Source organism: Labrenzia sp. PO1 (assembly GCF_012273635.1).
Lineage (GTDB): Bacteria > Pseudomonadota > Alphaproteobacteria > Rhizobiales > Stappiaceae > Roseibium > Roseibium algicola.
On sequence record NZ_JAAXCR010000001.1, the window covers coordinates 1,541,513 to 1,655,093 of the forward strand.

Annotated in this window: 107 protein-coding genes, 1 tRNA gene and 1 other RNA gene (2 of these 109 cut by a window edge); 47 read left to right on the forward strand and 62 right to left on the reverse strand. The window is 59.5% G+C overall.

Annotated elements, in window-relative coordinates; all coding sequences use genetic code 11:
• The 5 genes from HCG46_RS07075 to ruvC form a co-directional block, all read right to left on the reverse strand.
• A protein-coding gene (locus tag HCG46_RS07075; RefSeq protein ID WP_023003444.1) for a methyl-accepting chemotaxis protein crosses the window boundary here: on the reverse strand, nt 1-1,398 show its 5' portion. The gene continues 657 nt to the left of window position 1, outside the view; 1,398 of the gene's 2,055 nt are visible here — the first part of the coding sequence; it begins with the start codon at nt 1,396-1,398; the stop codon falls past the left edge of the window.
• A gap of 171 nt (nt 1,399-1,569) precedes the next feature.
• A complete protein-coding gene (ruvB, locus tag HCG46_RS07080) occupies nt 1,570-2,610 on the reverse strand; it encodes a Holliday junction branch migration DNA helicase RuvB (RefSeq protein ID WP_023003445.1) in 1,041 nt (346 codons plus the stop codon).
• A complete protein-coding gene (locus HCG46_RS07085) occupies nt 2,600-2,845 on the reverse strand; it encodes a hypothetical protein (RefSeq protein WP_023003446.1) in 246 nt (81 codons plus the stop codon). Before HCG46_RS07085 ends, ruvB begins: the two co-directional genes overlap by 11 nt.
• A complete protein-coding gene (gene ruvA / locus HCG46_RS07090; RefSeq protein WP_023003447.1) occupies nt 2,842-3,459 on the reverse strand; it encodes a Holliday junction branch migration protein RuvA in 618 nt (205 codons plus the stop codon). Before ruvA ends, HCG46_RS07085 begins: the two co-directional genes overlap by 4 nt.
• Nucleotides 3,456-3,971, reverse strand: a complete 516-nt coding sequence (gene ruvC, locus HCG46_RS07095; RefSeq protein ID WP_062487062.1) for a crossover junction endodeoxyribonuclease RuvC — start codon at nt 3,969-3,971, stop codon at nt 3,456-3,458. Before ruvC ends, ruvA begins: the two co-directional genes overlap by 4 nt.
• 190 nt (nt 3,972-4,161) lie before the next feature.
• Between ruvC and HCG46_RS07100 the strand changes: the two genes are divergently transcribed.
• Nucleotides 4,162-4,923, forward strand: coding sequence for a sulfite exporter TauE/SafE family protein (locus tag HCG46_RS07100; protein WP_077291772.1), 762 nt, complete (start codon nt 4,162-4,164; stop codon nt 4,921-4,923).
• Nucleotides 4,924-5,142: 219 nt separating this feature from the next.
• On the opposite strand, the gene HCG46_RS07105 is transcribed toward HCG46_RS07100, so the two are convergent.
• The 7 genes from HCG46_RS07105 to HCG46_RS07135 all read right to left on the reverse strand — a co-directional run bounded on the left by HCG46_RS07105 (nt 5,143) and on the right by HCG46_RS07135 (nt 8,824).
• Nucleotides 5,143-5,454, reverse strand: a complete 312-nt coding sequence (locus tag HCG46_RS07105; RefSeq protein WP_023003450.1) for a MazG-like family protein — start codon at nt 5,452-5,454, stop codon at nt 5,143-5,145.
• Nucleotides 5,455-5,553: 99 nt separating this feature from the next.
• Nucleotides 5,554-6,300, reverse strand: coding sequence for a YebC/PmpR family DNA-binding transcriptional regulator (locus HCG46_RS07110; RefSeq protein WP_023003451.1), 747 nt, complete (start codon nt 6,298-6,300; stop codon nt 5,554-5,556).
• Nucleotides 6,301-6,399: 99 nt separating this feature from the next.
• On the reverse strand, nt 6,400-7,230 hold the full coding sequence (locus HCG46_RS07115) for a TIGR00282 family metallophosphoesterase (RefSeq protein ID WP_055661200.1): 831 nt from the start codon (nt 7,228-7,230) through the stop codon (nt 6,400-6,402).
• A gap of 42 nt (nt 7,231-7,272) precedes the next feature.
• Nucleotides 7,273-7,851, reverse strand: coding sequence for a 5-formyltetrahydrofolate cyclo-ligase (locus HCG46_RS07120; protein WP_062487054.1), 579 nt, complete (start codon nt 7,849-7,851; stop codon nt 7,273-7,275).
• A gap of 44 nt (nt 7,852-7,895) precedes the next feature.
• A non-coding RNA gene (gene ssrS / locus HCG46_RS07125) (6S RNA) lies at nt 7,896-8,050 on the reverse strand.
• A 108-nt stretch (nt 8,051-8,158) separates the two neighbouring features.
• The gene (locus HCG46_RS07130; protein ID WP_023003457.1) at nt 8,159-8,539 is read right to left on the reverse strand and encodes a cell division protein ZapA; all 381 of its coding nucleotides are present in this window, start codon (nt 8,537-8,539) and stop codon (nt 8,159-8,161) included.
• 6 nt (nt 8,540-8,545) lie between these two features.
• Entirely contained in the window at nt 8,546-8,824 is a 279-nt protein-coding gene (locus tag HCG46_RS07135) for a DUF4164 domain-containing protein (RefSeq protein WP_023003460.1), read from the reverse strand.
• Between the two features lie 454 nt (nt 8,825-9,278).
• Between HCG46_RS07135 and tkt the strand changes: the two genes are divergently transcribed.
• The 16 genes from tkt (at nt 9,279) to HCG46_RS07215 (ending at nt 23,591) form a co-directional block, all read left to right on the forward strand.
• A complete protein-coding gene (tkt, locus tag HCG46_RS07140) occupies nt 9,279-11,267 on the forward strand; it encodes a transketolase (protein ID WP_031270523.1) in 1,989 nt (662 codons plus the stop codon).
• 144 nt (nt 11,268-11,411) lie between these two features.
• Nucleotides 11,412-12,422 (forward strand): type I glyceraldehyde-3-phosphate dehydrogenase, encoded by a 1,011-nt coding sequence (gene gap, locus HCG46_RS07145; RefSeq protein WP_023003466.1) that lies wholly within the window; start codon nt 11,412-11,414, stop codon nt 12,420-12,422.
• A gap of 163 nt (nt 12,423-12,585) precedes the next feature.
• A complete protein-coding gene (locus tag HCG46_RS07150) occupies nt 12,586-12,774 on the forward strand; it encodes a hypothetical protein (protein WP_023003469.1) in 189 nt (62 codons plus the stop codon).
• Nucleotides 12,775-12,796: 22 nt separating this feature from the next.
• Nucleotides 12,797-12,970, forward strand: coding sequence for a hypothetical protein (locus HCG46_RS07155; RefSeq protein ID WP_023003470.1), 174 nt, complete (start codon nt 12,797-12,799; stop codon nt 12,968-12,970).
• Nucleotides 12,971-13,010: 40 nt separating this feature from the next.
• The gene (locus HCG46_RS07160) at nt 13,011-13,634 is read left to right on the forward strand and encodes a LysE family transporter (RefSeq protein WP_023003471.1); all 624 of its coding nucleotides are present in this window, start codon (nt 13,011-13,013) and stop codon (nt 13,632-13,634) included.
• 28 nt (nt 13,635-13,662) lie between these two features.
• Nucleotides 13,663-14,856 carry a phosphoglycerate kinase gene (locus HCG46_RS07165; RefSeq protein WP_168685357.1) on the forward strand — a complete coding sequence of 398 codons (1,194 nt, stop codon included), beginning with the start codon at nt 13,663-13,665 and terminating at the stop codon, nt 14,854-14,856.
• Nucleotides 14,857-14,880: 24 nt separating this feature from the next.
• Nucleotides 14,881-15,249 carry a VOC family protein gene (locus HCG46_RS07170; protein WP_168685359.1) on the forward strand — a complete coding sequence of 123 codons (369 nt, stop codon included), beginning with the start codon at nt 14,881-14,883 and terminating at the stop codon, nt 15,247-15,249.
• 234 nt (nt 15,250-15,483) lie between these two features.
• On the forward strand, nt 15,484-16,551 hold the full coding sequence (fba, locus tag HCG46_RS07175) for a class II fructose-bisphosphate aldolase (RefSeq protein WP_023003474.1): 1,068 nt from the start codon (nt 15,484-15,486) through the stop codon (nt 16,549-16,551).
• A gap of 116 nt (nt 16,552-16,667) precedes the next feature.
• On the forward strand, nt 16,668-17,309 hold the full coding sequence (locus HCG46_RS07180; protein ID WP_062487041.1) for a thiamine phosphate synthase: 642 nt from the start codon (nt 16,668-16,670) through the stop codon (nt 17,307-17,309).
• Between the two features lie 14 nt (nt 17,310-17,323).
• Nucleotides 17,324-18,484 (forward strand): tetratricopeptide repeat protein, encoded by a 1,161-nt coding sequence (locus HCG46_RS07185; protein ID WP_168685361.1) that lies wholly within the window; start codon nt 17,324-17,326, stop codon nt 18,482-18,484.
• Between the two features lie 245 nt (nt 18,485-18,729).
• Entirely contained in the window at nt 18,730-19,293 is a 564-nt protein-coding gene (gene efp, locus HCG46_RS07190; RefSeq protein WP_006932138.1) for an elongation factor P, read from the forward strand.
• Between the two features lie 73 nt (nt 19,294-19,366).
• Nucleotides 19,367-20,173, forward strand: a complete 807-nt coding sequence (locus tag HCG46_RS07195; RefSeq protein ID WP_152505519.1) for an inositol monophosphatase family protein — start codon at nt 19,367-19,369, stop codon at nt 20,171-20,173.
• Nucleotides 20,174-20,446: 273 nt separating this feature from the next.
• The gene (locus tag HCG46_RS07200; protein WP_023003478.1) at nt 20,447-21,436 is read left to right on the forward strand and encodes a flagellar motor protein MotA; all 990 of its coding nucleotides are present in this window, start codon (nt 20,447-20,449) and stop codon (nt 21,434-21,436) included.
• Nucleotides 21,437-21,439: 3 nt separating this feature from the next.
• Nucleotides 21,440-22,480: a peptidoglycan -binding protein gene (locus HCG46_RS07205; protein ID WP_023003479.1), complete on the forward strand. Its 1,041-nt coding sequence runs from the start codon at nt 21,440-21,442 to the stop codon at nt 22,478-22,480.
• 103 nt (nt 22,481-22,583) lie between these two features.
• The gene (locus HCG46_RS07210) at nt 22,584-23,273 is read left to right on the forward strand and encodes a M50 family metallopeptidase (protein WP_168685363.1); all 690 of its coding nucleotides are present in this window, start codon (nt 22,584-22,586) and stop codon (nt 23,271-23,273) included.
• 69 nt (nt 23,274-23,342) lie between these two features.
• Nucleotides 23,343-23,591: a DUF1272 domain-containing protein gene (locus tag HCG46_RS07215; protein ID WP_168685365.1), complete on the forward strand. Its 249-nt coding sequence runs from the start codon at nt 23,343-23,345 to the stop codon at nt 23,589-23,591.
• Between the two features lie 9 nt (nt 23,592-23,600).
• Here HCG46_RS07215 and HCG46_RS07220 read toward each other — a convergent pair whose 3' ends face one another.
• On the reverse strand, nt 23,601-25,349 hold the full coding sequence (locus HCG46_RS07220) for a TRAP transporter fused permease subunit (RefSeq protein WP_168685367.1): 1,749 nt from the start codon (nt 25,347-25,349) through the stop codon (nt 23,601-23,603).
• On the opposite strand from HCG46_RS07220, the gene HCG46_RS07225 reads away from it, so the two are divergent.
• Nucleotides 25,348-25,626 carry a hypothetical protein gene (locus HCG46_RS07225; RefSeq protein ID WP_023003483.1) on the forward strand — a complete coding sequence of 93 codons (279 nt, stop codon included), beginning with the start codon at nt 25,348-25,350 and terminating at the stop codon, nt 25,624-25,626. The two genes, HCG46_RS07220 and HCG46_RS07225, sit on opposite strands and share 2 nt — an antisense overlap.
• A gap of 1 nt (nt 25,627) precedes the next feature.
• Here HCG46_RS07225 and HCG46_RS07230 read toward each other — a convergent pair whose 3' ends face one another.
• From HCG46_RS07230 to HCG46_RS07240, 3 genes are all read right to left on the reverse strand, one after another.
• Nucleotides 25,628-26,584 carry a TAXI family TRAP transporter solute-binding subunit gene (locus HCG46_RS07230; protein WP_023003484.1) on the reverse strand — a complete coding sequence of 319 codons (957 nt, stop codon included), beginning with the start codon at nt 26,582-26,584 and terminating at the stop codon, nt 25,628-25,630.
• A gap of 208 nt (nt 26,585-26,792) precedes the next feature.
• A complete protein-coding gene (locus tag HCG46_RS07235) occupies nt 26,793-27,533 on the reverse strand; it encodes a cell cycle transcriptional regulator TrcR (RefSeq protein ID WP_055661191.1) in 741 nt (246 codons plus the stop codon).
• Nucleotides 27,534-27,688: 155 nt separating this feature from the next.
• Nucleotides 27,689-28,693 (reverse strand): NAD(P)H-quinone oxidoreductase, encoded by a 1,005-nt coding sequence (locus HCG46_RS07240; protein ID WP_168685368.1) that lies wholly within the window; start codon nt 28,691-28,693, stop codon nt 27,689-27,691.
• Nucleotides 28,694-28,876: 183 nt separating this feature from the next.
• Between HCG46_RS07240 and HCG46_RS07245 the strand changes: the two genes are divergently transcribed.
• Complete coding sequence (locus HCG46_RS07245; RefSeq protein WP_168685370.1) at nt 28,877-29,074, forward strand: DUF1192 family protein; 198 nt, start codon at nt 28,877-28,879, stop codon at nt 29,072-29,074.
• A gap of 414 nt (nt 29,075-29,488) precedes the next feature.
• Nucleotides 29,489-30,028 (forward strand): DUF1465 family protein, encoded by a 540-nt coding sequence (locus HCG46_RS07250; RefSeq protein WP_023003489.1) that lies wholly within the window; start codon nt 29,489-29,491, stop codon nt 30,026-30,028.
• Nucleotides 30,029-30,403: 375 nt separating this feature from the next.
• Here the strand turns inward: HCG46_RS07250 and rpmE are convergent, their stop codons facing one another.
• Nucleotides 30,404-30,628, reverse strand: a complete 225-nt coding sequence (gene rpmE / locus HCG46_RS07255) for a 50S ribosomal protein L31 (protein ID WP_006932159.1) — start codon at nt 30,626-30,628, stop codon at nt 30,404-30,406.
• Between the two features lie 319 nt (nt 30,629-30,947).
• Between rpmE and HCG46_RS07260 the strand changes: the two genes are divergently transcribed.
• Nucleotides 30,948-32,756, forward strand: a complete 1,809-nt coding sequence (locus tag HCG46_RS07260; RefSeq protein WP_168685378.1) for an ABC transporter transmembrane domain-containing protein — start codon at nt 30,948-30,950, stop codon at nt 32,754-32,756.
• A 65-nt stretch (nt 32,757-32,821) separates the two neighbouring features.
• On the opposite strand, the gene HCG46_RS07265 is transcribed toward HCG46_RS07260, so the two are convergent.
• Both HCG46_RS07265 and HCG46_RS07270 read right to left on the reverse strand, forming a co-directional pair.
• On the reverse strand, nt 32,822-33,613 hold the full coding sequence (locus HCG46_RS07265) for a 3-oxoacyl-ACP reductase family protein (RefSeq protein WP_168685380.1): 792 nt from the start codon (nt 33,611-33,613) through the stop codon (nt 32,822-32,824).
• 135 nt (nt 33,614-33,748) lie between these two features.
• Nucleotides 33,749-35,656: a propionyl-CoA synthetase gene (locus HCG46_RS07270; protein ID WP_168685382.1), complete on the reverse strand. Its 1,908-nt coding sequence runs from the start codon at nt 35,654-35,656 to the stop codon at nt 33,749-33,751.
• Nucleotides 35,657-35,841: 185 nt separating this feature from the next.
• On the opposite strand from HCG46_RS07270, the gene HCG46_RS07275 reads away from it, so the two are divergent.
• Together HCG46_RS07275 and HCG46_RS07280 are read left to right on the forward strand one after the other, a co-directional pair.
• Entirely contained in the window at nt 35,842-36,606 is a 765-nt protein-coding gene (locus tag HCG46_RS07275) for a sulfite exporter TauE/SafE family protein (protein WP_152505511.1), read from the forward strand.
• A gap of 201 nt (nt 36,607-36,807) precedes the next feature.
• On the forward strand, nt 36,808-38,442 hold the full coding sequence (locus HCG46_RS07280; RefSeq protein ID WP_168685384.1) for an acyl-CoA synthetase: 1,635 nt from the start codon (nt 36,808-36,810) through the stop codon (nt 38,440-38,442).
• 58 nt (nt 38,443-38,500) lie between these two features.
• On the opposite strand, the gene HCG46_RS07285 is transcribed toward HCG46_RS07280, so the two are convergent.
• A complete protein-coding gene (locus HCG46_RS07285) occupies nt 38,501-38,680 on the reverse strand; it encodes a DUF465 domain-containing protein (protein WP_031270536.1) in 180 nt (59 codons plus the stop codon).
• Between the two features lie 355 nt (nt 38,681-39,035).
• Here HCG46_RS07285 and HCG46_RS07290 point away from each other — a divergent pair, with 355 nt between their 5' ends.
• The 3 genes from HCG46_RS07290 to HCG46_RS07300 all read left to right on the forward strand — a co-directional run bounded on the left by HCG46_RS07290 (nt 39,036) and on the right by HCG46_RS07300 (nt 41,000).
• A complete protein-coding gene (locus HCG46_RS07290; protein WP_023003497.1) occupies nt 39,036-39,242 on the forward strand; it encodes a DUF465 domain-containing protein in 207 nt (68 codons plus the stop codon).
• Between the two features lie 148 nt (nt 39,243-39,390).
• Complete coding sequence (gene purE, locus HCG46_RS07295; protein WP_055661187.1) at nt 39,391-39,879, forward strand: 5-(carboxyamino)imidazole ribonucleotide mutase; 489 nt, start codon at nt 39,391-39,393, stop codon at nt 39,877-39,879.
• A gap of 29 nt (nt 39,880-39,908) precedes the next feature.
• Nucleotides 39,909-41,000, forward strand: a complete 1,092-nt coding sequence (locus HCG46_RS07300; RefSeq protein WP_168685386.1) for a 5-(carboxyamino)imidazole ribonucleotide synthase — start codon at nt 39,909-39,911, stop codon at nt 40,998-41,000.
• Nucleotides 41,001-41,091: 91 nt separating this feature from the next.
• Here HCG46_RS07300 and HCG46_RS07305 read toward each other — a convergent pair whose 3' ends face one another.
• On the reverse strand, nt 41,092-42,489 hold the full coding sequence (locus tag HCG46_RS07305; RefSeq protein WP_031270537.1) for an MATE family efflux transporter: 1,398 nt from the start codon (nt 42,487-42,489) through the stop codon (nt 41,092-41,094).
• Nucleotides 42,490-42,892: 403 nt separating this feature from the next.
• Between HCG46_RS07305 and rpsU the strand changes: the two genes are divergently transcribed.
• Both rpsU and HCG46_RS07315 read left to right on the forward strand, forming a co-directional pair.
• A complete protein-coding gene (gene rpsU / locus HCG46_RS07310) occupies nt 42,893-43,120 on the forward strand; it encodes a 30S ribosomal protein S21 (RefSeq protein ID WP_008188883.1) in 228 nt (75 codons plus the stop codon).
• Between the two features lie 168 nt (nt 43,121-43,288).
• Nucleotides 43,289-44,140 (forward strand): tetratricopeptide repeat protein, encoded by an 852-nt coding sequence (locus tag HCG46_RS07315; RefSeq protein ID WP_208984760.1) that lies wholly within the window; start codon nt 43,289-43,291, stop codon nt 44,138-44,140.
• A gap of 129 nt (nt 44,141-44,269) precedes the next feature.
• Here HCG46_RS07315 and HCG46_RS07320 read toward each other — a convergent pair whose 3' ends face one another.
• The 4 genes from HCG46_RS07320 to HCG46_RS07335 form a co-directional block, all read right to left on the reverse strand.
• Nucleotides 44,270-44,941 carry an RluA family pseudouridine synthase gene (locus HCG46_RS07320; RefSeq protein ID WP_077291750.1) on the reverse strand — a complete coding sequence of 224 codons (672 nt, stop codon included), beginning with the start codon at nt 44,939-44,941 and terminating at the stop codon, nt 44,270-44,272.
• A gap of 109 nt (nt 44,942-45,050) precedes the next feature.
• Nucleotides 45,051-45,332, reverse strand: a complete 282-nt coding sequence (locus HCG46_RS07325; RefSeq protein WP_023003505.1) for an aa3-type cytochrome c oxidase subunit IV — start codon at nt 45,330-45,332, stop codon at nt 45,051-45,053.
• A 155-nt stretch (nt 45,333-45,487) separates the two neighbouring features.
• Complete coding sequence (locus HCG46_RS07330; protein WP_077291749.1) at nt 45,488-46,867, reverse strand: AarF/ABC1/UbiB kinase family protein; 1,380 nt, start codon at nt 46,865-46,867, stop codon at nt 45,488-45,490.
• A gap of 167 nt (nt 46,868-47,034) precedes the next feature.
• The gene (locus HCG46_RS07335) at nt 47,035-47,922 is read right to left on the reverse strand and encodes an SDR family oxidoreductase (protein WP_168685388.1); all 888 of its coding nucleotides are present in this window, start codon (nt 47,920-47,922) and stop codon (nt 47,035-47,037) included.
• A gap of 97 nt (nt 47,923-48,019) precedes the next feature.
• Here HCG46_RS07335 and HCG46_RS07340 point away from each other — a divergent pair, with 97 nt between their 5' ends.
• Nucleotides 48,020-48,877 carry a helix-turn-helix transcriptional regulator gene (locus HCG46_RS07340; protein WP_168685391.1) on the forward strand — a complete coding sequence of 286 codons (858 nt, stop codon included), beginning with the start codon at nt 48,020-48,022 and terminating at the stop codon, nt 48,875-48,877.
• Here the strand turns inward: HCG46_RS07340 and HCG46_RS07345 are convergent.
• Nucleotides 48,864-49,766: a DUF3445 domain-containing protein gene (locus HCG46_RS07345; protein ID WP_205838446.1), complete on the reverse strand. Its 903-nt coding sequence runs from the start codon at nt 49,764-49,766 to the stop codon at nt 48,864-48,866. The two genes, HCG46_RS07340 and HCG46_RS07345, sit on opposite strands and share 14 nt — an antisense overlap.
• Before the next feature lie 11 nt (nt 49,767-49,777).
• Nucleotides 49,778-51,604: a M3 family oligoendopeptidase gene (locus HCG46_RS07350; RefSeq protein WP_205838378.1), complete on the reverse strand. Its 1,827-nt coding sequence runs from the start codon at nt 51,602-51,604 to the stop codon at nt 49,778-49,780.
• A 190-nt stretch (nt 51,605-51,794) separates the two neighbouring features.
• Between HCG46_RS07350 and HCG46_RS07355 the strand changes: the two genes are divergently transcribed.
• Nucleotides 51,795-53,369, forward strand: coding sequence for a sigma-54 dependent transcriptional regulator (locus tag HCG46_RS07355; RefSeq protein WP_168685393.1), 1,575 nt, complete (start codon nt 51,795-51,797; stop codon nt 53,367-53,369).
• 235 nt (nt 53,370-53,604) lie between these two features.
• On the forward strand, nt 53,605-55,428 hold the full coding sequence (locus HCG46_RS07360; RefSeq protein WP_168685395.1) for a DUF882 domain-containing protein: 1,824 nt from the start codon (nt 53,605-53,607) through the stop codon (nt 55,426-55,428).
• 90 nt (nt 55,429-55,518) lie between these two features.
• Here HCG46_RS07360 and HCG46_RS07365 read toward each other — a convergent pair whose 3' ends face one another.
• The 3 genes from HCG46_RS07365 to HCG46_RS07375 form a co-directional block, all read right to left on the reverse strand.
• Nucleotides 55,519-55,788 carry a DUF2312 domain-containing protein gene (locus HCG46_RS07365; protein WP_031270542.1) on the reverse strand — a complete coding sequence of 90 codons (270 nt, stop codon included), beginning with the start codon at nt 55,786-55,788 and terminating at the stop codon, nt 55,519-55,521.
• Between the two features lie 152 nt (nt 55,789-55,940).
• Complete coding sequence (locus tag HCG46_RS07370) at nt 55,941-56,237, reverse strand: DUF1244 domain-containing protein (RefSeq protein WP_023003523.1); 297 nt, start codon at nt 56,235-56,237, stop codon at nt 55,941-55,943.
• Between the two features lie 37 nt (nt 56,238-56,274).
• Nucleotides 56,275-57,084, reverse strand: coding sequence for an N-formylglutamate amidohydrolase (locus tag HCG46_RS07375; RefSeq protein WP_168685397.1), 810 nt, complete (start codon nt 57,082-57,084; stop codon nt 56,275-56,277).
• Nucleotides 57,085-57,545: 461 nt separating this feature from the next.
• Between HCG46_RS07375 and HCG46_RS07380 the strand changes: the two genes are divergently transcribed.
• Both HCG46_RS07380 and pyk read left to right on the forward strand, forming a co-directional pair.
• Nucleotides 57,546-57,983: a DUF1036 domain-containing protein gene (locus tag HCG46_RS07380; protein WP_023003527.1), complete on the forward strand. Its 438-nt coding sequence runs from the start codon at nt 57,546-57,548 to the stop codon at nt 57,981-57,983.
• On the forward strand, nt 57,980-59,416 hold the full coding sequence (gene pyk, locus HCG46_RS07385) for a pyruvate kinase (RefSeq protein WP_023003528.1): 1,437 nt from the start codon (nt 57,980-57,982) through the stop codon (nt 59,414-59,416). Before HCG46_RS07380 ends, pyk begins: the two co-directional genes overlap by 4 nt.
• Before the next feature lie 57 nt (nt 59,417-59,473).
• Here pyk and HCG46_RS07390 read toward each other — a convergent pair whose 3' ends face one another.
• The 5 genes from HCG46_RS07390 to cpdR all read right to left on the reverse strand — a co-directional run bounded on the left by HCG46_RS07390 (nt 59,474) and on the right by cpdR (nt 62,259).
• The gene (locus HCG46_RS07390; RefSeq protein ID WP_209009348.1) at nt 59,474-60,481 is read right to left on the reverse strand and encodes an alpha/beta hydrolase; all 1,008 of its coding nucleotides are present in this window, start codon (nt 60,479-60,481) and stop codon (nt 59,474-59,476) included.
• A gap of 94 nt (nt 60,482-60,575) precedes the next feature.
• Nucleotides 60,576-61,238: a tetratricopeptide repeat protein gene (locus HCG46_RS07395; RefSeq protein ID WP_168685401.1), complete on the reverse strand. Its 663-nt coding sequence runs from the start codon at nt 61,236-61,238 to the stop codon at nt 60,576-60,578.
• Between the two features lie 162 nt (nt 61,239-61,400).
• Entirely contained in the window at nt 61,401-61,526 is a 126-nt protein-coding gene (gene ykgO / locus HCG46_RS07400) for a type B 50S ribosomal protein L36 (RefSeq protein ID WP_006932207.1), read from the reverse strand.
• 149 nt (nt 61,527-61,675) lie between these two features.
• Nucleotides 61,676-61,750: transfer RNA gene (locus tag HCG46_RS07405), tRNA-Val, on the reverse strand.
• 149 nt (nt 61,751-61,899) lie between these two features.
• On the reverse strand, nt 61,900-62,259 hold the full coding sequence (gene cpdR, locus HCG46_RS07410) for a cell cycle two-component system response regulator CpdR (RefSeq protein ID WP_006932209.1): 360 nt from the start codon (nt 62,257-62,259) through the stop codon (nt 61,900-61,902).
• Nucleotides 62,260-62,703: 444 nt separating this feature from the next.
• Between cpdR and HCG46_RS07415 the strand changes: the two genes are divergently transcribed.
• A complete protein-coding gene (locus tag HCG46_RS07415; protein WP_161633288.1) occupies nt 62,704-63,549 on the forward strand; it encodes an N-formylglutamate amidohydrolase in 846 nt (281 codons plus the stop codon).
• A gap of 268 nt (nt 63,550-63,817) precedes the next feature.
• Complete coding sequence (hisN, locus tag HCG46_RS07420; RefSeq protein WP_168685403.1) at nt 63,818-64,624, forward strand: histidinol-phosphatase; 807 nt, start codon at nt 63,818-63,820, stop codon at nt 64,622-64,624.
• A gap of 30 nt (nt 64,625-64,654) precedes the next feature.
• Here the strand turns inward: hisN and HCG46_RS07425 are convergent, their stop codons facing one another.
• Nucleotides 64,655-65,728: an alpha/beta hydrolase gene (locus HCG46_RS07425; protein ID WP_168685405.1), complete on the reverse strand. Its 1,074-nt coding sequence runs from the start codon at nt 65,726-65,728 to the stop codon at nt 64,655-64,657.
• A gap of 215 nt (nt 65,729-65,943) precedes the next feature.
• Nucleotides 65,944-66,363: a hypothetical protein gene (locus HCG46_RS07430; protein ID WP_168685406.1), complete on the reverse strand. Its 420-nt coding sequence runs from the start codon at nt 66,361-66,363 to the stop codon at nt 65,944-65,946.
• 274 nt (nt 66,364-66,637) lie between these two features.
• On the opposite strand from HCG46_RS07430, the gene HCG46_RS07435 reads away from it, so the two are divergent.
• Entirely contained in the window at nt 66,638-67,084 is a 447-nt protein-coding gene (locus HCG46_RS07435; protein ID WP_055661173.1) for an Hsp20 family protein, read from the forward strand.
• A gap of 109 nt (nt 67,085-67,193) precedes the next feature.
• On the opposite strand, the gene HCG46_RS07440 is transcribed toward HCG46_RS07435, so the two are convergent.
• The 5 genes from HCG46_RS07440 to HCG46_RS07460 all read right to left on the reverse strand — a co-directional run bounded on the left by HCG46_RS07440 (nt 67,194) and on the right by HCG46_RS07460 (nt 71,097).
• A complete protein-coding gene (locus HCG46_RS07440) occupies nt 67,194-68,252 on the reverse strand; it encodes a low specificity L-threonine aldolase (protein ID WP_077291738.1) in 1,059 nt (352 codons plus the stop codon).
• Nucleotides 68,253-68,295: 43 nt separating this feature from the next.
• The gene (locus tag HCG46_RS07445) at nt 68,296-68,880 is read right to left on the reverse strand and encodes a DoxX family protein (RefSeq protein ID WP_023003550.1); all 585 of its coding nucleotides are present in this window, start codon (nt 68,878-68,880) and stop codon (nt 68,296-68,298) included.
• Nucleotides 68,881-68,923: 43 nt separating this feature from the next.
• Entirely contained in the window at nt 68,924-69,709 is a 786-nt protein-coding gene (locus HCG46_RS07450) for a putative DNA-binding domain-containing protein (protein WP_168685408.1), read from the reverse strand.
• A gap of 1 nt (nt 69,710) precedes the next feature.
• Nucleotides 69,711-70,607: a DUF692 domain-containing protein gene (locus tag HCG46_RS07455; RefSeq protein WP_023003554.1), complete on the reverse strand. Its 897-nt coding sequence runs from the start codon at nt 70,605-70,607 to the stop codon at nt 69,711-69,713.
• A gap of 190 nt (nt 70,608-70,797) precedes the next feature.
• Nucleotides 70,798-71,097 (reverse strand): DUF2282 domain-containing protein, encoded by a 300-nt coding sequence (locus tag HCG46_RS07460; RefSeq protein WP_023003557.1) that lies wholly within the window; start codon nt 71,095-71,097, stop codon nt 70,798-70,800.
• Nucleotides 71,098-71,765: 668 nt separating this feature from the next.
• Between HCG46_RS07460 and gltB the strand changes: the two genes are divergently transcribed.
• Both gltB and HCG46_RS07470 read left to right on the forward strand, forming a co-directional pair.
• The gene (gltB, locus tag HCG46_RS07465; RefSeq protein ID WP_205838380.1) at nt 71,766-76,442 is read left to right on the forward strand and encodes a glutamate synthase large subunit; all 4,677 of its coding nucleotides are present in this window, start codon (nt 71,766-71,768) and stop codon (nt 76,440-76,442) included.
• 91 nt (nt 76,443-76,533) lie between these two features.
• Nucleotides 76,534-77,964, forward strand: coding sequence for a glutamate synthase subunit beta (locus tag HCG46_RS07470; RefSeq protein ID WP_031270545.1), 1,431 nt, complete (start codon nt 76,534-76,536; stop codon nt 77,962-77,964).
• Between the two features lie 78 nt (nt 77,965-78,042).
• Here the strand turns inward: HCG46_RS07470 and HCG46_RS07475 are convergent, their stop codons facing one another.
• From HCG46_RS07475 to HCG46_RS07485, 3 genes are all read right to left on the reverse strand, one after another.
• Nucleotides 78,043-79,320, reverse strand: a complete 1,278-nt coding sequence (locus HCG46_RS07475) for a GDSL-type esterase/lipase family protein (protein WP_168685412.1) — start codon at nt 79,318-79,320, stop codon at nt 78,043-78,045.
• Between the two features lie 34 nt (nt 79,321-79,354).
• Nucleotides 79,355-80,626 carry a lytic murein transglycosylase gene (locus tag HCG46_RS07480; RefSeq protein ID WP_055661264.1) on the reverse strand — a complete coding sequence of 424 codons (1,272 nt, stop codon included), beginning with the start codon at nt 80,624-80,626 and terminating at the stop codon, nt 79,355-79,357.
• 76 nt (nt 80,627-80,702) lie between these two features.
• Nucleotides 80,703-82,166, reverse strand: a complete 1,464-nt coding sequence (locus HCG46_RS07485; RefSeq protein ID WP_055661168.1) for an outer membrane beta-barrel protein — start codon at nt 82,164-82,166, stop codon at nt 80,703-80,705.
• A gap of 205 nt (nt 82,167-82,371) precedes the next feature.
• Here HCG46_RS07485 and HCG46_RS07490 point away from each other — a divergent pair, with 205 nt between their 5' ends.
• The 3 genes from HCG46_RS07490 to HCG46_RS07500 all read left to right on the forward strand — a co-directional run bounded on the left by HCG46_RS07490 (nt 82,372) and on the right by HCG46_RS07500 (nt 85,294).
• Nucleotides 82,372-83,385 carry a KpsF/GutQ family sugar-phosphate isomerase gene (locus HCG46_RS07490; RefSeq protein ID WP_023003569.1) on the forward strand — a complete coding sequence of 338 codons (1,014 nt, stop codon included), beginning with the start codon at nt 82,372-82,374 and terminating at the stop codon, nt 83,383-83,385.
• 157 nt (nt 83,386-83,542) lie between these two features.
• A complete protein-coding gene (locus HCG46_RS07495) occupies nt 83,543-84,310 on the forward strand; it encodes a MotA/TolQ/ExbB proton channel family protein (protein ID WP_023003571.1) in 768 nt (255 codons plus the stop codon).
• 126 nt (nt 84,311-84,436) lie between these two features.
• Complete coding sequence (locus HCG46_RS07500; protein ID WP_023003573.1) at nt 84,437-85,294, forward strand: flagellar motor protein MotB; 858 nt, start codon at nt 84,437-84,439, stop codon at nt 85,292-85,294.
• 54 nt (nt 85,295-85,348) lie between these two features.
• Here HCG46_RS07500 and HCG46_RS07505 read toward each other — a convergent pair whose 3' ends face one another.
• From HCG46_RS07505 to HCG46_RS07565, 13 genes are all read right to left on the reverse strand, one after another.
• A complete protein-coding gene (locus tag HCG46_RS07505; RefSeq protein WP_077291733.1) occupies nt 85,349-85,804 on the reverse strand; it encodes an NfeD family protein in 456 nt (151 codons plus the stop codon).
• Nucleotides 85,801-86,790, reverse strand: coding sequence for an SPFH domain-containing protein (locus tag HCG46_RS07510; protein ID WP_023003577.1), 990 nt, complete (start codon nt 86,788-86,790; stop codon nt 85,801-85,803). The genes HCG46_RS07505 and HCG46_RS07510 overlap by 4 nt, the downstream gene beginning before the upstream one ends.
• Before the next feature lie 227 nt (nt 86,791-87,017).
• Nucleotides 87,018-88,097: a ferrochelatase gene (gene hemH / locus HCG46_RS07515; RefSeq protein ID WP_023003580.1), complete on the reverse strand. Its 1,080-nt coding sequence runs from the start codon at nt 88,095-88,097 to the stop codon at nt 87,018-87,020.
• Between the two features lie 298 nt (nt 88,098-88,395).
• Nucleotides 88,396-89,634, reverse strand: a complete 1,239-nt coding sequence (locus tag HCG46_RS07520) for an AMP-binding protein (RefSeq protein WP_168685414.1) — start codon at nt 89,632-89,634, stop codon at nt 88,396-88,398.
• A 40-nt stretch (nt 89,635-89,674) separates the two neighbouring features.
• Nucleotides 89,675-90,529, reverse strand: a complete 855-nt coding sequence (locus tag HCG46_RS07525; protein WP_023003584.1) for an ABC transporter ATP-binding protein — start codon at nt 90,527-90,529, stop codon at nt 89,675-89,677.
• 61 nt (nt 90,530-90,590) lie between these two features.
• Entirely contained in the window at nt 90,591-91,922 is a 1,332-nt protein-coding gene (locus tag HCG46_RS07530; RefSeq protein WP_031270547.1) for an ABC transporter substrate-binding protein, read from the reverse strand.
• A 104-nt stretch (nt 91,923-92,026) separates the two neighbouring features.
• Nucleotides 92,027-93,103, reverse strand: coding sequence for a branched-chain amino acid ABC transporter permease (locus HCG46_RS07535; RefSeq protein WP_023003588.1), 1,077 nt, complete (start codon nt 93,101-93,103; stop codon nt 92,027-92,029).
• A 13-nt stretch (nt 93,104-93,116) separates the two neighbouring features.
• Nucleotides 93,117-94,070, reverse strand: coding sequence for a branched-chain amino acid ABC transporter permease (locus tag HCG46_RS07540; RefSeq protein ID WP_023003590.1), 954 nt, complete (start codon nt 94,068-94,070; stop codon nt 93,117-93,119).
• A gap of 12 nt (nt 94,071-94,082) precedes the next feature.
• Nucleotides 94,083-94,910, reverse strand: a complete 828-nt coding sequence (locus HCG46_RS07545) for an ABC transporter ATP-binding protein (protein WP_023003592.1) — start codon at nt 94,908-94,910, stop codon at nt 94,083-94,085.
• Entirely contained in the window at nt 94,907-96,892 is a 1,986-nt protein-coding gene (locus tag HCG46_RS07550; protein ID WP_055661165.1) for an AMP-binding protein, read from the reverse strand. The genes HCG46_RS07545 and HCG46_RS07550 overlap by 4 nt, the downstream gene beginning before the upstream one ends.
• Nucleotides 96,893-97,208: 316 nt before the next feature.
• Complete coding sequence (locus HCG46_RS07555; protein WP_168685416.1) at nt 97,209-98,327, reverse strand: hypothetical protein; 1,119 nt, start codon at nt 98,325-98,327, stop codon at nt 97,209-97,211.
• A gap of 328 nt (nt 98,328-98,655) precedes the next feature.
• Nucleotides 98,656-99,681 carry a LacI family DNA-binding transcriptional regulator gene (locus tag HCG46_RS07560; RefSeq protein ID WP_168685419.1) on the reverse strand — a complete coding sequence of 342 codons (1,026 nt, stop codon included), beginning with the start codon at nt 99,679-99,681 and terminating at the stop codon, nt 98,656-98,658.
• A gap of 238 nt (nt 99,682-99,919) precedes the next feature.
• Entirely contained in the window at nt 99,920-101,050 is a 1,131-nt protein-coding gene (locus HCG46_RS07565; RefSeq protein ID WP_077291730.1) for a porin, read from the reverse strand.
• A gap of 728 nt (nt 101,051-101,778) precedes the next feature.
• Here HCG46_RS07565 and HCG46_RS07570 point away from each other — a divergent pair.
• Together HCG46_RS07570 and HCG46_RS07575 are read left to right on the forward strand one after the other, a co-directional pair.
• Entirely contained in the window at nt 101,779-102,201 is a 423-nt protein-coding gene (locus HCG46_RS07570; protein WP_023003602.1) for a MucR family transcriptional regulator, read from the forward strand.
• A gap of 56 nt (nt 102,202-102,257) precedes the next feature.
• Nucleotides 102,258-102,518: a hypothetical protein gene (locus tag HCG46_RS07575; RefSeq protein WP_145903914.1), complete on the forward strand. Its 261-nt coding sequence runs from the start codon at nt 102,258-102,260 to the stop codon at nt 102,516-102,518.
• A gap of 33 nt (nt 102,519-102,551) precedes the next feature.
• Here HCG46_RS07575 and HCG46_RS07580 read toward each other — a convergent pair whose 3' ends face one another.
• On the reverse strand, nt 102,552-104,465 hold the full coding sequence (locus tag HCG46_RS07580; RefSeq protein ID WP_209009352.1) for a S8 family peptidase: 1,914 nt from the start codon (nt 104,463-104,465) through the stop codon (nt 102,552-102,554).
• Between the two features lie 168 nt (nt 104,466-104,633).
• Here HCG46_RS07580 and HCG46_RS07585 point away from each other — a divergent pair, with 168 nt between their 5' ends.
• The 3 genes from HCG46_RS07585 (at nt 104,634) to HCG46_RS07595 (ending at nt 108,165) form a co-directional block, all read left to right on the forward strand.
• Nucleotides 104,634-106,604 carry a PAS-domain containing protein gene (locus HCG46_RS07585; RefSeq protein WP_168685423.1) on the forward strand — a complete coding sequence of 657 codons (1,971 nt, stop codon included), beginning with the start codon at nt 104,634-104,636 and terminating at the stop codon, nt 106,602-106,604.
• A 152-nt stretch (nt 106,605-106,756) separates the two neighbouring features.
• Nucleotides 106,757-107,479, forward strand: a complete 723-nt coding sequence (locus HCG46_RS07590) for a response regulator transcription factor (RefSeq protein WP_023003610.1) — start codon at nt 106,757-106,759, stop codon at nt 107,477-107,479.
• Nucleotides 107,476-108,165, forward strand: a complete 690-nt coding sequence (locus HCG46_RS07595; RefSeq protein ID WP_168685425.1) for a hypothetical protein — start codon at nt 107,476-107,478, stop codon at nt 108,163-108,165. The genes HCG46_RS07590 and HCG46_RS07595 overlap by 4 nt, the downstream gene beginning before the upstream one ends.
• 80 nt (nt 108,166-108,245) lie before the next feature.
• Here the strand turns inward: HCG46_RS07595 and HCG46_RS07600 are convergent, their stop codons facing one another.
• The 3 genes from HCG46_RS07600 to HCG46_RS07610 form a co-directional block, all read right to left on the reverse strand.
• Nucleotides 108,246-110,912 carry a TRAP transporter large permease subunit gene (locus tag HCG46_RS07600; protein ID WP_023003615.1) on the reverse strand — a complete coding sequence of 889 codons (2,667 nt, stop codon included), beginning with the start codon at nt 110,910-110,912 and terminating at the stop codon, nt 108,246-108,248.
• Between the two features lie 21 nt (nt 110,913-110,933).
• Nucleotides 110,934-111,968, reverse strand: a complete 1,035-nt coding sequence (locus tag HCG46_RS07605) for a TRAP transporter small permease subunit (RefSeq protein WP_023003617.1) — start codon at nt 111,966-111,968, stop codon at nt 110,934-110,936.
• 75 nt (nt 111,969-112,043) lie between these two features.
• A complete protein-coding gene (locus HCG46_RS07610; RefSeq protein WP_023003619.1) occupies nt 112,044-113,144 on the reverse strand; it encodes a TRAP transporter substrate-binding protein in 1,101 nt (366 codons plus the stop codon).
• 189 nt (nt 113,145-113,333) lie between these two features.
• On the opposite strand from HCG46_RS07610, the gene HCG46_RS07615 reads away from it, so the two are divergent.
• Nucleotides 113,334-113,581: the 5' portion of a cache domain-containing protein gene (locus tag HCG46_RS07615; protein WP_055661157.1), read on the forward strand. It continues 1,114 nt past the right edge of the window; only the first 248 of its 1,362 coding nucleotides appear in the window; it begins with the start codon at nt 113,334-113,336; its stop codon lies beyond the right edge, outside the window.

The following is a 113,581-nucleotide window of genomic DNA, read 5'->3' on the forward strand; positions in this document are numbered from 1 at the left end:
CGCCTGAACGTTGGAGGAAGCGTTTTCCGAAGTCGACACCGCGGTCTGCCCCTGGTCTGACGCGGCGGTGGACCGGTGACTGAGGGCGGAAGAGACTTCTTCCACGCGGGCAATATTGGTTTCCACCAGCTCCAGAACCGCCTGCGACTCGGCCCGGAATGCGGCGATCAGCGCATCGATGGTCTTTTCACGCTGTTCGCGGGCAATGTGGCCAACCTTGCGCTCGGATGCCAGACGCTCGCGTTCGATCGAACTGTCCTTGAACACTTCGATACAGCGCGCCATGCGGCCGATCTCGTCCTGGCGTTCGGTCGCTTCGACACCCACTTCCAGGTCGCCGTCGGCGATCTTGCGAGCCGCGACGGCAAGGCGTTCCATGGGAGCGAACATGCGCCGGGTTACCCACCAGATCAGGCCGACGATCGGAACCAGACAGAGGAAACCGGAAATGATCGCGCCATAGGTGATGCGATCGGCGGCAGCCGACAGTTCCGTCTGCTTGACGGCATCGACAACACCGAAGGGTGAACCGACAAACGTGTTGCTTGCTTCCGCGAAGCGGTAGTCACCGTCTTCCAGGCGGATCAGCCGGTCGTTGACCTTGATATCGGAGATCATGTGGACGGCGCTGGCGCGGCCCATATCGTCGAGCTGAACCAGCTTGCCATCGGAATCGGCAAGGAAGATGCGCTCGCTGTCGCCGAGGCCGGTCTTCTCGTTCAGCAATCCGGCCAGATGCTCCATGTTGGTCGTGAACGCAATCGCGCCGAAGAACCGGTCCAGATAGAACACAGGCACCGCAAGAACTTCCGAGACGGTGCCATCTTCGGTGGTCACAAAGCCTGAGGAATAGATCTGCCCGGCCGCCAGCGTCTCGTTTTTCGAGGCCTCGAACAGCTTGCCCATGGCGATCTGCACGGGATGGCCCTGGATCTGCGCGTCTTCCACGTGGAAGGCGAATTCCGGACCCTTGCGGAAAGTATAGGTGATGAACCCGTCCGGATTGGCCAGCGCCGCATCGGAAAACAGGCCCTGATCGACAAGCTCCTGGTAGATCGGATGAACGACCTTGTGGTTGTTCACGTAGTAGTTGGACTCTTCCGGCTCCACCAGAAGGTGACGCTCACCTTCGGGATGCGGATTGTCGGTCACGAAGATCTTCCGGAGCAGTTCGTTCTGCCCTTCTTTCAGGTTCTTCCACCCGACCATGGTCTTCATCAGACTGTCCTTGGCGCCTTCCAGCGTGGAGAAGAACGCAGCGCTGTCCTTCACCTGCCCAAGGGAGAGTTCAATAACCTTCTGTTTCGCCTTGGTAGCACTTTGCAGGCCGGCATCAGCCTGACCGTTTGCAACATCCCGCGAAATGGTCGACGTGACCGTGACAATTGCCACGCACATAGTGAGTGCGCCGGCTAAAAACATTAGAGCCAGTTTAGATGAAAGGCGCTTCCGCATGGTTTCCCCCGCATAGTTAACGCGACGATACGGCAGGATTCGCGAATAAATGCTTAATCGCTACGCAGAGCTAGATGTAACTGACAAGACCTTGTCTTATAAATACTACTTAAACTATTCGGGATCGGTGAACAGTCCCATTTGCGGAGCATCCGGTCTGGATGGGGCCGCAAGACCCAGGTGTTCGAACGCCATTGGCGTCAGGATACGTCCCCTTGGCGTCCGCTGCAGAAACCCGTTCTGGATCAGGTAGGGTTCGACGATCTCCTCGATGGCGTCACGAGGCTCGGAAAGCGCTGCCGCAATGGTCTCGATCCCGACCGGCCCACCACCGAAATTCACAGCGATCTGGCTCAGATAACGACGGTCGAGACTGTCGAGCCCGGCACCATCGACTTCCAGCTGCAGAAGCGCCCTGTCGGCGAGTTCCCTGTCGACCCGCTCGACGCCGGCGACAATGGCAAAGTCCCTTACCCGCCGCAGCAGTCGCCCGGCGATACGCGGTGTCCCGCGGGAGCGTTTGGCAATCTCGCGGGCACCGTCTTCAACCATGCCGATGCCGAGAATGGCGGCGCCACGCTTGACGATGTGCTCCAGCTCCGGAACCGTATAGAACTGCAGCCTGACCGGAATGCCGAAGCGATCGCGCAGCGGAGTGGTCAAGAGGCCCAGCCGCGTCGTCGCGGCAACGAGCGTGAACTTCGCCAGGTCGATCTTGACTGATCGCGCAGCCGGTCCTTCACCGATGATCAGGTCGAGCTGGAAATCTTCCATCGCCGGATAAAGCACTTCCTCGACTGCCGGATTGAGCCGATGGATCTCGTCGATGAAGAGGACGTCGCGCTCTTCCAGGTTGGTCAGAAGGGCCGCAAGGTCTCCGGCCTTGGCAATGACAGGACCGGAGGTCGCCCGGAAATTGACCCCCAGTTCGCGTGCCATGATCTGCGCCAGCGTCGTCTTGCCGAGACCGGGAGGCCCGACGAACAACACATGGTCCAGCGCCTCCCCCCGCGCCTTCGCCGCACCGATAAAGACCTTCAGATTGGCGCGCGCCTGGGCCTGACCGACAAAATCATCCAGCACCTGGGGGCGCATGGTTGAATCGATCTCGTCCCCCCGGATTTCCGGCGTCACGATGCGAGTGTCATCCGACATGGCTTACGACCACAAACAGCAACACCAGAAGAGCCAGCGAATAGGCTACCCGGAGTGCATAGAATTTCTTGAACTGGCGCAGGACAAACGGGTCGTCCGACTCCACACGGCGTCCGTTGACGGTAAACGGACGATCCCCCACCGAGGCACTGAAGCGGTGATCGAGGTACATGATACCGCCGATGCCCAGAACCACGAACACGACGGCAATGATGCCATAGGTAACGGCGATCATCCGGCCAATTCCTTCAAGCCAAGGCGGATCAGCGTTTCCGTGGTCGCATCCTCACCGGCTGACTGCAAGGCCTTTGCGACGGCGCCGCTCGCCTGCGCCTGTGCATACCCCAGATTGGTGAGCGCCGAAACCGCCTCGGCCACCGGCCGGGCAGCCACGTTGTCGGCAACGTTCTGGGAAACCGCAATCGTGCCCTGGTCCACCGTGGCAAGTCCCGGCGCCTTGTCCTTGAGTTCGGCAATGATGCGTTCGGCAACGCGCTTGCCGACGCCAGGCGCCCGCGAAATCGTTGCCTTGTCGCCAAGCGCAATCGCGTTGGCGACTTCGCTTGCCTTCAAGATGCCCAGAATGCCCAGCGCAACCTTGGCGCCGACACCCTGAACGGTCATCAGGATACGGAACCATTCGCGCTCCGCCTCTACACCGAAGCCATAGAGCCGGATCATGTCCTCACGGACGATTGTCTCGATGAAAAGCACAGCCGCTTCACCTGCGCGCGGCAGACCCTGAAGAATGCGCGAGGGACAATGAACCTGATAGCCCACCCCGTGCACATCCAGGATCACGTGGTCCTCGCCATAGCTGTCGATGGTGCCTTTAAGCTTGCCGATCATATTGCCCCCATGGCGGCAAGCCGCGCTGTACTGTTGGACCGGTGCTGCGCATGGCAAATGGCAATTGCCAGTGCATCGGCGGCATCGTCCGAATTGAAAGTGGCCCGCGGCATCAGAACCTTGACCATGGCCCGGATCTGTTCCTTTTCCGCATGACCGGTCCCGACCACCGTCTTCTTGACGAGGTTCGGCGCATATTCGGCAACCGGAAGTCCGGCGAGCGATGGCACCAGCAGAGCGATCCCGCGTGCCTGCCCGAGCTTCAGAGTTGCGCCCGCATCCTTGTTGACGAACGTATGTTCTACCGCGGCTTCGGATGGTTCGTGCTGGCGCACGACTTCGCTAAGGCCGTCATGCAGCTGCACCAGGCGCTCGGCCAGGCTCTTCTTGTTGTCGGAGGTTACCGTTCCGGAAGCAATGAAGGACAGGCGATTTCCCGTCGCCTCGATCATGCCCCAGCCGGTACGCCGCAGCCCCGGGTCGATGCCCAGCAAACGAATCGCGTGTATCATGGAACAAATCGGTAACAAAACTTCCCCGTTGACGCCAGCCAAAGCGCGGCTTACCACCGGAAAGCCTGTCAAAAACACCTCACAACGTGTTTAATCCGGCCTTGCCCCTACCGGCAGGCCACCTCCCCCGCCAAGGCCCGCGATCTGCCGGGCCAATCCCTTTTTGATCCCGTCCGTTCCGCGAGTTCCCATGGCCGACATCTTCAGCTCCTTTCCGCCCGGCCTTCTGGTGTTCCTCGCCGTGGTCCTGTTTGTGGCCGGTTGCGTGCGCGGGTTTGCAGGGTTCGGTGCGGGAATGATCTTCATGCCGGTGGCCGCCAGCGTCATGCTGCCGTCAACCGCGGCCGCCACCTTTCTGTTCATCGACGGCATTGTCGCACTGCCTTTGGTGGTCAGGGCGCTCAGGCTGTGCAACTGGTCGACAGTGCTTCCCGCGGTCGTTGGTGCCGTGGTCTTTGTTCACGTCGGCGCCTGGCTTCTGGCCAACGCGGACGTGCTGGTTCTACGCTGGACGATCTTTGCAATCGTGACCGGACTGCTACTGCTGCTGGTGTCCGGCTGGCGCTATGAACGCAAACCCTCCAGGCCGGTGTCGCTTGGGGTTGGCGCAGTTGCGGGCATCCTCGGCGGCATCTCGCAGGTCTCCGGCCCGCCAGTGGTTGCCTTCTGGCTCTCCAGCGCCAAGGAACCGGCAATCGTCCGTGCCAACCTGATCGTGTTCTTCGCGCTTGCGAGTATCGGAACCTTCGTTGCCTATATCTTCAACGGCTTCTTCACGCTGGAAGTGTTCCACCTCCTGATCATGGCGATCCCCGTCTATGCCCTTGCGATCTATCTCGGCTCCAACGGCTTCAAGCACGCCGACCCGAAACTCTATCGTAAGCTGGCCTACGGCCTGATCGCCCTCGCCGCCCTCTCCAGCATGCCCCTGCTGGATCCGCTTTTCCGGTAGGCGGTTCCAATCCGGAATCTTGCGTCGGCTCCACCCACCTCCTCATCCTGAGGAAGCGCGAAGCGCTGTCTCGAAGGATGGGCTGCGCACTCAGGTACAAGTGGCCCATCTTTCGAGACGCCGCTAACACGGCTCCTCAAGATGAGGGTGAAAAGAAGAAAGCCATATTTATCTGGCTTCAGATATTGCAAAACCCGCCCCAAAAACGCGGTGCAAACCCTATTCGGCCAAAGGCTTTTCCTGCAGCTTCTCCTGCCATTTGGCACATTTTTCCGCCATCAGCCGCGTGAGTTCTGCCTCGAACTCTTCCCTGCTTGAAGAAGCCTGCGCCAGAACGCTCATCGCCACGATCGCAGCATCGGCGGCTTCTTCACGGACATCTGCCAGCGTCTGGTTCTTGTATTCGCTGCCCGGTGCCTTCGTTGCCGAAAGAACAGCCTGTGCCAGTTCTCCGGCTTCCTCCGCCAGCTTCAGCGCACGCTCCTGCAAGGTCTTCGGGTCTTTCTGCGTCAGGTCGAAGATATTGAACATGCGATCGGTCTCCTTGGTTCAAGGAAGGTGCGAGCCTCAGGAACGCCAAAACAAAAACCCCGGCAGGGCCGGGGTTTTCAGATCCATATCCTGTTTTACTCAGGAAGCCAGAGAGGCCATGGTTTCTTCGTCGACATCGAAGTTGGAGTAGACGTTCTGGACGTCGTCGTCGTCTTCCAGCATGTCGATGAGTTTCATCATGGTTTGGGCCTTGTCCGCGTTGACCGGCGTCAGGTTCTGCGGCTTCCAGATGATCTTGGTCGAATCCGCTTCGCCCAGTGCCTGTTCCAGAGCAGCGGAAACATCGTTCAGATCTTCAAAGGCGGTGTAGATCGTGTGACCGCTCTCGTCGGACTGAACGTCTTCCGCGCCGGCTTCGATCGCAGCTTCCAGAACCGCGTCGGCTTCACCGGCTTCCGGCTTGTAGATAATTTCGCCAACACGGTCGAACATGAAGGAGACCGAGCCCGTTTCTCCCAGCGACCCACCGCATTTGGTGAAATAGGAGCGGATGTTGGAGGCGGACCGGTTGCGGTTGTCGGTCAGGGCTTCGACGACCACGGCAACACCTGCCGGGCCGTAGCCTTCGTAACGGACTTCCTCGTAGTTGTCGTCGTCACCGGACTGGGACTTGTTGATCGCCCGCTGGATGTTTTCCTTCGGCATGGACTGGGCCTTGGCGTTCTGGACGGCAAGGCGCAGGCGCGGGTTCGCGTCCGGATCCGGGTCGCCCATCTTCGCGGCGACGGTAATTTCCTTGGACAGCTTGGAGAACATCTTGGAACGGGCCGCGTCCTGGCGTCCCTTGCGGTGCATGATGTTCTTGAATTTTGAATGGCCTGCCATGGCTCTTCTCGGTTCTTTACAGGTGATGTCAGTGAAAACTGCGCCGCTTATAGGCAAGTTGACCCGGAAAATCCAGCGCAGAGAAATTCTCGGCCGTGGTCAAGCCCCGTTCGGCCAGAAGGACGGGATCACAGGCTCCAGCCGGCCGCCTATGCGAAGCGGCGCAACCCGCTCGGCAAGCCCGGTCCGATCGTCCGTCTCGATGGCCACACCGCAGATGGTCGGATCGCCTGTTGCCGGTGTGAACCGGGAGCTTGGTATCTTGCGCTGGAACCGGTTGACCGGCTCTTCCTTGTCCATGCCCAAAACGCTGTCATAAGCACCGCACATGCCCGCGTCGGACATATAGGCCGTGCCGTTTTCCAGGATCTGGTGATCGGCCGTCGGCACATGGGTGTGCGTTCCGACAACGAGACTGACCCGGCCATCCAGGAAGTGGCCCATGGCCTGTTTCTCGCTGGTGGCCTCGGCATGCATGTCGACGATGATGGCATCGGCCACATCGCCAAGCGGACACCCGTTGATGACGTTGTCGATGGCAGCGAAGGGATCGTCGAGCGCATCCATGTAAACGCGGCCCATCACATTGGCCACCATCACCCTTGCGCCGTTTCTGGCCGTGAAGAGGTGCGCACCGCGCCCCGGTGTCCCGGATGGGTAATTGACCGGCCGAAGCAGCCTGTCCTGTCGCTCGATATAGACCAGGGTGTCACGCTGGTCCCAGACGTGGTTGCCGGTGGTCACGACGTCGGCGCCCGCATCCAGAACGTCCTGCAGGATCGTCTCGGTAATGCCGAACCCGGACGCAGCGTTCTCACCGTTGACGATCACGAAATCGAGCTGGTTGCTTTCCACCAGCTCCGGCAATTGCTCAATGACGGCGGTACGGCCCACGCGGCCGACAAGATCGCCCAGAAACAGAATACGCATATATCCTCACTGGGCGGCCTGCTTCGGCGATCACTTTCGCCGTCAGCCGAACGCCCGGTACCCCTGCTCGGTCAGAATCCCATTCAACGGCTTGTCATGCGCTTCCGCGGGGACGCGGTCAACCTCCTGCACGGAAAAGGCAAGCCCGATGCACAAAAGGGGCCCGGAGTGTTGCAGCTGCGCAATTGTAATGTCGTAAAAAGCCTTGCCGTAACCGATGCGCGTGCCTTTGCCGTCAAAGCCGGCAAGCGGCATCAGAAGAACATCCGGGCGCACTTCCTCGGCAGAGGGGCCGGGTTCGGAGGTGCCGAAACCGGCGGAAACCAGTTCCGTATCCCGCTCCAGGCGGCGAAAGATGAGGCTCGGGCCGGTCATCACGGGCAGGCACAGGGGGTGCCCAAGCTGGCGCAGGCGGTCCATCAGCGGGCGCGGGTCGATTTCGTCCCGGATCGGCCAGAACCCGGCAACAACTGCTCCTGCCGGCAGCGGCAGATCTTCGGCGTGATCGCTGAGCATCAGGCTGTGCTCGATCCGCTCCACCTCCGGCATTGCCTTGCGGCGGGCAAGCACCTGCTTGCGAAGACTGTCTTTTTCGGCAGCAATGGAGGAAAGGTCGGTCATGGGGCCTCGAATAGAATGGATCGGCCCGCGTCCTGAAAAGGAAACGCGCAGCCGCCCGACCGTTGGATTTGCAATCCCGGGAAACCTACAATGTAGGTGGGCGCCGTATGCAACGGACCACGGCCCAGCGCAGGGACAGCTCCCAAGGGAATGCGTAAGGCCCCGGGGATAATGTTCCTGACGTATCGGGCAGCCGCAAGTACCGCATATAATCCGGTGCGGCGGCAATTACCAGTGCGGCATGGATTTCATCACAAACGAAGTTGCGGGCACTCTCCGTTGCCGTCTGGCCGGAAAGGCGGTCGCCTCAGGCGTTGTCCTGGGCCCGCAAGCTCTTGGAAAGACCGTCCGCAAGGCTTTCGATCCGAGCGGCGGCAGTATTGACGGCACGCGACAGCTCTTCCTCGTTCTGGCTCATGTTGTCGAGCGCGGCCACCTGCTGTTTCTTGGCATCGGCCAGCTGTTCTTCAAGCCGGGCGACCTTGCGCTCCAGTTCCGAAAGCTGGTCGGCCGCCATGATGCCGGCCATTACCGTCAGGCGCTGGTCGCCGATTTCGCCGAAGGCGCCTCGCAAGTCGTTGATCCAGCCATCGAAACGGGCAGCAAGGCCCATCAAGCGCTCTTCCTCGCCGTCATCGCAGGCCATGCGGAAGGACTTGCCGTTGATGGTAACCGTGATCTGAGCCATATGCGCCTAGCCTCCGTGCGCGTCGAGCACGCTGCGGATGGTTTCCATTGCCGAGACGAGCCGCCGGGAGACATCCCGGTTGGCCTCTTCCAGCCGGGAAGCCCGTGCTTCGCTTTCATCGAGTGAGGCTGCCAGTTGCGAACGGTCTTCGCCGAGCCGCTGCAGGTCGTCCTGCAGGGCATTGAGCGACCTGTCTGCATCAAGACGGCGCTGGACAGCCGCTTCGAGATTGCCGACGGCTTTGTCCAGCCGCTTTACCGCATCGGCCAGGCTGGTCTTTTCCATGCAGTCGACATCCGCCATTAATTACGTCGTCCCAATCGTTCTTCTGCGGCGGTCCGCCCATTCCTTCCTAGGTCAGACTGGAGATTTGGCGCTTTCGACCCTGGAGTTGCTGCTCAAATTACGGGCATTTCAGAGAATGCGCGGCAAAGCACGTTTCACGGCGAAAAAGCAAATCTTTGTTAGAGCGTCGAGCTTAGGCACCGCAACTTCTCTCAGTCAATGCCACCATTGGCAGAATCCTCAACTCTATAACGCGTGGAAGAAAAAATTCTTCCCCGGCAATGCCCTCAAAAGACCCAAACCAGCTTTATTGACTCGGGTGCCGTTCCTGATATTTGTCTGGCGCCTGTTCGAGATTGACGAGTGTTAATTCTTGAGCAACGCACCTCAAAACAACCTTGCCGGGCTCTCTGCTTCGGCCAAGGGGGGCTCCAAAGCAAGCAACGGGACCACGATGACCGATCTTGATAAACACCAGCGCATGGCAAATGCGATCCGCTTTCTTGCCATCGATGCCGTGGAAAAGGCTAATTCCGGTCACCCCGGCCTGCCCATGGGCGCTGCGGATATCGCGACAGTTCTTTTTACCGAATTCCTGAAATTCGATCCGACATCCCCGAACTGGGCCGACCGCGACCGCTTCGTTCTGTCCGCCGGTCACGGCTCGATGCTGCTTTACAGCCTGCTGTATCTGCTGGGCTATGAAGACTTCTCCCTCGACGAGATCAAGAATTTCCGTCAGCTAGGCGCACGCACTGCCGGGCACCCGGAATACGGCCACGGCGCTGGCATCGAGACCACCACCGGCCCGCTCGGCCAGGGTCTCGGCAACGCGGTCGGCATGGCCATCGCCGAGCGCCTGCAGTCCACCCGCTTCGGCGAAGATCTTGTCGATCACTACACCTATGTGCTGGCCGGTGACGGCTGTCTCATGGAAGGCATCAGCCAGGAAGCCCTGTCGCTGGCGGGTCACCTGAAGCTCAACAAGCTGATCGTCATCTGGGACGACAACGGCATCTCCATCGACGGCAAGGTCGAAATCACCGATTCAACCGACCAGCAGGCCCGTTTTGCCGCCTCCGGCTGGAACACGCTCAGCGTCGACGGTCACGATCCGGTCGCCATTTCCGCAGCGATCCGCCAGGCACAGGCCAGCGACCGCCCGACCCTGATCGCCGCCAAGACCACCATCGGCTTCGGTGCACCGACCAAGGCAGGCACCGCGAAGGTTCACGGCTCGCCGCTTGGTGCAGACGAAATTTCCGGCACCCGTGCCGCGCTCAACTGGCCGCACGCGCCGTTTGAAGTTCCGAGCGACATTCTGGACGCCTGGCGCATTGCCGGCCTTCGCTCCGCCCAGGCTCACAAGGACTGGCAGAAGCGCTTTGCCGAAGCTGACGCCGAGACCCGCGCCGAATTCGAGCGCCGCAATCGTGGCGACCTGCCGGCCGGCTTCACCCAGGCCGTTCTGGACTACAAGAAGAAGCTCGCCGACGAACAGCCGACCATGGCGACCCGCAAGGCTTCCGAAGCTGTTCTGGGCGTCATCAACGAAGTTGTTCCGGAAACCATTGGCGGCTCCGCCGACCTGACCGGTTCCAACAACACCAAGACGCCTCAGACCGCGCCGGTCACCCCGGACGATTTCTCCGGCCGTTACATCCACTACGGCATCCGTGAACACGGCATGGCGGCAGCAATGAACGGCATGGCTCTGCACGGCGGCCTGATCCCCTATTCCGGCGGCTTCCTGATCTTCTCCGATTACTGCCGTCCGTCGATCCGTCTCGCAGCCCTCATGGGCCAGCGGGTCATTCACGTCATGACCCATGATTCCATCGGTCTTGGCGAAGACGGTCCGACCCACCAGCCGGTGGAACATTTCGCCGCCCTGCGCGCGATCCCGAACCTGACCTTCTTCCGTCCGGCCGACATCACCGAGACGCTCGAGTGCTGGCAGCTGTCGCTGGAGAACCGCGACGGACCGTCGGTCCTGGCACTGACCCGTCAGAACCTGCCGTCACTGCGCAAGACCTACGAGGAAAACAACCTCTGCGCCAAGGGTGCCTATGTGCTGATCGACAGCGACGAAGACGCGGCCGTGACCATCTTCGCGACCGGTTCGGAAGTCGAAATCGCCGTCAACGCGCAAAAGGACCTGAGCACGGCCGGCATCGCCGTGCGCGTTGTCTCCGTTCCGTCGTACGAACTTTTCGAAGCACAGTCAGACGACTACAAGGCCGCCGTCATCGGCAACAGCCCGGTCAAGATCGCCGTTGAAGCCGGCATCCGCATGGGCTGGGACCGCTTTATTGGTGCGGACGGTATCTTTGTCGGCATGACCGGCTTTGGCGCGAGCGCGCCTTACAAGGAACTCTACGAGCATTTCGGCATCACGGCGGACGCCGTGGTTGCAGCCGCCAAGGCAAAGCTCAGCGTTTAACCGAAATCAATTCCCGGCACCAAGACTTCCTCCTATGGTGCCGGGCCTACGGGCACATCAAGTGCTTTTCAAGTGACCACACTATGTGGTTTTTAAATCGGTTTAGCCCCTTCTGAGGCACACCGAAGATTGCGGGAGTGGATTATGGTAACCAAGGTAGCAATCAATGGATTTGGACGCATCGGCCGCAATGTGCTGCGTGCGATCGTCGAATCCGGCCGCACCGACATTGAAGTCGTTGCGATCAACGATCTCGGCCCGGTCGAGACCAACGCGCATCTGCTGCGTTACGACAGCGTGCACGGCCGTTTCCCGGCAGAGGTCAAGGTCGATGGCGACACCATTTCCGTCGGTGGCGGCAAGCCGATCAAGGTGACCGCGATCCGCGACCCGAAGGAACTGCCCTGGGGCGAGCTTGGCGTTGAAGTCGCCATGGAATGCACCGGCATCTTCACCGCCAAGGAAAAGGCCTCCATGCATCTGGAAGCCGGCGCCAAGCGCGTTCTGGTCTCCGCCCCGGCCGACGGCGCCGACAAGACCATCGTCTACGGTGTCAACCACGATGCGCTGACCGCAAACGACCTGGTCGTATCCAACGCGTCCTGCACCACCAACTGCCTGTCCCCGGTCGCCTATGTGCTGAACGAAACCATCGGCATTGAAAAAGGTTTCATGACCACGATCCACTCGTACACCGGTGACCAGCCGACGCTGGACACCATGCACAAGGATCTCTACCGCGCCCGTGCTGCGGCCATGTCCATGATCCCGACCTCCACCGGCGCTGCAAAGGCCGTCGGCCTGGTACTGCCGGACCTGGCCGGCAAGATGGACGGTGTGGCCATTCGTGTCCCGACCCCGAACGTTTCCGTGGTCGACCTGAACTTCATCGCCAAGCGCGACACCACCGTTGAAGAAATCAACGAAGCCATCAAGGCAGCCGCAAACGGCAAGCTGAAGGGCGTGCTCGGCTACACCGAAGACAAGCTGGTTTCGATGGACTTCAACCATGACAGCCATTCCTCGGTCTTCCATTGCGACCAGACCAAGGTCATGGACGGCACTTTCGTGCGCATCCTGTCCTGGTACGACAACGAATGGGGCTTCTCCAACCGCATGGCCGACACGGCCGTGGCGATGGCAAAGCTCATCTGATCCCTGCCTTCGAAAGACGCCGGTTCATCCGGCGTCTTTTTTGTCGGTATGGATGTCTTTCCGGCAAAGCCGCAAAAAACTTTCTCGATTCAGGCATAGCCCCGGGGCAAAGGTCATGTAGACTGGTGCTGCAGACTTGCAGTTCAATCCTGGAGACGCCGTCATGACCGCTCTACTGGTCATTCTTGGGTCGTTGTTCGCGGTTGGTTGCCTTGTGGGTTTCGGGTTCTACTGGCTCGATATGAAGCGGGACAACGAACGGTTCCCTTCAGATCAGGACGATGAGCCTGACATGGGCAGCCTCAATACCGATGTCTTGCGAAAGCCGGATTCCCCGGCTGGAAATTCCTGAGTCCAATTGAAGGATCCTGACCATGACCACGCTGACTTTTCTGATCGTATTTGTTGTCCTGATCGGCGTCGGCTTCTATTTCGTGGAACGGTCGAAGGAACGCTCCGCAAGAAACACCAAACGGTCCTGGCAGCCGGATGTTGATGGCCAAAAGTCCGAAACGATGGCCAACCTTCAATCACCGCCAGATCGATAACTCTCCCTGTTCGATCCTTATCCTTCCCGGAGTTCCCTGCTTGCTCGAACTGCTCACCGTCATTTCGCTGACCGTCGTGGTCGCAATCGTTCCCGGGCCCGACTTTGCCGTTGTCCTGCGCAATGCCCTCATCGGCGGACGGCTCGCCGGCATCATGACTGCGCTCGGCATCGCGCTGGCCCTCGGCGTACACGTCACTTACGCACTGGCGGGTATCGGCCTGATCGTTTCCCAGTCGATCCTGCTCTTCAACGCGCTGAAACTGATCGGCGCTGCCTACCTCGTTTTCCTGGGCGTCACCATGTACCGCACGGCATCTAAGGAGATGCCGGCCGACGGTGCCCTGTCCGGCATGTCGCCCTTCCGCGCGCTTCGCTGGGGCTTCTTCACCAACGTGACCAATCCGAAAGCCACCATGTTCGCCCTTTCGGTGTTTCTGCAGGTGACGTCTCCCGAAACGCCGCTCTGGACCCAGATCGGTTACGGCGTGATCATGGCGGGCGGCGTGTTCCTTTGGTTTGTTCTGGTGACCGTCTTCTTCACGCTTCCCGCCGTACGCCTCAAGTTCATGCGTGCCAAGCTCTGGATGGAACGGTCCTTCGGCATTCTCCTGACCTTGTTCGGCATCGGCATCGCCGTTTCCACCAACTCCAGCCGTCCTTGAAGACGGGCGATTTCCAACAGGTAAATCAATGGCTTTCAAAACTCTCGATGATCTGACTGACATTGCCGGCAAACGCGTTCTGGTCCGCGTCGACCTCAACGTGCCAATGGATGGCGGCAAGGTTTCCGATACCACCCGTATCGAGCGAGTCCTGCCGACTATTCGCGAACTGTCCGACAAGAAGGCAAAGGTCATCCTGCTCGCCCATTTCGGCCGCCCGAAAGGCGCGCGCGTTGCCGACATGTCGCTCGGCCCGGTCGCCCTGGCGGTTGCCGGCCTGCTTGGCAGACCCGTTGTCTTTGCAGACGACTGCATCGGCCAGGCGGCAAAGGATGCTGTCGACGTCATGGTCGATGGCGATGTCCTGCTGCTCGAAAACACCCGCTTCCATGCCGGTGAAGAAAAGAACGACCCGGACTTCGCCAAGGCTCTGGCCGCCAATGGCGACATCTATGTCAACGACGCCTTTTCGGCGGCACACCGGGCCCACGGCTCCACCGAGGGCATTGCCCGGCTTCTGCCAGCCTATGCCGGCCGCACCATGCAGGCGGAACTTGAAGCCCTGGGCTCCGCGCTCGGCAATCCTGTTCGTCCGGTTCTCGCCGTTGTCGGCGGAGCGAAAGTTTCTTCCAAGATCGATCTGCTGGAAAACCTCGTTGCCAAGGTCGACATGCTTGTTATCGGCGGCGGCATGGCCAACACCTTCCTGGCCGCACAAGGCACGGACGTCGGCAAGTCGCTGTGCGAGCATGATCTGGCCGAAACCGCAAAACGCATCATGACCGCAGCCGACAAGGCCGGTTGTGAGATCGTCTTGCCTGCCGATGCCGTTGTTGCCAGGGAATTCAAGGCCGGCGCGGACAACGAAACTGTTTCGCTCGACGCCATCCCGGCGGACGGCATGATCCTCGATGTCGGCGCAGCATCCATCGAAACGGTGAAAACCAAGATCGACGCCGCCAGGACCCTGGTCTGGAATGGCCCCCTGGGCGCGTTCGAAATCGCCCCGTTCGACACCGCAACCGTTGCGGCTGCCAAGCATGCCGCTGCCAACACCAAGGCGGGCAAGCTGAATTCCGTAGCCGGTGGCGGCGACACCGTCGCAGCGCTCAACCACGCGGGAGCGGCTGACGATTTCTCCTATGTCTCCACAGCCGGCGGCGCCTTCCTGGAATGGCTGGAAGGCAAGGAACTGCCGGGGGTGAAAGCACTCGAAGCCTGACATCGAAGCGGGGTGAAATCTGTCATGCAACGCTGTTTCACCAACATTCTGACCGAGGAGGTCGCCGCAACGGCGGCCTTCTATCAGAACCTCCTGGGCCTGCAGCCGCAATTCGTGTCCGACTGGTTTGTAAACCTTGCCGATGCCGATAACCCGGCCCTCGAGCTGGGCATCCTGAAACAGACCAGCGAGATTGTCCCGGCACGTGCCCAGCGCGCCACCGCAGGAGTGATCCTGACCTTTGTCGTCGACGACTGTTCAAAGGTATACGAGCGTGCCCTGACACTCGGTGTGAACGTGGTCGAGGCACCTCGCGAAATGCCCTATGGCCAGATGAGGATGATTGTCAGAGATCCGGCCGGAACATTTGTCGATATCAGTTCGCCGGTTTAGAACTCGCCGGGCGGTGGTACTGACCGCCTCAATTTAATTCGATCCGCAAATTAAATCTGCCAACACGTTTTCCGGCAGACCCTTGTATTTTAATTGATTTAAGCGAAGCCGGCCCTCTTTAAATGGCCACAAATCTTGTTAGAACCAGCGGGACTTGACGCACCGCAAAATAGGTGTCGTGATTTTTCGCGAACCTTGTCGGCTCATTGGAACCGGACCCTCTGGAGATTTTTGATGGCACGTATCACCCTCCGCCAGCTTCTTGATCATGCTGCTGAACACGACTACGGCGTTCCGGCGTTCAATATCAACAACATGGAGCAGGCACTGGCGATCATGGCTGCGGCGGACCAGACCGACGCCCCGGTTATCATCCAGGCCTCCCGCGGTGCCAGGTCCTATGCCCACGACGTGATGCTGAAGCACATGATGGACGCCGTCGTGGAAATCTATCCGCATATTCCGGTCTGCGTGCATCTGGACCACGGCAATGCTCCGCAAACCTGCATGACGGCCATCCAGGCCGGCTTCACCTCTGTGATGATGGACGGTTCCCTCGAAGCCGACGGCAAGACCCCGGCAAACTGGGACTACAACGTCGGCGTCACCAAGACCGTGACCGACATGTCCCATCTGGGCGGCATCTCCGTTGAAGGCGAACTCGGTGTTCTGGGGTCTCTTGAAACCGGCATGGGCGACAAGGAAGACGGCCACGGCGCGGAAGGCAAGCTCAGCCATGACCAGCTGCTGACCGACCCGGAAGAAGCCGTCAAGTTCGTGCAGGAAACCAAGGTCGACGCACTTGCCATCGCCATGGGCACCAGCCACGGCGCCTACAAGTTCACCCGCAAGCCGGACGGCGAAATCCTTGCCATGCATGTGATCGAGGAAATTCACCGCCGCCTGCCGGAAACCCACCTTGTCATGCATGGGTCGTCTTCCGTGCCGCAGGACCTGCAGGACATCATCAACCAGTATGGTGGCCAGATGCCGCAGACCTGGGGTGTACCGGTGGAAGAAATCCAGCGCGGCATCAAGAACGGTGTGCGCAAGGTCAACATCGACACCGACAACCGCATGGCGATGACCGGTCAGATCCGCAAGATCCTGAGCGAGAACCCGGGCGAGTTCGATCCGCGCAAATATCTGAAGCCTGCCCGCGATGCCATGCAGAAGCTGTGCATCGAGCGTCTGGAAGCCTTCAACACGGCCGGCCAGGCGTCCAAGATCAAGAAGATCGTTACGCTTGCCGACATGGCGAAACGCTATCAGTCTGGCGAACTGGATCCGAAGATCGCCTGATTTTCGGCCGGACCGGCAGAGAAATTCTTTCACTTTATTGAAAGAGGGGCCTTGCGTCCCTCTTTCGCCGTCTTTAGGGACAAAATCCCGATCAGACATCAATCAGGACCGCACAAGTGAACCGTCCCCGCCTCTTTCTCGTGACGCCGCCGGAATTTGACACCGCCGACATGGCGGCAAAGCTCAAACAGGCCTTCACCGGTGGTGACATCGCTTGCGTGATGATCTACCGCCCTGGCGCCAGCACCAAGGATCTGCAAGCCGCTGCCAGCGAACTTGTTCCGATCATCCAGGAAGGCGGTGCGGCGGCCATCGTCTATCGCGATACCCAGGCAGCCGGCCGCAGCGGCGCCGACGGCGTCCACGTCGACACCTCGCTGGAAGACCTGAAGCTGGCCGTGGAAAGCTTCAAACCCGATCGTATCGTCGGCACCGGCGGCACAAAGCTGAAGCATGATTCCATGGAATGGGCCGAAACCGGGGTCGACTACATCTTCTTCGGCAAGCTGGACCTGCCTGAAAAGGCCGAGGCCCATGACAGAACCCTGTCCAGCGCCTCCTGGTGGGCAGAACTGTTCGAAACACCCTGCGTTGCACTTGCCGGCAACACGCTAGAAACTCTGGGAGACGTTGCCGCGACCGGAGCAGATTTTGTTGCCCTCAAGGATGCTGCCTGGCAACCGGACACGGATATTTCATCCGTGATTGCCGAAGCCAATCGTATTCTGGACGCCCATCCCTTTCCTGAAGTCGAATAGCGAGAGCTGGATGCATGCCGACACCTGAAACGAGCCTACGCTGGAAACGTCACGCCCCCTTTCTGCTTGCGGCAGGGTTGCTGGCAGCTGGAATGCTGTCCTCCGTGTCGTTTTCTCCGGCCATTGCCCAGGACAACACCGGCACCAGCGAAACAACAGAGGCCGGTGACGCGGCGCCAGAGCCGGACGTACCTGTAGGCCCGGATGGCAAACCGTTACCGGTGCTGATCGACGTCACGACCAAGGACAAGACACTGCTGAGCATTGTCGACGCGGGGCCGCCGAAACTGGAAGAAGGCGAAGTCGCCAACGCTGATACCGCATACACCGCTTTTCAACGCGGCTGGTTCCTGACCGCGCTCGGTCTTGCGACCCCTTTGGCGGAACAGGGTGACAAGGCCGCCCAGGCCCTGCTAGGCGTGCTGCACGAGGCTGGGCTCGGTATTCATCAGGACAAGGCCAAGGCTGCCGACTGGTACAGCCTGGCCGCTGCCAAGGGTGATACCGGCTCTGCCATGCAGCTGGCCCAGCTCTATCTGCTCGGCACCGGTGTCGAAGTCGACAAGAAGAAGGCAGCGGACCTGTTCGAAGAGGCTGCCAACGCGGGCAATGCGTCTGCGCTCTACAATCTCGCCCTGCTCTACGAGGAAGGCGAAGGCCGCCCCTTCGACGAGAAGAAATCGCGAGAACTGCTGGAAGAAGCCGCCCAGCTAAACGATCCGGAAGCGCAATACGCGCTTGGCCTTTCCTATCTGGAAGCCCAGACCGGGCTGAACGACCCCGGCCTGGGTGCGTTCTGGCTTGGCCGTGCAGCCCGCCGCGGACACACTTCGGCGCAGGTTTACTACGGCATTCTGCGGTTCCAGGGTAAAGGCGTCGATCCGAACGAGACGGAAGCCGCCGACTGGTTCGAACGGGCCGCCACGTCCGGCAATCCGGTCGCGATGAACCGGCTGGCACGAACCTATGCCTACGGCCGTGGTCGGGAACAGGATTTTGCTGCCGCAGCGGGCTGGCACCTGATTGCCCGCACCTTGGGTGTTTCCGATTTCTCGCTCGACCGGATTATCGAAAGTCTGGACGAAACCACAATGGATGAAGCGCGCAAGCTGGCCGAACAATATTCGGCCACATTGATGGCCCCGTCGGAGGAGCCCGGCAAGGAATCTCCGTAAACCTTGCGAGGAAGCGCGGAATCGTAAGGATGTTTGCCTTTTTTCCTTGAACTCCACCGGCTTTTGTGGTGGACAGGCGCGAGCAAATTTCAGGCGCATCGGCGGCCCGCCGGTCTCGCCCTGCTAAAGGTTCTGTTGAGTTTTGGAGTTTTGTCGTGGTTTGGGTGGAGTTTCCACCGGACGCGGCGGATTTCTAATGGTCAACAGACCCTAAGATCCAAACAAATCAAACAGTCGGTCGTTCCATGAAAATCAACGGAAACGAAATAAAGCCCGGTAACGTGCTTCAGCACCAGGACACGCTTTGGGCGGTTGTCAAAGTCCAACACGTCAAGCCAGGCAAAGGCGGTGCCTTCGCACAGGTTGAAATGAAAAACCTGCTCGATGGCCGCAAGCTCAACGAGCGTTTCCGCTCCGAAGACAAGGTCGAGCGCGTCCGTCTGGAGCAGAAAGACTTCCAGTATCTCTTCACCCAGGAAGACATGCTGATTTTCATGGACACCGAAACCTACGAGCAGCTGGAACTTCAGGCTGATTTCGTTGGCGACCGCGCCGCTTTCCTGCAGGACGGCATGATGGTGACCGTCGAACTGCATGAAGAGCGCCCGATCGGCATCACCCTGCCGCAGTTCGTGACCCTGGAAATCCGGGAAGCCGACGCAGTGGTGAAGGGCCAGACCCAGTCTTCGTCCTACAAGCCCGCGCTCATGGAAAACGGCGTCCGCGTGATGGTACCTCCGTTCATCACCGCCGGCGAAAAGATCATCGTCGACACCGGTTCACTGGAATACGTCCGCCGCGCGGACTGATCTCCTCCCGGCAAGACTTCAAATTGGCGCGCCCGGATTTTGCCGGGCGGCGCCCAACAACAAGTGACAAACAATGGCCCGCACAGCTCTCCTCAACGTGATGGTTCAAGCCGCAACGAAAGCCGGACGCTCTCTGGTTCGCGATTTCGGTGAAGTTGAAAACCTCCAGGTGTCCCGCAAGGGACCCGGCGATTTCGTCTCGGCTGCAGACCGCCGCGCCGAGGACATTGTGCGCGCCGAACTGACCAAGGCCCGCCCGACCTTCGGGCTGGTCATGGAAGAAAGCGGTGAAGTTGAAGGAACCGACGGCCAGCATCGCTGGCATGTCGACCCGCTCGACGGCACCACCAACTTCCTGCACGGGATTCCGATCTTCGCCACCTCCATCGCACTGGAACGGGCTGGCGAGATCGTGGCCGGGGTCATCTACAATCCGGTGATGGATGAGCTCTACACCGCTGAACGCGGTCGCGGCGCCTTCCTGAACGACCGTCGCCTGCGGGTTGCCGGCCGCACCGAATTGCATGAAATGGTGTTCGGCACCGGCCTGCCCTTCATCGGGTCGGGCGACCATGGCCGGACACTGCGCGAGCTGCGCTACATCATGCCGGAAGTTGCTGGCATCCGCCGCTGCGGCGCAGCTGCCCTCGATCTTGCCTGGACCGCGTCCGGCCGTCTCGACGGTTTCTGGGAGCGCAACCTGAACAGCTGGGACATTGCGGCAGGCCTCCTGATGGTGCGCGAAGCCGGTGGTTTCGTCAGCGATCTTCAGGGCAAGAACAAGATGCTGGAAAGCGGCGATGTGGTTGTCGGCAACGAAGACGCCCACAAATACCTGCTGCAGCTCCTGAAAAAGGCGGCAACCCCGGCTCAGGGCTGATTGCCTCCAGCGCTTCCCGGTAGCACCGCGACGCGAACACCCTCATCTTCGAAAAGCGCATGACGCTGACCTGAAAGAGGTGCGGCGCAAACCGCCCACCCCGGGAGACGGGACCCACGGCCCGTCTCTTCATGAGAAGGCCTTTGGATAAACCCGGCGGTTTTCGGGCTTTCCAGACTTTATTCGGGTCTCTTCGGCAATTCGAGGTTTCCAAGCCGTTAAAAATCACGCTATCAATCAGTTACGTCCAATTCAGGTGATTGATAACGCAATATGGCCCGTGAATTTGACCCTTATAGCCTGTCCAGTCCGCGGGCCTATCTGACCTTCATGATCATCTTTCTGGTGATCGTTGCCTTCATCGCCTTCATCCTGTTCCCGCAGATTTCGACGGCCTTCATGAGCAACCCGGGTCTGAATGGCCTGATCGTGCTTGTCGGCGTGTTCGGTGTGCTGCTGCTCTTCGGCCGCGTGATCCGCCTGTTCCCGGAAATCTCCTGGGTCAACAGTTTCCGGATCGGCGACCCGGGCCTCGACACGCGTTCGCCGGTGCTGCTGGCGCCGATGGCTGCCCTGCTCGGCAACAAGTCCGGCGACATGGCCCTGACGCCAACCACCGCCCGCTCGATCCTCGATTCCATCGGAATGCGTCTTGAGGAAAGCCGCGAGATGTCGCGCTACCTCACAGGCCTCCTGGTGTTCCTCGGCCTGCTCGGTACGTTCTGGGGCCTGCTGCAGACCGTCAGCTCGGTCGGCGCAACCATTCAGTCGCTCGACGTCGGCTCGGGTGATGCCAACGTTATCTTCGAGGACCTGAAAGCAGGCCTGGAAGCGCCGCTCTCTGGCATGGGCACGGCCTTCTCGTCCTCGCTCTTCGGTCTGACCGGCTCGCTTGTGCTCGGCTTCCTGGATCTTCAGGCGGGACAGGCCCAGAACCGGTTCTACAACGAGCTTGAAGACTGGCTGTCCACGGTCACTGACATCGACCCGGAAGAAAGCCTGTTCAATGCCCCGGACTCACCTGGCGTCGAACAGATACAGGCCTCGATCTCCGCCCTGCAGAAAAGCGTTGAGGAAGGCGGCAGCAAGAATGCCAACCAGGCCATGGCCAATCTGGCCGAAGGCATTCAGGGCCTGGTGAAACACGTTCGCTCCGAACAGCAGATGATGCGCGACTGGGCCGAGGCCCAGGGCGAACAGCAAAAGCGCATCGAAGGGCTTCTGTCCTCGATCGCCGCCGCTTTCGACCGCGCGAAGGAGTAGACGATGGCCGGACTGGCAGGATTGCGCGCTCGCCGAAGGGCCCAGTCGACCGACTACTGGCCCGGTTTCGTTGATGCCATGGCGACACTGCTGCTCGTCATCATCTTCCTGCTGTCCATCTTCATGATCGCCCAGTTCTTCCTGTCGCAGCAGCTTTCGGGCCGCGACACGGTGCTGAACCGGCTGAATGCCCAGATCAGCGAGCTGACGGAGCTTCTCGCCCTGGAGCGCGCCAATTCCGGGGAGCTGGAAGACACGATCCTCGGCCTGCAGGCCAGCCTTTCCGATGCACAGAGCGAACAGACCCGGCTGCTTGGCCTTCTGGAAAACAGTTCCGGTGCAGCCGATGCGGCCGGCGGACGTGCCACCCAGCTGGAAAACCTGCTCGATGACGAACGTCAGATCAGCCAGGACGCCCTTGCGCAGGTGGAGCTGCTCAATCAGCAGATCGCGGCACTACGCCGCCAGATAGCTGCCGCTAACGCTGCTCTTGAAGCTTCTGAGGCAAAGGAAGCCGACAGCCAGGCCAAGATCGCCAGCCTCGGCAAGAGGCTGAACGCCGCACTGGTTCAGCGCGTGCAGGAACTGTCGCGCTACCGCTCGGACTTCTTCGGTCGCCTGCGCGAAATCCTGTCCCAGCGTTCCGACATCTCCGTCGTTGGCGACCGGTTCGTGTTCCAGTCCGAAGTGCTTTTCGACAGCGGTCAGGAAGACATCAATCCGGAAGGTCGGCAGGAGCTCGACAAGCTTGCAGACGCCATCCAGGAACTCAGCGGTCAGATCCCGGACGAGATCAACTGGGTGCTGCGTGTCGACGGGCACACCGACGCCCGCCCCCTGTCGGGCACGGGGCGCCTTCGCAACAACTGGGAACTCTCCGCCGCCCGCGCCATTTCCGTGGTCCGCTACCTGATCGAACGCGGCGTCGACCCCAAGCGGCTTGTCGCAGCCGGGTTCGGCGAATTCCAGCCGCTGGAAGAAGGGGAAACACCGGACGCCCTGGCCAAGAACCGCCGGATCGAACTGAAACTGACGGAACGCTGAGACTCACGACAGCTCAACGGATCCCGAGGAATGCACGCGTGACGTCGGGCGAACCGAGCATGCCAGCTTGACTTTTCCGCCCTCAGACGGACTTTTCAATTTCATGCAGATCCTCAAAGGCCATTGGCAGCTCATCCTCATTACCGCCGTGATGTTCCTCTTCTGGAACACCTTCCTGGTCGTGCCCTTGAAGATCCTGATCGTCTATCTGCATGAATTGTCCCACGCGCTGGCGGCCATCCTGACCGGTGGTTCCGTTGAGGAAATCTCTCTCTCGCCCTGGCAGGGTGGCCATGCGATTACACGCGGTGGCAGCCGGTTCCTGACGCTGACGGCCGGGTATCTCGGCTCGCTTGCCATCGGCATGTCACTCTTGATGATTGCCTTGAAAACAAATGCAGACCGCATCGTGCTGGGCCTGCTCGGCGCCTTCACCTTGTTGGTCGCGCTGCTCTATATCCGCGACCTCTTTGCCCTTGCCTTCTGCATCGGCACCGGCGTGGCCATGCTGGCGGCGGCCCGGTTCCTCAGCGTCACGGTCAACGACCTGATCCTGCGCGTCATCGGCCTGACCAGCATCCTCTACGTACCTTTCGACATTTTCGACGACACGATCCGTCGCTCAGGTGCCCGTTCAGATGCCTACATGCTGGCGGAAGAGTTTGGCGGCCCCACGATTTTCTGGGGTGCACTCTGGCTGCTGGCAAGCCTCGCCATCATCTACCTGTGCCTCAGACACGGCCTCGGGAAGAGCAGCAACGTCGATTTCGGAAAGCGCGTTCAAAAGGGCTAGCGATTGCCGCTTGACCTGACTGACCGCAAAGGATGACCCTTGGCGAACACATCCTTACCGGAGACCGCCATGCTGGATCTGCGCCCCAATTGTGAATGCTGCAACAAGGACCTTCCACCGGAGTCGGAAGAAGCCTTTATCTGTACTTTCGAATGTACGTTCTGTGAGGACTGCGCCCGAAACGTCCTCAATGGCGCGTGCCCCAACTGCGGCGGCAATTTTCAGCAACGCCCAATTCGGCCGGCAGCAGCCCTGCTGCGCCACCCAGCTTCGACACAACGGATTTTCAAGCCGGAAGGCTGTGGCCAGGGCACCTAGGGCGACTGCCTAGAGCAGATTGCCCCCCACAAAGATAATAAGAAGGCCTGCGCCGCTTGCGGCCAGCCTCTGCAAGGGCTTCCTGAAGCCTATGACACCGTAGGAAACAAGGCCCAGCCCGAGGCCGATCTTGGCAGCGGCAAGCAGCGCCGGCAGCGGGCGGGCCGCAAGCTCCAGCACCGCCGGATTGGCGACCATGGCCAGAGGAATGATGTAGAGGCCAATGCCGAGCGCCATGGCGGAAAGAGCGACCTTCAGCCAGTTTTCGCCAATCATCCCGGCGGCGATGAAGACGGCTCCGCAGACCGGCGGCGTGATGGTCGACAGCAGCGCGAACCAGAAGACGAAAAGATGCGCCTGCAAGGGTTCCAACCCCTGCTGCATCAAGGCCGGTCCGGCAACGGAAACACAGATGACATAGGCCGCAGTCGTCGGCACTTCCATGCCGAGGATCAGACACGCAAGCGCGGTCAGGAACAAGGACGGCCACAGGTATCCACCCGACCCGGACAGAATGAGCGAAGTGATCTTGACGCCGAGCCCGGTGATCGCCAGCACGCCGATGATGATCGATGCACAGACGATGATCGCCGCGATGACCGATACCTGACGGGCCGAGTTCAAAGCCGCGCTTTCCAGCCGCAGCAGGATGTCCTTGAGTGCGAAGGTTCCTTGGGCGTTGAAGAAAAGCAGCGCGAACCCGGCCAGAATGGCAATGCAGGCAGCGTATTGCGGTGTATAGCGCGCGACGAACATGCCCCACAGCAGCACGGAGAACGGCACCAGGAAGAAGGCTGAGGTAATGGCCACCTGGCGCATTTGCGGCTGATCGCCCTGGTCGATGGCAGCAAGGTCATACCGCTTGGCATAGGCATTGATGCCCACCCAGACCGCGAAGAAATAAAGAACTGCCGGCAGCAAGGCCGCTGCCATGATCTGGGTATAGGGCACCCGTGTCAGCTCCACCATGACGAAGGCCCCTGCCCCCATCAAAGGCGGCATGATCTGGCCGCCGGAGGACGCAACTGCCTCGACGGCTGCCGCCAGTTTTTTAGGGTAGCCGAGCCGCGTCATGGCCGGAAGAGTGATTGCACCGGTGGAAGCCACATTGGCAGACGCGGAGCCTGAAATGGAGCCGAACAGCGCCGAAGACAACACGGACACCTTGGCCGCCCCGCCCTTGAGCCGGCCTGCCGCCGCAGCAGCGACGTTCATGAACCCTTGTCCGGCTTCTCCGGCATTCAGAACAGCGCCGAAAATCACGAAAATGGCGACCACGCCCACCGAGACACCGGTCAGGCTTCCCCAGACCCCGCCTTCAGCAATGGTCAGCGTGCCGAGAAAACTCGCAAGCGGCGTGCCGGAGTGACCGAATTCACCCGGAATATGCTGACCGAACATGCCATAGGCCAGTGCCAGCGCCGCCACCACCGGCAGCGGCCAGCCGATTGCGCGACGCGCGCCCTCAAGCACAACCAGCAACAGGGTGCCGGCCATCCAGAACTGGAAGTCACCTTCCAGAAAGCCGTATTGGTCCGAAAGCGTGGACTGGTTGGCCACGATCCACAGACAGACGGCCACACCTGCAGCACACAGGACCGCACCGCTCACGCGCGTGAGAAAACCGCCTTTGGCAAAGATGAAGATCCATGGCAGGGCAAGTGCAAGATGAAGCGGCCGGCTGACGAGGTTCGGCACCAGACCGGAGAAGATCAGCCCGAGATGAAATACGACAAGCGCCGTTGCGAGAAGAAGCATGGCCATTCGCTGGAAGGGCGATGTCGCGGTGTCACCACTGATCATGGGCTGGTATTTCTATCTGATTGCGCAGCTTATCGGCCGAAGGGGCGACATGCTGCTGCACGGTTTCATTCTGTCAGAGCGCTCTCCCGCGCAAGGCAGGGAACTGATGCTTTTGGACAGTCCTGGAAGGGCCCGTTGGACGATTTCCGCCGGACCATTATGTCTGCTCGAACGATACGGGGCGCCATTTTCCGGCAGATCCTGCCATGGCGCCCCGCGTTCGGTCTTGTGATTTACTTCTGGGCGTCGGTCAATTCGATGCCGGCTTCCTGATAGTAGCGTGCGGCACCCGGGTGGATCTTGCCGGTGATATTGGCCATCAGTGCCTGGTCGACACCGTTCCACCACGGGGCTTCTTCGCCCATCTTGGCTTTTTCGTCCCAGAAGGTCTTGGTCAGGGCATAGGCTGTGTCGTCGTCCATGGCGCTGGTCGTATAGGCAACGACCGGCAGCGAGGTGGTGACGATGTCCTCGGCCTGGCCGGCATAGGTCCCGGCCGGAATGACCAGTTTAGAACGCTTGGTTTCGGCAATCTGGTCGTCGCTGAGCGAAAGCACTGTCACGTCCGCGGAGGCAGCCGCCTCGATAACATTCGGCGCGGGCCAGGAACCGGCGGTCACGAAACCATCGATCTGGCCGTTCTTGAGTGCGGCAACCGCATTGGAAAGTTCCGCGTCAGCGATGTTCACCTTGCCTTCGAGACCGAACATCTTGAGATATTTCTCGCCTTCCGTCGCACCGAAGGAGCCCTTGCCGAGAAGGATCGTCTTGCCTTCCATGCCGGCAAAGTCGGAAACACCGCTATCGGCCGACATGACGAAATGCATGGTCAACGACGGGATCGGAAACAGGGCACGGATTTCATCGAACTTCGGATCGCCCTTGCCTTCGAACATGGCCTTGCCGCCCTGGGCAAGGGAAACGAGCGCTGGCGGCGTCGTGAACACATAGTCACCACCGCGCGCCTTGGCTTCCATCACGTTCTGAACGGAGCCCTGGCTTTCTTCCACGGTGACAATCATGTCGCCATTGCTGCCGGCCTTGATGGCTTCCGCGATCTGGACACCCATCTGGTAATAGGAGGAACCGGTCTTGGCGGATTTATAGGTGATCCGCGTTTCCGCGTGAGCCTGGAACGAGCCAAAGGCGAGGGTCAGGCCAAAAGCAAGTTTCAAAAGTCTGTAGGTCATGAGCGTCTCCCGAATTTTTCAGGGAGATTATTGTGTGATCCTCAACGTGGCAACGCGTTTTCATATGATCTGGGTACGGCTCATGTCGAAAATTCAGCCATTCCACACCCTGGGCGGGCAAGCCGGAAACATGCGTCTGGAAGGTCAAACAAAAACCGCCGGCTGAACTCAGCCGGCGGCTCCAGAATTTGCAGAAAGCGGGAAGCGATCAGCGGTTTTCGTCGTCTTCTTCGTCTTCGTCCTGAGTTTCGCTCTTCAGCGAGTTCAGTTTGGCGAACACGGCATCGGCGTCGATTTCCTCTTCTTCCTCGCGCTGGATCGGCTTGGACGGATCGAGCGAGAAAGCAGCTGCGATAGCGTCTTCGCTGGTGCTGTCTTCGACGGACATCAGGGTCTCGTTCACTTCGCCTGCCATCGGCAGCGGAGCATTCTTCGCCGCCTTTTCGACTTCCATGTCCAGCTCAAGCTGGCTGCACAAGCCCAGGGTAACCGGGTCGGACGGCGTCAGGTTGGCAGAGTTCCAGTGGGTCCGGTCGCGGATTGCGGCAATGGTCGGCTTGGTGGTGCCGACAAGGCGCATGATCTGCGCATCCTTCAGTTCCGGATGGTTGCGCACCAGCCACAGGATCGCATTCGGACGGTCCTGACGACGGGACACCGGCGTGTAACGCGGTCCCTTGCGCTTGGATTCAGGCACGACCACCTTCGAACCCTGAAGCTTCAGCTGATAGTTCGGATCTCTCTGAGCCTTTTCGACTTCTTCACGGGAGAGCTGGCCGGTCAGGATCGGATCAAGGCCCTTGATCCCCTGTGCGGCTTCGCCATCGGCAATTGCCTTCACTTCAAGCGGGTGCAGTTTGCAGAAGGAGGCGATCTGAGTGAAACTCAGCGCGGTATTGTCCACGAGCCAGACGGCGGTTGCCTTCGGCATAAGCGGCGTGTTCGCCATCAGATAAATTCCTCTCGTCTGCTCCCTCGCCCGGCAGGGCGAAAAAGCGGTGTTCCTTGATCAGTTTCCTGGAAAGTGGCCGGAATATATGTCGAAAAACACGGAAACGCAAATACTCGCGTAACAATCGCGCAGTTGCAGGTTTCCATCCGGCATCAGACATCCACCGTCAGGACGATTTTTCCAATATGGCCAGAGCCTTCCATGCGCCGATGGGCTTCCGCGGCCTCGGCCAAGGGGTAGGTGGAATCCATCACGGGTGCGACTTTGCCCGATTCGAGCAGCGGCCAGACCTTCTCTTTCAGGCTTTCGGCAATTGCCGTCTTGAACGCGTCGCTGCGTGGACGCAGCGTCGACCCCGTATGGGTCAGGCGCTTGACCATCAGGCGAGAGAAATTGACGTTCTCCGCAATGCCGTTCAGCGTCGCGATCTGGCAAATACGTCCTTCGACCGCCGCCGCTTTCCAGTTCCGTTCAACATAGTCACCACCGACCATGTCCAGGATCACGTCCACCCCTTCGCCGCCCGTGATCTCCAGGATCACCTTCTCGAACTCCGCTTCACGGTAGTTGATGGCGTGGTCCGCGCCGAGCTTTTTCACCGCCTCGGCCTTTTCCGCAGACCCGACGGTGGTGAAGACTTCGGCGCCGAAAGCCTTCGCGAGCTGGATTGCCGTCGTGCCGATGCCCGAAGTGCCGCCATGCACCAGGAAGCGCTCTCCGCTTTTCAGGCCGCAGCGATCGAACACATTGGTCCAGACAGTGAAGAAGGTTTCCGGAACGGCTGCGGCCTCCACCATGGAAAGCCCCTTGGGAACCGGCAGGGCATGTCCTTCCGGCACCTTGCAGTAGGCCGCATAGCCGCCACCAGGGGCGAGCGCCGTTACCTTGTCACCGATCTTGTGCCGAGCTGCTCCCTCGCCCAGAGCCACCACTTCGCCAGAGACTTCTAGCCCCGGCAGGTCGGACGCGCCCTTCGGCGGCGGATAGGCTCCCTTGCGCTGCAGGACATCCGGCCGGTTGACACCGGCAGCCGCCACCTTGATCAGGATCTCACCTTGTCCCAATTCGGGAATGGACCGCTCTTCAACGCGCAGAACCTCCGGTCCTCCGGGTTCTGAAATGGCAACGGCGGTCATGCGATCCGGCAGATTCTGCATAGAGGCGTTTCCTTTTTGGTTCATTTTGGGACTGGCTAGGCCAACTGTGCCTGGCATATGGTAAATCGAGCGTCTGTCTATTTGCAGGAAAACAGCCCGGCGAGGCAACCCGCCCGGGCTCGGGTTAAATAACGGTCGGAAACGCGACCGGACCCCGATCCGGGACCGCAGAGGAGGAAACCGATGAACCTGTTTGATGAAGATGTCCCCAAAAAATCACCACTTGGCACAGTTACCGTAGGGGAAGAACTGTCTCGTCTTTCCGAGGCCGAGCTGCAGGAACGGATCGAAGCTCTGAAGGGTGAAATTAACCGTACCCAGAAGGAGCTTGAGCAACGCGGCACTATTCGCGATGCAGCCAACTCAATTTTCCAGAAGTGACCCTGTAAATTATTACAGAACTTGAGTTTATGTCCTTTTTTGACACGCACTTACAGTAAAGCTGATAGGTAAAAATTTACTCGTTTACCTCTTATTAATCTTTCTAAAATATAAACATAGCTATCCAGTCATCTGGATGTGAGTGGCTCCTGTCCACTCTGTTTGACGCCTCCCTGTTAAAGACTCAGAGCCGCAACCAAGCGGCTCTTTTTTTTGCCAACGCCTCATAGTATCTTGTCAATGTTCTGGTTAATGGCCGTTTACTTGTCCGTTTGGCACGCGCTTTGCTGGATACAGGCCATGAAGACCTGCATCGTTCCAAAAAGGAACACCTGAAACGGGATGTCATATCCCGGGACAGACCAAGAAGAGATGGCAGGATAACCGGAAGAGTAATTGAGGCTTAGCAATCCTATGACGGACGACATCAAAAAGGCCGGTGACACAGGAAGCGCAGTTCATATCGCGCATCACCTTGCCAGCTCCGACAGCTTCCAGAGCCTGTTTCAGGAAGGCATGTCGCTGGTCGAGGAAACCGCAATGTACCTGGACGGCAACGGCCGCGAAGAAGCCAAGCAGCTTCCGCGTCCTGCCTCCCTCGCCTACGCGACGGAGTCCATGCGTCTGACCACCCGGCTCATGCAGCTGGCTTCCTGGCTGCTGCTGCAGCGTGCGGTCAACGAGGGAGAGATGTCCCGTGAGCAGGCCGGCAGCGAGAAGAACAAGGTTCGCCTCGACAAGCTGTCCACAGCCGCCGGCGGCCCAACCTGGACTGATCTGCCGGAAACGTTGCGCGAGCTGGTTGACCGCTCTTCCCGGCTGCAGGAACGCGTCGTCCACCTCGACAAGATGTTGTACCGCAAGGACGCAGAGCAGGTCGAGGAAGCCACGAACGACAATCCGGTCGCTTCCCAGATCAACAAGCTGCACGCCGCATTCGGCAAGTTCGGCTAAGACCGATCAACCTCTTTCGAATTCGAAAAGCCGCCGCAAGGCGGCTTTTTGTTTTGGGTGAGCCTGCGCCGGATCCCAGTAAAGCCCCAGGATGCCTCCCGAGTAGCGAAGCGTAGATCCGAAGCCCGCTCTCAACGCCGAGTGCCGAAGCACCAGGGTTTGCTGATGAAGGTCAACACGCTCCAGTTTTCTGGCCAAATCTCTAGCCAAGCCTCTGCTCAGCTCTCTGGCCAGCTCTCAGGAAACGGGTAAACCACGGATCTCGCGGTGTTCTCCCGGGGTGACACTGTACCTGCTGTGCTTCCTGCGGACCTCAAAACACAAAAAACCCGGCCAGAGGCCGGGTTTTTCGTTTGAAACTGTCGTGGCCGAAGCTTAGGAGCCCAGAAAGCCAGCGAACTTGTTCTTGAAGCGGGACACGCGGCCGCCGCGGTCCATCAGCTGACGGTCACCACCGGTCCATGCCGGGTGGGACGTCGGGTCGATGTCGAGCGTCAAGGTGTCGCCTTCCGCACCATAAGTGGAGCGGGTGGTGTATTCGGTGCCATCGGTCATGACGACCTTGATGGTGTGGTAGTCGGGATGAATATCCGCTTTCATGGCCGGTCCTTTCAAGCGCCCTGTGACAACCTTCCGGGAAAGCCGCCAAGCAAACGCAAAACGAAATGAGGGGCCGCCGATCCGGTTGCGGACGCCGCCCTCAGAAACATGAGGCGGGGATATACCCCATGGAAGGAGCCAAGACAAGGGGCAAATTCCGGCAATTTCCAGCTATCTCCGGCAAAGGATTTCAACCCCTCGCCGACGCGGCCCGCTTTCCTCCGGCAAAGCCCTTTTAAAGCTCTTGGCGGCTTTGTCCAAAGTCATTGTCCGCACTGCGGAACATGCTAAGACGGGAAGGAACAACAAGGAGACCCCAGTGGCCGACGCCCCTGCCAACGAAACCCAATCCCCATCCGGAAAGTCCCGCAGATCGCTTCGCCCGCTTACCCGTCTGCTGCCGTATCTCTTCCGGCACAAGATCATGGTTGCAGCGGCAGTCGCAGCCCTGTTCTCGGCCGCCGTCATAACGCTTGTTCTTCCTGCGGCGGTCCGCCGGATGATCGACTTCGGCTTCGGCGCCGATGACCCCGCGCTGGTCAATTCCTATTTCGCCGTGCTGATCGGCGTGGTGTGCGCTCTCGCAACTGCCAGTTCCGTTCGCTATTTCCTGGTCATGTGGATTGGCGAACGGGTCGTCGCCGATGTGCGCTCCGATGTCTTTGCTCATATGACCAGGCTCAGCCCGGTCTTTTACGACAGCGCCAAATCCGGGGAAATCCTCTCCCGTTTGACGGCCGACACCACCCAGATCAAGGCTGCCTTCGGCTCCAGCGCATCGCTTGCCATGCGCAACCTGATCATGTTCCTGGGCGCTGCCGTGATGATGGTCGTCACCAGTCCACGGCTTTCCGTCATCGTCCTGGCAGCTATCCCGGTCATTCTCATTCCAATCCTCGGCTTCGGGCGCCAGGTGCGCAGAAGGTCCCGCTTTGCCCAGGATACCCTTGCTGAAGCATCAGCCTATGCAAGCGAGATGTTGGGCTCGGTCCGCACGCTTCAGGCCTTTACCCATGAAAGCCGCAGCGCAGGCCGCTACGCAGATGCCGTCAATGCCGCCTTCCAGGCTGCCCGCCAGGCAATCGTCGCCCGCGCTGCGCTGACCGGCTTTGCCATCATGGTGATCGGGGCCAGCATCGTCGCCGTCCTCTGGATCGGTGCGAGCGACGTCTTCTCCGGCAGGATCACCGGCGGTGAACTCAGCCAGTTCCTGCTCTATTCCATTCTGGCGGCCGGATCCCTGGCTGCCCTCTCCGAGGTCTGGGGCGAACTCTCACAGGCAGCCGGCGCGGCAGAACGCCTGTCGGAACTTCTGGAAATCCAGCCGGAAATCGCCGCACCTGAAAACCCGGTCAGCCTGCCCGAGACGCCACGCGGCGAGATCGTCTTCCAGGATGTGTCTTTCGCCTATCGCAACGCGGAGAAAATGCCCGTCGTCCGCGATCTCAGCCTCACCGTCTCACCGGGCGAGACCGTTGCCGTGGTCGGACCTTCCGGCGCAGGCAAGTCGACCCTCTTCAGCCTGCTGATGCGGTTCTACGATCCCGTCTCGGGTGACATCCGCCTCAATGGCGTTGCCCTGCCGGATCTCGACCCGGAAGACCTGCGCCGCCATATCGCACTGGTGCCGCAGGACACGGCTATCTTTGGCGCCAGTATTGCGGAGAACATCGCCTACGGACGGCCGGACGCCAGCCAGGAGGAAGTCATCGCCGCCGCTGAAGCAGCGCTTGCGGCCCCCTTCATCGAGAAGATGTCGGACGGCTACGACACCATCGTCGGCGAACGCGGCATTACCCTTTCCGGCGGCCAGCGCCAGCGCATTGCCATTGCCCGTGCTGTCCTGAAACACGCACCCGTGCTGCTGCTGGACGAAGCCACAAGCGCGCTCGATGCGGAAAGCGAAAATCTGGTCCAGCAAGCCCTCGACCGGCTGATGGAGAACAGGACCACGCTGGTGATTGCGCACCGGCTGGCGACGGTTCTCAAGGCAGACAGGATCGTGGTGATGGAAAACGGCCGGATTGTCGAAACCGGGACACACGGCGAACTTACTGCTGCCGGTGGCCTTTATGCCAAACTTGCTAGGCTGCAGTTTGGTGCCGAGCTGGACGCGGAAACCGCATAGCCCGTCAAACGTGAAAAGGGCGGCATGACTGCCGCCCTTCTTGGCTGATGAATGTCGATGTCAAATCACGCGTCGTCGGGAACCGAGACCGTGTAGTTGAGCGGCATGCGGCCACCGTCGGCGAAGATCGTCTGACCGGTGACGTAGCTGGCATCGCTGGACGCCAGGAAGGCGGCGACGCTGGCGATTTCGGACGGTTCGCCGACGCGCAGCATCGGCGTCCGCGACAGGATGCGGTTCTTCGCCGCCGGATCGCTGTTCACCGACGCCAGCATCTCGGTCATGATCGAGCCCGGCCCGATGGCGTTGACGCGGATACCGTACTGGGCAAGCGACAGGGCGGTCGTCTTGGTCAGCTGCGACATGCCACCCTTGGAAACGCAGTAGGGGATCTGGTTCGGGATCGCGAGCACCGAGTTGACCGACGACATGTTGACGATGCAGCCCGGCTCGCCACCGTTCTGAACCTTTTCCACCATGTGGCGGGCAACGGCCTGCGAGCACAGGAATGCACCCTTCAGGTTGATCGACAGGACGCGCTCGAAATCCTCTTCTTCCAAGTCGAGGAAATCCGCGCCGACCACGATGCCGGCGTTGTTGACCAGCACATCGATATCGCCATAGGCGTTCAGCGTTTCGGCAACCAGATTGCGAACGTCCAGACGTTCAGCGACGTTGCAATGGATGTACATTGCCTCGCCCTGCGATTTCAGATCTTCAGCCGCGGCTTCACCGGCTTCGTCATCCACATCGGCAATCACGACCTTTGCGCCATCGGCGACAAAGCGCTTGGCGACTGCAAATCCGATCCCACGGGCTGCCCCGGTAATGATGGCGACCTTATTCTCCAAAGACACGGAAACCTCACGGCTGCTTGAGTTTAATTCTGATGCGCAAATAGCGCGGGCCGCTTCGCGGCGGCCCGACATTAAGTGTCAAAAACGGCTGTGTCGATGGCTGTTATCGCCCTCCAGCAACGTCACCTGGTCAATTCAAACGGAAATTCCGTGTGTTTTGAGCGCTTCGGTAATCTCGTCCAGGATTGCCGGATCATCGATCGTGGCCGGCATTTTCCAGCTTTCTCCGTCGGCAATCTGGCGCATGGTGCCTCGAAGGATCTTGCCGGAACGCGTTTTCGGTAGCCGGTCGACGGTGATCGCGATCTTGAACGCCGCCACCGGGCCGATCTTGTCGCGCACCAGCTTGATAAGCTCCTTCTCGATCTCGTCGTGGGTCCGGTCGACACCGGCTTTCAGAACAACGAACCCGCAGGGCAGCTGGCCTTTCAGTTTGTCTGCAATGCCGATGACGGCACATTCGGCAACATCGGGATGCGTGGCCAGCACCTCTTCCATGCCGCCCGTCGACAGTCGGTGGCCGGCAACGTTGATGATGTCGTCGGTCCGCGCCATGATCGACAGATACCCGTCATCATCAATGATCCCGGCATCCGCCGTCTTGTAGTACCCGGGGAACTCGGCGAGATAGGCATCGAAGAATCGCTTGTCCGCATTCCACAAAGTCGGCAGTGAACCCGGCGGCAGCGGCAGTTGCACCACGATGTTGCCAAGTGTATTGGCGCCCAGCGGATGGCCGGCATCGTCCAGCACCTGAACGTCGTAGCCGGGCATCGGCACGGTGGGAGACCCCGGCTTGACCGGCAACTGGCCGAGACCAACCGGATTGCCGACGATGCACCAGCCGGTTTCCGTCTGCCACCAGTGGTCGATCACCGGCACCTGCAATTGGTCGATGGCCCAGTTGACCGTTTCAGGGTCCGCACGCTCCCCCGCCAGAAACAGGGACCGGAACTGGGACAGATCATATTTCTGGATCAGCTCGCCTTTCGGGTCTTCCTTGCGAATCGCCCTGAAGGCAGTCGGCGCCGTGAACAGAGATACGATGTTGTGGTCGGAAATAACCCGCCAGAACGTTCCCGCATCCGGCGTCCCCACAGGCTTGCCTTCGAACACGATCGTGGTGCAGCCGTGCAATAGCGGCGCGTAGCAGATGTAGGAATGGCCAACCACCCAGCCAACGTCTGATGCCGCCCAGAAAACTTCCCCCGGCTGAATATCGTAAAGGTTCTTCATCGACCATTTCAGTGCCACCATGTGGCCGCCGTTATCGCGAACGACGCCCTTCGGCTGACCGGTCGTACCGGAAGTGTAGAGAATATAGAGCGGGTCGGTTGCCTTCACCGGAACCGGCGCGATCCTGCGCCCGGCAGCGACAGCATCTGCCTGAAGAGCTCCGAGATCGTGGTCCCTGCCCGCTTTCAGGTCCGCCGTCAGTTCCTCGCGCTGGAAGACGAGGCAGCTGTCCGGCTTGTGCCTGGCAATGTCGATGGCCTGATCGATCAGGGGCTTGTAGGCAATGACGCGGCCCGGCTCGATGCCGCAGGACGCTGCGATGATTGCCTTCGGGGTCGCATCATCGATTCGCGTTGCCAGTTCGTTTGCGGCAAACCCGCCGAAGACGACGGAATGAATGACACCAAGACGCGCGCAAGCCAGCATCGCCATCACGGCCTGGGGGATCATCGGCATGTAGATGATGGCCCGGTCGCCCTTGACGAGGCCCTGGTCGGCCAGCACGCAGGCCATGGCCTCCACTTCTTCCAGAAGCTCCGCATAGGTGTAGCTTGCCGTCCGTCCGGTAATCGGGCTGTCGTAGATAAGTGCCGGCTGGCCGGGACGACCGCGCTCCACGTGCCGGTCCAGGCAGTTGTAGCAGGTGTTGCACTCCCAATCCGGATACCAGCGGCCATATTGCCCCTGATCGGGATCGAACACCTTGTCGCCCGTCGAGACCCAGTCGATTTCCTCAGCGGCCTCTTTCCAGAACCCGAGCGGATCCTGTTTCCAGCCCTGGTAGATCTCGTGATACCGGCTTGCCATGACAATGTCCTCCCAAACACAAGCCCGGAGACACAGCTCCGGCTTTTGCGGCCTAGAGTGCTGTAAGGGCACCCGAAATTGCAAGCCTCCGCTTATAGGCAATTCGGCCTTCGGGACTTTACGTAAGCACTCTGGCATGATTGTCTGCCGGGCCTGTCCGTTCTACTCCTCGCGTTTCTCAGCACATGATCCCAATTACTGATCCCTGGTTCTATGCGGCCGCCATTCCGTCGGTCTTTCTGGTCGGCCTGTCCAAGGGCGGGTTCGGCGGCACCTTCGCCATGCTTGGAGTGCCGATCATGGCGCTTGTCATTTCACCGCTGCAGGCCGCCGGCATCATGTTGCCGATCCTGATCGTGATGGACATTGTCGCGCTGATTGCCTATCGCGGCCGTGCTGACTGGAAAACCCTCAGCATTCTGCTGCCCGCGGCCGTGATGGGCATCGGCATCGGCTGGGCCACGGCCGCCTATGTCAACGACTCCTTCGTCATCTTCCTGATCGGCATAATGTCCCTGGCCTTCGTCGCCGATTATCTCTTCAAGCAGCGCAAGATCACCACCGCGAGCGGCCACAACCTGCCGAAGGGCACGTTCTGGGGCATGATGGCAGGCTTCACCAGCTTCATCAGCCACACCGGCGGCCCACCCTTTCAGATGTACATGCTGCCCCTGCGCATGGCGCCCATGATGTTTGCCGGAACGGCGGTCATCTTTTTCGCCACCGTGAACGCGATCAAGCTGGTGCCCTATTTCCTGCTGGGACAATTCGACGCCACCAACCTGTCGACTTCCGTCACGCTGTTTCCAGTTGCGCTGGTGGCAACACTTGTCGGCGTCTGGCTGGTGCGCATCGTCAAGGCGGAAATGTTCTACGCCATCATCTATATCTTCATGGGCGTGATCGGCGCCAAGCTGACTTATGATGGAATTGTCGGCCTTCTTGCCTGACATGGCGCGCGGGGTGGATCGTCTAAGGGGATACCCCCGCCAATGACCAATTGCACGGCAAACCGTTTCCGGTTTTGATACGGCCAAAATCAACCGGTCACCGTGCCTTCCTCCCATGTGGCGGAGGGCACCAGAGTGGTCTCAAGACGTTTTTGGCATCCCGTTCCCATCTGCTGGCGGGATGCTTCAGGGAGGATGGTCATGGATGCCAGCGTCAACCCCTTCGCCCGGGGTCTCGACAAGAACACCGCCAATTATGCACCGCTCAGTCCGCTGAGCTTCCTGGCAAGGGCGGCGGATGTGTTTCCGGACACGGTTGCGATCGTCCATGGCCGTCAGCGGACCGACTACCGGACCTTTTACCGGCGGGCGCGCCAGCTTGGATCCGCATTGACGCGGCTCGGAATCGGCAAGAACGACACGGTCAGCGTCATGCTGTCCAACGTGCCGCCGATGCTGGAAGCCCACTACGGGGTGCCGATGGCCGGTGCGGTTCTGCATTCCATGAACACACGCCTCGATGCTGCTATCATTGCCTTCCAGCTCGACCATGCCGATTGCAAGGTGCTGATCACCGATCGTGAATATGCGCCGGTCGTCAAGGAAGCCCTGTCGATTGCGACGGTGACACCTACCGTGATCGACTTTTCCGACACGGAATTTCCGCAGGAAGGCGAACGTCTCGGCAGCCTCGACTATGAGGAATTCGTGCAATCGGGCGACCCGGACTTTGCCTGGTCGCTTCCCGATGACGAATGGGATGCGATCGCGCTCAACTACACCTCCGGCACCACGGGCAATCCGAAGGGCGTGGTCTACCACCACCGCGGCGCCTATCTGCTGGCCCAGGCGAATGTGATTACCGCCTCCATGGCCAAGCACCCGGTCTACCTCTGGACCCTGCCGATGTTCCACTGCAACGGCTGGTGCTTTCCCTGGTCCCTGTCGCTTGTCGCCGGAACCCATGTCTGTCTGCGCTGGGTCCGCCCGCAAACCATGTGGGACCTGATTGCCGATGAAGGCGTCACCCACCTGTGCGGCGCGCCTATCATTATGTCGACGCTCCTCAACGCAGCGCCCGAGCACAAGCGCGATCTTGACCGCGAAGTGGAATTCTTCACAGCCGCCGCCCCGCCGCCGGAAAGCGTCCTCGCAGCCATGAAGACCGCCGGTTTCAACGTCACCCATCTCTATGGCCTTACGGAAGTCTACGGCCCGGCGGTCGTCAACGACTGGAAGGTCGAATGGAACGACCTGCCGCTTGCCGAACAGGCACAGAAAAAGGCACGCCAGGGCGTACGCTATGTCGCGCTGGAAGGTCTGACGGTGCTCGACCCGGAAACGCTGGAGCCGGTGGCCGCCGATGGCGAGACCCTTGGCGAGGTCATGTTCCGCGGCAATGTCGTGATGAAGGGCTATTTGAAAAACCCGGAAGCGACAGAGAAGGCCTTCAAGGGCGGCTGGTTCCATTCCGGAGACCTCGGCGTCCTGCATCCCGACGGCTATGTCCAGCTGAAGGACCGATCCAAGGACATCATCATCTCCGGCGGCGAGAACATCTCCTCCATCGAAGTGGAAGAAGTGCTCTACAAGCACGCCGACGTGCAGGCCGCGGCTGTGGTGGCGAAACCGGACGAGAAATGGGGCGAAACCCCTTGTGCCTTTGTCGAGCTGAAGGACGGTTCAACGGTTAGCGAGGCCGACCTGATTGCCTTCTGCAGGCAGCACCTTGCCAGCTTCAAGGCTCCGAAGACTGTTGTCTTCTGCGAATTGCCCAAGACCTCGACAGGCAAAATCCAGAAATTCGCCCTGCGCGAGCAGGCAAAGGCGCTCTAGGGGCTGAAAACAAAAACGCCGCGCAATGCGCGGCGTTCAATCTCAGTGGAACTGCCCTCTAATGGAGCGTTTCCTTTTCCCGTATTCGCGTAATCTCATCCTTGATCTTGAGCTTTTGACGCTTCATGTCAGCCAATTGCAGGGAGTCTGTACTCGGATGTAACTGAGCGTCTTCAATCTTGCGTTCCATTTCCGCGTGACGGCGCTCAAGTTCTGCGAGATGCGACTGCATTGACATGGATAACCTCCTGTCTGTTGGCTCAACATTTTCATCGTGCCACAGGAATTCCGGCGTTGTCGATTGTTCTTTGCGCATAGCTTGAGCGTTTCGCCGTCAAATTATGCATTCTCGCTGCTATCCTTAGGAAACCCTGAAGAAGCGGCCCCAATTAAGACACTTAAAACTCACGAAAATTACCCTTGAAAGATTTGCCAGTTCACAAGTTTTCAACATACGAAATCGTGACCGGCACCCCGGTTCGCGTGACGAAAGCAAGGGACTTTTGAAAACCGGCCACCGGCTGGCCTAAGATGATATCTTGCCCGTCATCGGCAAAATGGATTAGGACTTATCTCCTGTTTGGGGGACATAGATGGCGCAGATGGATAGTGATGCGTTGCGTTTGCAACTGGCGCAGCTTCGCCAGGAACACAGAGATCTTGATGCGGCCGTCGAGGCACTCGCCTCAACTTCGAACCAAGATGCCTTGCAGCTGCAGCGGCTGAAGAAGAAGAAACTGATGATCAAGGACCGGATCACGGCACTTGAGGATCAGCTGTTCCCGGACATCATCGCCTGAGCTTGCCTGCCACCGGGTTTCCCGCATCGGCACCCTGCACCCCGATTGTGAATTTCCGACACGAAATCTGCCGATTCGCGCTTGCGATGCGCGGCGCGCTGCCTATACTCCGCGGCTCTTCTGAGCCCGCCGGAAACTGGAGCATTTTATGGCCAAAGCGGATGTCGCCATCATCATGGGAAGTCAGTCGGACTGGCCGACAATGAAACACGCCGCCGACACGCTGGACCAGCTCGGCGTCAGCTACGAGGCACGCATCGTCTCCGCCCACCGCACGCCGGACCGGATGTACGACTTCGCCAAGAGCGCAAAGGCCGAAGGCTTCAAGATCATCATCGCAGGCGCAGGCGGTGCAGCCCATCTTCCTGGCATGACTGCGGCCCTGACGCCGCTGCCCGTCTTCGGTGTTCCGGTCGAAAGCAAGGCGCTTTCCGGCGAGGACAGTCTCCTGTCCATCGTGCAGATGCCCGCCGGCATTCCGGTCGGCACGCTTGCCATCGGCAAGGCGGGTGCCACCAACGCCGCCCTGCTGGCAGCTGCCGTCCTGGCCCTGCATGATCCGGCAATCGACGCCGCCCTTACCGCCTTCCGCGCCGAGCGCACTGCCGCCGTCGCCGAAACGCCATCCAACGACTGAAATAGCCCGACGCGGGCAGGATCCATACCATGAACGCCAAAACCCGTTTGAGCCCAGGCGACACCATCGGCATCCTTGGTGGAGGCCAGCTCGGCCGGATGCTGGCGCAGTCGGCCGCCAGTCTTGGTCTGAAGACACATATCTTCTGTCCGGATCCGAACAGTCCCGCTTTTGACGTCAGCGCCACCTTCACGGTTGCGCCCTATGAGGACATCGACGCGCTTGACCGCTTCGCCTCTTCCGTCGACGCCGTCACCTATGAATTCGAAAACGTGCCGGGCCCGACCGCTGCCCATCTCGACGCCAAGGTTCCGGTGCGCCCCGGTGTACGCGCGCTGGAGGTTTCCCAGGATCGGCTGTTCGAAAAGCAGTTTCTCTCCGGTGCCGGTGTTGCCATTGCCGACTTCGCCGACATTGCCTCGCAGCAGGATCTCGAAGAAGCCGTTGCGCGTTTTGGCGGTAAGGGCGTACTGAAGACCCGCCGCTTCGGCTATGACGGCAAAGGGCAGCAGATGATCCGCAAGCCCGAGGATGCCGACGGCGCCTTCGAAAAGCTCGGCGCGGTACCGATGGTGCTCGAGGCGCTTATCCCCTTCGAGTGTGAAGTCTCCGTGATTGTCTCACGCGACCTGGACGGCGGCATTGCCTGCTACGACGTTGCCCGGAACCACCACGAAAACCACATCCTGAAGACCTCGACCGTTCCGGCCGGCGTCTCGCAGGCAACGCTGGACGCAGCCCGTGCGATGGCCGGGAAGATTGTTGCCGGTCTGGATTATGTTGGTGTCATGGGCGTTGAAATGTTCCTGGTGCGCGAGGCAGCGGGCGAAAGACTTTTGGTCAACGAGATTGCGCCGCGCGTTCACAATTCCGGCCACTGGACGCAGGACGCCTGCCTGACGTCCCAGTTCGACCAGCACATTCGTGCTGTCGCCGGCTGGCCTCTTGGCTCTGCCGAGCGGCATTCGGATGCTGTCATGGAAAATCTCATCGGTTTCGACGCCGACAGCTGGCACGAGGTTCTCAAGGAACCCGCTGCCCGTCTGCATCTTTACGGCAAGGCCGAAACCCGCGAAGGCCGCAAGATGGGCCACGTCAACCGGATCTCGGAAAAGTCCTGAACAGGACCATCTGAAAAGGATTGAAAAAGCCCCGGACACGAGCCGGGGCTTTCTGGTTTTGACGCTGATACGTTGCCAAGACGGAGCTGGCTCAGCCGGGCACGAGACCCAGCTTCTCCCGCCGGGCAAAGCGCAGGTTCGCCAGCACCGCAACGGAGGCAAGGCCACCCGCCAGGCCGCACCAGACACCGACCCCGCCCCATTCGGCTACGAAACCAAGTCCAAGCGACAGGCTGATGCCGACGACCCAATATCCAAACAGGGCATAGAAAAGCGGTATCGTGGTGTCGCCCAGGCCGCGCAGGTTATTGACACCGATAATCTGGCCGCCATCGGCAAGCTGGAACAGTGCTGCGACCGTTAGGAACGAGACACCATAGGCCATCACTTCCCTGGCTTCAGGGTCACTGAGGTCGAGATATGCACCCACCAGTTGCTCCGGGATCGTCCAGAAGAGAATGGCAAATAGGCCCATGAACAGCATGGTCACGACCAGCGCGGTCCAGCCGGCGCGGCCGACCCCCTTGTGGTCGTCCCGCCCGGAAGCAAGGCTGACGCGGGTCATGGCGGCCACGGACAGTCCGACAGGCACCATGAAGGTGATGGATGCGATCTGCAGGGCGATGCCGTGACCGGCAAGCGGCAGCGTGCCCAGCCAGCCGATCATCACCGACGAGGCCGTGAACAGGGAGCCCTCTGCAATGATGGTCAGTGCAATCGGCGTTCCCAGCCGGACGATCTGGAAGAAGACAGGCCAGTCCGACCGCCAGATACGGCCAAGAATGTTGTAGCGCCGAAGCCTGGGGTGCAGCACGGCATACGCCAGCAGAAACAGGAATGTCGTTGTCGCACTGATGACCGAGGCAATCCCCGCCCCAACCAGTTCCAGGCGCGGGAAACCGAGTTCGCCGAAAATCAGCACATAATCCAGGAACGCATTCGCGATGGCACCGGCAATCGTCGCCCAGAGCACCACCTGCGTCCGCTCCATTACGGTCAGGAAGCCGCGCACGGCCATGATCAGCAGAGCTGGCAACATGGTCCATTGCAGATAGACCATGTAGACCCCGGCGAGCCTGGCCAGTTCCGGCTCCTGCCCCAGCATCAGCAGGATAGGCTCGATGAAGATCAGGATGCCCCAGACCGGGATGCAGAACAGGACGGAAATCCAGAAGCCCATGCGCACGGCCCGGCGCAGGTCGCGCAGCTTTTTCTGGCCGCGGGCACGAGCGGCAAGCGGAATCACCGCCTGCAGCACACCCATGCCGAAAAACCAGACCAGCATGTAGAAATTGAAGGCCAGCACGGAGGCAGCAAGCTCCTGCGCGCCAAGACGTCCGATCATCAGAACGTCCGTGGTATTGATGGCCATCTGGGCCAACTGGGCCCCGGCAAGCGGCAACCCCAGAGAAAGGGTAGGCCGTATGTCGCTCCGCCAAAGGGACTGGCTCTTGTCCGAATCGGGAGCCCTTGACGCGTTCTGCGCCATTGTTTCCTCCAACAATGTGGGCAAGGTCACGCCTTCTTGCACGAGGCTCTTTTGACCGGGGTGAGACATCCACCTCTAGTCGTGATACTGTCCGGTGTCCACACTTGTTCTACGGGTTGGGGACACGCTCCGGCGCAGGTGCCGGAATCCGATTTTGGCGGGTTTCTTTGCGAATGCCTGTGGACACATAGGGTTTGCTCTGGTATTAAGCGCGCCAAAGTGAGCGACGCGTCAGCGGCGATAAGGTCTCTGTACACAAGTGGATGCTTGGTTGATCGGTAAACCGATGGGCATTCGCATGTGTTTTTGAAACCACCGTAAGGTTCGTTGGCGAAGCCTCGCTTCCATCATGGTTATTCTTGCTGCGGATCCTCTGCAGCGCATCGAAAACGGGAAAAAACGCGTGCAGGTTCTGGTTCGCGACAACAATGTCGATCAAGCGCTGAAGGCGCTCAAGAAAAAGATGCAGCGCGAAGGCATCTTCCGTGAAATGAAACTTCGCGGTCACTTTGAAAAACCGTCTGAAAAGAAGGCGCGTGAAAAGGCTGAAGCAATTCGCCGTGCACGCAAGCTGGCTCGCAAGCGGGCACAGCGTGAAGGCCTGCTCCCGGGCAAGTCCGCTCGCCGCTAAGTTCGGCTTGAGCGTTTCTGGCGGATTTGGCCGCCAATCTTCTCAAAACTGCCCTAAGGCCGACCGAAGTTCCGGTCGGCTTTTGGCGTTTTGCGGGGAATGCTTCCGGCTTGGTTCAAAGAGCGTGAAGCAGCCATACTCCCGCCCTATTGGAGGCAGATGAACGGCATGTCTAATCGCTTGACCCTTAGAGATCGTATGTGCCGCATGCGCAAGTTTCTGCCCCATGCAACGTTGCTTGGCCTTGCTGCCGTTCTGTCGGCCTGCACCACGGGCGTCTACGACGATGTGCCGACCAATGCTTCGGCCGGATCTTCGACCAACATCGCCTCTCTGACGGCGGTGATCGATGCCAATCCGAACGATGCAAGCGCCTACAGCACCCGCGGCATCGCCTACGGCCAGGCCGGCAAGCTGGACAAGGCGGTCGAGGACTTCAATCGGGCTCTGCAGCTCAACCCGCAGTCCTACCAGACCTATGCCAACCGCGGTCTTGTCTATCGCCGCATGGGCCAGAACGATCAGGCGGTCTCCGACTACACCCGCGCGATCAACATCAAGCCGGACTATGACGTGGCCTATGTCGGGCGTGGCAACATCTATCGCCAGCAGGGCAACTACAACGCTGCCCTTGCCGACTTCAATTCCGTCATCACCCGTGACAGCAGCGATGCCCGTGCGTTCTACAATCGCGGCCTGATCTACCAGGCGCAGAACCAGCATCAGCGCGCGATCGAGGACTTCGCGACCGCCATCGGCCTGAACCCGAAGGCAAGCGCTCCCTATATCGCTCGCGGCATCTCCTACATCGCTGTAAACGACCCGAACGCCGCCTTCTCGGACCTGTCGATGGCTGTCAACCTCGATCGGGATTCCGCTATTGCCTGGGCAAACCGGGGCCTCGCCCAGGAAATGCTCAACAATCCGAAGGATGCGCGCCGAAGCTACACCCGCGCGATCACGCTGGACAACTCCAACAAGATCGCCCGCGAAGGTCTTGGTCGCGTCGGCAACGGCTAATCCGGCCCAAACGTAAGCTTTCCAAAAGACCTGAAGTCATCATGTGCGGTGACTACCCAGACCTGTTTGCGGTGTCTCGCCCGGTAACGGCTGAAGTTGGCCGAGGCACCACTCAGGCCGAATGTCTATCTAGAACGGTACTTCGGACCGGAAACAGATTCGCTCCCCATGCGCCGGATGGTGCAGTTCAAGCGTTTCGGCGTGAAGCGCAAGCCTGCTGGAGGCTGTCAGCGCCTCACCTTCCGAATAGAACCTGTCGCCGGTGATTGGATGCCCGAGCGAAAGCATGTGGACACGCAGTTGATGCGACCGTCCCGTATGGGGAAACAGCCGGACCCGCGTCGTCAGTTCTTTCCGCTCAAGTACCTTCCACCTGGTGAGTGCAGGTTTGCCAAACTCGAAGCTGACCATCTGCTTGGGCCTGTTCGGCCAGTCGCAAACGAGCGGCAGATCAATTTCTCCCTCGTCTTCTGACGGGCTTCCCCAAATATCGGCAATGTAGGTCTTGAGCGTCTTGCGCCGTTCGAACTGAAGCCCCAGATGCCGATGTGCTGCGGGGTTCCTTGCAAGAACCATGACACCGGACGTATCCATGTCGAGCCGGTGAACGATCCGCGCATCAGGGAAGCGCTCCCGCGCGCGGCTTTCGACGCAGTCGCCATGTTCGGCAGCCTTGCCCGGGACGCTCAAGAGCCCGCTCGGCTTGTCGATCACCAGAAGATCGTCATCTGCGTGCAGCACCGTCAGAAACGGCTCCAGCGGCGGGTCATAGACAAAGGATGCTGGCGCGGCTTGGCTCATCGCACTTGGGGTCCAAGAACAAAAGGAAAAGGCGCGGATCTGACCGCGCCTTTCCAAAAACAGATGTGTTCGTCTGTGCTGGCCGGACCATGAAGGCCGGAAGCTTAGCTCAGACGGTCAGGATCGCCAGGATGCCGCTCAGAACGAAGACAGCTGCAGGCGGGATCCAGCCGGACGCACCCAGAGCCATGCCGACAGCGGTGGCAATGAGGGTTGCGATCAGCAGCAGCCAGCCAAAAACGGTAGCAGCGGTGCCGCCAAAGGCGAACATGATCAGGCAGACGACAATGGTCAGGACTGCGATCGTGCCGATCTTGGAGAAGTTGATGAACCCCTCGTAAGTCTGCTCGTGAGCGTCATAGTCCATTGCGGGCGCAGTTTCGTCAGACATGAAGTCCCCCAGGAAAATTCGATAGTCGGCAGCCTACATACAATAAAGCCTGCCGGTTCGGCAATGACGGGAAGTGCACATTTCGTCACACAGGTCGCGACTTTTTGACAGCTTTGGCTTTGGCATCCCTTTTCGCACTGAAATCCTTCGCACAATCAGGCAGCATGTGAGGCTCCAGCAAGCCCGGCTGAAGCCAGTACATCGTTCTGGCGCTTGCGTACGGTTGCCGCTTCAAAACCGTCGATCTGCTCGTTGAACAGCTCAAAGAAATTGAGTTCCGCCCGCAGGTGCAGGAACACTCCGCCCAACCCGATTGCCGCCCGGTCCATGAAGACGAACTCCTGCGGCACCGTCAGCGGCCCCAGTTGCTTCAGGGCGGAATGAACGCGGAAGGCTTCCTTGCGTCCGTATTCGGCAGCCGACACGCCGTCCGCGATCGATCGGACGCGGTCACTGAGCAGAGGACCGTAGATGAACCTTGCCCAGATGTTGAGGACCTCGATGACTTCCTTTTTCAGGTCCTTGAAGCCCCAGCGCTCATAGGCCGCGACGACCCGATCGTCATTTTCTTCCAGAAGGCCACGATAGAGTTCGACGACGCCCTCGACAAACGCCTCGGGGAAGATGCGGATGCAGCCGTAGTCCAGCAGATTGATGCCCGCCGGAGCGCCTTCCTGCTCGAACACGGTATAGTTGCCCAGATGCGGGTCACCGTGAATGACGCCGAAATGACTGAACGGATGCCACCAGGCATGGAACATGGTTCTGGCGAGCAGATTGCGCTCGTCCTGGCTGTGTTCCTTGTAGTCGAGCAGAGGTTTTCCGGTGAGCCACCCCATTGTGAGCAGGCGTTTGGTCGACAGCTCCGGGATCACTTCGGGTACGCGGATACGGTCGAAGTCTCCCAGGATGCCCTGATAGACGGCGATATGTGCCGCCTCCCTGGCATAGTCCAGCTCCTCGCGGACCCGGGCGCTGATTTCCTTGGCGATCTCGCGCGTATCGATGGCCGGGCTCATGCGCCGGTGCAATGAAAACAGCATCTGCAGTTGCTTCAGATCCGCCTCGACTGCAGAAGCCATGTCCGGATATTGCAGCTTGCAGGCCAGAACGCGCCCATCATGGCCGGTGGCCCGGTGCACCTGTCCAAGGGAAGCCGCTGCGGCCGGTTCCTTGCCGAATTCGGCAAACCGGCCTTGCCAGTCCGCACCGAGTTCGGCCCGCATCCGGCGTTTGACGAAGGCCCAGCCCATGGGCGGTGCACTGGCCTGCAGCTTGGCAAGTTCGGTCGTATATTCCGGCGGCAATGCATCCGGGATCGTCGACAAGAGCTGCGCCACCTTCATCAAGGGGCCTTTCAGCCCGCCAAGGGCCGCGGCCAGTTCGGCCGCGTTCTTGGCATTGTCGAGTTCCATGCCGAACAACCGTGCCCCGGCCACCTTTGCGGCAATGCCACCCATGTTGGTGCCGACTTTGGCGTAGCGCCCCATGCGGGCGCTGAGGCGGTTGCTTTCACGGTCTTTGCTGTCGGCCATGCGATGGCGGGCTCCCTTGTAACAACTGGCGTTCCGGGAACGCCCGATGCATCGAACCGTTGGATACGGTCTCCTGGCACTACATATGAACTACCGCAACAATATCCAGCTCCACCAGCCTCTATTCCGACGCAGGCGTCCAACTGCCTGGCAACGCCCGGCTATTTTCAGAAATAGCCGCTTCTGCCGATGTCCGCCAGCAGACCGCATTCTGCCGGCTGCCAGCCGAGCGCAGCCCGGGTCCTGTCGCAGGACGCAGGACCATCCATTCCGGCAAAGATACCCAGGAAGCCGAAATAGGATCCTGCGTCGTCCGGGATGAGCGAGCGCACGGGAAGGTCCAGTCCCTGGCCGATTGCCTCGGCGATTGCGCGGAAAGGAATGCCATCTTCGCCGATTGCGTGAAAAGGACCATCTGTCTCCGGTGTTTCAAGTGCCAGACGATAAGCCCTTGCCGCATCCAGACGGTGCACTGCCGGCCAGCGGTTTTCACCATCGCCAACATAGGCGGCAAACCCCTTCTCCCGGGCGATGCCGATCAGCATCGGGACAAAACCATGATCACCCGGTCCATGAACCGAGAACGGCAGGCGGACCACCCTGGCGTTGATCCCGGCCTGCACCAATTCGGCCGTGGCGGCCTCGGTAGCTCTGGGATAGGCCGGTGAGGTTGGAACCGCCGGATCGGCTTCTGTTGCCACCGGTCCGGACCGGACAACGGCAACACCCGAGGTAACCAGCAGTGGCCGGTCTGTTCCGGATAGCCCCTCGCCGAGGGCCAGAATGGCGGCACGGTCTTCTTCGCAGCTGGCGGCAAAGCGCGAAAAATCATGATTGAACGCCGTGTGCACGACAGCGTCACTTGCCCTTGCTCCATCACGAAGGCTGTCGAGGTCCTCCAGTGACCCGATCTGCACTTGTGCTCCTTGAGACCGGAGGAGCGCAGTCCCTCTTTCCGATCGGCTGAGGCCAAGCACCTGATGGCCTGCCTGCAACAGCTCCGAAACGACGGCGGAGCCAACAAACCCTGTTGCGCCGGTAACGAATACTCGCATGAAAACACTCCGTTGGTTGAACGGCGAGCAGTCTTGCGGCAGTATTTATCCAGTTAAAGTAGTGACTTTATACAGGTATAATGACTGACAGGATAAGATGGCGGATATCCAGGAAGACAATAGACTGGGCCGGTTCCTGAAGGATCGCAGGGCAAAACTGGATCCCGCCGCATTCGGCATTCCCCTCACCCGCCGGCGAACGCCGGGCCTGAGGCGCGAAGAAGTCGCACAACGCGCGAATGTAAGCGTCACCTGGTACACATGGCTTGAACAGGGACGTGGCGGTGCGCCTTCGGCCGACGTCCTTGACCGGGTTTCAAAGGCCCTGATGCTGACGGATGTCGAACGCGAGCATCTTTATCTTATCGGGCTCGGCCGTGCCCCTGACGTTCGCTACCAACCGCAGCAAGGCGTGTCGCCCCGGCTTCAGAACGTACTGGATGCCCTGGAACAGACCCCTGCCATGATCAGGACCCACACCTGGGACGTCGTTGCCTGGAACCGCGCTTCTTCGGCCGTCCTGACCGACTACGCCAGCTTGCCCCCCGGCGAACGCAACATTTTGCGGCTGATCTTCAGCGACCCGAGGGTCCGCAATATCCAGGCGGATTGGGAAAGCGTCGCCCGTTTCGTCGTCGGTGCTTTTCGGGCCGATGTGGTACGTGCCGGTGCCGCATATGAAACCACATCCCTGGTAGGGGAATTGTGCCAGCTGAGCCCGGATTTCGAACGCCTGTGGAAGGACCATGACGTCCTCGCCTCAGACGACCTTACCAAGCGGTTGAAACACCCTGTGGCCGGCTGGATGAGCCTTGAATGTTCGACCTTTGCCGTCGACGGCCGTGCGGACCTTGCGATGATGGTCTACCACCCGGCGAGCGCTGAAGATCGGGAAAAGGTCAGGGCACTGATTGACGCTCAGCACACAGCACGATCTTCCGCTAGCCGAGACTGATTTTTTCCAGCGCCCGGGCCAGATCGTCCCGTGTTGCCACAAGGCCCTTGTAGGCCAGCTGATCCGGATCAAGCGCAAGAAGCTGCTTGCGGAGCCCTTCCGCCAGCCCTGCACGCCCTTCCTGCGCTTCCAGTGCCGCCAACGGATCGTGATGGATCTTGATGGTGAACAGAATATCGCCGGACCCGGGCAGACGCCGCAAGGTTTGCCGCTCGACCCGGAGGAAAAGCTGGGCCAGTGCTCCGTCGTCAATCTTGACGCGGATCTGTTTCGGCAAGGGATGGTGAAGGTCGCCGTCGGGATAGATCGACCAGTTGAAGCGCTCCAGAAACTGTCCGGCTTTCAGATTGTCGAATATCCGGGCCACCATCATTCCCATGCGGCTTCCGTTGAAGCCGGGAACATTGTCATGAATGCCCGTCATGGACTGGCCGAACTTCTCCGCCAAAGACCAGGACGAGGGAAAACAGAGCGCGGCAGCCGTGAGCCTGTAGCCGTCCTGCCCGGGCCGCATCAAGACAAGATCTTCCTGCACAAGACTTGCAGCCGTTACGAGTGCGGGAGCCCCGGCGAGCGGGATACGCGCGCCGTTGGCGACAATCTCGACTTCGGCATCCCCGACCCGGTGGGTATCTGCATGAAACCGCGAGAGGTTCTCCGTGAGGAGGTCCAGGACCTCCTGCTGCGCAGCATCTGTGTCCGGCTCTGCACGGAAAACCGTTTTCAGATGATCGGAAAACAGCCGTTTCTTCTCACCCAGATGTTTCACCAGAAAGGGATCGGGTTCCAGCCAGGCCTCCTCACCGATCGGCTTCAGACCGACGGTGAAAGGCTGGCTGGTGCCGTCATAGGGCGTGTGGTGGAAGGGTGGCAACGCTGACCGTGTCATCGGAAGCCGCGTCAAGCCTCTTCCAGAGCTTCGAGTTCGTCGATGATCCGCTCGATCACCGACAGGCCCTTTTTCCAGAAATCCGGATCGACCGCGCTCAGTCCGAACGGAGCCAGAAGTTCGGAATGGTGTTTGGTACCACCAGCCTTCAGAAGATCGAAATACTTCTCCTGGAAGCCGGTCTCCGCTTCCTCGTAAACCGCATAAAGCGAGTTCACCAGGCAATCGCCAAAGGCATACGCATAGACATAGAACGGCGAATGGATGAAGTGCGGAATATAGGTCCAGAAGGTTTCATAGCCTTCGCTCAACTTGATCGCCGGACCGAGGCTTTCGCCCTGCACGGACAGCCACAATTCACCGATCTTGTCCGACGTCAGCTCGCCATTGCGCCGTTCCGTGTGAACCTTGCGCTCAAAGGTATAGAAGGCGATCTGGCGCACCACGGTGTTGATCATGTCCTCCGCCTTGGAGGCCAGCATCACCTTGCGGGTCTGCGGGTTGTCCGCCTTGGCAAGCAGGGATTTGAACGTCAGCATCTCGCCGAAGACACTGGCCGTTTCCGCCAGGGTCAGCGGTGTCGGCGCCATCAGCGGTCCGTTGGGTGCCGCCAGCACCTGGTGAACGCCGTGGCCCAGTTCATGGGCGAGGGTCATCACGTCGCGGATCTTGCCCTGGTAGTTGACCAGCACATAGGGGTGCGCGCTTGGCACTGTCGGATGGGCAAAGGCACCGGGCGCCTTGCCGGAGCGGGCCGGCGCATCAATCCAGCGCCGGTCGAAGAACCGGCCTGCGATTTCCGCCATGTCCGGTGAAAAGGCGCTGTAGGCGGACAGCACCGTGTCCTTCGCTTCATCCCAGGGGATCACTCGCGTGTCGGCATTCGGCAGAGGTGCGTTGCGGTCCCAGGTGTTGAGCTGGTCCATACCCAGCCACTTTGCCTTCAGCTTGTAGTAGCGATGCGACAGGCGCGGATAGGCATCGCGCACGGCTGCCACCAGCGCATCGACAACTTCCCGCTCGACCCGGTTGGAAAGATGGCGGCTGTCGGCAATGTCCGTGAAATTCCGCCAGCGGTCGGAAATTTCCTTGTCCTTGGCCAGCGTGTTGGTGATCAGCGTGAAGGTGCGCAGGTTTTCCTTGAAGGTCTGTGTCAGAGCTTCCGACGCCTTGTGGCGGGTATCGGGCGAAGGATCCACCAGCATGTTGAGCGTCGGTTCAATCGACAGTTCCTGACCGTCGACATCGAAGGTCAGCGAGGCCATCGTCTCGTCGAAGAGCCTGTTCCAGGCACCCGCGCCCGTGACGGACTTTTCGTGGAACAATTGCTCCACCCGGTCTTCCAGCTGATAGGGCTTGCCTTTGCGCAGATCCTCAATCCACGGCAGGTAATGTGCAAACTGACTATCCTGAAGCGCAGTTTCCATCACGCCGTCATCGATCTTGTTCATCTCCAGCGTGAAGAACAGAAGATGCGAACTTGCCGTCGTGATCTGCTCCTGCACATCGCCGTAGAATTTCTGCGATGCGGGTTTGATCGTGTTTTCCGAATAGACCAGGCCGGCGAAGGAAATCAGCCTGCCCATCAGGTCTTCAAGTTCCTCATAGGCGCGAATTGCGGTGACCAGCGCGGGAACATTGCTCTGGGCCATGTCGGCCAGCCTGCCCTTGTAGGACGTCTCGAAGGTTTTCGACCGCTCCAGGATCTCCTTCAGGTCGGCAGCAACCTCCGGCGCATCGACTGCGGGATAGAGATCCGTGAGGTCCCATTCGGGAAGCGCTCCGAGATCTCCTGAAGCGGCGGCCTGAGGGGCATGGACGGGATGTGGGATGGGCAAGTTTTTTTCTCCGGTGCGTCTGCGGACGAACGGGTCCGGCAATCTTCTGTTGTTAGAATTAGTAGGCCGGGAAAAGGCCCGCCTGCAATCTGACTGTGAAAACTTTTTTGCCTGCACTTGGACGATTTGTTTACCCAATTGCGACCAGAATGGTTCGAAACGAGACAATTCGGGACGAGCGAAACCGCCAATGCAAGCACTCAGCGGCAAAATTCTCATTGTTGACGACGATCCCATCCAGCGCAGGTTGCTTCAGGAAGCCGTGAAAAAATTCGGCTACCGGTCGAAAACGGCCGAGAATGGTGCCGAAGCGGTGCGCATCATGTCGAGCCCGGAAGCCAGCGAGATCGACCTGATCATCCTCGACATGGTGATGCCCGAGCTCGACGGTCTGGGCGTTCTGGAACGTCTACGCTCCGACAAGAACGCAACGCCGGTCATCGTTCAGACCGCCCACGGCGGCATCGATACCGTGGTCAACGTCATGAACGCGGGCGCTCAGGATTTCGTGGTCAAACCGGTGGCGCCGGAACGGCTCAATGTCTCGATCCGCAATCTCTTGAAGACATCCGCTCTGGAAGGCGAAATCACCCGGATCCGCAAACAGGCCTCCGGCACACTGACCTTCGCCGACATCATCACCCACTCGCCGGCCATGGAACGGGTGATCAATCTGGGCAAGAGGGCCGCCGCGTCGAACATTCCGATCCTGATCGAAGGGGAAAGCGGCGTCGGCAAGGAAATGATCGCCAGCGCCATTCAGGGATCCAGCGACCGCAAATCCAAACCTCTGGTCACGGTCAACTGCGGTGCGATCCCCGACAATCTGGTCGAATCGATTCTCTTCGGCCACGAGAAGGGCGCGTTCACGGGCGCGGTCGACAAGCATGTCGGCAAGTTTCAGGAAGCTCATGGCGGAACGCTGTTCCTGGACGAGGTTGGCGAGCTGCCTCAGGAAGTTCAGGTCAAGCTGCTTCGCGCCCTGCAGGAAAGCGAGATCGACCCGATCGGCGCTCGCCGCCCGGTGAAAGTGGATTTCCGTCTCATCTCGGCAACCAACCGCCGCCTGATAGACCAGGTGAAGGAAGGTGTCTTCCGGGAAGACCTTTATTACCGGCTCAACGTTTTCCCGATCTGGATCCCGCCGTTGCGCGACCGGCGAGAGGACATTCCCGCGCTCACCCGCCATTTCCTGGCCCGTTTCGCGGCAGAGGAAGGCAAGCCTCAAGTGGCCGGCGTCACCGCGGACACGCTCGCGATGCTCCAGGAGTATCACTGGCCGGGCAATATCAGGCAGCTGGAGAACGCGGTATTCCGCGCTGTCGTCTTGTGCGACGGCCCGCAACTGACGATCAACGATTTCCCGCAGGTTGCCGCGGCAACGGAACAGACGGCCTCTCCGGGCGCAACGCTCCAGCCGCAGGCACAGACGGCCTACCCGGACCGATTGTCCGGAGGCGATCTTGCCGCAGCACCGGTCCGCCCGAGCGAACCCTCGGTTCCACCGCACCACACCCCCTCGGCTCCTGCCCCTCAGGCAGGTTTTGAGCAAGCGGCGCCCTTCGGTTTCATGCGCAACCTCGATCAGGACGGTCATGTCCGCAAGTTGACCGATATCGAGGAGGAACTGATTCGCGCAGCGATCAATCATTATTCCGGACGCATGACAGAAGTTGCCAAACGGTTGGGAATCGGCCGTTCCACGCTCTATCGCAAGCTCAAGGAATACGGATTGGACGAGAGCGGCAAGGACGCGGCAGCCTGAATTGAGGCAAATCATAGCGCAAACTGTCGATTTCGACGATATTTTGACGCATTCTCCGGGTAACCACCGCTACCGGAGCGTTTTTGCACTACGCGCTTGCGCCGTTGCAGTTCTGCAACGATTATCAGCGAAGCGAAAATAGGGTAAAAACTTCTTAACCTGCGGCAGCTAGGCTATGCATCCTGCTGGGGAGCACGGGATGGGTGAAAGCCCTCTGAAAACGGCGAGATAGAGATTGCGTACACGGTTAGTTGATTTCGACGCCGTCGGTTGGCTGAAGCGTGCCGCGAAAGCGGCCGGCGCGTTTGCTGTCGTGTCTGTGTGCCTGGTCACCTTTGCCCAGGCCGAGACGCGTACCCTGAAGCTGTACAACACGCATACCAAAGAGCGTGTGTCGATTACTTTCAAGAAAAACGGCCGCTATCTGCCCGATGGTCTGCGCGAAGCCAACCGCTTCCTGCGCGACTGGCGCCGTAACGAAATGACCAAGATCGATCCGGAACTGCTGGATCTGGTCTGGGAAGTTTACCAGAAGGTGGGCGCAAGCCAGCCGATCCACGTCGTCTCCAGCTACCGGTCTCCCGCAACCAACAACATGCTGCGCAAGCGGTCCTCTGGCGTTGCCAAGAACAGCCAGCACACGCTCGGCAAGGCGATGGACTTTTTCATTCCCGGCGTGAAACTTGCCACCCTGCGTGCCACTGGCCTGCGCAAGGAAGTGGGCGGCGTCGGCTATTATCCGAGATCCGGTTCCCCCTTCGTGCACATGGACACCGGCAGTGTCCGTCACTGGCCGCGCATGAGCCGTTCCGAACTGGCTCGCGTGTTCCCGGACGGCAAGACACTTCACTTTCCGTCCGACGGCAAACCTATGAGCGGCTACAAGGTTGCGCTCGCCGAAAGCAAGTCCGGCCGGTCGAGAAGTTCCAAACCGACGATCGTCGCGTCCAACACGCGCTCAAGCTCTTCCAATGGCCTGAGCACGCGCGACCAGAATCTGACCCGCCCGGGCAAACCGATTCCGGTAACCGCGCAGGATGACAATGCGTCCTCCGGTGGCGGCAACCTGTTTGCCAGCCTCTTTGGCGGCGGCAACAACCGTGACAACACATCCAAGCGTCCGGGCGCAGTTGGCAACACGCCGCCGGCACCGGTTGCCGAAGCCCCGGCGGTGGTGATCGAAAATCCGCCTGTTCCCAGCCGGAAGGTCCTGGAAAGCGAACCGGAAGCACCGGCAGCAGCACCGATTGTCGTGGCCAGCAACGCGCCGATCGTGAAACCGCCTGCGGATATTCCCGCCGTGGCGGCAAGCAAGACGCCTCCGCCCGCACCGAACACGCTTGATGCACAGCGGTTTGCAATCGAGACCGGGCAACCGAGCGCGCCGACACAAGGTGCAAACCCGGTTCCCGAGAAAGCAATCGACTCGCGGTTCCAGGTAGCCTCGCGCACGCCGCAGCAGAAACCCAGCAAGGGTCTTAGCGATGCTGCCAAGGTTGCAGCGGCTAATCTCGGCCTGACCGGCGATGTCCCCGTTCCGGGCCCCGCTCCGACCGATGATCCGGTCGCAGCCATTGCCGCGGCAACGGGTACTTCCGTACCTTCTCCGGTGCCTGCACCGCGTTCGGAAACGACGCTTGCCTATGCCTCGGCCTCTGCAGCACCGACGAGCCTGAGCCGCTCGCTGCGTCCGTCGGTAAGCGAACCGGCACGGGCACAGGCCAATCGGCCGGCTGCCGGTGCCACCGCCAAGACAGCCCCTGCACGCCAGCAGTCCGTTTCAGGCCGCATCCCGCGTGATCAGATTGTCGATCCGCTTGCCGGGTTTGCAAGCCTGCCGGACAAATCCGCTCCGACGCTTCTGTCCGGCGCAGGCACCACGCGTCATCAGACCTTCGCGTGGCTCAGCCACCCCAATCAGCGCCAGCTGAAGAATGTGATGATGCCGGGCAACCGCTTTGTCTCCGCCAGCTTTGAAAACAATCCTTACGGCGACCTGCGCACAGACCGGTTCGACGGTCCGGCAGTGGTCATCCTTCCGGTACGCTTCGCGCGCTGAAGCATCGACCCGTGAAAGATTGAGCATAAAAAAAGAGCGGCTTTTCAGCCGCTCTTTTTTCTTGTCGTGAACCGCGGTTACCGCAGCTTGTCAGCCTTCGCCGCCGCCAGCACCACCAGCCATGCCAAGTGCATGCAGGTAGAGGTCGAGAACCGCTTCTTCCTCTTCACGCTCATGCGGCTGCTTCTTGCGCAGGGAAACGACCTTCCGCAGGATCTTGACGTCAAAGCCGTTGCCCTTGGCTTCAGCATAGACGTCCTTGATGTCATCGGAGATGACTTTCTTTTCTTCTTCAAGACGCTCGATACGCTCTACAAACGCGCGCAGCTGGTCGCCTGCCACTCCACCGGGATCGGACATGTTTTCTGTTTCTCCTTCTCGTACTTCCTTGTCGCGCAGCGCGCGGTCTCAATGGCCGCGGCTGATATGAGCCGCCGTCAATAACCTGGCCGTGCGTTGCCAGACTCCGCATTGGCCGTCAAGCAGCCAAGCAAGCCGACGCAACCCCCGGCTCAGTGTTGGGGTTTGTTCTTTTCAAAGGCGGCCTGCTGATCCGCAGTCGCCTCGGTCTGGTATTTGGCCTTCCAATCGTCGTAAGGCATGCCGTAGACGATTTCGCGGGCCTCGGATTTTTCCAGGGAAACGCCCTTGTCCTGCGCCGCGTCCTGATACCAGTTGGACAGGCAGTTACGGCAGAAACCGGCCAGATTCATCATGTCGATGTTCTGAACGTCCGTCCGTCCACGCAGATGTTCCACAAGGCGTCTGAAAACCGCAGCTTCCAGTTCGAGTTTCGTCTGATCGTCCATCCCGAAGGTCTCCCTGTCCCGGACCGGTAGCCCGGCCTTAAGCAGCGTCGCTACGCGACTTGAAATGCTGGATCCGCCGGCAGTCGGACATGCCGGCAATTTTTCTCAGAACCGGCTCGAGTCGGTCCGCCCATTCAACCGCTCCAGCCGCGTCGGCAATCAGATCCTGCCGCAGTTCCAGAAGCGCATGTGCCACTCCCCGGCGGGTTGCGTGCCGGTACATTGTGTCGTTTTTGAGAGCTCCGTCGTAGGGTTCATTGTCACCGACGACGATGTCTTCCTGCGCTCTCAAGCTTTCAAGCATGGGCTGAACGGCTCGTGGGTCGCTGTCCCACAGAACGGTGACATGCCAGGGCCGCGGCACGCCGCGCCAGACCGGCGTGAAACTGTGAATGGAGACGATCACCGGCGGCTCGCTCACTTCCATCATGGCATCCAGCGTCTGGTCGATGAGGTCGTGATAGGGTTTGTGGAACCGGTCGATGCGGATCGCCCGCTCGTTCGTGTCGACCTTTGCATTGCCCGGCACGACGGCACCGTCCGACAGGCGCATGATCAGCGTAGGGTCGTCATCGCCCCGGTTCGGATCGATCAGCAGCCGAGAATAGGTAGTCAGGCAAGCTGGCGCATTGAGTCGCTTTGCAAGTTCGAGCGTGACCGCGCGCGCACCGATGTCATAACCGATATGGCGTTCGAACTGTTCGGCCGGAACGCCGAGATCGCCATAAGGCTCAGGGACCGTGTTGCGGGCGTGATCGCACAAGAGCAGCAATCCGGAAGTAAAATCGCCCTTTACGTATTCGGTCGGCTGAAAGGCCCGGCCGGTTTCGGCTGCTGGTTCTATCATGTCTCGCTTCGTGGAAACTTTTATGGCTCGCTATCGCGCAGGCGGTCAGGTTTACGGCAAACCGGCGAAGGAACCAAGCCCGAAAACACCGCTTTCCGGCGGCAACACCGCAGGCCATCCACACCTTCCACACCCTTCCTTGCAATCAAGGCACCTGTGTTTTTGCCAAGGTGTGTACAACGCGGTATACGCTTTATTGACAGCTAACACCGATCTGAGGCGGAGCGGCCATGTTCCCGCCCCATTTCTGACGGCATAGGGGGTGGGACTGTTCATTTGGACAAAAAATCCGGACGGTTCGGGAAACAAGTCTGGGCGAAAGGCTCCGTATCCCGTTAACGACGTTGACAAGGCCCCCTTGTCGACGCAAAAAGCGAATGTCTGTAAAGCAGCAAAGCGAACGACTGCATATGTTTAAGGTTGGGGAACGGAACCAGGGCGAGTCTCGGGCATGTATCAGCGTGCCTGTGAAATTTGCCTTTGCTGCATTCCTCACCGTGCTGTTTTTCTCCGCATCCAGTGACGAAGCCAGAGCTGATCTGCGCCTTTGCAACAAGACCGACAGTCAGGTTGGTGTAGCCATCGGCTACAAGGACAAGACCGACTGGGTCACCGAAGGCTGGTGGAACCTTGCTTCCAATTCCTGCGAGACCCTGGTACCCGGGGCGCTGGTGTCACGATACTATTACATCTACGCAGTTGATTATGACCAATTCGGCGAATGGGGTGGCCGGGCGTTCATGTGCACCCGGGAAAAGGAATTCACCATTCGCGGAATTGAGGACTGTGTGGCTCGCGGATTCGAGCGGACAGGCTTTTTTGAAATCGACACGGGCGAACAGAGCAGCTGGACGGTCCAGCTGACCGAACCCGTGCAACAGGGGACAGGTGGGCGATGAGGCGTAACCGGCGAGTCAAAATTCTTGCAACTCTCGGACCCTCCTCCTCAGAACAAGACATCATCGAAAAATTGTATCGCTCCGGTGCGGACGTGTTCCGCATCAACATGAGCCATACCGATCATGATCGTCTGAAGATGCTCGTTGAACGCATCCGTTCTGTTGAGGAGAAGGTTGGACGACCAATCGGCATTCTGGCCGATCTGCAGGGACCCAAGCTGCGTGTGGGAACGTTTGCCGACGGTCCGGTCATGCTGGAAAACGGCGCAACGTTCACGCTGGACGCCGACAAGTCCGGCGGCAGTGTCGACAGGGTCCACCTGCCGCATCCCGAAATTCTTCAGGCTCTCGAGCCGGGCCACCGCCTGCTGCTCGATGACGGCAAGATCCAGCTCAAGGTTCTGGAAGCCGACCGCACCCGGGCCGTGACGGAAGTCGTCGTCGGCGGCAAGCTGTCCGATCGCAAGGGCGTCAGCGTTCCCGATTCGGAAATCGCAACCAGCGCCATGACCGAGAAGGACCACAAGGACCTGATCGCCGCCCTCGACCAGAACGTCGACTGGGTGGCCCTGTCCTTCGTTCAGCGCCCGGACGACATTGCCGAAGTGCGCAAGATCACCCGTGGTCGCGCCGGCGTCCTGGCCAAGATCGAAAAGCCGCAGGCCATCGGCCGGCTGGACGAGATCATCGAACTCTCCGACGCCATCATGGTTGCCCGTGGCGACCTGGGTGTTGAACTGCCTCTGGAACAGGTTCCCGGCCTTCAGAAGCGTATCACCCGCGCCTGCCGCCGTGCAGGCAAGCCGGTCGTGATCGCCACGCAGATGCTGGAATCCATGATCAACGCACCGGTGCCGACCCGCGCCGAGGTGTCCGACGTTGCCACCGCCGTGTTCGAAGGCGCAGACGCCGTCATGCTGTCGGCCGAATCCGCTGCAGGCGAATTCCCGATCGAGGCAGTGTCCACCATGGACAAGATCGCCCAGCAGGTGGAACAGGATCCCAACTACCGCACGATCATCTACGCACAGCGGACCGAGCCGGAAGCCACCGGCGCCGACGCGATTTCGGCAGCGGCCCGGCAGATTGCCGAAACGCTGAACCTTGCTGCTGTCGTCTGCTACACGACGTCTGGTGCAACGGGCCTGCGTGCCTCTCGTGAACGTCCGGCCAGCCCGGTGATCGTTCTGTCGCCGGTGCTTGCAACTGCACGTCGCCTGTCGCTCGGCTGGGGCTTGCACTGTGTGGTCAGTGAAGACGCCGCCAACGAGGAAGACATGATCGACCGCGCCTGCCGCATCTCCTTTTCCGAAGGGTTTGCGAAACCGGGTCAGCGCATTATCGTGACCGCAGGTGTGCCGTTCGGCACTCCAGGCTCCACGAACATGCTGCGGATTGCCTTCGTCGGCAACGACGGCCAGGGCGGCATTTGACGATCTAATCGGTTAAAACAAACCGGATGACGAAAGGCGGCTTCAAGGCCGCCTTTTTCATGCGGTGCGCAACGTCCCGGCCCTGGCTTCAGACGTTCCCGCCTTGTCCTCTGACGCCTCTATCCGCGCCACAAGTCTGTCGATACCGGACACGATTTCATCTGCATGTGTATGCTGGGGCATATGACCGGCCGCGCCCAGCATCAGCAGCTCCACATCCGGCAGATCCTGCAAAAGGCCCTCACAATGGATCGATGGCCAGACCACCGTATCTTTCGTACCCGTGATGATCAGCGACGGCTGCTCCAGCTTTCCATACTGCCGGGACTGTTGCCGGACAGCTTCCTTCAGGCTGCAGATGTCCGCCGCGTTCGAGCGGAAGCTTTCGGGACGGAAAAGCAGCGGCAGACGGACAGACGCCGCATAGCCGGCAAGTGGCGGATCCGGATGGAATACATGCTTCAGCATTTGCGGCACCAGTCGCTCGCCGACAGGGATCGTCAGCGTCCAGGCAAACAGCCAGCCGATGACAGGCATCGCGGCAACCTTGTAGTACCAGTTGACGCCGCCCGGCCACACATGGCTGACAGGAGCCAGGAAGACGAGCCCCTTCACCCGCTCCTGAGCAGCAAGGCCCACAGCTGCCGTCACGGCCCCTCCGAGCGAATGCCCCACCACCACTGATGTCCCAATGCCGAGTTTCGCGAGCAATCCGGCAATCAGTTCCGCTTGGCTTTCAGGCGTGTTCCGGCCCGTTCTGGAGCGCTGCGAGAACCCAAGCCCCGGACGATCGATGAAAAGAAGCGAATAGCGCCCCTTGAATGCGCCCTCAAAAGCCAACTTCATGTCATAGGCGTTGCCACTGGCCCCATGCAGGAACACCAGCACAGGCCGCTCGCTGGCCGCCTGTGACGCAGGAATGAAGTGATAGTGCATCTGCGCTCCGTTCACCTCGGCAAGACTGCCGTCAGGTGTGTAGGTGCGCGAAATCTGCCTTGCCCTGAAAAGCGAGTAGGCGACAAACAGACAGGCGGCGACAAGAAGAGCAATCAGGAACGGGATCATAGCCCGGACATAGCACCGCGCTCGCAGCAATCAAGCCCGGCGGCATAAAGACAGACCGACCAGAGGCTTGCCCATTACCTCAGGTGGGCCTGCCTCAAGCGGGTTCGCCCTCGGCTTCCTTTTCCAGATCGTTCACGGCCTTGGTTGCATTTTCCAGGCTCGGGTTGACTTCAAGAGCCCGCCGGAACGTCGCAAGCGCTTCGCTTTCGAACCCCAGACGCCGCTGGATGATGGCGAGCCCCGACAAGGCCCCCCAATGACGGGGTTCCAACGCCAGTGTGCGCTCGATATCGACCAGGGACTTGCCGAAATCTTCCGTCATGTAGTGGACTGTCGCACGCCGGTTCCAGCCTTCCGCATAAGTCGGCTTCAGGATGACCACTGTGTCCAGGAGGTCCAGCGCCAACGCATGATCGTCAGCCTGGATCGCCTTGCCGGCCCGCGACATCAGCACATCCACCGTATCGCTGCCCGAATCCATCCAGAGCATCTGGATTTCCCGGCTGATACGCTCGGCCTCCTTCGGATTGTCCGATTTGGCCAGATTGGCAAAGAGTTCGTCCAGACGCGACTTCTCGTCTTCCGGATCACTCTCATCGACGACCACCTGCCCGCCGTCTTCTGGAAGATCGTCGGGCAGTGCATTGAAGTCTTCGGCAGAAGGTGGCTCTGCTTCCGGACCGAGATCTGGAACAGGCTGGGCGCTGGCTAGACTGACGCCGGCGAGAAACAGGAGGGCAAACACAAAAATCCGCATCCGACGATTATGGATCGTTGGATGCGGCGGTCAATCCGGGAATTTGACACATCTTCGTGCGCTAAGGTGGCAGGGACCTGGCCGCCTCTCCCAACAACAAGATAAAACCTTGTTCAGGAAGAGATTTTCAGTTCTTCCGCCACGCGAAGCGCGGCAACAAGATTAGCCCTGGCGTGCTTTGAAACGCGGGTTTTTCTTGTTGATGATGTAGACGCGGCCTTTACGGCGAACCATGCGGTTGTCGCGGTGGCGGGTCATGAGCGCTTTGAGCGAGTTTTTGATCTTCATGTCACTGTCCCCACAAGGGCCCTGCTTCTTTAAACCAAATGAGCGCCAAAGGCGCTCACGTTTGACTGGATTGGTCTAGAAGCTGCGGCAGGTCCTGCGCCTGTCTTCTGATCAATCCGCGCTTCTTGAAACTTCAATCAGCGCAATAATGGTGGGCGTGACAGGGATTGAACCTGTGACCCCTTCGATGTCAACGAAGTGCTCTCCCGCTGAGCTACACGCCCGAATTTCTCGGTAGTCCGACGCCCCAGCGCCGTGGTGGAGTGCGATATAACGGGGATCCGCAAACTGTGCAACCCCCCTTTTTCACCGAACTGTCAAAATTTCCCCAGCCCGGTTCGCAACCCCTGTTTTCCGCCGCGTCAACACCTTGTCAGGCGGCCAGCATGCGCTCCACTTCCTGGACAAGATCTTTAAGATGGAATGGCTTGGAAAGGACCTTGGCGTCCTTGGGAGCATCCGATTCCGGATTGAGGGCAACGGCGGCAAAACCGGTAATGAACATCACCTTCAGGTCCGGATCGAGTTCCGTAGCCCGGCGCGCCAGCTCGATCCCGTCCATCTCCGGCATCACGATATCGGTCAGCAGCAAAGAAAACGGTTCCTCGCGCAGGCGCTCGTAGGCGCTTCTGCCGTTATCGAACGAAACGACGTCATGACCGGCATTTTCCAGCGCCTTCGCCAGAAAGCGGCGCATGTCATTATCATCTTCGGCAAGCAGGATACGCGGCATCGTAATTGACCAGGTCCTTTGTTCGTGTGGGTTCGGTTCCCTTTCTGCCGGTTATAGCTCGAATTCCACAGAATGATAGGGTGAATTGGATCACGACCCCACGGTGTGGATAGGCTCTTGTTGAGAACGAACCATCACTTGCCTCGTGAGAACCTGTCGGCTTCTCACGTTGGGGAAAATCGTCGTGGCGTATGCATTCCCGGACCATTGGTACTGCTATGGCATTCGTGGCATCTGGCCATTCCTGCCCTCGATCACCAGATATTTCCCCACAGCCGCAGGGCTTTTGATCCCACCAAGGTGGACTGCGCCGCGATTCCTTGGCACCATGGGCCATGGCCTGCACCGGGCGGCAACCAGGACACACCATTGACGGACGACAAGCAGCCTTCTCCACAAGCCTCTTTCGAGGCGGACTTTAACGGCTTCCCAGCGTTTGAAGTTTTGTGTCCTGCGGACCAGAGGGTTCCGTTCGTTTTCAATTCGCCCCATTCCGGCAGGCAATATTCCAAAAGCTTTCTAGCGTCTTCCCGCCTGGACGAAACAGCCATCCGGCGGTCGGAGGATGCTTATGTCGACGATCTGTTTGCTCATGTCGTGCCGCTCGGCGCGCCGCTGCTGCGTGCGCATTTCCCCAGGGCCTACCTTGATGTGAACCGCGAGCCCTATGAGCTCGACCCGAAGATGTTCGACGGGCGTCTGCCGACCTATGCCAACAGCCGTTCGATCCGCGTGGCCGGCGGGCTTGGCACCGTGGCCCGCATCGTCAGCGAGAACCACGAGATCTACAGGCACAAGCTGCCGGTATCCGAAGCCCTCAGCCGGGTGGAGGAGATCTACAAGCCTTACCACACCACATTGCGCCGGCTTCTGGCCCAGACCCATGTCACCTTCGGTTACGCGGTTCTGATCGATTGCCATTCCATGCCTTCAAGCGTGAAATGCCAGACCACCGACACGCGGCCGGATTTCATCCTGGGTGACCGCTATGGCACCAGCTGCAGCAGCGACCTGACGGAGTTCGCCTGCTCGGTGCTGAAGGAGATGGGCTACACCGTCTCGCGCAACAAGCCGTATGCGGGCGGCTTCATCACCGAACACTACGGCCGCCCCACAAGCGGCCTGCATGCCCTGCAGATCGAAATCAATCGCGGGCTCTATATGGACGAGGCAACCCACCAGCCGACCCCCGGCTTCGGCGACCTCTTCCACAACCTGCGCCAGTTCGCCCGCGAACTGACCTCCATGCCGGATGCAGCCTTGCCGGCGGACCCCATCGCAGCAGAATAAAACCCCGGACCCAAAAAAAAGGCCGCTCTCAAAAGAGGCGGCCCGAGTCTAGGGAGGAAACGCCCAAGGAGGGCGGTACGACACAACGTATCGCACCGCAATAAAATCGCATTGCACCGCACAAAGGTCAAGCCCGACAGCCCTTTCAAACTGATCAAAGTATGAGCAGTCATTCAGGTTTTGCAGATTCATTTTTTTGCAGAACCGGTTATACAAGCGGCAATTCACGTTGATTTGGGTTTTGAGCGGTTTCCGCAGCCAGGAGGTAATGATGTCGGCAGGGCCTGTTTCCAGTTCCAATTTGTTTGCCCCGTTTCTGGACAGGCTGGCGGAAGCAGCCAGCGGTGCGATCATGCCGCATTTCCGCCAGGGCTTTGCAATCGACAACAAGTGGAAAGCCGGCTTCGACCCGGTCACCATCGCCGACAAGAACGGTGAAACGGCGATGCGCGCCCTGATCAACGAAACCTATCCGGACCACGGAATCCTTGGCGAAGAACACGGCCCGGAAAATCTCGACGCTGAACATGTGTGGGTGCTGGACCCGATTGACGGTACCCGTGCCTTCATCACCGGCCTGCCCACCTGGGGGACGCTGATCGGCCTGCGGACCAATGGCGTCCCGAGCCTCGGCATGATGGTTCAGCCCTATATCGGCGAACGGTTCGGTGGCGACGGCAAGACGGCCTGGTACGATGGACCTTTGGGTGCCAGGCAGCTCAAGACCCGGCCCTGTCAGAAGCTGGAAGATGCCACTATTTTCACCACCACACCGGCACTTTTCAAGAATGGCGAACGCCAGGCGTTCGACCAGATCGAAGCGGCCGTTCAGTTATCCCGCTATGGCACAGACTGCTATGCCTACTGCATGGTCGCAGCCGGCCACGGCGACGCGGTAATCGAATCCGGTCTGCAAGCCTATGATATCGTTGCACTTGTGCCGATTATTGAAGGCGCAGGTGGTGTTGTCACGACATGGACCGGCGGCTCTCCGGCCGACGGCGGCCAGATCGTTGCGTCAGGCGACCCGCGTCTGCATGAAATCCTCCTGCGGGACCTCGCAAAGGCAGCCTGACCGGCCACACGGCCACATCAGGGCGCTGGATCAGCTTCCAGCCCGTTCCAGCGCCTGTTCGGCTTCAAGACCGGGCACAAAGGCATCGAACGCCGCCCAGAACTGGTCGCGGAAGGCATCGCGCTCCATCATCAGCTCATGTTCGGCGCCTGCGATTTCCACATAGGCAGCCGCCTTCGCCCGCGCCACGAAGTCCTCGATCATGGGTGTGGAGACGATCCGGTCGTTGCCCGCAGCCAACACCAGACAGGGTAATTTGATATTCGGCCCGGCCTCCCGCCGGCGCAGCGCCAGCATGGCGCGACCGGTCGCCCCCAGCCAACCAAGAGTGGGAGACCCGACACCCAGCTCCGGCGCCTGTTCCAGCACCTTGTTGAACCGCTCGAACCGCGCCTTGTCCGTCGTTTGCCGGTTGTTTTCGTAGGCGACGGAAACTTCAGCGTTGCCTCCGGGCACAAACAACCTGCCAAGTCCGAACATCGACAACAGGCGGGCAACCGGAATAGCAACCTTTTCGATCAACCAGGACGTCTTTGGAGAGGTTGCCTTCAGGCCCGGGCGGCCAAACAGCCCCAGAGTGAGCTTGCGCAGGATCGACCGGAACCCGGACACCAGACCGGGAAACCATGTTCCCGTCGGCAGGCCCAGCAGCGGCGCTGTCAGCACTGCGCGGTCCAGCATCGTCCGCAGACGGTCCGTATCGGACAGGACAACGAGCGCTCCGGTTGAATGTGCAAGCGCAAAGTGAGGCCCGGGGTAGGTCGCCAGTGAGACTTCCTTCAGGACGGTGCGCAAATCCAGCTTGTACTTGTTGAAGTTTGAAACGTGCCCGCGCCGGGGATTGCGGGTCAGACGTTGCGACCCGCCCTGCCCGCGCCAGTCGAAGGCGATAACGGCAAAGCCCCGCTGACGCAGATCCTCGATCACTTCGAAGTATTTCTCGATGAACTCCGCCCGCCCCTGAAGCAGTGTTACCGTACCCTTTCGCCGGGAACCGGCGGCGGGCCAATGCGCATACCGGATCTTCTTGTCGTCCGGCGTCGTGACGAACCCGGATCGCGCCCCTTCAGGCACCGGATTGTCGGGATGGTCGATCAAGGTCATGCGCTGCGAATCACTCGGGTTCGTTGAGAGTTTGTTTTTCAAACAGATAATGGTTTTTCGTCAACAACTCGTCACGCCTGCAGATCCTGCCAGCACCGTCCGGCTTTGTCTTGCATCGTCAAGTGATACTCGTGCCAAGCGCCTCTCACAACAAGCTTCAGGCCGGCTCCCTGGGAAGCCGGCCCTGAAAGTGTCAGACAGCTTGTAGCTGCTGCTTAGTACCAGCGGCGCTGCCAGTGACCACGGTTACCGATCGGATGGCTGCGGACAATGTTGGCATTGCGGGAATCGACCACCAGCCGAACCGGCATGCCGCGCCAGCCTTTTGCCCGTACGATGTACATCGGGCCACGGCGGTCGAGGATCTTGATATGGTCGAAACCGCGGTGACGCAGGCTGCGGCGGATCTGGCGCGGACCCATTTCGAAATGGCGGCCACCGTGACGGCCGTTCCAGTTGCCGCCATGCCCGTTACCACGGCGATGATCGACCTTGACCACCAGCTCGGCTTTCGCCGGTTCGATCTGGGTTTTTCCGACCAGCGGGGCAGCGGATGCAGTGGTGATGAAACCTGCGGACACCAGCAGAATGGCACCGGCGATCGGGGCGGACAATTTCGAAACATTGGCAAACATCTTCAAATCTCCAGTTTGTTCCGCCAGCGCCGTGCTGACGTTGGATTGAAGATGCACCGGGCCACTTGAACGCAACCGGAAGGCACTGTTCATGTGGCGTTCATGTTTCCACGACGCCCCACATTTCCCGCCTCTTGAAATGAAAATCCGAATAACCAAATCTCTTCATGCAAGCGCCAGACCGGGTTTGCACCGCAGCCTGTCCCGCCAATTCGGGGGACGAAGGACTGCTCAACATCAGTGAAGTATCAGTTGCTCAAGAGAGGACAGACACATGCGTCACTTCGACTTTTCTCCGCTTTACCGCTCCACCGTCGGTTTCGACCGGCTTTTCTCGATGCTCGATGCCGCCGGCAACGAAGCGCCGAGCTATCCGCCCTATAACATCGAGCGCACGGGCGAAAACGCCTACCGCATCACGATGGCCGTGGCAGGCTTCTCCGACGACGAACTGAGCGTCGAAGCCAAGGAGCACACACTCACCATCAAGGGTGAAAAAGCTGAAGAAGATGCCAGCCGGGAAATTCTCTACCGCGGCATTGCCTCGCGCACCTTTGAACGCCGCTTCCAGATTGCCGAACATGTTCGCGTGGAAGGGGCAAGCCTCGAAAACGGCTTGCTGCACGTTGATCTTGTTCGGGAAATCCCGGAAGCCATGAAGCCGCGCAAGATCGAAATCACCAGTGGTGAAACCAAGCAGATCGAAACCACGGCTCACTAACCGCCTGGTTCAACTGCGGCAATCGCATCATCGGGGCGCCTGGGAAACCAGGCGCCTTTTTTGATGTTCCTGCGCGTCACGAGATATCTCGGCACGCGAGAGGCGGCCCTCAGACCGTCCCGGACAGCACTTTCAGAAACGCATCGACGTCTTCATCCGTCGTTGCGAAACTGGTGACGAGACGTACACAGACTTCGTCCGATGCCGGGGCGTGGCCTTCGGCGAGGCCCTCTGCCGGCCATTCATAGAGCTTGGCACCGGCCGCCTGAAGCGCTTCCATCTGGCTGCGTTTCAGGATCGGGAACAGTTCGTTGGCTTCCACCGCCCAGGCAGTACGCCCTCCGGCCTGCCGGATCCCTTCAGCAAGACGGGTCGCCATGCCATTGGCGTGGCTTGCGGTCGTCAGCCAGGTGTCATCCTGGAAATAGCCTTCGAACTGGGCCGCCACGAAGCGGCTCTTGGAGAAAAGATGACCGCCGCGCTTGCGGAAATACTCAAAGGATTTTGCGGCGTCCAGATCAAAGAAAACCACGGCCTCCGCGCACCAGCAGCCGTTTTTGGTGGCTCCGAAGGAAAGCAGGTCCACACCCGCTTTCCATGTCATGTCGGCCGCCGAACAGCCGAGCGTCACAAGCGCATTGGCAAATCGTGCGCCGTCCATGTGAAGCGGCACCGAACGGGACCGGCAGACATCCTTGATCGCGCCAATTTCATCCAGCGTGTAGACGGTGCCGCATTCGGTTGCCTGGCTGATGGAAACGGACGCAACCTGACCATGGTGGACAACACCGTCAGGAACCTGCGCCATCTTTTCGCGAAGGGCATCGGCGGAGAACCGGCCGTTTGGTCCCTTCACGCTCAACAGCTTGTTGCCGCCGGTCATGAACTCGGGGCAATTGCATTCATCAACCTGAATATGCGCACCGGAATGGCAGAAGATCGCCCCACCCGGCTTGGCACAGGAAGCCAGCGCTAAGGAATTCGCCGCTGAACCGGTCGCCACGAAGAAGACGGCAACCTCACGTTCGAAGATCTCGTTGAACGTGGCGGAGACGGAATCAGTCAACGGGTCGGTGCCGTAGGCCGGCGAGAACCCGTCATTATGGCGGGCCAGCGCCGACATCACCGCCGGAGCCGCACCCGCCCAATTGTCACTGGCAAAATTCATGTGCCGGTTTAATCACTTGGCATCACAACCGGCAACCGATTTTTCAGTAGTACATCTCGCGCTTGCGATAGGACCGGCCGAGCAGCCAGTCCAGCGAGACGACACCCGGCCCCTTGAGCACCGGAACCAGCAACAGGAAGATCCAGAGCAACCGGTCATCGGCAATGATCGCATAGGGTTCACCGTCGAACAGCGCCCCGATCGTCTTTGCGTCAGCCCCATGACCATAGATGTCGACATAGGTCATGACGCAGATGAAGACGATCATGCCGAGGCTTGCGAAGCGGGTGAATAGACCGACAACCACCATCACCGGCAGGACAAATTCACCCCAGGTGCCCAGAAGCACCATGAGACCATACGGGAAGAACGCAATCTGGCTGGTGTCGTAGCTGACCTGCTCCATCATCTTGGGCAGCATCTGCGCATAGGCACCTGCGGTTGGCGTGAAGATGTTCATGATATTGCCGCCGATTTTCGTCATCGCCGAGTTCAGGAAGAACTGCAGCAGGATCGCGGCAAAAATGAACCGGGCAGCAAGCCCGATGAACCAGCCATTTGTCAGCCGTTCCAGAGCTCCGAACACCATCGTGTAAAGCCTGACAAAAAACCCAATCAACACACCCATCTAATCCCCCATCATCAAGCGGCATCCATTTGCCGCATGCGTGTTAGTCATCCAGTTGCAGGGCGGAAAATGCACCAGCTGCAAGACAGTCCGAAAGGCAATCGGACAAGGAAAAACTGTCGTCGTCTTCCTGAGCCCGGCTTGCCGCCGCTGCAAGCGTCTGCCCTTGCAGGAGATCCATCGTGAAAACAGCCCCGCCCGGACGCAGCAGATAGACATCCACTTCCATGTCCGGCCGGGTAATCATTACCGATTGCGGCTCGTCAAGATCGACAGCTTCAGCCCCATCGGGTTCAAACCTGTTGGCTCGCGCAATCGCCCAGATCGGCCAGGCAGATGTCACGACGTGCGCCGCCGAATGCGGTAGGAAGCGAACGCCCCCGAGTCTTTGCGGATCGATGCTGCCCAGGATTGCCGGATCGAGAGGCGCGGCATCCGCAGCATGATAGGCCTGGAGCCAAGACCATTCTAGCCGGGCAACATCGCCGAGATAGGGATATGCCTTGAGCGGCGGAAACGCGTCCAGGAAATCGGCGAAACCGGCGCCGTACCAGATCAACACAGGCGACACCGGCGGATGAGCTGTCACGAAGGCCTGGGCAAGCGCCCTGAAATACTCTTCCCCCAACAGCGCCTTCACTGCAGGAAAGCTCTCACCGAGCGCTTCGCACAGGCTGACGATGACGTTGTTGCGGTAGACATTGAATCGCTTCGGCGCCGTTTCTCCATCCGGACCAGTCAGTCCATCGGGCGTTGCCATTTGCGGGTCGAGCAGCGCACGCCCAAACGAGGCGGCATTGACGTGCGGCAGGGCGAGCGGACCACGCATGTCAGACCGCTTGCTTTCTGCCAGCCTCTGCAGGCTGCGCCAGAATGCGGTCCGCGGCTTGTGCCTCGGCAAGCAGAACCGGCCAGGCAGGAACATTGTTGTCCCACTCGATCAGGGTCGGCAGCGGCCCCTGTAAACGAATGACATCTTCATAAAGTTGCCAGACCGCAAGATCCACCTCCCGGTCGTGCGCGTCGATCAGCAGTGGCCGTCCGGCGTCGTCCCGGTCAGGCGCATGACCGCCCAGATGTATTTCGCCGACAGCAGCCATCGGGAAGGCGGCAAGATAATCTCTCGCGGATCTCTCGTGGTTGGTGCAGGACACATGCACGTTGTTGATGTCGAGCAACAGGCCGCAGCCGGTCCGGCGCGCGATCTCGCTCAGAAAATCCAGTTCGCTCATCGTGCTCTGTGCAAAGGCGACGTAAGTCGACGGATTTTCCAGAAGCATCTGCCGTCCGACGGTCTCCTGCACTTCATCTATGTGATCGCACACACGGTTCAGCGTGGCTTCGTCATAGGGCACCGGCAACAGGTCGTTGAAATAAGTCGTGTCGTGCGTCGACCAGGCCAGATGCTCGGAAAACAGTCCCGGTTCATATCGCTTGTTCAGGTCTGACAAGCGCCGCAGGTGATCCTTGTCCAGAGGCTGTTCACCGCCGATCGAAAGACCGACACCATGTAGAGACAGGGGATACCGCTCGCGGATTGCCTCCAGTTGCCGGTGCGGCGGACCGCCGGCCCCCATGTAGTTTTCGGCATGAACTTCAAAAAAACCGATATCCGCGGACGTTTCCAGAATAGCCGCGACATGCTCCGGCTTCAGACCGGCTCCGGCGCGCGCCGGAACGGCCGCCTCGCAGCGCTGTACCGGGTTTGATCGGGTATCGGAAACCATGGAGCCCTCCGGGTGGAATAAGTTTTGTCAGGCAGGCACACTGGCTGAGGACATCTTCAGACTGGACTGACTGAAGCACCATGGCTCATGACTTTGAAAGGGCTGGCGCCCTGCCCGCCTCGGCACCAAGTGCGGGATAAGCAGGTGCCTGCCTGACCAGATTGCCGCAGTTGCGGCCGTCTGAAGCCTATCAGGCTTCCGGCAGGTCGCGCGTAAGTTCGGTCAAAGAGCCGTGACGGCCACCAGGAACATCCATCGTCACGCAGGTGCCCTTCGGGACGAGGGTCCAGGCGTTGCCCTGATAGTCGACAGTCGACGTACCGGCGCAAGTCGTACCTGCACCCGCCTTGCAGTCGTTCTGACCTTTCAGGGACACACCATAGCATTTTTCCTTGGCCTGGGCGTGGGCCGGAACGGTTGACGACAGACCCGCAACCGCGGTTGCCACCGCACCGGCAACAATTGCTGCAGACATGGCCTTATGCTTCATCTCGATCTCCTCTCGTCGTTGAAAAATCACTGCGTACCGGCGTTTTTGCTGGGCCGCCAGTCACCCACCGTAGATGACCCTATTGAAGATAAATAGGAAATCAAACGCATGTGACTGTTTTGCGAGCATAACTGCACAAAGTTTAACAAACGCAAGATTCTTACATATTTATCGTCGGTTTTGACCTTTCCGGACGATTGGCACTTTTCGCGCGAAACAATTATAATGCGGCGACGCAGAAACACTCTTGCTCACGACGGCGAAATCTGTCATGTTCGCGCCGCTTGGAATAGGACAGGTATGCTGTCCCAATTATCGCCATGCCCAAAACGGCCCGGACAGGGCGCAGGACAAAAAGGCATCGGTGATAGCCAGGCTGACCACTGGGCGGATCCGGGGAGGATCTGCAAGGAAGCGAGACGGAACGTTTCGGCAGCGGAGGACCGCTGCGTCAATGCGGCGGTTTGCTTTGATAAACGGCCGTGGTTAATACAACAACAGAGCCGGGGCAGGAAAGCCAGGGTTCGCCGGACCGCATTCTTGATGGAATGCGACCCGAACGGAACCGGACGCTCCCAGCCACGGCGGCACTGGGGTCAACAGTGAGGGCGCACATGACGAAGATAGAGCTGACGACGAGCACAGCCATGCAAGCTGGGAGCGTGGACATGAAGACCACCGCAACCACTACACTTGCGGAACGACTGAGCACGGCCGCCGACAAAGGGCTCTATAATCCGTCGCGCGAACACGATGCCTGCGGTGTCGGCTTTGTCGCCCACATGAAAGGCGAGAAGTCCCACAAGATTATTGCCGACGGTCTGCAGGTTCTTGAAAACCTCACGCACCGCGGCGCGGTTGGTGCCGACCCGTTGATGGGCGACGGCGCAGGCATGCTGGTGCAGATCCCGCACGCGTTCTTTGCAGAAGAACTAGCGAACGCCGGCACACCGCTTCCCGATGCCGGTGAATATGGTGTCGGTTTCATCTTCATGCCGCAGGACGATGAGCTGCGCGCCAAGTGCGAAGCCATCATCGAGCGTGTCATTGAAGACGAAGGCAAGGAACTGATCGGCTGGCGTGACGTGCCCGTCGACAATTCATCGCTTTCCAAGGCGCCGGACATCGCTGCCACCGAACCGGTTTCCCGTCAGGTCTTCATCCGCAAGACCGGCGGTGAGGCAGATGCCTTCGAACGCCGCCTTTATGTACTGCGCAAGGTCATCTCGAACCGTGTGCGTGCCGAAACCGATGCGGTTTCGAAAGGCTTTTATATCGTTTCAATGTCCAGCCGGACCATCGTCTACAAAGGCATGTTCCTCGCCTATCAGCTTGGCGCCTATTACGCCGACCTGAAGGACGAGCGCTTTTCGTCGGCCCTGGCCCTTGTCCACCAGCGTTTTTCCACCAACACGTTCCCGTCCTGGGATCTGTCGCACCCCTACCGGATGGTTGCGCACAACGGTGAGATCAACACGCTGCGCGGCAACGTCAACTGGATGGCGGCGCGTCAGGCGTCCGTATCGTCGGCGCTGCTCGGCGACGACATCTCCAAGCTCTGGCCTATTTCCTATGAAGGCCAGTCGGACACCGCCTGCTTCGACAACGCCCTCGAGTTCCTGGTCATGGGTGGCTATTCGCTCGCCCATGCAGCCATGATGCTGATCCCGGAAGCCTGGGCCGGCAACCCGCTGATGGACGACAACCGTCGTGCCTTCTACGAATACCACGCTGCCCTGATGGAGCCGTGGGACGGCCCTGCAGCCGTTGCCTTCACCGATGGTCGCCAGATCGGCGCAACGCTGGACCGGAACGGCCTGCGTCCTGCCCGCTACATCGTTACTGACGACGACTTCGTCATCATGTCTTCCGAAGTTGGCGTCCTGCCGGTCGAAGAAGAGCGCATTGTCCAGAAATGGCGCCTGCAGCCGGGCAAGATGCTGCTGATCGACATGGACGAAGGCCGGATCGTTTCCGACGACGAAATCAAGCGGCAGCTTTCCACGGCCAACCCGTACAAGGACTGGCTGCACCGGTCCCAGATCGTACTGGAAGACCTTCCGGGCGTGCGCCAGCGCGCGCCGGTAGCCGGTGAAAGCCTTCTCGACCGCCAGCAGGCCTTCGGCTACACGGAAGAAGACATCAAGCTTCTGATGACCCCGATGGCAACCGTCGGCCAGGAAGCCATCGGCTCCATGGGCACGGACACGCCGATTTCAGCGCTCTCCGACAAGTCCAAGCTGCTTTACACCTATTTCAAGCAGAACTTCGCTCAGGTCACCAACCCGCCGATCGATCCGATCCGCGAGGAGCTGGTGATGAGCCTTGTCTCCTTCATCGGCCCGCGTCCGAACATCTTCGACCTTGAAGGCCTGTCGACCTCCAAGCGGCTGGAAGTGCGCCAGCCGATCCTCACCAATGAGGATCTGGAGAAGATCCGCGCCATCGGCGACATCGCAGACAACCAGTTCTCCGCCAAGACGCTGGACATCACCTACAATTCCGAAAAAGGCGCTGTCGGTATGGAAGGCGCTCTCGACGAATTGTGCGAGCGCGCCGAAAAAGCGGTTCTGGACGGATACAACATCATCATCCTGTCCGATCGCCTGATCAGCCGGTCACGCATCGCGATCCCGGCGCTGCTGGCAACCGCTGCCGTGCATCATCACCTCATCCGCAAGGGTCTGAGAACCTCTGTTGGCCTGGTGGTGGAAACCGGTGAAGCGCGCGAAGTGCACCATTTCTGTGTTCTGGCCGGCTATGGCGCGGAAGCGATCAACCCTTATCTCGCGTTTGAAACGCTGCTTTCCATGCATATGGAAATGGACTTCCCGGAGGAAGTCGATCAGGACGAAGTCGTCTACCGCTACATCAAGTCCATCGACAAGGGCATCCTCAAGGTCATGTCCAAGATGGGCATCTCGACCTACCAGTCCTATTGCGGCGCGCAGATTTTCGACGCTGTCGGCCTCGGCTCGTCCTTCGTGAAGAAATACTTCTTCGGCACGGCAACCATGATCGAAGGCATCGGCCTTGCCGAAGTCGCCGATGAAACCGTTCTGCGCCACGAACAGGCCTTCGGCGACGTCGCCATCCTGCGCCGCTCGCTGGAAGTTGGCGGTGAATACGCTTACCGGACCCGCGGTGAAAGCCACATGTGGACCCCGGACTCCGTCGCGCTGCTGCAGCATGCAGTGCGCGCGAAGCTTCCGGAGACCTATCGCGCCTTCGCCAAGGAAGTGAACGAAAAGAGTGGACGCTACGCGATCCGCGGCCTGTTCCGGATCAAGTCCGCGGACGAAATCGGCCGCTCGCCGATTGCGCTCGACCAGGTGGAACCGGCTGAAGCCATCGTCAAGCGCTTCGTCACCGGCGCCATGTCCTTCGGCTCGATTTCGCGTGAAGCTCACACGACCCTGGCAATCGCCATGAACCAGATCGGCGGCAAGTCGAACACCGGTGAAGGCGGCGAGGAGCCGGAGCGCTTCAATCCGTTGCCGGACGGCTCGTCCAACCCGCAGCGCTCTGCCATCAAGCAGGTTGCTTCCGGCCGCTTCGGCGTGACCACGGAATATCTGGTCAACTCCGACATGATCCAGATTAAGGTCGCCCAGGGCGCTAAACCCGGCGAAGGCGGCCAGCTGCCGGGTCACAAGGTGGATGCGGTGATCGCCAAGGTGCGTCACTCGACCCCGGGCGTCGGCCTGATTTCGCCCCCGCCGCACCACGACATCTACTCCATCGAAGATCTGGCGCAGCTGATCTACGACCTGAAAAACGTTAACCCGGAAGCCGATATTTCGGTCAAGCTGGTGTCGGAAGTGGGTGTCGGAACGGTTGCTGCCGGCGTTGCCAAGGCACGCGCCGACCACATCACGATTTCCGGTTACGACGGCGGCACCGGTGCATCACCGCTGACCTCGATCAAACATGCCGGCTCTCCTTGGGAAATCGGCCTTGCCGAAACCCAGCAGACCCTGGTGCTGAACGGACTGCGCTCGCGCATCGCCCTTCAGGTCGACGGCGGCATCCGCACAGGCCGGGACGTCATCATCGGTGCGCTTCTTGGTGCCGACGAATTCGGCTTCTCGACCGCTCCGCTGATTGCCGCGGGCTGCCTGATGATGCGCAAGTGCCATCTCAACACCTGCCCGGTCGGCATCGCCACCCAGGACCCGGTCCTGCGCAAGCGCTTCAAGGGCACTCCGGAACACGTCATCAACTACTTCTTCTTCGTCGCCGAAGAAGTGCGCGAGCTGATGGCCAACCTCGGCTTCAAAACGATGGAAGACATGATCGGCCGGTCCGACTTCCTCGACAAGGAAGCCGCGATCGATCACTGGAAGGCCAAGGGTCTCGATTTCTCCCGTATTTTCTTCCAGCCGGAAGCAAAACCGGAAGAGACCCGCTGGACCACGCGTCAGGATCACCCGATCCACGACATCCTGGACCGCCGCCTGATTGCCGCTTCCAAGCCGGCCCTGGACAGCAAGGAACCGACAATTGTCGACGAGACGATCTGTTCCGTTGACCGGTCGGTTGGTGCCATGCTCTCCGGTGAAATCGCCAAGCGGTACGGCAACAAGGGCCTGAAACACCCCGACACCCTGAAGATCAATCTGAAGGGCACGGCAGGCCAGGCGTTCGGCGCCTTCGTCGCCCGCGGCGTCACCATTGATCTTGTCGGCGATGCCAACGACTATGTCGGCAAGGGTCTTGCCGGTGGCAAGCTGATCGTCCGCCCGCCGGAGAACACCCGGATCGTGCCGGAAAACTCGATCATTGTCGGCAACACGGTGCTCTACGGCGCAACCGAAGGTGAATGCTACTTCCGCGGTGTTGCCGGGGAACGCTTTGCAGTTCGCAACTCCGGCGCTGTTGCCGTTGTCGAAGGCGTGGGTGACCACGGCTGCGAATACATGACCGGCGGCGTTGTCGTCGTGATCGGCCAGACCGGACGCAACTTCGCGGCCGGCATGTCCGGCGGCATTGCCTATGTGCTCGATGAAGACGGCACATTCGGCTCCCGCTGCAACCTGGCCATGGTCGAACTGGAACCGGTGACCGAAGAAGACGATCTTCTGGAGAAGCTGCACCACCATGGTGGCGATATCGAGCACAAGGGCCGCGTGGACCTTTCCTGCGACATGACCCGTCATGACGATGAGCGCCTGCGCCAGATGCTGACGAAACATCTGGAACTGACCGGCTCGACAAAGGCCGAGGCAATCCTCGACAACTGGACCCAGTACCGGCCCAAGTTCGTCAAGGTGATGCCGGTCGAATACCGCCGGGCCCTGCGCGAAATGGAAGAACAGCGCCTCGGCATGGTCGCCGCCGAATAATCCGGCCAAACGCACGAACTGGCTCTCGGCCGCATGACGCGGCCGATTGCAGCCACCCTGGACAGACGCATGAAATTTTGAGGAGGTCGCCTTGGGCAAGGTAACCGGTTTTATGGAAATCGATCGGCAGGAACAGAAGTATCAGCCTGCCTCTGACCGTATTCGCCATTTCCGCGAGTTCACCATTCCGCTGAACGACCAGGACGTCACCAATCAGGCGGCCCGCTGCATGGATTGCGGCATTCCGTTCTGCCACGGCCCGACCGGTTGTCCGGTCAACAACCAGATCCCGGACTGGAACGATCTGGTCTACCAGGGCGACTGGGACTACGCGCTCAAGAACCTGCATTCCACCAACAACTTCCCCGAGTTCACCGGGCGCATCTGCCCGGCTCCTTGCGAGGAAGCCTGCACGCTGAACCTGGAAGACATTCCGGTCAACATCAAGAGCGTGGAACAGGCGATAGCCGACAAGGGTTGGGAAGAAGGCTGGATCGTACCGGAGCTGTCCGCGACCAAGACCGGCAAGGCAGTGGCGATCATCGGCTCCGGCCCCGCAGGCATGGCGGCCGCCCAGCAGCTCGCCCGCGCTGGTCACACCGTGCATGTCTATGAGCGTGAGCCGAAGGCCGGTGGCCTGCTGCGCTACGGCATTCCCGACTTCAAGATGGAAAAGCACTACATCGACCGTCGCGTGAAGCAGATGGAAGCTGAAGGCGTGACGTTCCATTACGGCGTCAATGTCGGTGTAACCGTTGCCCTGGAAGAACTGGCCGAGCGTCACGACGCGGTTATCCTGTGCGCAGGTGCCGAACGTCCGCGTGATCCGGGTGTCTCCGGCATGGAACTGGAAGGCTGCCATTGGGCGATGCCGTACCTGGTCCAGCAGAACCGCCGGGTCGGCGGTGAGCCGGAAGGCGACGAGGCCCCGATCTGGGCCGGTGGCAAGCATGTCGTCGTCATCGGTGGCGGCGACACCGCATCCGACTGCGTCGGCACCGCATTCCGTCAGGGAGCCCTGTCGGTGACGCAGCTCGACATTCGCCCGATCCCGCCGCTGAAGGAAGACAAGCTGGCGATCTGGCCGTACTGGCCGACCAAGTTCCGCACCTCGTCGTCGCAGGCTGAAGGCGCTGAACGTGAGTTCTCCGCCGCAACGCTTGCCCTTGTCGGCGAAGACGGCAAGGTTACCGGCGTCAAATGCGCCCGCGTGGATGAAAAACGCCGCCCGATCGAAGGCACCGAATTCATCCTGCGCGCCGACCTCGTTCTGGCGGCTATCGGCTTTTCCGGCCCGCTGCTGGAAACCTACATCGCCGAAGCCGGCGACAAGCTGGAGCTGGATGGCCGCACCAACGTCAAGGCCAACACCGACGATTACAAGACCAGCCTGGACAAGGTCTATGCTGCCGGCGACGTGCGCAAGGGTCAGTCCCTGGTTGTCTGGGCGATCCGCGAAGGCCGTCAGGCAGCGCGCGCTGTTGACGAGTTCCTGACCGGCTCGACCGACCTGCCGCGCTGAACTCTACATCCGGAAATGAAAAAACCCCGCCGGCAAACGCCTGCGGGGTTTTGTGTTTTTCGGACCTATTTCAAAGGGTCATTCCGATCCCGGACGCACAGTCACAGAGACACGGCCTTGCGCATCCTGGCTGGCTGCTGAACTCAAGCTCTCACGCAAATCGGCACTTGTAGGGGCAAACACTTCTTCAACAGCGGCAGCCGGCGCAGACACCGCAACGGCAGGCATCCGTGGATCGTCCACACGTCCCTGCATGGGTGGCAAGGGCTCGCCTTTGACAAAGAAACGATAGGTCCTGCTGGCCGAATTGATCTCTTCTTCATCCTCACCACCCAGAAGCAGTGCTTCGGGCGACGTCGTACGTCCGGTCAGGACGATGAAGTTCGGATCATCCTCCACACCTTCGAAAGCTAGCCCGCCATAGCCTCCGAGCAGGCGGGACAGTTCGCGTTCCACGAAGAATGCGACTTTCCGATAGCCTGCCCATGTGAAATCGATCTTGTCGTTCGTGCGCAGACGCGTGTTCTTGCCGTCGACATCGGGTCCGTAAGAGGAAAAGCTGCCGTCTTCAGCCAGGAAGATATCCCATATGTCGACATAGCGGACCCGCCTGTCCTCCGACGCGCCCTGGAAGATCGAATTGAGCTGCGTGAAATCCGCGTTCACCAGTTCGTCGCCCGTGGGCGGCAGGCCGGCCCACACAAGCGGTTTCTTTTCCTGTCGCACCACACGTACAAGCCCGTCGACCTTCCTGCGGTAGCTCTCCAGCCACTCTGCAGTCATGAATTCAACGGGCGGTTCACCGGAAAAGGATTTACCCAGGTCCTGCCGGCCGATCATCACCACAACGGCCTGAACGTCCGCCCCCCGGATCCTGGAAACCACCTGCGTCGCCCAGTCCGGCGAACCTTCCCCGACAAAACCTTCCTTGTCCTCGGTAATGGCTTCGACACGGATCTGTGGTTTTTGCGCAAGTGTGTATTTCAACCCGTCGGCGACACCGCGTGCCATGCGGTCTCCAACGACCAGGATCAGGCCGGCATTGGGGTCCTTTTCGAGAACGTCGAATTTGGGCGGTGCACCCGCGGGCCGGGAAACCCGCAGCTTCTGCTGTGTCTTTTGCGGCTGCTTTCTGCGCTTCTCGCCCCCACCGCCAAACAGCCGCTGCAATGGAGCAAACGGATTGAACCCCCGGAAGGGCCCGTTCTGCGCAACCACGATTTCACCGCGCTGCGCGTCCTGTGCGGCAGAGAGTCCGGCAGAGCAGGCAAAAAGCGCAAGCCCAAGGGATACGACAATCCGAAGCGAGGCGGCGCGTGTCCCCTTCCCTTCCCGTTGCCGTGTCTGAACTCTCACGCTGTGCTCCTGCTGTAGCTGCACTGCGCCCAGTTTAGCCGTCCAGCTTCAGGCGTGCCAGCAAAACAATGGATGCATAACCGTCGGGAACCATCCCACGTGAGCGCTGGTAGGCTCGGATACCCTTTCGGGTAGCAGGTCCGATCCTGCCGTCCGCCGTACCGACAGAAAATCCACGCTGGTTCAAAAGCGCCTGCAATTCCGCGGTTTCAGAGCGATTGAGCGGAAGGTGCTCACGCGACCAGTCGCCCTCGATCGGTCCGCCGCCAATGATCCGGTCGGCAAGATGGCCGACGGCAAGCGCATAGGCAGTCGCGTTGTTGTAACGCTTGATCACGTAAAAGTTCTTCAGCATCAGGAACGCCGGTCCGCTTGCTCCGGCAGGCAGAACCAGGATGGCGTTGTCGGACGGCCGCGGAAAATCCTTGCCGTTTGACCGGCGAATTCCGTATCGCCCCCATTCGCCTAGCGTCAGCGTCTTTTCGCCATCGGCCATGTGATAGTCGAACCCGCTGGGCAAGGCTACTTCGTATCCCCAGGTCTTGCCTGTCTGCCAGCCGTGCTTTTGCAGATAGGCAGCGGTTGAGGCGAGTGCATCGGGTATGGACGTCCAGATATCCCGGCGGCCGTCACCGTCATAGTCGGCTGCATAGGCCTTCCAGCTAGAGGGCATGAACTGGGTGTGCCCCATGGCGCCGGCCCAGGAACCTTCCATGTCCTGGAAACGCACATGACCTGCCTGGACGATCGCCAGCGCGGTAACAAGTTCCTTTTCCCAGAAGCTCTTCCGGCGCGGCGCCGCATAGGCCAGCGTCGCCAGTGCCTGGATTACGTTATGACGCCCCATGAAGCCGCCATAGTTGGTTTCCATGCCCCAGATCGCCAGGACAGCTTCACGATCGACGCCGTAGCGGTTTTCGATGACCGCAAGAACCTGGCTGTACTCCTTCAGCATCTCGCGGCCTTTTTCGACCCGCGTGTCTGAAACGGCACTATCGAGATAATCCCAGATCGGTTTCACGAACTCGGATTGCTTGCTCATCAGGCGCAAGGTGTCATCGTCCGGCTGCATGCCGGTGAAGACCGCGTTGTAGGTCTGGGAAGAAATGCCGGCTGCCTTGGCCGTCGGCCAGAAGCCGGAAACGAACTGGCTGAACCCCTGATCGGCCTGTGCCGGCACCGAAACGGCCAGTAAAGCGCCCGTCGCCGCGGCAGTCAAAAGCAGCCGGCGCCCGAGGGTTCTCAGTCTTCCTGAAAAGGGCAATATGGTTTTCACGTTCGCAGTCAGCTGCGCAAGGTTCCGCATCAGGGCCTCCTCGATGCCCAGGTCCGTAAGTTTCTGCCCCCGCCCCATGAATGATGTTGATTTGGTTACCGTGACGTTAATGCCGCAATCTAAACCCGGCTTCAACAGCGTTTTCGGAATAGTCGTTCCCCTGCTGGGAACTGTCGAAACGACGATGGGTATAATCCGCCGTCACCGCAATGTTCTTCGTCACAGCGAAGGTCAGACCACCAAACCCTGTCAGGGTACGCTCTTCGATCGAAACACCTTCATAGGTCCGGTAACTGTAACCGACACCGGTCTCGCCCACCAGACGATCACTGAAGGCATGAGCGAGGCGCAGGTCGCCGGAGTAGATGATCGAACCGCTGGCACCGTCGATATCGGTCGCCTCGAAGGAGGTGCCAAGACCAGCGGTAACCGTTGTCAGGCGGCTTGGCGACCAGACCAGGGAGGCGTCGGCAATCAGGCCTGACAGGTTTTCAAGCCTCTCATCCTCAATATCCTCGATCCGCCACCCCGCACCGAGTTCCCCGGTCAGTTTGGGGCCTGATGCGATGGTGACACCACCCATGACCTGATAGCCATTGGCATTTCGTTTTTCGCACAAGGCGTCGCTACAGGTATCGTCATAGCGCCGCAGAAGCAGCGCCCCCTCGACGAACGGAGAAAACACGCTGCCGGTATTGCCGTCCAGCCGCAGGCTGGCGGAGTAGAGCGTGTTGTTGCGTCCGGATTCCGAGCCGCTTTCCGACGTATAGAAATTCCGGTCGACGCCGAGCGAAGCTGTTGCGGCAACGATGCCAACTGCGCGCGTACCACTGAGGCTTCCCGAAAGTTCGTGATCGTAGTCGGTCCCGGAAGCCGATTCTGCGCTGCCGTCGTCCTCCTGGCTGAGCGTGTAGGATATACTGGTCGTGACCTGTGTCGCTTCGCTGATATCGAGCCGCAGGTTTGCCGCCGCAAAGACATTCGCCTCGTTGTCGTCGGTATCACCGGGATATCCGGTGAAGGAACCTCGCAGCGACGTGTCCAGCTGATGGCGTGACCAGTTCGAGGTCAGCGAAACATCGGGAGAAATCCGGTAGAACTTGCCAGAGGTTCCGTCTGCCGCCTGTGACCGGTTATCGGTCCAACCTGTCGAGACGGTCAGTTGGGGCGTCAGCGTGAAGGACCCGAGCCGGATCCCCTGTGCCGCATCGAAGGTCGTATCTCCGCCAAAAACGCTGTCGTCGATACCGCTGTCCGATAGAGGAACCGCCCTGTCGACAGCTGCAATCCTGTCGGCAAATGGCCTGACAGGAGTGGCTCTGCCATTGGTTCCAAGGCCGCTCGATCCGGTTTCCGCTGTTGCCGAATTCAGTGTCGAACGAAGGGAAAAGACATTTGCCTGCGTAGGATTGCGGTCTGCCGCCTGGGCTGCCTGATCGGAAGGGTCTGCTGATTCTTGCGCCCCGCCTGGGTCGTCCGATCCACGCAAATCGTCAAGCGTCGTTTGTGCAGCCGCGGAAACGGCCTGCAAAACGGCAAGAAAAGTGATCAGAGGCAGAAAGCTGCGCATGAATTCCGGGACCAGTCGACGTGGAATGTCCGGTCCAACCTGACGAATGATGGTTAATCCTTCGTTTCTTTTTCGCAATTTGGAAGGTTACACAAAGTTACATAAAGTCACCTGATCTAATGCATTTAATAGATCACGGGTTCTTGATCCCCGTCGGCGACTGGCATAGAGCTAGGCGATCCTAAATAAAAAAAGAATTATGTTCATGACCACCGTTCTGCGCGACCCGGTTTCCGAAGAAAATACAGACATGACGTCCCTGTGCCTCGTCTCCGCAGAGCGGACCCTGGAAACCGAAATTGCCGGCCTGAGTGCCGTTCGCGCAGCGCTGAAGAACGGACTTGCCATCCCGTTCCAGAAGACCTTCGATCTCATTCAAAAGAGCAAGGGACGCGTTGTCATCACCGGCATCGGCAAGAGTGGTCATATCGGCACCAAGATCGCAGCAAGCCTTGCGTCAACGGGAACGCCGTCTTTCTTCGTTCATGCCAGTGAAGCCAGTCACGGCGACCTGGGCATGATCACCGAAGACGACGTCGTGATCGCCCTGTCCTGGTCGGGTGAAACCCAGGAACTTGCAGGCATCGTCAGCTACACCCGTCGCTTCAAGGTGCCCTTGATCGCGATCACCTCGCGCAAGGACAGCACCCTCGGCCGTGCAGCTGATATCGTCATGAACCTGCCTGCTGTCACCGAGGCCTGCCCGCATGGCCTCGCCCCGACAACCTCCGCCCTCATTCAGCTGGCCGTCGGTGATGCACTCGCTGTGGCTCTTCTGGAAGGACGTGGGTTTACCGCGCAGGACTTCCGCGTATTCCACCCGGGCGGCCGCCTGGGCGCCAGCCTGAAAACGGCCAAGGACATCATGCACACCGGCGAACGCATGCCGCTGGTGTCCGCAAACACCTCGATGAGCGAAGGCATCGTCCTGATGACCCAGCGCGGCTTCGGTGTGCTGGGTGTCGTCGACGAGCTGAAACAGTTGATCGGCATCATCACCGACGGTGACTTGCGCCGCCATGTTTCGTCAAATCTCCTGGCAAAATCCGCCGGTGAAATCATGACGCGTGCTCCAAAGACCGTTTCTCCGGACACATTGTCGGCTTCAATTCTTGAATTGGCCAACAGCCTGTCGATCACCTCCGTGTTCGTGATCGAGGACGGTCGCCCCGTCGGTATTGTCCATCTGCACGATCTTCTTCGCATCGGCGCAGCCTGATCTTTCACCGAAGCAGGCAATATTGCCTCACGGGGTCGAAAAAGTTTCTTTTCCGGCCCGCAAGTGGCGCGTCATTAGGATTTGATTAGCCATAAGCCTCTTACACTGCCCCGAAGTTTCATCGGCTTGACGCCGCAGACCTTGGTGTGTGTACAGAATGGATCTGGCGACATTAATCGGCATTGTGGGTGCCTTTGGCATCGTGACGACCGCTATTTTTCTTGGTGGCAGTTTCGGTCAGTTTATTGACGTGCCGTCGGTCCTCATCGTGGTCGGCGGCGGTCTCGCCGCCACGCTGATCCGCTTCCAGCTTACCGACATCGCCACTGCTTTCGTCACAGGGTTCAAGGTTGCGCTTGCGGGCAAGAACGCAAGCCCTCGCGACCTGATAACGGAAATCAGCAACCTGGGTGAAATCGTCCGCAAGTCCGGCCCGCTTGGCCTGGAGAACGTGGACGTCTCCGATCCGGTCCTTGCCAAGGGTGTGCAATATATTGCGGACGGCTATGAGCTGGAATTCATCAAGGAATCGATGGAACGCGAGCGCGACCTGCAGCTTTCCCGGCTCGCGGAAGGCAAGCGCGTTTTCAAGGCACTTGGCGATTCTGCTCCCGCCTTCGGCATGATCGGGACGCTGGTCGGCCTGGTGCAGATGCTTGCCAATATGGACGACCCTGCGGCAATCGGGCCTTCCATGGCCGTCGCCCTTCTGACGACCCTGTACGGCGCGTTGATCTCCAACATCCTTTGTCTGCCTCTGGTGGACAAGCTGGATGCGAAATTCGACGTCGACGATCTCAACCAGACGCTGATCATCGACGGTGTTTGCCAGATCCGCGAATCCAAGAGCCCGGCCTTGATCAAGGAAATGCTGATTGCATACCTGCCGGACAAATTGCGCGCCGAACTGGCGGACGCGGCCTAGAGCAGGAAGCGTTCAGATGAACCCGGGCAGATTGTTCGCCAACCCTGGAAGCGATTGGTAAGGGCTCAATCGCAATCGATCGTACCAAGTCTGATCCGGAACTGACAAAAGAGCGACCACAGCGCGATGGCAAAGAAACAGAAACCTCAAGGCGGCGGCGGCGCACCGGACTGGCTGGTGACCTTTGCCGATCTGATGTCCCTGCTCGTCTGCTTCTTCGTTCTGATCATTTCCTTTTCCATTCAGGACAAGGAAAAGCTTCAGGTGGTCGCCGGGTCCATGCGCGAAGCCTTCGGTGTGAAGGACACCTCCCGCAAGACCGGTATCATCGAGGTCGAGGGCATTCCGATCCGCGACTACATGAAGGATATCAGCCAGGTCGAACAGGAGATGGATTCCGACTTCTCCCAGGTGCGCCATGAACAGCGGCGCAAACAGGGCCCGGAAGCCAACACCCACGACACGCTGGAAGCCGATATCGAAAAACCGCGGCAATTCGCGACGGCTGCCGCCTCGCTGCGCCAGGCCTGGCAGGAGATGCCGGAAATCACCGAGATTTCCAGCAACATCATTCTGGAAGAATCCGAGGACGGACTGAACATCATGCTCGTCGATCAGGACGGGCGCTCAATGTTCCGGGAAGGCTCGAAGTATCCTTACGAAACCACCCGCCGCCTGATCGCCAAGATGGCACCTGTGCTGTCTCAGATGCCAAATCGCATCGAGATTACAGGCCACACGACTGCCGGCCGTCAGTCCATCGATCCAAGCTATACCGGCTGGGAGCTGTCCAGCGAACGCGCCAATGTCGCCCGGCAGATCCTGTCCGAATACGGCGTGCCGGACAATCAGTTCTACTCAGTGGTCGGCAAGGCCGACACCGAACCGCTGTTCCCCAACGACCCCTACCTGGCGGCAAACCGCAGGATCGGCATTCTGCTCAAGGCTGAAGAACCGCCACTGCCGGCCGGTCATAAACTTTAGTCCGGGACGGCAAGAGCCCCCTGCAAAGGAAACGCGTACGATGCCGGTGGAGATCTAGCTGACCCGCGAGACCACCAGCCGCGCCCCGTCAATTGCCTCGACACGAACTTTCGTGCCAGCTGGCATGTCCGGTCCGGTAATGCGCCAGATCGTGTCATCGATGGACAGGTTTCCGGCACCCTCGTTCAAGGGCGCAGCAAGGGTGAATTCCCGGCCGACGTAACGGCTGCCGCGCTGGTTTAAGCCCGGATCGCCCTTTTCCGACGCAAGCTTCTGCATCAGCCGGCGTCCGATCAGCAGGCTGACAAGTGACAGCACGAGGAACAGCCCAACATCCACCTGCCAGGCGAAATCGAACAACAGAGCTACGACACCGACGACAAGCGCCGACAGGCCAAACCAGAGAAAAATCGTGCCAGGCGCCAGGATCTCGAGTCCCAGCAGCAGAAGCCCCAGAACGAACCAGCTCCAGGGACCGAGGGCCGCAATCGTGCTTTCAATCAGGCTCACCGGTTCTCGTCTCCCTGATCACTGCTTGTATTGGGAATGCGCGCGGACGACCGCTTGGAAGAGCCGTCTTCACCGAACGCTTCCTTGGCGATGGCGCCTATGCCACTCAAGGCCCCCAGCAGCGAGGTCGCTTCCATCGGGAGGATGAGCGTCTTCTGATTGCGCGAGGTTGCCAGTTCCTTGAACGCTTCGACATATTTGTTGGCAACGAAATAGTTGATGGCCTGAACGTCACCGGAGGCGATAGCCGCACTGACGAGCTGCGTTGCCTTGGCTTCCGCTTCCGCCTCGCGTTCGCGGGCTTCCGCATCGCGGAACGCGGATTCGCGGCGGCCTTCCGCTTCCAGGATAAGCGACTGTTTCTGACCTTCCGCTTTCAGGATTTCCGATTGGCGCTTGCCTTCGGCCTCAAGGATATAGGCACGCTTCTCGCGTTCCGCCTTCATCTGGCGGGCCATGGCATCCACCAGATCGCGCGGCGGATTGATGTCCTTTATCTCTATACGGGTGATCTTGATGCCCCATGGCTCTGCAGCCGCATCGACGACGCGCAGGATCTGGGCATTGATTTCATCACGGTTGGACAGAAGGTTGTCGAGATCCATCGACCCCATCACCGAGCGGATGTTGGTCATGGTCAGGTTCAATATGGCGTTCTGAAGACCAAGCACTTCGTAGGCAGCACGGGCAGCATCGAGCACCTGGTAGAAGGTCACGCCGTCCGCGCTCACCGTCGCATTGTCGCGGGTGATCACTTCCTGCGTCGGAACGTCCAGCACCTGCTCCATCATGTTGAGCTTGTGGCCGATCCTGTCGATGAACGGGATGATGAAGTTCAGACCCGGCGTCAGCGTCTTCCGGTACTTGCCAAAACGTTCGACCGTATAATTGTAGCCTTGCGGCACCGTCTTTACGCCGGCGAAAAAGACCAGAATGACCAGCACGACAAGGCCGATCAGGAAAATGTCAAATCCCGCGATTGGCATATACGTCTCCCGTAATTTTCTAAAATAGCACCGTCACTATGCGCCGAATACCAGAGCGTTTCCAGCGTATTTGCGGCGTTGAGCCTATACGGACACGCGTCCGCTAGCGCTGTTCGCACAAACACTTAAGGCGCTCGTGAAACAGTGCCGTGACTTATGGGCAGTATCGCGAAATTTTACGAGTATTTTCCACCGGCAAGGTTAAACGCCTGTGGATTTGCGGCTGGTCAGATCCAGCCGCCAAGTTCCCGCCGCACGATATGGGACAGCACGTCCATGCCAAGATCGCTGTCGTTCAGACAGGGGATATGGCTGAAATTCTCGCCGCCGCTCTCTTCGAAGATCTCCCCGGCCTCGCCGGCAATTTCCTCGAGCGTCTCGAGACAGTCTGCAACGAAACCCGGGTTCATCACCGCAACGTTTTTCACGCCGTCCTTGGCCAGCTGTTCAACGGTCTTGTCCGTGTAGGGCTGCAACCATTCTTCCGGACCGAACCGGGACTGGAAGGTCACGCGCAGTTTCTCGGCGTCCCAGCCCAGGACCTCGCGCATGAGACGGGTCGTCTTCATGCAGTGGCAATGATAGGGGTCGCCGCGTTTGAAATAGGACTGCGGAATGCCGTGATAGGAGGTCAGCACCACGTCCGGCTTGAAATCGAGACTGTCCAGATGCCGCTCAACTGATTTTGCGAGGGCAGTCACATAGACCGGGTCGTCGTGATAGGGAGGAACTGTCCGGATCGCCGGTTGCCAGCGCATCTTCAAAAGCGTCTTGCAGACAACGTCATTGACGGTCGCCGTGGTGGTTGCCGAATACTGCGGATAAAGCGGGAAGATCAGGATCCGGTCGCAGCCCTCGTCCTTGAGCGCCTTCAACCTGTCCGGGATCGACGGCTGACCATAGCGCATCGCCCAGTCGATCTTCAGCTTGCCGTCCGCATCACCCAGCATTTCGGACAGTTTGTCCGACTGGCTGCGCGTGATCGTGCGCAGAGGCGACTCGTCCTTTTCCTTGTTCCAGATCTCCTCGTAGGCCTTGCCGGACTTTCCTGGCCGGGTCATCAACACGATGCCGTAAAGGATCGGATACCAGATTGCCCGGGGCCACTCGATAACGCGCTTGTCGGACAGGAATTCGCGCAGATACCGGCGCATCGGCCAATAGTCCGTGCCGTCCGGTGTGCCCAGATTGACCAGAAGCACGCCCACCTTGCCGCTCTTGACCGAAGGATGGTCCTTCGGCAGGTCGAGTTTTCTGAATGCGGCTTCCTGGTCGGCTGCGATCGGCGCGGTCGGTTGAACGGTCATCTGCGGGATTGGTCCTAAAACGATCTGTCTGTCTGACGCCATACATAGGCCAAGCACATGCCGAGGCCAATGCGGCATTTGTCATACGCAGATTTGAGCAGGCAGATCACCGAATTTCAGGCGGAAGTGCAACAACAAAAGACCTCAAACTGAGGAGAGCCGCCAGCATCGTTCCGTCGGATGGGCAACCTGCTCCGGAGTATGCAGCCATCTTTCGAAACAGCGGTTGCGCGCTTCCTCAGGATGAGACTGAAACTTGCGTTAACTCCGGAGGCATGCCTGCGCGTTGCTCCGAGCCTCAACCGTACTCCCGTTCATCCGCAATCACCTTGCCATCATTCGGCAAACCGCCCGGAGCAACGGTCAGGACGTCCCCTTTCAGATGGGTCACTTCACGCAGTGTTTCCGCAACCCGTTCCGGCAAGCCGTTGCCGGAGGCGTCGGTTTCCACGGTCAGTGTCATGGCATCCGCCTCGCCAATGCGGCTGACGGCAAGGCGGGCCTTGCTGATTTCGGGATGCGCGGCAACGATCTGCGCGATCTGCGCCGGGTCGACGAACATGCCTTTGACCTTGGTGCGCTGATCTGCCCGTCCCATCCAGCCGGCAAGCCGCATGTTGGTGCGTCCGCAGGACGACTGTCCGGGAATGATCTTGGACAGATCGCCGGTCGCGAAGCGGATCAGCGGATAAAGGCTGTTAAAGTTGGTGACCACCAGTTCGCCGACCTCACCATCTGCCACCGGCTCGCCAGTGCCCGGGCGCACGATCTCCACGATGTAGTCCTCGTTGACGACCATGCCCTCCCTTGCCTCGCTTTCATAGGCGATGACGCCGAGGTCTGCTGTCGCGTAGCACTGTCCGACACGAATTCCGCCTGCCTCGTATTCCTCGCGCAGGGATGGAAACAATGCACCGCCCGAGACCAGGGCCTTCTTGATGGAGGAGACATCCCGGCCCTGGTCCCGGCCACGATCGAGGAGGATCTTCAGATAGTCCGGCGTGCCGACGAAACCGGACGGTTTGAGCACCTCGATCGCTTCGACCTGACTGTCCGTATTGCCAACGCCGGCGGGAAACACCGTGCATCCAAGTGCAATGGCACCTTGATCCAGAATGAAGCCGCCCGGTGTCAGGTGATAGGAAAACGCATTGAGAACCACATCGCCCTTGCGGAAACCGGCTGCGAACAGGCTTCGTGCACCGTTCCAGGGATCGAGTCCGGGTGCCTGCGGTTCCCAGATAGGTCCTGGCGACATGAAAACCCTTGCAGCACCGGAAAGCTCACCTGCCAGAAATCCGCCGAAGGGCGGCTGTGCCCGTTGCTTTTCCAGAAGGTCCGACTTACGCAGAACCGGCAGTCCCGCGAGCGCTGTCCGGTCTGTAACGCCAGCAATATCGCATCCGTCAAGATGCGCGGCCCACCCGGAGGATTTGCCTGTCGCATGGACCAGAAGATCCGGCAATCGGGCAAAAAGATCCCGTTCGCGCTGAGCGGCGTCTTGCCGCTCGCGCGCGTCAAACTGAATGTCGCTCATGGTCGTCTCCGCCTGTTTCGGCCCTGTGTCTGAAACCCCGTCAGGCCAGCCAGCGCTTCCTTCGCTTATAATGTTTGACATTCCGGAACGACCGACGGCCCTCGCCGCCAACGCCCAGATAGAATTCCTTGACGTCCTCGTTCTCGCGCAACGCCTTGGCGTCGCCGTCGAGCACAATGCGGCCGGATTCCAGAATGTAGCCGTAGGTCGCGTATTTCAGCGCCACGTTGGTGTTCTGTTCGGCAAGCAGGAAGGACACACCTTCCTTTTGGTTGAGCTGGCGGACGATCTCGAAGATTTCCTCCACAAGCTGAGGCGCCAGCCCCATGCTCGGTTCATCCAGCAGGATCATCTTCGGCCGGCTCATCAGGGCACGGCCGATAGCGCACATCTGCTGTTCGCCGCCGGAGGTGTAGCCCGCCTGACTGCCACGCCGCTCGCGCAGACGCGGAAAATAATTGTAGACCATCTCCAGGTCCGCCTTCACGGCGCTGTACCCGTCCTTGCGGGTGTAGGCGCCCGTGAGCAGGTTTTCCTCGATGGACAGGTGACCGAAACAATGCCGGCCTTCCATCACCTGGATGCATCCCCGGCGAACCAGATCGTTTGGCGACAGCGCCTGGACTTCTTCGCCATCGAAAAGGATCTTGCCCTTTGTCACTTCACCACGTTCGGCACCAAGCAGGTTCGAAATCGCTTTCAGCGTGGTCGTTTTGCCCGCTCCATTCGCGCCGAGCAGCGCCACGATCCCGCCTTTGGGAATCGTCAGCGACACGCCCTTCAGCACCAGGATCACGTGGTCATAAATGACCTCGATATTGTTGACCGACAGGATTGTCCCGGCAGCATCCCGAGCGCCCTGCGAACCAGGCTGTTCTACATCCAGCAATGCCATTCCCTCTTCTCCCTGGTTGCTCCGCCGCACGTTTATGCGGCGCGGCGGAGCGGACTGCCTATCAGTTCGGGCAGGGTTCGGTGCGCGCCGGCCACGGCGCATTCTTTTCTGCGTATTCCGCAGCGGCTGCTTCCAGCAGCGGACGGACCACATCGGTCATCGGCTCGATCCAGTCAGAAGCCTGACGCCACTTCTTGCCGTCCCACTCCTGGATGAACACCGGATGGCTGCCGGCATGGTCATCGCAGGTCACTTTCATCGGATGGGCAAAGCCCTTCAGGCCGAGCTCAGCCAGACGAGCCTCGTCCAGGTTGAGAGCCTCGAGACCAAGACGCATGTCTTCGCCCGTGATGACCGTCTTGCCGGTCAGTTGCTGGGCGCTGCGAATACCTTCCGCGATGATGACCGAGTTCAGGACGCCACGGTTATAGAGCGTGCTTCCGATCGTCTCCGCATCGGTGGAGGACTTGCCTGTATCGATGACGTGTTTCTTGATGTCATCGAGAGCCGGGAAGTCGGCGCCGACACCGGAGAAGTTCAGTGCCTTGTAGCCCTTGGCACCTTCACCACCGGCGGCAGCATCGTCGTCACCTGCGGACCACCACACACCGATGAACTTGTCCATCGGGAAGCGAATCTTGACGGCTTCCTTGACGGCGGTCGGGTTCATCGCACCCCAGCCCCACATGATCATGTAGTCCGGACGGTCGCGGCGTACGTTGAGCCACTGTGAAGACTGGTTCTGCATTTCCGCACCCGGAACCGGGTACTGCAGCAGCTCAAAGCCGTATTTTTCGGCCAGCTGTTCCAAAAGCGGCAGGGGCTCGCGGCCGTAACCGGCGTCAAGGAAGATGTAACCGATCTTCTTGCCCTTGAGGTTTTCAAGACCGCCTTCCTGCTCACCGATGTACTTGATGACCACGGAAGCGCCGTCCCAATAGGTGTCCGGCACGTTGAAGATCCACGGGAACGTGGAACCGACAGCGGCAGCCGACAGGCCGTAGCCCATCGAAAGAACCGGGATCTTGTCGACACCGGCCTTGGGGATCAGCTGAAGCGTGATACCGGTGGAATACGGGTTGTAGACCAGCGCGCCCTTGCCCTTGGTGGCTTCGTAGCACTCGACGCCTTTCTGGGCGTTGTAACCGGTTTCACACTCTTCCAGCGCCAGCTTGACGCCGCCGATGCCGCCATCGCGCTCGTTCAGCATCTGCAGGTAGTCATGCATGCCGTTGGCGATATGGATGCCGGAGCCCGCGTAAGGCCCGGTCCGGTAAGTCAGGAGCGGCACATAGTTGGTATCTTGTGCCTGGACCGCAGTCGTCATGGCGCCGGAGAGACCGACCCCGAGCGCAACAGCGGTTCCCAGCGCAAATTGCTTAATGCTTTTCATATTCTCCTCCCACGCGGCATCGAAATGAATACCGCCGGACCGGTTGCGCCATTCCTCACCGGATCGGTCCATGTCCGGATGGCGGGCGAAAAGGCTGGCAGCCCCTAGTAAGGGAACGGCCAGACCCTGAGCTTCTGCTTCGCGATCTGCCAGAGCCGCGCAAAGCCGTGCGGTTCGACGATCAGGAAGAAAATGATGAGAGCGCCAACGATCATGAAGGTCGCGTGCTCCACGGTCTCCGCGGCCAGGTCGATGCCGAGGAGGCCGGGTACGAATTTCAGAACAACAGGCAGGATCCAGATGAAGGCGGCTCCCATGAAGGCTCCGCCGAGGCTGCCCAGGCCGCCCAGGATCACCATGAACAGCACCTGGAAGGACAACCGGATGGAGTAGGACGACGGCTCGGCGGCATTCAGCCAGAAGAACACCATCATCGCACCGGCCACGCCGCAGATGTAGGACGACACGGCAAAGGCCATCAGCTTGGTCTGCAGCGGGCGAACGCCAATGAGTTCAGCCGCAATGTCCATGTCGCGGATCATCATCCAGGATCTGCCGATTCGGCCGCGCAGGACGTTCGCCATCAGGAAGGCGATCAGCACCGTGATACCGAGAACAATGAAGTAGCGCGCCAGCGGCGTTGCTTCCGCCCCCGTGGCGATGATGCCGAAAACTTCGCGGCGCGGCACTTCGATCGCGCCGGAGGCGTTGTAGTTGTAGAGCCACGGAATACGGATGAAGCACCATTCCAGGAAGAACTGCGCGGCGAGCGTTGTCACCGCCAGGTAAAGCCCCTTGATGCGCAGGCTCGGCAGTCCGAAGACCGCACCGATGGCAGCCGAGAACACGCCGGATACCAGAACCATCACGATGACATTGGCATCGGGAAAGATCGACGTCAGCTTGTAGGCGGCATAGGCACCGACCCCCATGAACGCACCGGTTCCCAGGGACAACTGTCCGCAGAACCCGGTCAGGATGTTCAGCCCGATTGCCGCCAGCGAAAACACCAGGAACGGGATCATGATGGAGGTCAGGAAAAAGTCGTTGGCAAGGGCCGGAATGACTGCAAATGCCGTGATCAGAATAACGGCCAGGCCGACGCGGTCCTGGAGGATCGGGAACAGCGCCTGATCCGCCTTGTAGCTCGTCTTGAATTGGCCAGCTTCGCGATAAAACATGGGTCAGATATCCCTAGATCCGCTCGATGATACGTTCGCCGAAGAGGCCTTGTGGCCGGAACAGAAGGAAGATCAGGGCGATGATATAGGCGAGCCAGGATTCAATCCCGCCCCCGACAAGACCACCCCAGTACAGTTCGCCGATCTTCTCGCCGAAGCCGATGATCAGGCCACCGACAATGGCACCCGGGATCGACGTAAAGCCGCCGAGGATCAGCACCGGCAACGCCTTGAACGCTACGATTTCCAGCGCGAAGGACACGTCGGACCGCGCCCCCCACATGATGCCGGTCGCCAGGGCCACGAGGCCTGCCGCGAACCAGACGATCGCCCAGATCTGGTTGAGAGAGATACCGACGGAAAGGGCAGCCTGGTGGTCGTCAGCAACGGCCCGCAAGGCCCGGCCGATCCGCGTCTTGTTGAAGAAGATGCCGAGCGCCGTCACCATCACCACCGCGATCACCGCTGCGGCAATATCGATATGCTGCAGGATCACGAGACCCCGGTCACCGAATTCGAACGCGGTCGAGCCGGTTGGAAGCCCCAGTTGCTCGGTAATCATCTGCTTGGGCTCGCCGCCGAAGACGAATTCACCGAAGCCGACCAGGAAATACGTCAGGCCGATGGTCGCCATCAGAAGGATGATTTCCGGCTGGTTGACCAGGGGTCTCATGACCACCCGTTCCACTCCGTATGCCAGAACCCCCATCACGCCGATGGTCAGGATCAGTGCCAGATAGGCAGGCACACCGTTTTCGTTGAGGCCCACCAGCGTCAGGCCGGCGAACACCACCATGATGCCCTGGGCAAAGTTGAACACGCCGGAGGCCTTGAAGATCAGCACGAAACCCAGCGCGATCAGCGCATACAGAATTCCGGCGACGAAACCTTCCCACAGGACCTGCAGGAAGAAATCCGGCATCTGGTACATCTGTACGAAGGGATCGATAAAAATGTCGTAGAGCATGGTTCGTCCCTCCTAGTGGCTCACACCGAGATAAGCGTCGATAACGGCCTGGCTGGCCTGCACTTCCTCCGGTGGCCCGTCGGCGATCTTCTTGCCGTAGTCGAGCACGACCACCCGGTCGGAGAGATCCATGACGACGCCCATGTCATGTTCGATCAGGGCGATCGTCGTGCCGAATTCCTGGTTCACGTCGATGATGAACCGGCTCATGTCTTCTTTTTCTTCAAGGTTCATACCGGCCATCGGCTCGTCGAGCAGCAACAGGTCCGGCTCCATCGCCAGCGCGCGGCCAAGCTCGACCCGCTTTTGCAGCCCGTAGGGCAAGCGCCCGACAGGTGTCTTGCGGATTGCCTGAATTTCAAGGAAATCGATGATGTCCTCGACCTTGCGCCGATGTTCGATTTCCTCGCGCTCCGCCGGGCCGCGCCACAGAAGTTGCCAGAAGAAGTTCTTGTGCATCTTCAGAGTTCTGCCGGACATGATGTTGTCCAGCGTGGTCATGCCCTTGAACAGCGCCACGTTCTGGAAGGTCCGGGCAATCCCCTGGCTGGCAGCCTCGTAAGGTTTCATCTTGCGGCGCACCTGGCCCTGCCAGGTGATCGTGCCTTCCTGCGGATGATAAAATCCGTTGATGACGTTGAGCATCGACGTCTTGCCGGCCCCGTTCGGACCGATGATCGCGCGGATCTCGCCCTTCTGGATGTCGAACGAAATGTCGGTGATCGCCTTCACGCCGCCGAAGGACAGCGACACGTTATCGACCCGCAGCAGCACCTCGCGCTCTGCCGGTTCCTGCGCGCCATTCGGCGACAGCGTCTTGTCGGAAACGATCGCGTTCATTCGGCGGCCTCCTGTACGCCCGCTCCGGCGTCATGGGTGGACATGTCGCGGATCTCGACGGTGGCTTCGATTGCGCCCTTGCGGCCGTCTTCAAAGGTTACTTCCGTACGCACATGTTTGGAGGTGGATCCGTCGTAAAGCGCGTCGATCAGTGGACCATAGCGCTCGGCGATGAAGCTCCGGCGAACCTTCTGCGTGCGAGTGAGCTCGCCGTCATCCGCGTCCAGCTCCTTGTGCAGGATCAGGAACCGCTTGATCTGCGCACCCGCCATCATCGGTTCACGGGCAAGATCCCGGTTCACCTGATCGACATGGCTTTCGATCATGCCGTAGACATCCGGATGCGCGGCAAGTTCCTGGTAGGAGGCATAGTTGACGTTGTTGCGTTCCGCCCAGGAGCCGACCGCCGTCAGATCGATGTTGATGAAAACCCCCACCATGTCCTTCTCATGACCGAAGGCGACCGCCTCCTTGATGTTCGGGAAGAACTTCAGCTTGTTCTCGATGTATTTCGGCGCGAACAGTGCCCCGTCGTTGAGCTTGCCCACATCCTTGGCGCGGTCGATGATCTTCAGGTGGCCGTTCTCGGCAATGATGCCGGCATCACCCGTATGCACCCAGCCGTCCGGCGTCTTGGTGCTGGCAGTAGCCTCGTCATTCTTGAAATAGCCGACGAAGACACCCGGCGAGCGATACATCACTTCACCGCTGTCGGCGATCTTGAGCTCGACATCGGGAGCAGGTTTGCCGACCGTATCGCCGTAGATCTCGCCATCCGGCTGCAGCGTTATGTAGACGCTGGCCTCGGTCTGGCCGTAGAGCTGCTTGAGGTTGAGGCCGAGCGAGCGGAAGAAGCGGAAGATCTCTGGCCCGATGGCTTCACCGGCCGTGTAGCCGACTTTCATTCGGGTAAGACCCATGCGGTTCTTGAGAGGTCCGTAGACGCAGAACTCGCCGAGGGCGTAAAGCATCCGGTCCTTCAGGCCGACCGTTTCGCCATTCAGGATCTTCTCGCCCACCTTGCGGGCGACCTCCATGAAGTAGTCGAAGATCGCACGCTTGGTTTTCCCTGCATCCTCCATGCGCACCATGATGCGGGTCAGCATGTTCTCGAAAACACGCGGCGGTGCGAAGAAATAGGTCGGCGCGATTTCAAGCCGGTCCACGTCGATCGTGTCCATGCTTTCCGGACAGTTGACGCAATAGGCCGCCGTGAAGGCCTGCGCCAGAGAGAACACGTGGTCGCCGATCCAGGCCATCGGCAGGTAGGCGAGCACTTCTTCGGTCTCGTCCAGATGATCGAACTTGTTGCCGTTGCGTGCCGAAATGACCAGATTGTCGAAGGACAGCATCACGCCCTTCGGTCTCCCGGTGGTGCCGGAAGTGTACAGCATCACCGCAATGTCTGAGCCCTTGGCGTCGCGAAATCCGGCTTCCCACTCGGCTGCCAGGGACGGCGTTGCCGCTAGCAGCTCGCGTCCCTTTTCCTGTACCGAGGAATAGCCATGCAGGTGGGTATGATCGTAGTCGCGCAGGCCGCGCACTTCATCATAGATGATCTCGGTGAGCGACTTTACCTCGTCCGCCATCGACAGGAGCTTGTCGACCTGCTCCTGATCCTCGACCACCGCGAAGGTGACTTCGGCATGGCCGAGCACGAAGGCCATTTCCTCGGCAACACTGTCCGAATAGACAGGCACCGGAACGGCCCCGAGTGCCTGGGCGGCAACCATCGCCCAATAGAGCCTTGGACGGTTTGCACCGACGATGGCGATCTTGTCTCCAGCCTTCAGGCCCAGAGATTTCAAACCGATGGAGAATGCGCGGATTTCTTCACACACCTCGGACCAGGTCCAGCTTTGCCAGATCCCGAAATCCTTTTCCCGGAACGCCGTCCGGTCTCCGAAGACTTGCGCGTTGCGCATGAGAATCTTCGGAAAGGTGTCCTCCCCGCGCGATGTAGCGCTGGCCGACCCTACCATAGATGTTTCTTCCCTTTAGAAGGCGCCCCGGTTTTCCAGGGTCGTTTCCTGTGGGGCTATGAAACGCCGTGCCGACCGAACCTTCAACCGGTAAATTGTTAAAGGCGAAGAAGGACGCTGTCCCAACCCGTTGAAAATCAGGCTAGGACGGCGGATTTTCAGCAATATGTTTCAATCGTGTCGAATTGTTTCATTTGCGCTGCATGTGCGAATGGCACGAAGCCGAAACCTGTGAACGCGGCCCGAATCCGAACAGGCCTGCATCGGAAAGACGGGTGGATCAGGCGCAAAACCATCGGCCGAACACAACCTTGACCTACCGGGTTGCGTGCCCGTGAGGACGTGCACCGTTGCCGGCTGGTCGTGCCGTAGCGCCGGCCCCTGCAGCACCCTGTGCGGCAGAAGCCTTCTGGTTTATTTCGGTCTGACAATTCTGCAGATCGGTGATCGCAATACCGACATCCAGCCAAAACTCATGAAGCGTCTCGGAGATGACATAGTTCTTCATGGTGTCGTCGAAGGCTTGGGTATTTCCTCTCATATCGAACATCCTGAAAGATGTCGGCACAAGATGCTTGAAGCTCTTGTTGTTGATCTCCTTCCGGATCAGGCTTTCCGTGGCCAGGAAGTTGGAAATCATGTCACTTGCGAGTTTGTCGATGGAAAGGGCCATGAGCCCCTCCACATTCGCCCCTTTTGCCGCAAGTTCCTTCAAGGCCTTTTCATAAAGGTCTTTTTTGCTGCAGGCTTTGGTGTCTTTCATGATTATCTTGGTAATCGCAGTAACGGTTTGAGCGCTCAGAAAGGTATATCCGGCGGAAGGGGCAGCGAGAAACATTCCAGGTCTTGTGGTTGTCTGGAATATGCTCTTCGACAGGCTGCCTTCGACATTGTTGCCCGGCGCACCAAGCGCGGAAAACGCTGCCAGGAGAAACACCTCCATCGCCAGGTCTTTCATTGGCGGCGTCTGGCCATTGCAGATGGAATCAAGAACCATCTTTGCGGCCGAGACGGAAAATCCTGCCATGAACCGGCACATGCCTGCAGTCACATAGGCCTCATAAGCAGTGCCCGTGGTCAGATATCCTGCCCAGCCAGCCGGCGCGGCAAGAGCCCTTGACCCAAGCTGCAACGCTCTTTGACCGTTCTGAAGCAGCACTCCCATTCGCGTCGTCGCGGCAACCGTTGTTGTCGCTTCGGCAGCCCCTGCAGTTCCGGCCACCACACCACCCAGATGCGTCGCCAACCCTGCCGACACAGCGGTCAAAACGGCAGTGATAATGGTGGTCTCGCAGAACCTCGAGCCGGAAAACCAGAGTTGGTAGGCCTTGAGGTCACCGTCCTTGATGTATCTGGCGTTGTCCCGGTACATGACAGCGCGCCTGGCGATGTGATCGCGTTGCTGATCCAGAGTAAGTGTAACGGTCGTCGGCATGTTTTCTTCTTACCCACCATCATTGGATTGATTGACTGAGTTAGATTTCACCAACAACTATCCACTATCTCTCACGTAATATCCGTGATCGACGTCACCTTTTTACTTTTAGAATAAAGAAATACTTTCCAATGAAAGATAATCGCAATGATAGCACTGCTAATTAATTGCAACCAAATCTCATCAAGACTCAGAGCCTCGGCATTTATACCTAAATCTATTTTGACCTGATCGAGTGCCATCAACCTGCTCACCAACATTTCAGGCGGCCACGCATGTGTCTGGACGACTTGCTTGAAAGCACCAGGAACTGAAGGGCTTTCCGTCACTAAAGCGGCACGGCACTCTTGCGAACCACTAGCCAGGGCTCCAGTTGAACGCTGCCGTTGTCCGGCTTTGCACCACCCAGCAGGTTGAGCAACAGTTTCGCAGCCTGCTCGCCAACTGCCCGGCGAGGCTGATGGATTGTTGTCAGAGGCGGCACGAAATGGCCGGCAATGTCGATGTCATCAAACCCGACAACTGAAACATCTTGCGGCACACGGATACCGGCTTCACTCAGGAATGAGATGAAGCCGAAGGCAGACCGGTCGCTGGCACAGAAGACGGCGGTCGGCCGGTTCGGCAGGTCCAGCCAGGCCTTTGCGGCCCTGACGCCGGCTTCCAGCGTGTAGTCCCCCTCGAAGATCCAGGCACTGGCCGGATCGAGACCCGCACCGCCCAAGGTGGCCCGGAATCCGTCGAGCCGGTCCCGTCCCGGCTTGTGCGACAGGAGGCCCGTTACGTGGCCGATATTGGAGTGCTTCAGTTCAAGGAGGTGCGACACTGCCAGATCCGCCCCCATCAGATTGTCGACAACGGCAATTGGCACCGCCGGATCGTCGCTCCACTCGCCGGCAAGCACGATGGGCGGGGACTTGGGATTGGAAGATCTGATTCGGGAAATCGAGAAATGCCCGTCCAGGATAACGATCCCGTCGCAGTTGTTCTTGCTGAAATAGTCACTCAGGCTCGAATGCGACATGGACGGCTTGCGCGTGTCGGCAATCAGCACTTTCAGCTGTCTTTCCGCGCAGACCGTTTCAATGCCCTGGAGAATGTTCGAAAAGTGGGAATTGCCGATGTCCGGAACGAGCGCAACGATTGTTCCCGTGTCCCGGCGGCGAAGATTGCGCGCGGCATGATTGAGGACGTAGCCGGTCTTTTCGACCGCTTCCGACACACGGCGCCGGGTTTCCGCGGATACCCTGTCGGGTGTCGTCAACACGCGGCTGACAGTTGCCGTCGACACATTGGCGGCGCGGGCGACGTCCTGAACCGTCGGATTTTTCTTTTTGTATTCAGACTTTGGCATTCCGCGAATGTTAGCCGAGAACATTCTGGCGTCGCACGTCTTTTCAATTGGAGAGGCAAAGAATTTTCAGTCGCACCGGTTCGGTGTTGCCGCGGAAACCACAGCACAGCAGACACGGCGCTTTTCCTCTCGGCGACTGCGGGTGCTCTAAAACGGGGGAGGCCCGGCAGTTTGGAGTCTGCCGGGCCGATTGACTGACTGGAGGTCATTTTTAGTCAGTCAGAGTCTAACCGTAAGATTAGAAGGTGCGCTGCATACGAACACCGAAGAGGAGTTCGTCCTGGTCACCCTGGGTGTCGATGTCGGTGTTTGCATAACCAACGTCTGCACCCATGACGAAGCCGGAGACCGGCTCCCACTGAACCGAACCGTCGATTGCGTAACGGGTTACGTCGTTCAGGCCAGTTGCGGCGTCGATGTCGGCATAGGAACCGTCAAGCGCGAGGCCGATCGTGGAAGTTGCCTGGATATAGGCACCAGCAGACAGCGAGTAACCGGTGGAGGTGTCGCCGCCGTTGTAGTCGGCTACGCCGTCATACGTGGTGATGTAGGACAGTGCGCCATCAGCGTAGAAGCCCTGGAAGAAGATGTTCGAACCGGAGTTGAGCATCGGCAGGTTGATGGCAGCACCACCACCGACTGCCCAACCCAGGGAGTCTTCACCACCATTGTTGGTGCGGTTGGCAGCTGCATCCGGGTAAACCTGGTGCAGAGCACCGGACAGCTGTGCAGAACCCCAGCCCTGGGAAACGCCGAGAGCGGCAACGAAGTCCGGAGCACGGGTCCCGCCGTAATCACCATATTCACGATCGGAACGGTCTTCCAGAGCGATGGTCGCGGAGAAGCCGTTGCCGAAAGCAGCGGTGTAGGCAATCTGGTTGGACGTTACGTCGGACCAGTCACGATCCACGACACCGACAAAGGCCTGACCGGTGAAGATGTCGAAGTTCGAGGTCAGACGACCAGCTGTCAGACCGCCCCACTGGATGTAGGCGTTTTCCAGCGTGGTGCTGTTTTCGCCGTTGGTCACGGTGGAGTAGATGGACACGTAGGTGCGCAGGGTACCGAATTCGGTAGCCGTGCGAGCGTCCAGGTACAGGTAGCCGCGAGACAGCCAGGAGTAGCCGTCGGAGTCACGGTCACTGAAGGCACCGTCTTCCAGAACGTTGTTGACGACAACCTGGGTACGAACACGGCCGCCAACGCGGAGGCAGGTTTCGGTGCCCGGGATGTAGTAGAAGCGCGCGCCGTATGCATCACAAACGCGAACATAGTCGACCGGCTCCGGAGCGACCGGAAGGTCAGCCGCCTGGGCAGTGGTTGCAGCAGCAGCTGCGGCCGCGCCGAGCATCAAACTCTTGAGTTTCATTACATTACTCCAGTTTCAAATTCAGTCGGAAGGCTGAAGGAACGGATTCGAATACTTTAACGCGACCCCTTCAAACTAACCTTTAGACTACCAACAACAAGCGTTTACTTGCACCCCGTTGGCCGTCTCCGCATCAAAAAGCCAGTTCCGACGCCGGAATTCAAGCCAGAATTTTTCTCTGGCGCACATTGGCATTTGGAGTCATATTTTTGCAACACATTGATAATCCATCATTTTTTACAATTTTTCACTTTTTCATTTTTGCCCTTGAACTCCCGAAACCGCATCCCCATATCCCCCGCCCTTGCACTACTTTAAATACTTTGTGTTTATTTATGCTGTTTTTCTTACATTTGCTTTTGCTGCAGATACGAACTTCATGACTACACTGTTCAGTTTACAGGTTTGAAAAGCAAGTTTTTCTATAGAGAAGAAATCGCATTTTCGATTTTGTCTATTTTTCCTGCAGATTTCAGCGGTTTTTGGAACAACCAGAATTTTTAGTCCAGTATTTCTTGAGAACTACAGTTGAGATTGCGCCAATGGAAAACTCTCCGGTTTCCGAAATCGGCGAAATTTCCTCATACATTTTTTTATTTGATAAAAACGTGATCGCTACTTGAAAAGCGAAGTCGTAAAACAAATCTATTTGGCACGGTTTGCCTGCGCGCCCGGCACCGCCCCGCCCACGGCCCTCTCCAGTCCCCAATTTCGGAAAAGGAACTCCCATGGCTGAACCAGAAGAAGGCGAGAGCTTCGATTCGCCAAACCTGATGGCGCTCACCGCGGGAATTGTTTCCAACTACGTGACGAACAACCCGGTCCCGCAGCAGGATCTGATCGAGTTGATTCTGGATGTCCACGTTGCCCTGGAAACCGCGACCAACAACACCCCGACCGTATTCAGGGCTCCCCTCGTGCCGGCTGTGCCAATAAAGCACTCGGTCACTCCGGAGTTCATCGTCTGTCTCGAGGACGGCAAGAAATTCAAGTTTCTGACACGCCACCTGAAGACGAAGTTCAACCTGACCCCCGCCGAGTATCGTCGCAAATGGGGCCTGAGCGCGGATTACCCGATGGTTGCACCGAACTACGCGCAAAAACGGGCCGAGATGGCCAAGGCCGCAAAACTGGGGCATCGGAAACGCTAACCCGGTTTTGAAGACCGGCATCGCAGTGCTATATTCCAGGTATGGACTTCAGGCAGATGAAACTCAGCCCGCAGGCGCGCAAGGCGATCATGAGAAACGATCCCTCGGCGCAAATGAAGGCGATGGTCGAACTTGCACCGGGCAAGACCCCGGACGACCTGGCTATGCGCACCACCAGCGCGGGCGCTCCTGAATTGTTGTCCTGGAGCCCTCAAAGCCACCTGATGACATTGCTCGTCACCGCAGAAAACCTCAACTCGCTCGCTGAGGATACCGCTGTCACCTATATCCAGGTCGGCGGAGCGATGCGGCGCTAACGACGCCGCATCCTGTTTTTCACATCAAAAAGCTCAAATCACCGCATCGGTGCGTCCGGGCTGATCGGGATCGCGCAGCAGCCGCAGGGCACGCGCCGCGTTCACCCGGCCAAAGCCCCAGGCAACATCGAACCCCGGTATGCCGTCCGGATTGTCCGACGTCGCCATCAGGATGTTTGCGATCTGGGGCGCCGACAAGGAGCGCGCTTCCTGAAACAGCAGGGCAACGATACCGGCAACATGCGGGGCAGCCATGCTGGTGCCGGATTTCAGCACACGCATCGGGTGGACCCCGCCGTTGCCGTTGTTCCGCCCGCCTTGCGCGCAGGACGCAACAATATTTGTTCCAGGGGCGGCAACCTCTGGCTTGTTCCGATTGTCGCGTGTGGGCCCGCGGCTGGAGGAAGCTGCCGGCGAAAGTGAATAGTGGCTGTAATTGGCAACCGCAATTGCCCTGCGTGTTGTTGCCGGAGTGCCGAGCGTGCGGACAGGGTCGAAATCGCCTCCCTGGAAGAAAGACTGATCGGCATAATTGTTGTCCCGGTCACGCAGATCACGCTCGATCCAGGCGTCGAAACGGCCGTTTTCTCCTTCCAGTGCCTCCAGTTTCAAGGTCCAGACACCGGACCTCAGCATCCCGAGCCCGAATGGTGCTTCCAGTTGCATGTAGATCCGCGCTTGTCCGTTCAAGCTCGAAAAGCGCTCCGAATCGATAAAGACCTCGTCCTGAAGCAGGGATTTCCCAGGGGTCACCGGTCCGTACTGTGTTCCATCCGGTGCTGTCAGTGTCACGGCAAACCTGTCGACACTCGAATACCAGATCTCCAGCTCGCTCGACGTCCTGTCCGTTCCTGTCTGGGTGATGGTGCCATCGGGCAAAGGCATGCCACCACCCGTTTTCCAGCGCAGTTCCCGACTTTCGCCCGTCTTGATGTTTCCGGCGGCATGCCCATGCCAGACATGTTCATTTCCCGCCGCGCTCACGAACGCCCGCCCCAGAGGCTCCAGCAGACGGTCGATCGCCCTTTCGACAAGGCTCTCCCCATCATGGCTACCGCCATTCTGCCCGAGGCTCATGTTGATGACACAGGGCATGTCGAGCGCATCCGCCTTGTTCATGATGTAGGCAACTGCATCGACCACATGGCTGGAATCGGTAAATGTGCCGGACCCGTCGCGCGTATCCGGCTGAACAAAAATCAGCGTGGCTTCGGGCGCTGCTCCAAGATGCGCTCCTTCTGCGAAGTCGGAATCGTGCGATCTGCCATTGCCTGCCGCGATTCCTGCAACATGTGTGCCGTGCGACGCCGGATCCGGCCTGTGCCGGACAACACTGAACGGATCAGACGCATTCAGCGCCTGGTCAATCTGCTCGGCCCCATATTCCACGCCATAGGCGAAATCATCCGGCGCGCTCTCGCCCGGACGGGCGTCGAGGCGCTGGTCCCAAAGAAAGGCCAGCCTTGTGGTGCCGTCCGCCTTGCGGAAATCGTCGAGCGTGAAATCCATTCCGTAATCGATGATGCCCACCAGAACACCGGCCCCTGTGCGGCCCGGAACGCCGGTGCTGCCCTGATGGACCGTGTTCGCCCTGGTTTCGGCAAGGGAGGTTTCGAGCATCGGAAACCAGCGCCGTCCGGCTTCGACGGTTTCCACCGACGGATGCGCATGCAGCTCCACCAGCCTGTTCATCGGAAGCGAGACGGAATAGATCTTCCCGGCCACATGTACCCAATGAAAGTCTGCAAAGGCCGCAGGAGGTTGATCGGCCTGCAGTTCGACCAGAACGCGCCGGACCTCCCCAAGCGGCGGCGACCCGGCAGAAGTGCTCTCCAGGGACGCGGGAGCGGACGGAAAGGTGTCGAGGGCGGTTTCGTCGTCAAATGATTTCAGTTCTGCCTCGGCCGCATACCGGCGCAGCCTCGGGTCAAGTTTCTTTAATTGCATGGATCCCTCCATCGCAGGAAAAACAAAGTCAAAAATACTTGGCCAGCATATCATGAAAGGCGAAGTTTTTCGGCCTGCACGTGACCCCCGTCGGGTCTTGTCGGCAAGGACTGCCATTCTCTTCTCGGATGAATGGTCAAACCTGCTTTTCGGGCTTACTCTCCCCCCATGGAGGAGACACAACAGCTCAAGACGCAGCTCGATCTGATGCAGGCCGCGCTTGACCACATCAATCAGGGCTTTTCGGCCTTCGACGCCGATCTCAGACTTGTCGCGTGGAATCGTGGCCTTTGGGAAATGCTTGATTTTCCTCAGGAACTGGCTCGTCGTGGCACACATCTGGAAGCGTTCCTGCGTGTCAACGCCGAGCGCGGCGAATATGGGCCCGGCGATATCGAAGGCAAGATCCAGCGCCGGCTGGAACGGGCCAAGCTGTTCGAACCGCATTATTTCGAACGCATCCGTCCAAATGGCCAGGTGATCGCCGTTTCAGGCACCCCACTGCCGAAGGGCGGGTTCGTCACAACCTATTCGGACGTCACCGAGGATCGCCGCCGGCAGGAAAAGCTGGAACGAACGGTGGAAGAGCGCACACGGGCACTGCAGCAGTCGGAAGACTGGCTCCGCCTGGTGACGGACAACATCCCTGCCCTGATTGCCTATCTGTCTCCCGGCCCCGTCTTCCGCTTCGCCAACCGCCGCTACGCCGACTGGTTCGGCCACTCGGTTGCCTCGATCGCGGGACGGCCGGCACCGGAAGTTGTTGGCGAGGAGCTGTTCAAGGAGCTGGAGCCCCATATCAACCGCTCCTTTGAAGGCAATGCCGTCAGCTACGAATATCAGCGCAATCGTTCGGACGGCAGTACCACCTACATGCGCTCGACCCTCATTCCGGACATGACCAAGGACGGCAGGACCCTGGGCATATTTGTGCTGTCGCTCGATGCCACCGACCAGAAGCAGGCGGAAGCAGCGCTTGTGCAATCCCAGCGCATGGATGCCGTCGGCAAACTCACCGGCGGGCTCGCCCACGACTTCAACAACCTGCTTGCGATCCTGATGGGCAATCTTCTGTCTCTCGGGCGTATGGAAACGCCGCTCGACCGGGAAACCCTCGACAGCAAGCTGTCACCGATGCTCGAAGCCACCAAGCGCGGCTCGGATCTGATCCAGCGCCTGCTTGCCTTCAGCCGTGGCAAGGCGATCGATCCCCAGAATGTGTCGCTTGCCAAGGTTATAGCAAGTGCCGGCCGGTTGCTGGAAGGCTCCCTGCCGCCTTCGGTCGACGTGACGATTACCGCTCAGGACAAGGAAATCGGCGCCTGCATCGACCCGACGCAGATGGAAACAGCGCTGATCAACCTGGCCTTCAACGCACGCGATGCGATGCCGGAAGGCGGCACGCTGACCATCACTTTGGATGCATGCGAGTTGGACACCCGCGAAGCCGAAGACCTGGGCATTCCATCCGGCAGGTTTGCGCGTATTACCGTAGGCGACACTGGTGGCGGCATGGATCCGGACACGCAACTGCGTGTCTTCGAACCTTTTTTCACCACCAAGAACTTCGGCACGGGCAGCGGGCTCGGCCTGTCCATGGTCTATGGCTTCATTCGCCAGTCAGGCGGCGCGATCCACATCTCCAGCGCCCTGGGCGTCGGCACCTATCTGACCCTTTATCTGCCCTATAAGCGTATCACGCCAACCACTGGCCGGGACACGGACGAGGGCGAAACGCTCCCCTTGAAACCGGGTCAGGGTGAACTTCTGCTTCTGGTGGAGGATGACCCGGATGTTGCCAACACGGTGACGGACCAGTTGCAGAACCTCGGATACGCGGTGCTGAGAGCCGAAAACGCGGAAGACGCCCGAAGCCTGGCGCTGGACCTACCCGAATTGCGGGGAGTGCTGAGTGACATCATCATGCCGGGGCAGATCAATGGGCTGGCGCTCGCGCGCGAGATCCAGCAGAAGCGTCAAGATCTGGGCATTGCACTGATGTCCGGTTACGCCGACTGGTCCGACCTCGCAGGACAGGAATGCGCCTGCGAATTTCCGGTCTTGGCGAAACCCTTCGCAGATGCTCAACTTGCAGACACCCTGCAAAAGATTCTCAGCCCCACACCAGATCCGGCCTGAAGGTTATGCAAAGAGAATTGCGATTGACCCATCAGTTCCGGTCCTGCGCCGCTATCCAACTTGCCGGTCTCAGTTGCCAGGCTTTTCCGCTCAAACGATCCCACAGACGGATCGAAATCAGTAACCCTTGATCTAGGACACAGGAACGCGCCTTGCAGACACGCTCCCTCCAGGCAACCAAACGCACGGTTTTCATCGTCGACGACGAACCGGAAATCGGCAACTTGCTGCTGGATGCCCTTCTCCAGTTCGAGATGGAAGGCAAGGTCTTTTCCACGGCCTCACAGATGCTGATCGCACTCGGCCTGGAAACACCGGATGCCTGCATCGTCGATCTCGGCCTGCCTGATATGGAGGGCATGGCGCTCATCAACGAGATCAGACGCCGGTCATCAGTGCCGATCATCGTTCTGTCGGCGCGCGGACATTCCACCGATCGTGTCATGGGGCTGGAACTTGGCGCGGATGATTACGTGGTCAAACCGTTTGACCCGCGCGAAGTGGTTGCGCGCATCCGCTCCATTCTGCGTCGCTCGTCCGACCAGGCACCGGTGAAGGCCAGTGTCGACTGCGCCCGGTTCGAAGGCTGGACCTACCAACCCGCTTCCCATTGCCTGACCTCTCCGGAAGGCGAGGAAACTTTTCTATCCACCGGAGAGGCCACATTGTTGGAAGCTCTGCTGAGAGCCCCCAAGCGCGTGCTGTCGCGAGACTACCTGCTTGAACATGGCGGCCGTGACGAGAGCCTCGACAGGTCCATCGACGTGCGTATTTCGCGCATCCGCAAGAAGCTCAACCGCAAGAACGAGCCCGCCCACATTCGCACCATCTACGGTTCCGGCTACATGCTGGCCTGTGATGTGAAGTGGTCATGAGCTACTCCGCACAGGAACTCCGAAAACTCGACGAAGGGCTCTGGACGCTCGATACCACCTTTACCAGGCTCGGCTGCAAGGGCAGCCTTCGCATGACCGTTCTGGAAACCGCCGCCGGACTGGTGCTCCACTCACCGGTGGCACTGGACAAGGATGTCAGGAACGCCCTCCGCAGCCTGGGCGAGATCGCGGTGCTCTTTGCGCCGAACCTTTTCCATCACATGTATTTGCGCGCCGCACAGAACCATTTTCCCAATGCCCGTGTACTTGTTCCCAAAGGGCTTGAACGGAAGATCGGCAAGATCGCGAACTCGGAAATTGTCACTGACAAAACAGTCGTGGCTGATGGAGAAATCGAGCAAGCGACACTGAGCGGGCATGACTTGTACGAAACGGTTCTCTTTCACCGGCGTTCGGGTACACTGGTAACGGCTGACCTGCTCTATAACTATCAACCGGAACACAATTTCACCGAAAAACTGTTCTTCAGGGCAATCGGTTGCTACGGCGCGCCGGGAGTGGCCTTCTATCACCGCTACGCGATCCGCGACAAATCCGGCATCGTCCCCTTTCAGGAAGCCGTTGGCAGCTGGCCCGTGAAACGGATCGTCATGTGTCATGGCCGAATTGTTGAAGCGCCCGAAGCCGCCGGTATTTTCGCGTCCGCCTGGCAGCGCTTCGCCTGACTTCCACAAGACCAATCAGACAATGAAAAAGGGCTGTCCACCGGGACAGCCCTTTTTGCATCTTGGAAAGCTTCTGAAGATCAGAAGCTCAGGGAGATATCCCGATGCCCGGACAGACATCCGGCAACGTCCAGAGCCATATCCGTTGGCAAACGGTTCTGGGCTCTCACACCGATATTGGCTGCCACGGTGTCATCGAAGGTTTCCAGCTGCGGCAGGATTTCCTCGGCCCCTTTACGGCGCCAGGCAAGATCCGCATCCAGAGCGGCAATCGACTTGTCGATTTCAGCAACAGCTTCTTCTGCGTTCGGCTGACGGCTGCGCATGATCTTGCGGGCTTCGTTCAGGCCATCGCGGATATCGCTCGTGCCTTCCGCATCTCCAACCCGTGAACGCATGGCCGAAATCGCTTCTTCGGCCGCTTCCGGCTCAAGCGTCGGCACTTCGGCCTTCAGGGCTTCGAGTTCCGGTTTGAAGCTTGCGACAAGATCAGCACCGTTGAGGATCGCCTTCAGCTCCGCGATCGGCTCGTAAGCCTGATCGACAGTCCGACGATAGGTCATCCGGGCTACATCCTCTGCCTTCTGGATCTTGGCGAAGGTTGTATAGGTATCCTGCCAATCGGACGGGATCTGAGCCATCAGGGCTTCATGCCGGGCTTTCAGCTCGTCGATGCGAGCCTGAGCACGTTCACCTTGTGCAGCCGTGTAGATGCCGGTTTCTCCCGACCGGTCAACGATGACCTGAAGGTCGGCGATCCGGTCATCAAGACGGCGGGCATCGCGTTCGATGGCACGAACCTGTGTGTGCACCGGCTTGTAGGCCCCTGCCGCTGCTGCTACTTCAGCTTCAGCCTGATGGATCGCTTCCATCTGCGGCATGGCTTCCTTCGCCTTTTCCAGACCGTCCATGACATCATCGCGCAGATCTTCCGGCAGATAGCTCATGTCGATGGATTCGACCGACTGGATTGCCGACAGGATCTTGTCGCCGTTCTGCTGGAAGTCCTCGTAGATGAGGGTCTCCATGCAGTACTGCAGACGCGGGTTCTTTGGCGGAGGAGCTGTCTCGGACAGCAGCGACGAGCGGTTCGGCAGATAGTTCACAAGCTGCGGATAGAGCCCGACGATGCCGAGTGCCAGCAACTGCAGGCAGATGAACGCAACCACGCCCTTGTACATGTCCAGCGTCTTGACCACGGCCGGTGCGACGCCGCGCAGATAGAACAGCGCGAAGCCGAAGGGCGGTGTCAGGAACGAGGTCTGGATGTTGAGACCGATCATCACGCCAAGCCACACGGCGGTGACGTTTGCTTCAGGATCGGCAAGCAGGATCGGTGCAACGATCGGCACCACCACGACGGCGATCTCGATGAAATCGAGGAAGAAGCCGAGGATGAAGATCACGAGCATCACGATCAGGAACTGAGCCCAGAACCCGCCCGGCAGTCCTTGCAGGAAGTTCTTGACCAGCTCTTCCCCGCCGAAGGCACGGAAGGCAGAAGTCAGCATGGCAGCGCCGAGAAGAATGATGAACACAAGCGCGGTGGTCTTGGCGGTTTCCACCATCACTCCGCGCATGGTGTCTTCGAACTTCAGCGTACGCCAACCGGACCAAAGGACCGCGATCAGCAGCAGCGAAACAGCGATGATAGCCAGCACCAGGGCGAGAACATCGTCGCTGGTCTGGATCAGCTTGATGTTGACCGAGCCGAAGAAACTGACAACCACGGCCAGCCCCAGCAAGGCCAAAATAGCCAGGATCGCCGGGCTGTAGGCTCCGCGCTTACCGTCACGAAGGCGATAACCGGCCATGACCATCGCACCGACGGCACCGATGGCGCCAGCCTGGTTCACGGTAGCGACACCGGCAATGATCGAACCAAGCACCAGGAAGATCAGGGCCAGCGGCGGCACCAGGGTCAGGACCACCTTGCCTGCGAACGCACGCGTGAAGGTGCCTTCTTCATGGACTGCCGGTGCCGACTTCGGATTCAACAGCGCGAAGCCCAGAATGAACAGCATGTAGAGGCCAACCAGGACAAGACCCGGCAGGAAGGCACCCAGGAACATTTCGCCGGCACTGGTCGACACGACAGAGTAGTCCGACGGCATCGACAGCTCGCCGGTGCTCGCCTTGTAAAGTGTCTGGCGCAGCGAACCGGCCTGATCGACCGCGCTGGCGAGCTGGTCGGCCAGAATGATCAGAACGATCGACGGCGGAATGATCTGTCCCAGTGTCCCGGAAGCGGCAATCGTTCCCGTTGCCAGCGGCACCGAATACTTGTTGCGCAGCATGGCCGGCAGCGAGATCAGGCCCATGGCGACAACGGTTGCGCCGACGATGCCCGTGGTGGCTGCCAGAAGAGCCCCCACGAACACCACGGAGATACCGAGACCACCCGGCACCGGGCCGAACAGCCGTGCCATCGTCACCAGCAGGTCTTCAGCGATCTTGGATCGTTGAAGCATGATGCCCATGAAGACGAACAGCGGAATGGCTATGAGCGTATCTCGCTCGGCCTCCCAGTAGATGCCACGGAAGTTCGTCACCCCCGCGCTGAGCCACTGGCTTGGGCCACCGTGAGAGAAATACGCACCGGGGTCGCCGGCAAACAGGTAGCCCGATCCGGCAGCGATGCCGATGGTCAGGATGGCCGATCCGGGGAGCGCGAAGGCGACGGGGAAACCCGACCCAAGCGCAATCGCCATCAGGACGACCAGGAGAAGAAGGAAGAAAAGTTCCATATCAAGCGGTCTCGTCAGGCTCTATTGAACAGTGTGGCTGTCATGATCCCGGCCACCCGGTTCGCCGCGAATATCGGCAACCGCGTCCAGGAAATAGGCCACGAACTGGATCATCATGGAAACGGCGAACACGCCCAGGAAACCCGCCATGAGATATTTCACGTAAAGACCGAAACCGGCCTGCGTGGTCTCATAGGTCAGGATCGGGCTGTTGATGATGTTCTGCTTGCCGCCCATGCCGATGACCAGGATGACGGTACAAAGGCTGATGCCGAGCACAACGGAACCGACCGCGTTGACGATGCCCTTTGCTCTCGAGGACAGGCCCGCATAGAAGATGTCGACCCGAACATGCCCTTCTTCAAGCAGCGTGTAGGCACTGGCGAAAAGGAACAGCGCCGCGTACCAGAACCGCACGAGATCAGCGAGGAAAGCCTGCTCGTAGGAGAAGACGAAACGGCCGATCACGATCATCAGTTCGGCGGCAACCACCAGAAGCGCAAGCCAGGTGAAACCCAGCGTGCGGGTGAAGGCTGCGATCACGAATGAAAGCGCGATCAGCGGCATGTGCACATAAGGGCCCCGGAACTGCGATTTGCCGAGATCGTCGGCAAGCGCCTGCCCGACGACATCGGGCAGAAAGCCCTCGATGCGCAGGAACGAGATCGCGCTGTCGACCAACCCGACGATCAGCACCGCGAAGAAGCAGGCCCTGATGAGATAGGCGTTGATGTTGGTGATCCGGACGCTGTCTTCACGCAGCGTGTTTCCGTTCGTCCGCACATAGCCGAAGGCCAACAGGACAAACGCCGCATAGAGCGCCAATTGCAACCAGGACCAGAGAATCGGCATGGATCCATTGGCCGCGCCGCCGAAAATGGGCGCAATGCCTGGAAGGTCTTGCCAATAGGTCAGGTAGTTGTTGAGCAGAAACGCCGTCATGATCGCCAATACGATCCAGCCGCACAGGCGGAAGAAGCGGGCGCTCTCCGGCGAGGCTTTACCACCGGAATTCATAACAGGCGAGCCGTCTTGAACATTGTCCAAGGCCGTCATCGTGGCTGTGCCTTTTTATCTTTGTCTAAGAAGAAGGGACGGGATTTCTCCCGCCCCTTTTATTTGCTCAACCGATTACTTCGGAATGCCGAGGTAACGGTTACGCTTGTTGCTGTAGGCAATGTCGGCGATCGCCATGTAGCTGCCGATTTCCTGACGTGCGTTGATGACGCTCTCGAAGATCTTCTTGGACAGCGGGGAATGATCCATCGCTTCTTCCAGAACTTCCTGAGCGGCTTCACCGAAGCTGTCGTAGATCTCGTCGGAGAATTCACGCAGCTCAACGCCGTGCTCGTTGATCAGGCGGGTCAGGTACTTACCGTTGTTGGCGTTGGTTTCAGCCATCGTGTTGGAGTTTTCTTCCGCACACGCTGCAACGATGATCTGCTGATCGACCTTGTCGAGACCATCCCAGAATGCCTTGTTCATGCCCAGAGCAAGCATGGCGCCCGGCTCGTGCATGCCCGGATAGTAGTAGTACTTGGCAGCTTCGTAGAACTTCATGAAGTAGTCGTTGAACGGACCAACCCACTCGGTTGCATCGATCGCGCCGGAAACAAGGTTTTCGTAGATCTGGCCGCCCGGCAGGGAGACCGGAGACGCGCCGAGTTTCGCCATGACGTCGCCGCCCTGGCCCGGAATACGCATCTTCAGACCCTTCAGGTCGTCAGCGGTTTCGATTTCCTTGTTGAACCAGCCGCCCATCTGGACACCGGTGTTGCCCATGGCGAAGTTCTTCAGGCCGAATTCACCAGCCAGCTCATCCCACAGTTCCTGGCCGCCGCCGTACTTGATCCAGGCGTCCATTTCAGCCTGGGTCAGACCGAACGGCACGGCAGTGAATGCTGCCCAGCCCGGATGCTTGCCTTTCCAGTAGTAATCGGCGCCGATATAGGCCTGCGCGTTACCGGAAGCGACTTCGTCGAAGGAGTCAAAGGCACCAACGCGTTCGCCAGCGGCGAAATACTGAACGTTGAGGCGGCCTGCGGTCAGCTCTGCAATACGGGCTGCGAGGCGCTGTGCCGGAATACCGAGACCCGGAAAGTCGCGCGGCCATGTGGACACGATGACCATTTCCTTGGTGCCCTGCGCAATTGCCGGAGCAGCCAGCAAGGATCCAGCGGCAACACCGCCGGCACCAATACCAGCCTTTTTGATAAACGAACGACGATCCATTAGTTTCCTCCCTAATCGGACCCGATTTCGGACCGGGTACACACTTGCACCGATCTCGAGGTATGTCTAGTTGACCGAGTGTCTGAAGCGCTATTCGTGGTTCTGCGCAGCTTCTCAGTAATACTACCGAGAACCACGCAAGAGAGATAATCGTTTGCCGCATGTTCGCGCAACAAGAGAGCAAAATTCGTGACCTTCAAGACCAAATTGCTGCTCATCACGATCCTGCCATTGATCGCCGTCTCCGTACTCATCGGTGCGGCCACCTACTATCAGTCTCGGGAACTGATCAACACGCAGACCCAGGCAGTGGAACAGCGCATCCTGTCCTCCAAGCGCCAGGAAATCCGGAACTACGTCAGTCTTGCTCTCACCTCGATCGAGCAGATCTACAAGGAAGAACCGGGAGGTCGCGAAGCGGCGCAGGAAAAGGTCAA

What these genes read in the sequence shown, in the direction of transcription:
- ruvB (WP_023003445.1), bottom strand. Translation starts at nt 2,610, where the DNA reads ATGTCGGATGACACTCGCATCGTGACGCCGGAAATCCGGGGGGACGAG.
- HCG46_RS07085 (WP_023003446.1), bottom strand. Translation starts at nt 2,845, where the DNA reads ATGATCGCCGTTACCTATGGCATCATTGCCGTCGTGTTCGTGGTTCTG.
- ruvA (WP_023003447.1), bottom strand. Translation starts at nt 3,459, where the DNA reads ATGATCGGCAAGCTTAAAGGCACCATCGACAGCTATGGCGAGGACCAC.
- ruvC (WP_062487062.1), bottom strand. Translation starts at nt 3,971, where the DNA reads ATGATACACGCGATTCGTTTGCTGGGCATCGACCCGGGGCTGCGGCGT.
- HCG46_RS07100 (WP_077291772.1), top strand. Translation starts at nt 4,162, where the DNA reads ATGGCCGACATCTTCAGCTCCTTTCCGCCCGGCCTTCTGGTGTTCCTC.
- HCG46_RS07105 (WP_023003450.1), bottom strand. Translation starts at nt 5,454, where the DNA reads ATGTTCAATATCTTCGACCTGACGCAGAAAGACCCGAAGACCTTGCAG.
- HCG46_RS07110 (WP_023003451.1), bottom strand. Translation starts at nt 6,300, where the DNA reads ATGGCAGGCCATTCAAAATTCAAGAACATCATGCACCGCAAGGGACGC.
- HCG46_RS07115 (WP_055661200.1), bottom strand. Translation starts at nt 7,230, where the DNA reads ATGCGTATTCTGTTTCTGGGCGATCTTGTCGGCCGCGTGGGCCGTACC.
- HCG46_RS07120 (WP_062487054.1), bottom strand. Translation starts at nt 7,851, where the DNA reads ATGACCGACCTTTCCTCCATTGCTGCCGAAAAAGACAGTCTTCGCAAG.
- HCG46_RS07130 (WP_023003457.1), bottom strand. Translation starts at nt 8,539, where the DNA reads ATGGCTCAGATCACGGTTACCATCAACGGCAAGTCCTTCCGCATGGCC.
- HCG46_RS07135 (WP_023003460.1), bottom strand. Translation starts at nt 8,824, where the DNA reads ATGGAAAAGACCAGCCTGGCCGATGCGGTAAAGCGGCTGGACAAAGCC.
- tkt (WP_031270523.1), top strand. Translation starts at nt 9,279, where the DNA reads ATGACCGATCTTGATAAACACCAGCGCATGGCAAATGCGATCCGCTTT.
- gap (WP_023003466.1), top strand. Translation starts at nt 11,412, where the DNA reads ATGGTAACCAAGGTAGCAATCAATGGATTTGGACGCATCGGCCGCAAT.
- HCG46_RS07150 (WP_023003469.1), top strand. Translation starts at nt 12,586, where the DNA reads ATGACCGCTCTACTGGTCATTCTTGGGTCGTTGTTCGCGGTTGGTTGC.
- HCG46_RS07155 (WP_023003470.1), top strand. Translation starts at nt 12,797, where the DNA reads ATGACCACGCTGACTTTTCTGATCGTATTTGTTGTCCTGATCGGCGTC.
- HCG46_RS07165 (WP_168685357.1), top strand. Translation starts at nt 13,663, where the DNA reads ATGGCTTTCAAAACTCTCGATGATCTGACTGACATTGCCGGCAAACGC.
- HCG46_RS07170 (WP_168685359.1), top strand. Translation starts at nt 14,881, where the DNA reads ATGCAACGCTGTTTCACCAACATTCTGACCGAGGAGGTCGCCGCAACG.
- fba (WP_023003474.1), top strand. Translation starts at nt 15,484, where the DNA reads ATGGCACGTATCACCCTCCGCCAGCTTCTTGATCATGCTGCTGAACAC.
- HCG46_RS07185 (WP_168685361.1), top strand. Translation starts at nt 17,324, where the DNA reads ATGCCGACACCTGAAACGAGCCTACGCTGGAAACGTCACGCCCCCTTT.
- efp (WP_006932138.1), top strand. Translation starts at nt 18,730, where the DNA reads ATGAAAATCAACGGAAACGAAATAAAGCCCGGTAACGTGCTTCAGCAC.
- HCG46_RS07195 (WP_152505519.1), top strand. Translation starts at nt 19,367, where the DNA reads ATGGCCCGCACAGCTCTCCTCAACGTGATGGTTCAAGCCGCAACGAAA.
- HCG46_RS07200 (WP_023003478.1), top strand. Translation starts at nt 20,447, where the DNA reads ATGGCCCGTGAATTTGACCCTTATAGCCTGTCCAGTCCGCGGGCCTAT.
- HCG46_RS07205 (WP_023003479.1), top strand. Translation starts at nt 21,440, where the DNA reads ATGGCCGGACTGGCAGGATTGCGCGCTCGCCGAAGGGCCCAGTCGACC.
- HCG46_RS07210 (WP_168685363.1), top strand. Translation starts at nt 22,584, where the DNA reads ATGCAGATCCTCAAAGGCCATTGGCAGCTCATCCTCATTACCGCCGTG.
- HCG46_RS07215 (WP_168685365.1), top strand. Translation starts at nt 23,343, where the DNA reads ATGCTGGATCTGCGCCCCAATTGTGAATGCTGCAACAAGGACCTTCCA.
- HCG46_RS07225 (WP_023003483.1), top strand. Translation starts at nt 25,348, where the DNA reads ATGGCCATTCGCTGGAAGGGCGATGTCGCGGTGTCACCACTGATCATG.
- HCG46_RS07220 (WP_168685367.1), bottom strand. Translation starts at nt 25,349, where the DNA reads ATGCTTCTTCTCGCAACGGCGCTTGTCGTATTTCATCTCGGGCTGATC.
- HCG46_RS07230 (WP_023003484.1), bottom strand. Translation starts at nt 26,584, where the DNA reads ATGACCTACAGACTTTTGAAACTTGCTTTTGGCCTGACCCTCGCCTTT.
- HCG46_RS07235 (WP_055661191.1), bottom strand. Translation starts at nt 27,533, where the DNA reads ATGGCGAACACGCCGCTTATGCCGAAGGCAACCGCCGTCTGGCTCGTG.
- HCG46_RS07240 (WP_168685368.1), bottom strand. Translation starts at nt 28,693, where the DNA reads ATGCAGAATCTGCCGGATCGCATGACCGCCGTTGCCATTTCAGAACCC.
- HCG46_RS07245 (WP_168685370.1), top strand. Translation starts at nt 28,877, where the DNA reads ATGAACCTGTTTGATGAAGATGTCCCCAAAAAATCACCACTTGGCACA.
- HCG46_RS07250 (WP_023003489.1), top strand. Translation starts at nt 29,489, where the DNA reads ATGACGGACGACATCAAAAAGGCCGGTGACACAGGAAGCGCAGTTCAT.
- rpmE (WP_006932159.1), bottom strand. Translation starts at nt 30,628, where the DNA reads ATGAAAGCGGATATTCATCCCGACTACCACACCATCAAGGTCGTCATG.
- HCG46_RS07270 (WP_168685382.1), bottom strand. Translation starts at nt 35,656, where the DNA reads ATGGCAAGCCGGTATCACGAGATCTACCAGGGCTGGAAACAGGATCCG.
- HCG46_RS07275 (WP_152505511.1), top strand. Translation starts at nt 35,842, where the DNA reads ATGATCCCAATTACTGATCCCTGGTTCTATGCGGCCGCCATTCCGTCG.
- HCG46_RS07280 (WP_168685384.1), top strand. Translation starts at nt 36,808, where the DNA reads ATGGATGCCAGCGTCAACCCCTTCGCCCGGGGTCTCGACAAGAACACC.
- HCG46_RS07285 (WP_031270536.1), bottom strand. Translation starts at nt 38,680, where the DNA reads ATGTCAATGCAGTCGCATCTCGCAGAACTTGAGCGCCGTCACGCGGAA.
- HCG46_RS07290 (WP_023003497.1), top strand. Translation starts at nt 39,036, where the DNA reads ATGGCGCAGATGGATAGTGATGCGTTGCGTTTGCAACTGGCGCAGCTT.
- purE (WP_055661187.1), top strand. Translation starts at nt 39,391, where the DNA reads ATGGCCAAAGCGGATGTCGCCATCATCATGGGAAGTCAGTCGGACTGG.
- HCG46_RS07300 (WP_168685386.1), top strand. Translation starts at nt 39,909, where the DNA reads ATGAACGCCAAAACCCGTTTGAGCCCAGGCGACACCATCGGCATCCTT.
- HCG46_RS07305 (WP_031270537.1), bottom strand. Translation starts at nt 42,489, where the DNA reads ATGGCGCAGAACGCGTCAAGGGCTCCCGATTCGGACAAGAGCCAGTCC.
- HCG46_RS07315 (WP_208984760.1), top strand. Translation starts at nt 43,289, where the DNA reads ATGTCTAATCGCTTGACCCTTAGAGATCGTATGTGCCGCATGCGCAAG.
- HCG46_RS07320 (WP_077291750.1), bottom strand. Translation starts at nt 44,941, where the DNA reads ATGAGCCAAGCCGCGCCAGCATCCTTTGTCTATGACCCGCCGCTGGAG.
- HCG46_RS07325 (WP_023003505.1), bottom strand. Translation starts at nt 45,332, where the DNA reads ATGTCTGACGAAACTGCGCCCGCAATGGACTATGACGCTCACGAGCAG.
- HCG46_RS07330 (WP_077291749.1), bottom strand. Translation starts at nt 46,867, where the DNA reads ATGGCCGACAGCAAAGACCGTGAAAGCAACCGCCTCAGCGCCCGCATG.
- HCG46_RS07335 (WP_168685388.1), bottom strand. Translation starts at nt 47,922, where the DNA reads ATGCGAGTATTCGTTACCGGCGCAACAGGGTTTGTTGGCTCCGCCGTC.
- HCG46_RS07340 (WP_168685391.1), top strand. Translation starts at nt 48,020, where the DNA reads ATGGCGGATATCCAGGAAGACAATAGACTGGGCCGGTTCCTGAAGGAT.
- HCG46_RS07345 (WP_205838446.1), bottom strand. Translation starts at nt 49,766, where the DNA reads ATGACACGGTCAGCGTTGCCACCCTTCCACCACACGCCCTATGACGGC.
- HCG46_RS07355 (WP_168685393.1), top strand. Translation starts at nt 51,795, where the DNA reads ATGCAAGCACTCAGCGGCAAAATTCTCATTGTTGACGACGATCCCATC.
- HCG46_RS07365 (WP_031270542.1), bottom strand. Translation starts at nt 55,788, where the DNA reads ATGTCCGATCCCGGTGGAGTGGCAGGCGACCAGCTGCGCGCGTTTGTA.
- HCG46_RS07370 (WP_023003523.1), bottom strand. Translation starts at nt 56,237, where the DNA reads ATGGACGATCAGACGAAACTCGAACTGGAAGCTGCGGTTTTCAGACGC.
- HCG46_RS07375 (WP_168685397.1), bottom strand. Translation starts at nt 57,084, where the DNA reads ATGATAGAACCAGCAGCCGAAACCGGCCGGGCCTTTCAGCCGACCGAA.
- pyk (WP_023003528.1), top strand. Translation starts at nt 57,980, where the DNA reads ATGAGGCGTAACCGGCGAGTCAAAATTCTTGCAACTCTCGGACCCTCC.
- HCG46_RS07390 (WP_209009348.1), bottom strand. Translation starts at nt 60,481, where the DNA reads ATGATCCCGTTCCTGATTGCTCTTCTTGTCGCCGCCTGTCTGTTTGTC.
- HCG46_RS07395 (WP_168685401.1), bottom strand. Translation starts at nt 61,238, where the DNA reads ATGCGGATTTTTGTGTTTGCCCTCCTGTTTCTCGCCGGCGTCAGTCTA.
- ykgO (WP_006932207.1), bottom strand. Translation starts at nt 61,526, where the DNA reads ATGAAGATCAAAAACTCGCTCAAAGCGCTCATGACCCGCCACCGCGAC.
- cpdR (WP_006932209.1), bottom strand. Translation starts at nt 62,259, where the DNA reads ATGCCGCGTATCCTGCTTGCCGAAGATGATAATGACATGCGCCGCTTT.
- hisN (WP_168685403.1), top strand. Translation starts at nt 63,818, where the DNA reads ATGATGTCGGCAGGGCCTGTTTCCAGTTCCAATTTGTTTGCCCCGTTT.
- HCG46_RS07425 (WP_168685405.1), bottom strand. Translation starts at nt 65,728, where the DNA reads ATGACCTTGATCGACCATCCCGACAATCCGGTGCCTGAAGGGGCGCGA.
- HCG46_RS07430 (WP_168685406.1), bottom strand. Translation starts at nt 66,363, where the DNA reads ATGTTTGCCAATGTTTCGAAATTGTCCGCCCCGATCGCCGGTGCCATT.
- HCG46_RS07435 (WP_055661173.1), top strand. Translation starts at nt 66,638, where the DNA reads ATGCGTCACTTCGACTTTTCTCCGCTTTACCGCTCCACCGTCGGTTTC.
- HCG46_RS07440 (WP_077291738.1), bottom strand. Translation starts at nt 68,252, where the DNA reads ATGAATTTTGCCAGTGACAATTGGGCGGGTGCGGCTCCGGCGGTGATG.
- HCG46_RS07445 (WP_023003550.1), bottom strand. Translation starts at nt 68,880, where the DNA reads ATGGGTGTGTTGATTGGGTTTTTTGTCAGGCTTTACACGATGGTGTTC.
- HCG46_RS07450 (WP_168685408.1), bottom strand. Translation starts at nt 69,709, where the DNA reads ATGCGTGGTCCGCTCGCCCTGCCGCACGTCAATGCCGCCTCGTTTGGG.
- HCG46_RS07455 (WP_023003554.1), bottom strand. Translation starts at nt 70,607, where the DNA reads ATGGTTTCCGATACCCGATCAAACCCGGTACAGCGCTGCGAGGCGGCC.
- HCG46_RS07460 (WP_023003557.1), bottom strand. Translation starts at nt 71,097, where the DNA reads ATGAAGCATAAGGCCATGTCTGCAGCAATTGTTGCCGGTGCGGTGGCA.
- gltB (WP_205838380.1), top strand. Translation starts at nt 71,766, where the DNA reads ATGAAGACCACCGCAACCACTACACTTGCGGAACGACTGAGCACGGCC.
- HCG46_RS07480 (WP_055661264.1), bottom strand. Translation starts at nt 80,626, where the DNA reads ATGCGGAACCTTGCGCAGCTGACTGCGAACGTGAAAACCATATTGCCC.
- HCG46_RS07485 (WP_055661168.1), bottom strand. Translation starts at nt 82,166, where the DNA reads ATGCGCAGCTTTCTGCCTCTGATCACTTTTCTTGCCGTTTTGCAGGCC.
- HCG46_RS07490 (WP_023003569.1), top strand. Translation starts at nt 82,372, where the DNA reads ATGACCACCGTTCTGCGCGACCCGGTTTCCGAAGAAAATACAGACATG.
- HCG46_RS07495 (WP_023003571.1), top strand. Translation starts at nt 83,543, where the DNA reads ATGGATCTGGCGACATTAATCGGCATTGTGGGTGCCTTTGGCATCGTG.
- HCG46_RS07500 (WP_023003573.1), top strand. Translation starts at nt 84,437, where the DNA reads ATGGCAAAGAAACAGAAACCTCAAGGCGGCGGCGGCGCACCGGACTGG.
- HCG46_RS07510 (WP_023003577.1), bottom strand. Translation starts at nt 86,790, where the DNA reads ATGCCAATCGCGGGATTTGACATTTTCCTGATCGGCCTTGTCGTGCTG.
- hemH (WP_023003580.1), bottom strand. Translation starts at nt 88,097, where the DNA reads ATGACCGTTCAACCGACCGCGCCGATCGCAGCCGACCAGGAAGCCGCA.
- HCG46_RS07520 (WP_168685414.1), bottom strand. Translation starts at nt 89,634, where the DNA reads ATGAGCGACATTCAGTTTGACGCGCGCGAGCGGCAAGACGCCGCTCAG.
- HCG46_RS07525 (WP_023003584.1), bottom strand. Translation starts at nt 90,529, where the DNA reads ATGGCATTGCTGGATGTAGAACAGCCTGGTTCGCAGGGCGCTCGGGAT.
- HCG46_RS07530 (WP_031270547.1), bottom strand. Translation starts at nt 91,922, where the DNA reads ATGAAAAGCATTAAGCAATTTGCGCTGGGAACCGCTGTTGCGCTCGGG.
- HCG46_RS07535 (WP_023003588.1), bottom strand. Translation starts at nt 93,103, where the DNA reads ATGTTTTATCGCGAAGCTGGCCAATTCAAGACGAGCTACAAGGCGGAT.
- HCG46_RS07540 (WP_023003590.1), bottom strand. Translation starts at nt 94,070, where the DNA reads ATGCTCTACGACATTTTTATCGATCCCTTCGTACAGATGTACCAGATG.
- HCG46_RS07545 (WP_023003592.1), bottom strand. Translation starts at nt 94,910, where the DNA reads ATGAACGCGATCGTTTCCGACAAGACGCTGTCGCCGAATGGCGCGCAG.
- HCG46_RS07550 (WP_055661165.1), bottom strand. Translation starts at nt 96,892, where the DNA reads ATGGTAGGGTCGGCCAGCGCTACATCGCGCGGGGAGGACACCTTTCCG.
- HCG46_RS07555 (WP_168685416.1), bottom strand. Translation starts at nt 98,327, where the DNA reads ATGCCGACGACCGTTACACTTACTCTGGATCAGCAACGCGATCACATC.
- HCG46_RS07560 (WP_168685419.1), bottom strand. Translation starts at nt 99,681, where the DNA reads ATGCCAAAGTCTGAATACAAAAAGAAAAATCCGACGGTTCAGGACGTC.
- HCG46_RS07565 (WP_077291730.1), bottom strand. Translation starts at nt 101,050, where the DNA reads ATGAAACTCAAGAGTTTGATGCTCGGCGCGGCCGCAGCTGCTGCTGCA.
- HCG46_RS07570 (WP_023003602.1), top strand. Translation starts at nt 101,779, where the DNA reads ATGGCTGAACCAGAAGAAGGCGAGAGCTTCGATTCGCCAAACCTGATG.
- HCG46_RS07575 (WP_145903914.1), top strand. Translation starts at nt 102,258, where the DNA reads ATGAAACTCAGCCCGCAGGCGCGCAAGGCGATCATGAGAAACGATCCC.
- HCG46_RS07580 (WP_209009352.1), bottom strand. Translation starts at nt 104,465, where the DNA reads ATGCAATTAAAGAAACTTGACCCGAGGCTGCGCCGGTATGCGGCCGAG.
- HCG46_RS07585 (WP_168685423.1), top strand. Translation starts at nt 104,634, where the DNA reads ATGGAGGAGACACAACAGCTCAAGACGCAGCTCGATCTGATGCAGGCC.
- HCG46_RS07595 (WP_168685425.1), top strand. Translation starts at nt 107,476, where the DNA reads ATGAGCTACTCCGCACAGGAACTCCGAAAACTCGACGAAGGGCTCTGG.
- HCG46_RS07600 (WP_023003615.1), bottom strand. Translation starts at nt 110,912, where the DNA reads ATGGAACTTTTCTTCCTTCTTCTCCTGGTCGTCCTGATGGCGATTGCG.
- HCG46_RS07605 (WP_023003617.1), bottom strand. Translation starts at nt 111,968, where the DNA reads ATGACGGCCTTGGACAATGTTCAAGACGGCTCGCCTGTTATGAATTCC.
- HCG46_RS07610 (WP_023003619.1), bottom strand. Translation starts at nt 113,144, where the DNA reads ATGGATCGTCGTTCGTTTATCAAAAAGGCTGGTATTGGTGCCGGCGGT.